The organism is Seonamhaeicola algicola (genome assembly GCF_007997385.1).
Taxonomy (GTDB): Bacteria; Bacteroidota; Bacteroidia; order Flavobacteriales; family Flavobacteriaceae; genus Seonamhaeicola; species Seonamhaeicola algicola.
This window is the reverse complement of record NZ_VOSC01000012.1, coordinates 288356-403698: the sequence shown is the minus strand read 5'-3', so window position 1 is coordinate 403698 and position 115343 is coordinate 288356. Positions and strand designations below refer to the sequence as shown.

The following is a 115343-nucleotide window of genomic DNA, read 5'->3' as shown; positions in this document are numbered from 1 at the left end:
TTTAGTAAGTGTAATTGGATCTCAAATTGGTGTTGATTTTGTTAATGAATGTTTTGATGATAATACACATTTGTGGATTGCCACCGTTGATGATGCTTTAAATGAAAAAGGATACATTATACCAGGTTTAGGTGACGCTGGCGATTTAGCTTTTGGCGAAAAACTGCAACGCTAATAACACCAAAGGCACTACTATTAAAATGCCTAAAAACAACTCTTTAAACCATTTTTCTTTAACGGTTTCTAAATAATTTGTAATAATTATTGTTAGTGGCGCAAACATAAATAAAAACTCACTGCCAGTTTTGTTGGGCGCTAAAAACACAATTAAAAACGCTATAACATACGCAATTATAACTACTTTAAATAACGCTCTATATGCTTTCTTTTTCTTTTTTATATTCTGCAAATAAAAAAATGAAGACCACAAACCAAATGATAATAAAACGGTTATTGCTATAATAAAATGTACAGCGTTATAAGGGTTAAAATTATAACTAACCTGCCAATTAGTGTTTACCACATTAAAAAAACTATTGTACAATACTATTGATACACCAACGGCCACTGCAAAAACTGTAAAAACAGCCACAAAAGGTATTACCCAATGCCTAATATTTTTATTAGAATACAACGCAAGTGTTACTAAAATAAGTGCAAAAAATAATATAGCCCAAAAATAGAATACTGATGCAATGGCTATCCAAACAGCAGCATCAAACAACTTTTGTTTTTCGTTTTTTTGTGAACGTAAACTCATAATACGCCTAAGACCTAAAAGCACAAAAAAGTTAGAAAATAAAATATTTACATTTAAAGTTGAATGAGGAATAAGTAATAAAAATAAACTAAAGAGTAATATATCATAATTACTAAGTTTGGTTAAGCTGTTTTTACCAACTATAAAACTTAGCATAAAAATTGATAAAAACACCACCAATAACAAGCCCAATTGCTTAAAAACATATACCGTTGTAACTGGTGTATTTGCAACACCAAACCTTGCTGAAAAAAAGGCTAATAGTGTTACAAAAAAAACAACAAAGAAATTTATTGATTTAGATTTACTAAAAATACTTGTAATCATTAACTGTTTTTGTATTTTTGCTTTGTAAATATACTAACTATAAAACGGTTAGAAAACTTTAAAACACACTCATGAAAGATTTCTTTTACGCTATTAGAGATTTATTTGTTGACGTTCTTTTTACGCCTTTTGACGCTTTAAAAGAATTAGAACTAGAAAGCTGGTGGGCAGCCAATACCATATCATGGATTTTCATGATTATTTGTATGGTAGCCATTGTTTACTGGATAAAACAACTAAAAATATTTAATGATAATAACGAAGAGGATAAAAGTATTTCTTCGCACTCATTTTTATAAGTCGAAGCCTATATCCTTTCTAAAATACATCTTATCAAAGTTTAGTTTATCTATGCTTTGGTAAGATTTTTTTATGGCCTCTTGGTACGTTTCACCGTATGATGTAATAGAAATTACCCTACCACCTGAGGTTACAACTTTACCATCTTTTAGTTGTGCGCCTGCGTGAAATGGTATAGAGTCTTCAATAGTATCAATACCTGTTATTTCTTTTCCTTTCTCGTAAGCTTCAGGGTAACCACCAGAAACTACCATAATAGTTGTAGCTGCACGCTCATCAATTTCAATATCAATAGCATTTAATGTACCATTGGCCATAGCTTGTAGTACTTCAACCAAATCATTTTTCATTCTAGGAAAAACAACTTCGGTTTCGGGGTCGCCCATGCGTACATTGTATTCAATAACTTTGGGGTCGTTATTTTCAACTTTAATTAAGCCAATAAATACAAAACCTACGTATGGTAGTTTATCTTTTTTAAACCCTTCAATAGTTGGTTTTACAATGCGTTCTTCAATTTTATTTAAAAACTCATTAGTAGCAAATGGCACTGGAGAAACAGCACCCATACCACCTGTATTTAAACCTGTATCGCCTTCGCCAATACGCTTATAATCTTTCGCCGTAGGCAAAATTTTATAATTGTCGCCATCGGTTAAAACAAAGCAACTTAATTCAATACCATCTAAAAACTCTTCAATAACCACTTTGGTACTTGCATTACCAAATTTGGCATCAACTAGCATACTTTTTAATTCGGCTTTAGCTTCTTCTAAATTGTTTAAAATAACTACACCTTTGCCAGCAGCTAAACCATCGGCTTTTAAAACGTATGGTGGTTTTAACGTTTCTAAAAAGGCATACCCTTGTTCAACAGTATCTTTTGTAAAACTTTCATAGGCCGCCGTTGGTATGTTATGGCGCATCATAAACTCTTTGGCAAACTCTTTACTACCTTCAAGTTGTGCCGCTACTTTTTGCGGACCAATAACAGGTATGTGTTTTAAGGCACTATCATTTAAGAAAAAATCATGCACGCCTTGTACCAAAGGGTCTTCTGGCCCAACAACAACCATGTTTATTTGTTTATCTAAGGCTAGGTTTTTAATAGCTTCAAAATCTGTTACACCAATATTTACATTGGTGGCAATTTGCGCTGTACCAGAGTTTCCTGGGGCAACATATAAATTTTTACATAACGGACTTTGGGCAATTTTCCAAGCAAAAGTATGTTCTCTTCCGCCCGAACCTAAAATTAGAATATTCATAGTTAATTGAGTTTGCGCAAAAATAGAATTAATGCCTCTAAAACACGAATATTTTTTACTTACTTTACAAATATTTATAAGCTTGTGAATTTATTTGATGTTTCTTTAAAACTTAAAGGCTTTCCTTTGGAAAAAGCTAAAGAGCACTTAATTGATATTAAAAATATTGATGCATCTGCTTATTCTGAATATATAGAAAACCGTAAAAAAGAGATTGTCTCTTATCATTTAGAAAACAATTCGTTTTACAAAGACTTCGGAAAAAATATAAATATTGCCGATTGGAATTCTGTGCCCATTATTACTAAAAGGGATTTACAACAGCCGTTAACTAGACGTATATCAAACACATATTCTACTAAAAATATATATACTAATAAAACTTCTGGCTCGTCAGGAACACCGCTAATTTTTGCCAAAGATAACTTTTGTCATGCTTTAACATGGGCTAATTTTATTGATAGATATAGCTGGTTTGATATTAATTTAAACACCTCAAAACAAGCTAGATTTTATGGTATTCCACTTAAAAAAACGGGCTATTATAAAGAGCGTTTAAAAGATTTTTTAGGAAACAGGTTCCGGTTTTCGGTATTTGATATGAGTGATGAAGCCTTAGAAACTGTTTTAAAAAAATTCTACAGCACAAAATTCAACTACATAAACGGCTACACCAGTGCTATTGTACAGTTTGCAAAATTTCTTGATAAGAAAAACATTATTCTTAAAAATGTTTGCCACTCTTTAAATGTATGCATTGTTACTGCCGAAATGCTTTTTGAAAACGATAAAAAACTTCTAGAGAAACAACTAGGAGTTCCTATTGTAAACGAATATGGATGCGCTGAACTTGGTCTTATTGCATTCAATAATAAACAAAATGAATGGGTTATAAATACAGAAGACTTGTTTGTTGAAATATTAGACCAAAACAACCAAGTTCTGCCTTTTGGTAAAGAAGGAAAGATTGTTGTAACGGCTCTTTACAATAAAGCACATCCTTTTATAAGATATGAACTTGGTGATTACGGAGTTTTATCAGAAAAAAGCACTTTAAAAAAATCCATTCTTAAAAATGTATTAGGAAGAACTAATGATTTTGCCGTTTTGCCTAGCGGAAAAAAAGCTGCTGGCTTAACCTTTTATTACGTTACCAAAACTGTTATTGAGGATGATAACAACGTGAAAGAGTTTGTAATTGAACAACTAGAAACTGGTACTTTTAAAATTATTTACAATAGTATTAAACCACTCACAGAAATTAATATCAAGCAGATTGAAAAAGCTATTGAAACGTATTTAGAATCTGGTTTAAAAATTATTTTTGAACGAAGAGAAACGCTTAAAAGAACCCCAGCTGGCAAATTAAAGCAGTTTACTTGTTTAATAAAGTAATTTTTTGTTTAGATTTTATAAAGAAATGCTCAAATAAAAAGGCCATTAAATAACATACCGATTTTACTACTGAAAAGCCCAAGCCTTTTTTATACACCCAATAATTATATTTTACCAAGTTTAGTTTATTTGAAGAAATAGAAGTTTCTCTAACCCTGTAAACAGCCAAAGGTTGTTGAATACCTAAAGCTGGTTTGCCACTCTTTTTTATAGCGGACAACCATAATAACCAATCTTGACGTTTACGTAAGTTTTTAGAGGTTATTTTCCCTAAAGTTTTAGCATTATAAATACCTGTTAAATTGCCAATATAGTTACTTTTTAAAAGCTTTTGGTAGCTAACCCTTGGTAGCGCTTTTATTTGTTTATTTAGTGGTTTTCCGGCTTCGTTCATTAAATTGTAACTTGAAAAACAGACATCGCAATTGTTTTTTTGCATAAATTCAACTTGTTTTTCAAGCTTATTAGGTAGCCATACATCATCGGCATCTAAAAAAGCAATAAAATGACCTTTAGCGGCTTCTATACCTTTGTTTCTGGAAACAGCCGCTCCACTATTTTTTAAATTCTGAAGTAAATAAATCTGTGGATTAGATTTAACAAACTGTGTAATAATTTCAACCGTTTTATCTGTTGAAGCATCATCTATTAAAATAAGTTCCCAATTGGTATAGGTTTGATTAAGAATGCTTATTATAGTTTGTTCAATAAACCTCTCAGAATTGTAAGTAGGTGTTATTATTGAAACTTTAAAAGCACTCATATTAGTATGCTTTTTCTTCGCCTTTTACCGCATTTAAAAACGTTTGTATGATTACTTTCAAATCTAATAGAATAGACCAGTTTTCAACGTAAAAAATATCGTATTTAACTCTATTAATAATATCTTTATCTGTTTCAATTTCACCTCTGTAGCCACTAGTTTGTGCCAAACCTGTAATACCAGGTTTTACAAAATGCCTAACCATAAATTTATCTACACTACGTGCATATTTATTTGTGTGGCTTACCATGTGTGGCCTTGGGCCTACAACAGACATATCTCCGAATAGTACATTAAAAAATTGTGGCAACTCATCTATACTGGTTTTTCTAATAAAGGCACCAACTTTTGTTATTCTTAAATCGCCTTTGGTGGCTTGTTGTGAGTTTGCATCTTTATTAGGTGTCATAGACCTAAACTTATAACAATCAAATTCATTATAATTGAATCCGTTTCGGGTTTGCTTAAAGAATATTGGTCCTTTAGATTCAAGCCTTATAATAATGGCCAAAATGGGTGTTAACCATGATAAAATAAATACAATTACAGCAGATGCAAAAACAATATCAAACAATCGTTTTGCAAATTTATTTACTGGTTCTTCTAAAGGAATGCTTCTTAGGGATAAAACGGGAATATAATCGTAATATTCATACTTCAGTTTTTTTGAAAAAATATCTTTATTATCGGGTATAAATTTTAACTCTCTCAGGTTATTATCGGCAAAATCAATGAGTTGATTTATTTGTTTGTTTGATAGTTCTGCAACCGAAAAATAGATTTCATGAATATCGTTTTCAATTACAAAATTAAAACAGTCTTGAAGGGAGAAATTAGTTTCTTTTACATTAAACTGTGCTTTAAATTTATATCCAAAATCTAACCGTTTTTTAAATGTATTTATTAGTTGTCTGGTTTTTTCGTTATCACCTATAACAATAATATTTCTTAGGTTACCTCCAAACGCGCTTCTGTATCTATTTAATAAGTAAAAAACTAAAAACTTAGTAAATGTTAATAAGCCAAAAATTGTTACAACATAGTTGCCAAGATTAAGCCTGCTTAAGTGAGGTTGTTTAAAAAAACCTATGTATCCATAGAGAATAACTGCAAATAAAATTATTTGTCTTAATAAAAGTGTTATTACCTGTATAACTCTGGTATACCTGTGTACTTCATAAAACTTATTATAAAAGGATAGTACAAGCCATAATAATGATATGTATATATGGAAAGGATATGTATTATTTAAGTTTATTTGAAATAGGTATACTGCACCATTTATAATAGATAAGTCTATTATATATGAAAATGGTTTTATTAACCCTGAGAATCTGCTTTTTTTAAATTCACTAATTTTTTTCAATCTAAATAATATATAATTATTCTTAAAATGAAGCTGTTTTTTTATAATATTAAACAAATATAAAAAGTATAAACTTATACCTATATTTATTGAGATAATTTAAATCATAGAATTTAATGCTCATTTAGAATGTTTGAAATAAACTTCCTCTAAACAGGTAATATTGTTTCTCAAATTGAATTTATTATTGAACAAATTGTATGAATTATTAGCAAATTTATTTCTGATTTTATGATCAAAATATAATTTTTCAATTTTTTTAGTGAAACTTTCTAAATCTCCTTGTTTGATAACATATCCATTATAATTATTTTCTACCAAATCTCTGTTACCATCACAATCTGATACAACACATGCTTTAGACAACGCTAAACTTTCTATAACCGAATACGGTAATCCTTCATATCTTGATGTAGATATATACAACATTGATTTATTTACGATTGAAAATATACTCTCTCTGTTAATCCAATTTACTAAAGTTATATTTTTCTTCAATTCTAAATGATCTACTTTTGCCTTTACTGCATTAAGATTAGGACTATATTCTCCAACCCCCATCACAACTAAATGTATATCTGGAATATTCTTTTTCAATTCGAATATAACATCCAACATAAACTCAATGTTTTTTTGATAAGAAGGCCTACCAACAGTCGCTAAGTAATTACATGGGAGATTATGTTCTTTTAAAACATTAGAATGCAAATCTTTAGTTTCTATGGGTAGAATACAATTATTAAAAACTATTACTTTACTTTCACTATAACACACATCGTTAAGCGCTCTATTCTTTTCAGATTGAGAAGTTGCTAAAACATAAGAATTAAAATACTTAAAAAGTTTTTCTATTCTTAAAAATATATTCTTTTTTATTTTTGATGTAGCACTCAAGTAAGAAAAAGCATGTGGCGTGTATAATACATTTAATTTATAAAATAATGATGCTGATCGTGCTATAATCCCACCTTTTGCACTATGCGCATGAATTACGTCAGGCTTCTCTTTTTTAAGATATTTTATAGTTTTGTATATCGCTTTTATATCATTGAATAGGTGTATATTCCGTTTAATCGGAATATAGTATTCTCTGATTGTACTATTTCCGTTCTTATAAGGTTTCTTTTTAAGATCTCTTTGATGAATAATAATATGCTCTATTCTATTTGGGTTTGTGTTTTCTGAAATAAGTCTTAAATAGACATCAACTCCTCCCACAGAATTCAAAACATGAGCAACTTTAATTTTTCTCATTATAACAATCTACTAGTTTTTTTAACAATTCTTATTCACATAATTGTTTACAAATATAGAAAACCAAAAACCGCTAATAGCAATTCCGCTATATTGAATTAAAAAATCATCAGTTATATTTGATATAAAGAAGAGCATACAAAAAGCCACAGATATAATATATTTTGCTTTTAAACCTAAATAACCTATGGAAAATATATATACAAAAACAACTATTATACCCAATACTCCGAATTTTAGGAAAAAATCAATATATTGATTATGGGTATTATATTTAATTATCAATCCTTTTTCAAAACTTTTAATTTTATATTTATCTAGCAATTCACTTTCTACATCACCTACTCCTACAGCTAAAATATGAGCTACTTTAATAATAAATAATCATTTTTATTTTTCTAATTACTGTTAATGATAGCTCTAGAATCTATATTACTATAAATTAATCTGTTATAAAAAATAGTATAAAATTTAGGTAGTTATTTGCTATTGGTATATCGTTAATAGACACCTGCCCACATTTTTAAAAAATAAATAAAAAAGAGGTCACAATAAAACCATAAATTATATAAAAACTTATGTTTTATTTTTTTTAAATACTTGAATAACCCTTTGGGCACTTTTATCCCAAGTAAAATGATTTAACTTTGTATACTCTATTTTCTTTACATTTAATTTAAGTCCCTCTATAATGCCTTGCTTTATGGAATTAACATTTTGAGGGTTAACATAAATAACTGATTTATCTCCTATTTCTTTAAAAACAGGAATATCAGAAAGTACACAAGGGAGGTTTTGACTCATAGCTTCTATAACAGGAATACCAAAACCTTCATAAAGACTAGGAAACACAAAAAGTTCTGCGTTTTGATAATAACCTAATAACTCGTTATCTGTTATATTAGTTAAAAATTTTATGTTCTCATTTGATTGATCATTTGTAGAATCTGAAAAATGACTAACAAAATTCCCTATTATGTATAAATCAATCTTATCATTATCTATTCTTTTAAATGCCTCTATTAGTCTATTAAAATTTTTTCTAGGATGATGAGAGGATACAGTTAAAATATAAGGTTTAGCATGTTTTTTGATTGTTTTTCCCTTATCTATTTTTTTAAAAAATGACGAAATACCATTGTATACTACTGTAATTTTATCTCCCTCTACCCCCAACTCCTTGCAAACCTCATTTTTGGCTGATTCGCTTACACTAAAAATATGAACACATTTCTTTGCCAATCTAGGCACAATAAAGTTGTATACTAGTGAGAATGTCTTAGAAAACGTTTCTTTATAATATTTAAAAGCAACATCATGTATTGAAACAATTTGATTTTTATAATAAAGTGGCCCCGTATAACCAAAAGAAACTAATAATGGTTTTTTATTTTTTAAAAGGTATACATATAAATCTATCTGTTCCCATAAATGGCTTTTGTTAATTCCAATAATTTTTGCATCTAATTCTTTAAAAAGTTCATAGTGTATTACACCAGGGCATGTTACAAAAACAACCTCTCCTTCTAATTGCTTTTTAACGATTTTTGAAATTTCAATAGCGAACCTTTGAACTCCGGTTATTGGTTGTGTTAAAAACCTAGCATTAATTACTATCACTTGATTCTATTTTTTGAATTAAACAAAAATAAGCCACTAAAAAAAGCAAAAAACATGACTCCATCAGACCTTGATAAAATATTCTCTGTTAAAGAAATAAGCGCAACCACGATTATGAAATATAAATACAGTTCATTTTTATATTTCAGAGCTTCTTTGTGCTGCAAATATAACAATATCAAATAGAAGAATAGACCAAATATACCCGTAGCTAGAGCAAAATATAAATACTGATTATGTGTATTATAATCTTGCCAAGTATAAATTTTAGCTCCAATTTTTTCATTATAGCAAGAATTCAAAGCATCTTGAGAATCGCCTACACCAACCCCAAACCAGAAATTATCTTTCACAAGATGTGCAGCACAAACATATATTCCATGCCTCACATTTATTGAATCATAATTATAGGTATCTTTAGTTTCACTTGGTAAGTCAAATTTAATATTAACGATCTCGTCTACACGCGCCTTAAACGTAGTAAAAGTAAAATAACTTGAAATTAAAACCAATATACTTAATCCTAACAACAATATCTTTAGCTTGAACTTAATTTTTTTAAAAACAAAAACTGTACAAAACAAGGCTATAAACATTGTCAATATAGGCATTCTAGACGAAATGAAAAACAACCAAACAACTAATATTATTGAAATTATTATAAGTAAAAATCCTAAATATCTTTTCTTTTTTAGAAACCTTATTCCCTCTTTAAACAGAAAAAAAACACTAAAAATCACCCACATTCCCTGATATGTGAAATGGGTATCTGTTAACTCAATTAAATAATTTCTAAACCGTTTGGTTTTCATGCTACTTATAACATCTTGATTTAACAAATCCTGATTTGAGAGCCTATTTCTTACTATTTCTTCATTTGTTAAATCGGCTAATAAATAATCTAAACGAAATAAAGAACAAACTATTTGATAAAACACCAATAAGATTACAGATATAGAAAAGCACCACAACGTTTTATTTATTTGCTCTTTATTGAACTTATCTTTGTTTAAATAGAACACTAAGGGGAAAATTAAAAACGGCAGCATTTGAATAAGCCTTTTAATACCTGCAGTACTATTCTGAGAATATAATAAAGTAAAGGATAAGTAAATAAAAGGTAAAATAGAAATAATTAAATAACTAACATATTTTTTTTTGCGCTCAAAATTAATACTTAAAACACCAATAACCGCCCAGAGCACTATAACGATACTCCTTAATCCAAAAGTTAAGATTGGGAAAGCAGAAAGCATGAAAGTAAACCACAGAAAACAAGTGTTTATGAAAGCTTTATTAGTTCGTATAGCCATCAAAATCAATTCTTTTTATTTAGGAACAACATAGGAAACAAAACCAAAAACGACATACCCTGAGATAGAGTAATAAATATTCCTGCCAACATAAACCCTATTAACGCATAATTAATATGTCTTTTTTTAAAACTTTTCTCGTATATAAACAATACACCTAATACAATACCAACAAGTCCCACAGATAAAAGCATCAGTAACCAATAATTGTCCAAAGTTGCTACAAAGCCTTCTGATCTAACAGATCCACCCACTTCTCCTATTTTACCTCCAAATAAAATATTAAAATCTCTTGGAATATCATATATCCAATGATCTATTCTCATGTAAAAAGATGTTAAATCAAGTAACCCTTTAGTATATAAAAAGCACCCTATAAGGAAAAAAACTAATAGAACATACGGAAAAGCCGATTGAATTTTTCTTAAGTTCTTTTTTGTTAAAAAGAACTTTAAAAACCAGTAAACAACTAGAACTACATAGACACTTCTAACAAAACCTGCAATAGCTAAAATTACAGCGAAAATAGATTTTTTTTTATGTTTTTTGTCTTGATCAAAAAGTAAGTATGCTATTAGGCCAAAATAGCCCACATTTCCAGGGCTACCAATTAACCCCGGTGACCTCCAAAAATATAAAAAGCTACTTATTTTGAATTTATACTCAGGATCATTTCCCCATACGTACTTCCCTGTTAAAAGTTTCATATATTCTTCTGGTCCAAGAACATGTGTTAAAATGATAAATATGAGATTAGCTATAACAAATAAATGAAGCCACTTTATAATTTTATCCCAATAATACTCACTTATAGTTATTTGCTGGTAAGCAAATATTAAAATGTAAATTAAAAATACTTCTCTAAATGATATGAAAATAGCTTGGAAATTTGCCGCATTAAAAATTAAAACGATAAAACAGATTATAAAATATGAAAACAACAGTAAATCTAACGATGTTATTTTTACAGAGTTTTTTTTTATCCTATAAAGTACTATTACTATAAATAATAAAAAAACACTTAAAGGATGAATAATCGATTTTAGCTCCCATTTACCTAAATAATTAAATATATTAAAAGTGATTATTCCCTGAAGAGAAATAATTTGTGCTACTAGTAATATAAAAAAAATTTTATTGAAACTTAATTTCACAGGAACCGTATTACCTTTTTATGATTAATTTATTATCGCCATGGGTATCTACATTAAAAGCATCAAAAACTGTTTCATCTTTTAAATTAACAATCACAAAGTTATGGCCTCTTTTATTTTTAGAGTACTCTTTACCGTTAATTTTTATACTTGACCTGTTCCCTGCCTTATTACCACCAATGCTAAGCATTGAAATATCAAGCTTACCCATATGAAATGTATGATTAATGGCTACGCTATCAACTATTTCTTTTACATATCCTGTTTTATTATTCTTAATCGCTAAATAACTCCAACGGAATTTTTTATTCAACTCAGAAGTTAACCCTATCTCACTAAAAGTTTTATGATAATTTCGGTACTGGCCACTACCGTCATCCAAAACAGAAATCAAAACAAGCAAATCTAATGATTTTGCATAGTTTAAATACTCTGGGAGTGTTTTGGATTTTTTAATTCTAGCCACAGCCCATTTTGCATTCTCAAGTTTTTTATACTTACTAAAAGTATCATTCCATATCTCAGTTACACCTATTTTTGTTCTTTTATTCTGAAAATAATTCATTTCTAGGCTGTCACCTAAAATCTTAGACACTATTTTAGTGCCCTCGCCATTCAAATGGCCACCTTGATCAGACATGTGTTTTTTAAAATCAAAACCAATATTTCGGTAGAAGCTATTAAAATCTAATACATCCACATCGTTTTCATTTGCAAGTTCTTTAATAGCCATCATGGTATCTGCATGGTCTTGGCTATAAACAAATTGGGACATTGGTGTTTTCAGCAGCACCAATTGAATATTATGCTCCCTACATAATGCTACGATTTTTTTAAAATAATCAACACTTTTAGGGTGTAGCGCCTTTGGTTTATTTTCTATTTTAACACCATATTTTTCAATTCTTGTATCTACAAAGGTTCGATTTACTTTAGAAAACCCTTTGTAAACAGATAACTCATTATTTATTTGAAAATCTTTTTGCAAAAGATTTTTCCAACGATCGTGATATTTGTTAATTGTGAAAAAATAATCCCAAAACTCTTCCGTTGGCACACTTGCTTGAATAGCCTGAATTTTGTTTAATGAAAAATTCAACTGATCTAAACTTCTTCTATTTGTAGCCTCTAAAGCATAATTATCATACTTTTTATAATTTTTCAAATCGTGTAAATAGTAAGCTTCCAAAACCACTACTTTGGGAGTTTGATACTTTAGAGCTTCTTTTAAAAAGAAATAAGAAATCCAGATGGGTTGAGACCCTACTCCTAGATTGTAACTTGTAATTTTATTATGCTCCCAAAGAACATTTGGATTGATACCATTGGCCATATATGAGCTGCCTAACAGAATAACATCTAATGAATTTTTAGGCTCTTCGTAAAACGCAGTTATCCTAGGTCTTTTAGGGTTAAAAACGTTACTCACCAAGACAAACAAACAAGTTACTGCAATCAAAAAAGCTGGTATTTTTAAAAACTTATATTCTTTCATCTATTAAAATTGAAAATAAATAAATTCAGTAGCATCATAACCTGAACCATAATAGCCAAAAATAATCATAAAAAATATAACAAAACCATAGGTACCCCACCTCACAAAGATATGTTGTTCTTTTATCCAATCGGATAATTTGTATTTTCTTTGAACCAAATCAATAAATAAAAGGAATAAAATAGAAATTATAGCCAATTTAAAATCGTATTCATCGAGTCCTATATTGTATAAAGAGCCATCAAAAAATACCCATGGATTAAATTTAAACAGATGCGTTAGAATGTATTTTGTATCAGCAAAATTATTCGCTCTAAAAAATATCCATGCAAAATCTACCAAAACAAAGGTAATCACAACATTATAAAGCTTATAACTAAAGCTATTTTTTCTAATTTTTAAAAACTTAGTAATACCTTTATTAAACGTAGCGAACTCAAAGCTAAGGACTTGAAAAACACCATGAAGCGCTCCCCAGATCACAAAATTCCAACTAGCACCATGCCATAAACCACTTAATAAGAAAACAATCATGATGTTTCTATACCAGATTATTTTTTTTACTCGATTCCCTCCTAAGGGGAAATACAAATAATCACGAAACCATCCTCCTAATGAAATGTGCCAGCGTCGCCAAAATTCTGCTATCGATTTAGAAAAATACGGTCTTTTAAAGTTTTCCATAAGATCAAAGCCCATCACTTTAGCAGATCCTATAGCTATATCACTATACGATGAAAAATCACAATATATTTGAAAGGAAAAAAATACCGTTGCAACGACTAGCGTAAAACCTTCAAATTGATTCGGATTGTTATATACAGTATTTACAAAAGCAGCGAGCCTATCTGCTATGACAATCTTTTTAAACAGTCCCCAACCTATAAGAATCAAACCTTCTTTCATCCTTTCATAATTAAATTTGTAGTGTTTGGATAACTGAGGTAATAGGTGTGTTGATTTTTCTATGGGTCCAGCAACAAGCTGTGGAAAGAAAGAAACAAAGAGCGCATACTTTGCAAAATTATGTTCTGCTTTAATATCTTCTCGATACACATCCATGGTGTAGCTTAAAGCCTGAAAAGTGTAAAAAGAGATACCTACTGGGAGTAAAACATCAAAATTAGGAATCCACCAATTCATCCCAAAATAATTAAAAACACTGGTAAACGATTCATTTATAAAGTTGAAATACTTAAAGAAGAAAAGTATGCCTAGGTTTATTGTAAAACTAAGTGCTACCCACAATTTTTTCTCAAATTCCTTATTCTTGAGGTTTTCCTTTAAATTAGAACGTTGAATTAGAACCCCACTTAAATAAGTAACTAGCGTAGAAAATAGCATTAAAACAGCATATTTCGGACTCCAGCTCATGTAAAAGTAATAACTAGAAATGAGCAACCAAATGTAGCGGTATTTAGCCGGTGTTATAAAATACACGGCTACGACAACAGGAAAATAAATTAAGTAAGCAATGGAATTAAATAACATGTTTTTTAAATTTCGGAAAATAAATTATGGTATTCTAAAGCCGTGTTCTCAATATTAAAGGTCTTCATGAATTCTTTACTATTATTAAATGACAATTCGTGTCTATTTTTAATGATACAATCTATGAGCCTCGTCAATTCGTCATTAGTATTAAAGGTTAGTTCTGGGTTTTGACTCATAATTTCCTTAATACCTCCATTTTTATTAGTAATAACTATTTTGTTACTAATCATTCCTTCTAATACCACCCTTCCAAATGGTTCGTTCCATAAAGAAGGGACTATTAAAACATCTATTTTATTATAAAACTCAGAATTAAGTGTATAACCTAAATATTCTATTTTCGCCGAATTATTAATGGCTTTTAAGGTCTTTAAATATTCAGGGGCAACCTTACCTGCAATTACAAGTCTCCAATTGTCATGTTTTACTTTCGTAAAGCTTTCTAGCATTAACTCAACTCCCTTTTCCTTGTTAATCTGACCAATGTATCCAAAAACAACTTTATTATCATCAATCAACTTAAAATTTTCGGCTTGGTAATTAAAACTAAATCCATTGTAAATAACCTTATGCTTAACCCCTTGAAAATACCCGTTTTCTAAATGATCTTGCAGCACATATTGACTAATACCAACAACATAATCTATTAGTACTGAAGCTTTTTTCTTTTTAGCGGCATACAGTTTACATGAAGTACATAGTTGTAAACAATTATGTTCTCCATTAAATTTAGTGGTTTTTGGACACTGCAAATAATAATCTCTTATGGTATGAACCACTTTAATGTTTCTTGACTTGGCTAAAACCCATAATCTTACAGAAAAACCTCCAAGATTATTGGTAAACATCACTTGAGGTTTAAAACTATTTAGAATAGACGTGACTTTAAAGTCGTATCTTTTATTGTATACATCGTTATAATGCCATTTCACCTTACTCAAGGTGCTCTGCTTAGCACCTGAAAATGGCCAAAAAACATTTTCAATTTTTAGCCTCCAAACTGTTATTCCATTAACATCTTCCTTCTCTTCAGATTCTCCCAAAGTTAAAACTGCAACCGTAGCTCCATGTTTCTTTAGATTTTCAGCTAAGGCTTGAACCGATATTTCAGCCCCTCCTACTTTATAAGGATAATATAATGTGTTTACAATAAGGATTTTCATTTTTTCAATAGTTTTATTACAGTCGTGACTTTATTTTTCATTACTATATAGATTATTAAAACTATTGCTAAATAAAGTAATAATTTAATCCAGAAATTGGCTATTTGATAAAAACTAAACAAAGAGATGATAAAAAACACAAATGGAACTAAAAGTAAAAACAAATCTGGATAATTTATTTTTAAATACCTTGTATAAAAAAACTTTAATGATATAGCAAGTGCTATTTTAGTCATTAATGTAGAAATTGCCGCTCCATTAATACCATACATAGGAATTAAAGTTACGTTTAAAACTATATTTAAAACCGCTGCAGAAATTGTGGCTATTGGTATTATTCTATTACCCCGACCTTGAATATCATAAAACAAAGATCCTGCAAAAAAATAATATACACCATGGTAAACAAAAGCAAAAGAAATAAAAGGGATAACCTGCCATGATATATGATATGGCTTGGGAGTTACAAACATTATAACTTCTTTTCCGAAAAAAGACAACCCTAAAGCTATTAAACAATAAAACAAGATTAATGCTTTTGACACACTTCCTAAATCATCAACATCATTGGCTTTTACCTTTTGATTAAACCATGGTACAAATGCTTGATTTATGCCAGATGCAATTAAAAAAACCACACTTCCAAAATTATTGCCAATACTATATACCCCTGTTAAGGAAGCATTTAATAGTTTATTTATCAATATCCTATCTATAAGCATAGTAGCTACCCCAGATAAAGTATGAGGTATTAAAGGAAATGCATATTTTAAAGATTTTTTTAATAATTTTTTATCTACACCAAAAACAATATTATTTTTAAAGCTAAAAAGGGTGTATATAAAAAATATAATATTAGTAACAGCCAAAGAGCCTAAAACACCTTTAGCTCCTAAATTAAAAACTGTAACACTTAATAACACTAATGAGATATTTACTAAAAAAAAAGCTGCATTATTCTTTCCATATCTAATTCCTTCTTGTCTAGCTTGTAATGAGTTTTGATAAATTGTATAACAAGGGTTAAGCACAACTGATATTAGACCTAAAATCATATATGGAGAGAAGGACACATCTCCTAAAAAAGGGTTTAACAACCATTTTCGCCCTAATAAAAGAATTAGGGTAACAACAACACTATTGAACAAAATAAAAGTAATAATGGTGCCAAAAAGCTTTTTTACCATTAGTTCATTGTCTTTATATTCATAATAAAACCTATTCAAGGTACCATGTAAAGCCAACAGATAAAACACATTTAAAAAAGCATTTATAGCCAATACTACAGCAACAACACCATAATCATAGGTTGATAAATACACCGTCAGGACAGGAATAAGAATGAAATTTATTCCTTTCTGAAGTAGCATTAAAACACTATAAATGCTGGAGTTTTTAATTAACTTACTAATCATAAAATCTTAGATTTTATAATATCACGGATTTTCTCTGAAGATTTTCCATAAAAATCAGAATTTAAAGCTGCATTATAATATTCTGCTTTTTTTTGCACATTTGGTTTATTATTTCCAATACTATTTATTTCCTCTATTATATCATCTAAATTTAAATAATGCTTAACTAAATTATTTTTTACAAAACCATAATAATCTAAAAATTTAGAATTACTAAAACTATAGCTTATTGAATATACATTTAACATTATCGCTTCTAAGTGTATGGAAGATTCTGCCGCTATTAATAAGTCTATCCTACTTAAAAAATCAAAAACTGATTCCTTTTGAGGTATTGATTTTTTCACACTATCTAAATTTAAGCTTCGTTTATCCGAAGGATGTGCACGAACAATGAGTTCTATGTCAGGAAAGTAGTTTTGTAAAACTATAACTGTTCTTTTTATTAATTCAAGATTATCCATAGCGTTATAAGCTATTCCTATGACTTTAACTAAAGTATTTCTATTTACTCGTTCTAAATATTTGTCAAATTTTGGCATCCCTACTAAATAAATACAGGTTGAGGTGTTACCTATATTTAAGTATTTATCTTTAGCATCTTTTCCTTCCAACAAAGCATAATCAAAATCTAAAACAGGAAAATAATTAGACACAGAAGCATGTTGGATATATATAATTGGTACATTTAAGTTTTTAGCAGCTAACAGTAAACCTCTGGGGATTATTTCATGATCATTAGCAAATATGATAGCCTTTGGTTTACTTTTTTTAATTAATCTTAAACTTTCGGAATATATTCCATTAGCTTTAAAAAAAAGATCGTATAACCCATTGCTTCCAGATTTAGATTGGAAATAGAAAATTAAAAAATTAAAAGGAAACCATAAGCTATATAAAAATTTTCTACTAAAATTAATTGGATAACTATTTTGATGCCTATCATTAAAACTAAAAGGGTGTACAAAAATAGAATCATCTAAATTAGCTTTAATTGATTTTAAAGATTCATAATTATTTGAAGATATACTGAAACACCATATTTTATTTTTAGGTATTCTATTTTTTATAAATAATTTTATAAACTCTTTTATAAACTCTTTAAATATAACAATACACTTATCTTTAATTGAAATAGGAGATATTTGTTCTCTTCGTTCTCGAGACACTATTTCTAAGTAACCTGAAAACCATATTTGTAGAATATCTTCCCACACATGAAGAAACCTCTTAGATTTATATTTCATTCAACTTCTCATTTATTACCAAACCAATAAATGATTTTTACTGTGTTATTTTTATACTATTATTTTTTACAAATAACTCTTCAACTATAATATCATTCTCTTCAATGATTTTCTCAACAAATTCTCTAAAAACACCTTCTCCTCCATTTTTTTTCAGCTTCCAATCAACTACCTTACTGATATATTCTGGAGAAGATGCAGGACAGGCACTCAACCCAACCTTTTTTAACAAAAAGTAGTCATTTAAATCATCTCCTATATATGCTACATCTTCCCAATTAAGTCCTATTTCTTCAATAAGCTTTTCAACTATAGACACCTTATCTTTTGCTGCTAGAAAAAGGTAGTCTACTTTAAGTTTTTCGGCTCTTCTTTTTACAGATTTAGTTTTTTCTCCTGTAATAATTCCTATTGGTATATCCAACATCTTACAAAACAAAACACCAGCACTATCATAAGTATTAAATTTTTTAAATTCATTACCTAATTCATCGTAATACATTCCTCCATCTGTCCAAACCCCATCTATATCTGTAAATATCAATTTAGGTAACATAAAGTTTATTTTAAAACATTAGAATAAATTATTTCATCTTTAGGTAAATCTGTTACTAATTCTTTACCTAAAACTAAATCTTTTTGCGCCCATTTGAAGCCATCACCAGGACTTAATAGATGTATATCTTCATCTTTTATTATATGTCCTTTTTTTAGATTTCTGTTTGTAGCTATCGATCGTTCTAATTTTTCTCTAGCTGCTTTTACTGAGTCCTCAATAAAAATTTCTTCTTTTCCAAATGAGAGTTCTAAATTTCTAATATCTCTCATCATTCTGTAAATACCATCAATAGCCAAAGAACCCGCCTGATCGGTTCCTTTCATCTGTCTATCTAAGGTAATGTGTTTTTCTATTATTTTGGCTCCCATTGCAACTGCAGCTAAGGGTGTTGCTATACCAATTGTATGATCAGAATACCCAATAGTATATTCTGCATAATGTTTTTGTAAATAAGAAATAGTATTTAGGTTTACATTCTCATACTTTGTTGGATATTCAGAAACACAATGTAAAATCGATATATTAGAATGGTACTTGCTAATTGTATCTAACGCTAAATCTAATTCTCTCTTTCCAGCCATACCTGTAGAGATAATAATAGGAATCTTAGTTTCTGCTAGGGCAGATAGAAGAGGAAGATTTGTTAAATCTCTTGAAGCTACTTTTAGTTTATCGGGTGTAAAAAGCTTAAGTAATGACATACACCCAACAGCACAAAGCGTTTCTACAAAATCTAATCCTTTAGATTTAGCATATTTATACAACTCAAAATGCTGTTCATCATTTAACTCTAAAAACTCCCTGTGTTCTCCATAAGTTTTCCCAAAAGAATTCGGGGTGTTATAGGGACGATTCATTTGAGATGCTGATAATTCCTGAGATAAATCTCTTTTAGTAAGCTTTACAGCATCCATTGTTTTCAATTCTTGGTTAAATAATTTGTCGTGAATAGGTCTACTAACAACATCTACCAATAGTTTAGCTATATCAACAGAACCATTATGGTTTTGTCCAATTTCTCCAATTATATATGTCATTTTGTATTATTTTTTATTTCTTTTTCCATTTTTTCTAACAAATTTTCAGTATCATCATATTTTAAAAATCTAACTAAGTCATCAAATAAAAAGTTTTTATTTTGTATTCTCTCATACCAATTAAAATAAACACTTTTTAAATTTTCAAAATCTTTTTCTGTATCCAATGTACACCTAATTGACTGAGGAAGATTCTTTTCTATAAACTTAACTTTAAATTGATCTGAGCACATATAAATACAGTTTGTAACATGCTCTAAGCATTTTTCATTTTTAGTTTTCTTTACTTTTTTTAATGCTTCAACAGAGACCATTTCTGAAAAAAAACCGCTATGAGTTAAAATACTCGGTTTTCCATTAACCATGAATGATAAATAATCTTCTCCGTTATAATCTTCAATGAGCTCTAAAATCAAATTGATATCTATAAAAGGATTATCCGAACAAACTCTAATTATTTTGTCAAAACCAAAAGAATCTGCACATTCTATAAAACGGTTTAAAACATTATGTTCAGAACCAAAAAAAATTGGCAAATTATATTTTGAGGCGTATTCTGACAATACTTGATCATTTACATTAGTTGATGTTGCTAAAACTACAGGTATTTCTTTTGGTACCAACAACATTCTTTTTAACAATACATCTAAAAAGGTATTATTACCATCAAACTTCTTGATAATTTTTTTTGGTAATCTTGTTGAAGATGTTCTTGCTTGAATTATTACTCCTATGTTTTTAATTGTCATTTTTAAAACCTGATATTTCAGTTATTATACAAAGCTAACATAATTCCAAAGCTTTACAAGGTTAACAACTTTAATAAATTATTTTCAATCTGAGTTAAATATGCTTTAAAACTTATAAAACATGTTTTATAATTCTACAACTTACTCCTTGTTAAACGGCAAAACTCAGGTTTTAGAGCTGCCTTAGTGATACTATGTTAGCCCTTCCAAAACCTTTTTTAAATGACTTTCCCACCGTGAAGCTTTAATATTAAACTGTTCTAACAATTTTTCGCTTTGTAAAACACTGTAATTAGGGCGTTTAGCTAATGTAGGGTAATGAGCCGAAGCAATAGGATTTACTTTTACATCTTTATTAGCAAACTTAAATATGGTTTTGGCAAAATCATACCAACTGGTTTCGACTGTATTACTGTAATGGTACAATCCATATTGGATAGTTTTGCTATCTATAATCTTTAAAATTGCTGTAGCCAAATCGCCTGCATATGTTGGGCTTCCTACCTGATCATTAACCACACTTATTTCGCTACGGGTTTTAGATAGGCGCAGCATGGTTTTCATAAAATTATGACCATATTCCGAATACAACCAAGAAGTACGAATAATAATATACTGCTCTGTTGTTTGTACTATAGAATTTTCGCCCTGTAACTTAGTTCGTCCATACGCATTAATGGGGTTAGGAGTATCGGTTTCGGTATAAGGACTGGTTTTGCAACCATCAAACACAAAATCAGTTGATATATGAATTAAAACGGCATTACTCGCTTTACAGGCCAAGGCTAAGTATTTTGGCCCCAGTGCATTAATTTTAAACGCTAGCTCTTGATCGGTTTCGGCTTGATCAACAGCTGTATAAGCGGCACAATTAATACAATACTCTATACTATTTTTCTTAAAAAAAGTTTCTACAACATTTTGATTTGTTATATCTAAGGTCTTGGAATCTGTATATATAAATCTAAAATGCGGCCACTGGTTTTCCTGTTTTTTTATAGAGTTTCCCAACTGCCCATTGGCACCAGTTACTAAAATATGCTTTTTCATTTTAACTGCGTATAAGTTTCTAATGTAGGCAGTACTTTATCTTTTTCAGACATAATGATATCTTCTGAAATAAGCCAATTAATATTAAGCTGTTCATCATTATAAATAATGCCAGATTCAGCTTCTTTATTATAAAAGTTATCACATTTATATGAAAACAATGTGTTATCTTCTAAAACATGAAAACCGTGAGCAAATCCTCTTGGAACAAATAATTGCTGATGTTTTTCGGCATCTAAAACAATTGAAAAATGTTTGCCAAATGTTTCAGATTCTGTTCTTAAATCAACACAAACATCTAGTACTTTCCCTTTAACAACTTTTACTAACTTAGCTTGCGCAAAAACTCCTGTTTGAAAGTGTAAGCCTCTTAAAACACCTTTTGATGATTTAGACAAATTATCTTGAACAAAATTTACGCTTAATCCTGTAAGCTCTTCAAACTTTTTTGCATTGAAACTTTCGTAAAAATAACCTCTATCATCACCAAACACTTTGGGTGTTATTACAAAACAGCCTTTTAAATATGTTTCTTCTACCTGCATTACTATTATAATAATTGTTGAAGATATTCGCCATAACCACTTTTTAATAGCGGTTGGGCTAGTTTGTTTAACTGGTTCTTATTTATGAAACCCATTTTATAAGCTTCTTCTTCAATACAACCAATTTTTAATCCTTGTCTTTCTTCTATTACTTGAACAAACTGTGAGGCCTGCATTAAAGATGCAAATGTACCTGTATCTAACCATGCTGTGCCTTTATCTAAAATTTGAACATTAAGTTTTCTTTGCTCTAAATACACTTTATTAACGTCGGTTATTTCTAACTCGCCCCTAGCACTTGGTTTAATGTTTTTTGCTATTTCAATTACTGAATTATCATAAAAATAAATGCCAGGAACGGCATAGTTTGATTTTGGTTTCAGAGGTTTCTCTTCTATAGAAACTGCCTTATTATTTTCATTAAACTCTACAACCCCGTAACGCTGCGGGTCTTGAACGTGATATGCAAAAATAACACCTCCGTTGGGGTTTGAACTTTGTTTTAGAGTTTCACTTAAACCCGAGCCATAAAAAATATTATCGCCTAAAACTAAAGCTACTCCATCATTGCCTATAAACTTCTCTCCAATTAAAAACGCTTCGGCTAATCCTTTTGGAGCCTCTTGTATGGCGTATTCAAATACACAACCATAATTACTACCATCTCCTAAAAGTTCTCTAAAGCGTTCAATATCTTTTGGTGTTGTAATGATTAAAATTTCATTAATTCCGGCAGAAATGAGGGTTGTTAATGGGTAATATATCATTGGCTTATCATAAACAGGCATTAACTGTTTACTAAACACTTTTGTTAATGGATATAAACGTGTACCTGAACCGCCTGCTAATATTATGCCTTTCATACTACCCTTTGTATTTTTTAATGTACCAATGAATTGTTTTTAGAATACCCGACTCAAAATTTTCTTGGGCTTTCCAGTTAAGTTCGTTTTCAATTTTAGTAGCATCAATAGCATATCTAAAATCATGTCCTGGTCTATCTGTTACAAACGTAATTTGATTTTTATATGAAGTGTTTTTAGGCTTAATTTCATCTAAAATACTGCAAATGGTATTAGCTATGTAAAGGTTATTACGCTCGTTTCTTCCACCAATATTATAGGTTTCACCTGAAACACCTTTACTAAATGCCAAATCTATACCTTTACAATGATCTTCTACATACAACCAATCTCTTATATTTTGCCCATCGCCATAAATTGGGATGTTTTCACCACTCAAAGCTTTTCTTATTATGGTTGGTATTAGCTTTTCATCATGCTGTTTTGGGCCGTAATTGTTTGAACAATTTGTTGTAACCACATTTAAACCATAAGTATGATGATAGCTTCTTATTATAAAATCTGATGATGCTTTTGAAGCACTATAGGGACTGTTAGGTGCATATGGTGTTTGTTCTGTAAACAACCCTTCTTTCCCTAATGTTCCGTAAACCTCATCGGTTGAAATGTGTAAAAACCTTGAGTTTTTATGATGTTGCTTTACATTGAAAGGAGATTCCATCCAATGGTTTTTAGCAACATCAACCAAATTAAATGTGCCTACTATGTTAGTATTAATAAATGTATTTGGCGCCGTTATTGAATTATCTACATGCGATTCTGCTGCAAAATGAATAACACCTGTAAAGTCATATTCATTAAACAAACGCTCTATTAATTGCCTGTTGCAAATATCTCCTTCAACAAAGGTATAATTACTGTTAGCTTCAACCTCTTTTAAATTATTTAATGAACCCGCATAAGTTAGCTTATCAAGATTAACAATTTTTATTTGAGGATTTAGTTCTAAAAAATGAGCTATAAAATTAGAGCCTATAAAACCCGCACCACCTGTAATTAATACAGTCATTTTATTGAATTTTGTCTTTAAATTTTTCTATATATTTTACAAACTGTAAAAACGCCAATACTAAAAAAGTTAATGTACTTAATAGCAAGCCATAGTAAAGTTTATATCCTATTTTAAATCCAAATACTTCTTTTTTATCATCAACGGAGCCAGCACTTTCTTGCTTTGTAGATACAATTTCTATTATTTTCTTCTTCTCTTCTATTTCTCTTTCAATACTAACAATTTCTCTTTGTAACTCTAAATCGTTTAAAAACAATTCATATTCTTTAGTTTTGTTAACATCTTCGGCATTTTTTATAGTAACACTTGTTTGAGAACCACTTTGTTCCTTAGTCTGCATTTCTATAACGCGTTTATAAACGTTTTGTAACGAATCAGATTTAGTTAATGTGTTTTGAAGCACTAACTTTCTATTATGAAGCTCTAGAGTATCTCTTTTTTGTGCTTCAACAAAGTAATCATTAGTATTTATGTTCGTAATAATTTTATCGAATAAGGTTTTAAAATTATTTCTTACAGTAGATTTTATGGTTATTTGTTGAAACTGATGATTATGCTCTTTTTCATTTTTAACATAAGTTTCATATTGCACTTTAGAAGCCACTGAAGAATCTAAAGTTTTTATATAGTCATCAAAATTTTTAAGCCTATCATTTTCATCAATTATAGACCCTACTTCTACCTCTTTAATTGATGCCGCGCTTAAAGAATCTATTTCTAATATTTGAGATAAAGCACTAATATCTCTATGAGTTACCAAATCATTATAATAAGCAATTGAATTATATAAACCTTCACCTGTTGGATAGTTTTGCTTCACTAGCATATAAGACTTATAAACTGGGTCTGATGTTTTTTGTAAAGCAAACCCTAAAACAACACCAACAATACCTGCTATTACAATTTTTAAAAAATGTTGTTTCACAAAAAATATACACCAAACAAATGCTAAAAAAATTTTATTGAAAATGCTTCCTATAAAATTAAAAAGCCTTTCAAACATTTTACCAATTAGTTTAAATAATTGGCCTAAATCAACTTCTTCAGAGTTTTGCTGTTGTTGTGGTAACTCTTTACTCATTATTAAATAGTGTTAAAAATTTGTTCTAAAATAGTTCGGGTTATTAAATACGTTGGTTTTACTCCTGTTGTACCTAAACCACCTGAGGCTAATGTTGCCCCCGTTTCTAAAGGATTATCACTGGCATAATAAGCATAACGTACTTTTACGTTAGGGCTTATACTACCTCTTACTTTTGATGCTGCTTGAATGGCTTTTTGGTAGTGTGCTCCTTCCATTTCTAAACCTATTACTTTCCATGTGGAATTGTAAAAGAATTTTAAAATATCTTTATTTTGAAGCGATGTACCTAAAACAGTAATCATAGTACCTTCATAAACATCAACGCCCTGTCCGTCTAAATCTTCTTTATTTAGTTCGTTTTCAAAAGGATAATTATCGGCAGTACCTTCAAAAATATGCGCAGAAGGAATCATAATATCTCCTTTTCCACCTTCTAAAATACCTGCTTTACCCATAATTGAAATAGACTCTACATTTAAATGGGTTTTAGTTTTATGCTTTTTGTATGGTTTTAAAAGCTCATCAATGGTTTCATAAGCTTGTTCGCCAAAAGCATAATCCATTACCAACAACACTGGTTTTTTCTCTTTTAAAATGGTTTCTTTAGCTTTGATATCTATTTTTGACACATCTATTTTACTAGTATCAAAAATTTGAACATCAATATTGGTACCCGATGTATCTTTAATATAAAGCATGCCATTACGTAGTGCATCTGTAGTTACTTTACTTCTTAGGGCTTCGTTTTCTTTGTTACTTAAGGCTTCGTAAACTTCAAAAATATCTTTTTTTGAAGCTAATGATTTTAATGCTGAAGGCGCAAATAACGTATTCATTACACTGTGCATGTTGGCACTTATTATGTGAATTGGACGATTTAACAAACTGTTTTTATAAAGCACCTCCTTTATATTGTCTGCCCAAATTTCACCATGTATATGATGCCCAATACGCTCTCTTAAAACTGGCGTAAATGTTATGGTTCGTTTGTTGTTATTAACTTGTTCTTCAATAGCTAATTTACCTAACCAATAAACAATATGTAGTAATCTTTCTGGTTGTTTTGCGGTTGCAAACTCATCATAAACAACCCTAAGCTCGTTAAATGTTCTGCCTAAAATATTAGCTGTATGTGTAATGGCTATTTCACGTTCTTCATTAGTTAATTCTGCTTTTGACAGCACAACTTTTTCTAATTTTTGCCAATCTCTGGTGGTTAAACCTTCTTCTTCATTAATTAAAACTCTATTACTTATTTTATGAGACTCAACAAACAAAAAAGTTAGATGTGTTAGAATATCATAAATTTCAGAGCGCCCTCTGGTAATCTCAATATTCATTTGCTCCTTATCAATGCGGTAGCAATTTCTTCGTCTTTTTTCTGGGATAATAGGTTTAAAATGTGAGTTTGAATACCCTTCATCACTGGTTAGGTTAATAAACATACATTCTTCAATACCTTCGGGAAGCCTATCAATTACATAAAGTAACCCTTCAAGTTCTGCTTTTTCATCGCCAATAGACCCATAAATTTCGGGTCTTAAAAGCAATAATGAATTGCGAAGCATTTCACCAGATATACCCATAGGCTTATAAAAACCTCTGATAAATAGGTGACGCATAGTAATGTACATTCTTTCTATGGCATTTGAACTCTCTTGAGCTCTCGTTCTTTCATGATACTTTTTATTACTCATTAGCGCATTTTTTGGGTTTCAAAGATACTATTATTTGTTTTAATAATTGTGTGGAAATTCCTCAACTATTTTTCTGTCATTTGATAGTCTGGGTAGTTTGTTTTGTCCGCCTAATTTACCAATAGATTTCATGTAATTTTTAAAACCATCTTTTTTTACCTTAGTTATTTTTAGGGTTTGAAGCACCTTTCCTTCAATTAAATCAAAATAATATACATTTTGTTTTTGTAGTGCTTTGTCTATTTTTTTGGCAAACTCTAAAAGGTTTTCAGGTTCATTTTCAAACTCTATAAACCACTCGTGGTATGGTAAACCTTCGGTTGGGTTTATTTGTGGTGCCACAGTAAACTCTGTTACACTAACATTGGTATTTGCAATGGCTTCTTGTAAAGCTTGCTCAACTTCTTTACCAATAACGTGCTCACCAAAAGCCGAAATAAAATGTTTTATTCTTCCAGATACAATTACTCTATATGGTTTTGTAGATGTAAACTGAACCGTATCACCTATATTATAAGCCCATAAACCGGCATTTGTTGATATAATTATTACATAATTTACACCAACTTCAACATTATTAATAGTGTATCTTTTAGGGTTTTCAGTATAAAACTCATCTACTTTTACAAACTCATAAAAAATGCCTGAGTTTAGCTGCAAAAGCATGCCTTTTTCGTTTTGTTTATCTTGGAATGCAAAAAAGCCTTCGCTAGCAGGATATAATTCAATACTATCTACTTTACGGCCAATTAAATTTTCAAACTTTGTTTTATAGGGTTGGTAATTTACACCGCCAAAGATGAATAAATTGAAGTTTTTAAAAATATCTCCAACTGGTTTTCCTGTTTTTTGAACTAGTTTTTCAAAATACATTTGCACCCATGACGGAATACCAGAAATTATAGTCATGTTCTGGGGCAATGTTTCTTCAACAATAGCCTCTACTTTTGTTTCCCAGTCTTCAATACAGTTAGTTTCCCATGATGGTAACCTGTTTTTTTGAAGATACTTTGGCACATAGTGCGCTACAATACCTGAAAGACGCCCTAATTTAACCCCATTTTGTTCTTTTAGAATGGGGCTTCCTTGTAAAAAAATCATTTTACCGTTAACAAATTTTGTATTACCAGTTTCATGTATGTACATTAAAATGGCATTTCTGGCGGCTTCAACATGCGTTGGCATACTTTCTTTGGTAATAGGAATGTATTTTGCACCCGATGTTGTACCCGATGTTTTAGCAAAGTATAAAGGTTTTCCTTTCCAAAGTATATTTTCTTCACCTTTTACAACTTTATCAACGTACGGTTTTAAAGCCTCATAATCTCTTATAGGTACGCGTTTTACAAAATCGGCATGCGATTTTATACCAGCAAAATCATGATCTTTACCAAACTGTGTGTTAGCAGCTTGGGTTATTAAATTTTGAAAAACCGTTTGTTGCGTTTTCTCAGGGTTTTTAGCCCATTTTTGAATGTTTTTATAAACACGTTTTGCAAATGGTTTTGCTAAAGCCGATTTTAGTGATAGCATTATTTAAAATCTATAAAATTTGTTGGATTAATTGGGTAACCATCATTCCAAAGTTCAAAATGTAAATGTGTTCCGGTTGAAAGCTCACCTGTGTTACCTGCAGTGGCAATTACTTCGCCTGCTTTAACCAAATCGCCTTGTGTTTTTGTAAGTTCAGCATTGTGTTTATATACCGAAATTAGCCCATAACTATGCTCTAAAATAATAACATAACCTGTGCTAACCGTCCATTCTGCAAAAATTACAATACCATCGGCAGTAGCTTTTACCGGTGTATCTTTAGGTACAACAACATCAACAGCATAGTGTTTTTCTTTTAAGTTATAGTGTGCTGATATTTCGCCATTAACTGGCGGAAATAACACAAAATTAGTAGCTGTAGTTGCAGATTCAAACAAGTTATACTTATCTTCCTTATCAACTTTTTCTCTTAAAATAGAATCTTCAGCAATAGGTTTAAAATCTACTTCGCTAGCTTCTAACTTTACTGCTTGAATGATAGAATCTTTATTAATATCTGAGGCACTAACATCTCCTGTTAATACTTTTTTAATAGATTTATAATACAGTTCATTCATGGCCATTGCCTGTTGTAATGAATCTGTTTTAAAACTAAGCTCAGTAGCTTTCTTTTTTAATGCTGTTGAAGAATACCCTGGAATATATTCTCTTAAAGGTGTAAATGCAATAATTAAATAGGTTAACAAAATTAAAAATAATGCCGATACACTGGCTAAAACAAAAACGTTTAACCGTGTGAGTTTTAATGATAATTGTTCTTCAAAAGTATGCTCATTAAGTATAACCAACCTATACTTATCTAGTAGCTTTTTTTTAATTTTTTTTTGCGCCTTCTTTTTCTTCATGGAAAACAAAAATAAAGAATTTATTATAACCAATGCTTACTAAAAACTGTGTTTACTTTTGCTTAACAAAACCTGTAGTTTTTTAAAATTTAATACCGAATATATTTTGCAAATGCTAAAGTTATGTTTTAAACGTTTTTATTAAACTTTAATTATTAACTTTGTTTTCTAAATTAAATATTATGAGCTTATATATGTTACCATTAGCTATTGGACCATGGCAAATTGCATTAATTGTAATTGTTGTTTTACTGTTATTTGGCGGAAAGAAAATACCTGAATTAATGCGTGGTTTAGGTAGCGGTATTAAGGAGTTTAAAGATGCTAGTAAAGAAGAAAACCCTGAAGGCGAAAAAAAAGAATAACACCTATTTATAAATATAAAAAAAGACCAACAATGTTGGTCTTTTTTTTGTGTGTTGTTTCACTATATTTTAGTCTATTTTTATAGATTTTATAATAGCTTCTAGCTCTAGCATATAATTTCTTTTTTCAACTGAAGGCGCAAAAATAAAGCCTTCAACCCCAACCCAACGTTTATTTACTTTATCTTCAATGGTATAGTTTACAAATGAGCCCCCCATAAAATCATTGGTTAATTCCCAAAGTCCTTTAGTTTCAAAAGCAGGTTTATTGTCTAGTATAACTTCGGCATGAAAGGGTGCATATGCATCTTCAGTAACCATATAAGAGCTTACTTTATTTCCATCGGCATTTACTGTGCCATCTAATCTTCCTTTAAAATATTGTTTACCAATAGAATCCCTTATTTTAAGTATTTGCATACCCGTACTGTCATTTTTTTTAATGGCAGTGTATGGCAAATCATAAATCATTAAATGTGAATGCCCTGTGGTAATATCTTTTCTAAACCAGAAAAAATTATCGGTTTCTTTAGCTGTTTCATAAATTGATGAAAACTGAATTGTTAAACCTAGTTTTTCTTTTATAGACGTGTAATTATGTGGCGATTTTGCCATTTGACGTTGGCGCTCTCCTATTTCGGCATTTCTAAAAACTTCAATTATTTTTTGCCCATTGTCATTCACCAAATTAATAATATCTTTTTTAGTTTTACCTGTTAATACAATTACTTTTTGTGGTTGTGCATACACATCTTCAACAAAGTTAATACTTGGTTCTTTGTTCATTTCAATTTTTAAAATGGTACGGTTTTTTGTAACAAACCCCGAAAATACTTTTGGTGGTATTTGGCTAAGAGTAAAGGTAGGTTCATCTTGTGGTAAGCCGTAAATGGGCTTTGTTAAAATGCCTCTAATAGCATCACCAACACTACCGCTCCACATATCATTTTCAATAATTACTGAAACGTGGTTTATATTACCGGTTGAATCATATAGAAATTTTTCTGGTTTGCTACTATTGTTTTTGTCTTTACAAGATAACATAACAAATAGCAACAATGCTGATAAAAGAACGTGTTTCATCTTTAATATTTTTTAAGAATAATATGATTATTTAGGAATTAACCTTTTGAAATTTTTAGTTTCATTCCTGGCTTTAAATTATTACCACTAATACCGTTCCATTCTCGAATATTTTGAATAGAAACTCCAGAAAATTTTTGTGAAATGCTCCAAAGTGAATCGCCACTTTTAACAGTGTACAAAATAACATCACCCGGAATTGGTTTTGTAACAACTTTTTTATCGGTTGTTTTTGCTGTTGAAGTTGCTGTTTGTGTGTAAGGTTTACGCGGATAAATGGTTAAACGCTGCCCTATTTTTAAATTGTTTGAGCGCAAACCGTTCCAACTTTTAATTTGGCTAACCCTAACACCATAACGTCTGGCAATTTTACCTAAGTAATCACCCGATTGTACACGATAACGCACCCTATCTGTAGCGTTAAAAAATTGTGGCAGTGGTTTTTCTCTGTTAGCTAACTCTTCTTTTACATGCGCATATATTTGAGTTTCATTGTTAACAAAAGTACCAACCACATCTCTTGGCAACCTTAAATAATAGTTTTCACCTTTAATAACAGGTATGATATCTAATTTATACGAAGGGTTTAAAAACTGTAACTTTTCAACAGGTGTTCCTGTAACCTCAGCAACTTGGTCTAGTGTTATCATGTTTTTTACCAAAACGGTATCGGTTTCAACTAACGGAAATTCAGGTTTTATTTTTTTAAAACCATGTGCTTCAGCATATTCAAAAATATACATGTTTGCTAAAAATGCTGGCACATAACCTGCTGTTTCTCTGGGTAAGTTGTGCCTAATATTCCAGTAGTTTTTATAACCGCCTGAACGCCTAATGGCTTTTGTAACGTTGCCTGGGCCAGAATTGTAAGCAGCTAAGGCCAAATCCCAATCGCCAAAAATTTCATATAATCTTGCTAAATATTTTGCTGCTGCTTCTGTAGATTTTATGGGGTCACTGCGTTCATCTACATAACTACTAACATCTAAACCATACATTTTACCAGTAGCAAACATAAATTGCCATAAACCTGTAGCACCTACTCTAGATTTTGCTCTGGGCTTTAAAGCCGACTCTACAACAGCCAAATATTTTATTTCTAAAGGTAAATTTTGTTTATCTAACTCATGCTCAAACATAGGAAAGTAAAAAGCACTTAGCGTTACTAGCTTTTGTATAAGGTTTCTACGGTTTTTTAAATAGAATTTAATAACACTTTCTAAAGAAGGGTTATAAGCTACATTAAAAGGTGTTTTAGCATTAAGTGCTTCTAATCTGGCTTTTAACGTATCGGTTGGTAGCTCAGGAAAATCTATCTCATTAAACGTTAATTCTGTAACAGATTTGTAAATGGTATCAAACAAATTGTTGTTATACAAATCTTCATACCATTTTTCATCAAAAGAAGCTGCCAATTCATGGTCTTTTAGCGCTTTAATTGAAGTACTATCAAGTTTAACTTCTATGGGTTTAATAGGTTGTTTACCATCTATTAATGAGTCATTTATCTCATTATCTATGGTAATAGAAATGGTATCTTTAACTTGCCCCAAGCAAATTGAAGTACTAAAAAATAATGTAAGTATAAAAAAACGAAAAGCCATATTATCTATTCATTGTTGAACGATAGTATGGCTAAAATCGTATTTTTTATGGTAAATAAAAAATTTCTTAGAAAAAGAGACTTTATTCTTTATGGTTATTTTGAAAAAGTACTAGCTTAAAATAGCGGCAATACCTGGTAATGTTTTACCTTCTAAACTTTCTAACATGGCACCACCACCAGTACTTACATAACTTACTTTATCTTGGAAACCAAATTGCTTAACCGCCGCAACAGAATCTCCACCACCTACTAACGAGAAAGCACCGTTTTTGGTAGCTTCGGCAATAGAATCACCTAGGGCAATAGTACCACCAGCAAAACTTTCCATTTCAAAAACGCCTAATGGTCCATTCCAAAGTATGGTTTTACTTTCCATTACTACTTTATGAAATTGCTCTCTAGATTTTGGTCCGGCATCAACACCTTCCCAACCATCAGGAATTGCTGTTATATCAACTATTTGGGTGTTAGCATCATTACTAAAATCATCGGCAGCAATGGTATCAACTGGTATGTGAACTTGTACATTTTTTTCTTTAGCTTGTTTTAAAATATCTAAAGCAAGTTCCATTTTATCATCTTCACAAATAGAGTTTCCAATACTTCCGCCTTGAGCTTTAACAAATGTAAAAGCCATACCTCCACCAATAATTAAATGGTCTACTTTGTCTAAAATATTTTCAATTATGGTAATTTTTGAAGACACTTTAGCACCACCAAGTATAGCTAAAACAGGTTTTTCACCAGTTTCCATTACTTTTTTAATACTATCAATTTCTTGAGCTAATAAGCTACCAAAACATTTAGTTTCAGGAAAAAACTCAGCTACAATAGTAGTTGATGCATGCGCTCTGTGCGCTGTACCAAAAGCATCATTTACGTATATATCTCCTAATTTTGAAAGTTTTTCAGCAAAATCTTTATCGCCTGCTGTTTCTTCTTTATAAAAACGAAGATTTTCTAACAATAAAATTTCACCTGGTTGTAGGTTAGCTGCAGCTGTTTCAACATCATTTCCAACACAATCTGCAACAAATTTTACTTCAACCCCTAAAACATCTTGTACGTTTTTTACAATATGTTTTAATGAAAACTCATCTTGAAATCCTTTTGGGCGCCCAAGGTGCGACATTAAAATACAGCTTCCACCATCTTCTAAAATCTTTATAATTGTAGGTTTAGCAGATATAATTCTAGTAGCATCTGTTACCTCAAAATTTTCATTTAATGGCACATTAAAGTCTACGCGAATAAGTGCTTTTTTATTTTCAAAATTAAAGTCGTTTAAAGTCTTCATCAATATAAATTTACTAATTAGTGTATTACAAATGTAACCAATTAATTAGCACTAAAAAATGACTTTTTTAACGAAAACGATATAGATTAAAATATTTTTATGAAGCTTTCTTTATCTTAGTTTTTCTAGACTTTATATTTTGTTTTTTTGCCTTTACAACTTTAAGTTTTGTTTGTTTTTTTGTTGGTTTAGCCTGTTTAACTGCCTTAGCTTTTTTTGAAGTGGTAGATTTTGAAACCACCTGTTTTGGTATTTTTGCTTTCTTGTTATTTTTTACTGCTTTAGCTTTAACTATTTTTTTAGTTTTCGCTTTAGCCACTTTAGCTTTCTTTTTTGCCTTGGCTTTTGCTGCCTTTTCTTGTGCTTTTTTCTTTGCTGCTAATTTTGCTGCTTTGGCTTTAGCTACTTTTTTTGCTTTGGCTTTAGCCGCTTTGGCTTTCTTTTTTGCCTTGGCTTTTGCTGCCTTTTCTTGTGCTTTTTTCTTTGCTGCTAATTTTGCTGCTTTGGCTTTAGCTACTTTTTTTGCTTTGGCTTTAGCCGCTTTGGCTTTCTTTTTTGCCTTGGCTTTTGCTGCCTTTTCTTGTGCTTTTTTCTTTTTTGCCTTGGCCTTTGCTGCCTTTTCTTGTGCTTTTTTCTTTGCTGCTTTGGCTTTAGCTACTTTTTTTGCTTTTTTCTCTTCTTTTTTAGTACTTTTTTTCTTTGAAACTTGTTTTTTTGACATAACTCAATGTTGTTTTAATGTTAACAGAATGTAAATTTTACGTGAACAAAAGTAATAAAAATAGTTTTTTTAAGCGTAAGAAATGACTTAAAACAAAAAAATAGCTTGCAATAAAAATCATAAAACAATAACAAACAACAATTTACATAAACAAAAAAATATGCTTACTACTTTAATTAACGTTTACATTAAATTAACATTGAGTGTTAATTTGAAACATTAACTAAAATTCTACACCTTAAAAAATTAAATTACTTTTGTTTTATGTTATTCTCAGAAATTTTAGGTCAAGAACATATAAAAAGTCATTTAACACAAAGTGCCGATAACGGCCGGATACCACACGCACAACTTTTTGTAGGGCCCGAAGGTTCTGGTACTTTACCAATGGCAATTGCCTATGCACAGTATATTTTGTGTAAAAACAATAATGGCGAAAACAACAACGGTATTGAAGCTTGTAACTTAAAATTTAAAAATGTTTCGCACCCAGATTTACATTTTGCATTTCCGGTAACTACCAGTGATAAAGTGAAAAGCAAACCCGTATCAAATTTTTATTTAGAAGAATGGCGCCAATTAATAAAAGAACAGCCTTATGGCAACTTATTTGATTGGTATAAATTATTAGGTGTAGACAATAAACAAGGGCAAATTGGTGTTGAAGAAGCGCATGAAATTGTAAAATCACTAACTTTAAAATCGTTTGAAGGTGGTTACAAAGTTATGCTCATATGGATGGTTGAAAAAATGAATACTGCTTGTGCCAACAAACTTTTAAAACTTATTGAAGAGCCACCAAATAAAACTATTTTTATATTGATTGCGGAGGACGAGGAGCAAATTATAAATACCATTCGTTCACGCTGCCAAACATTACATTTTCCGCCTTTGGCTGAACAAGTTATAAAAGATGCTTTGGTTAAAAATTATGAACTAGACCAAGCCACTGCTACTAAAATTGCACACCAATCTAATGGTAACTATAATAAAGCTTGTGATTTAGTGTACCATGACTCTGAAGATACACAGTTTGAAGAATGGTTTATTTATTGGGTACGTAGCGCCTTTAAGGCCAAAGGCAACAAAAGTGCTATTCACGATTTAATTTCGTGGAGTGAAAACATTGCCAAAACAGGGCGTGAAACCCAAAAACAATTTTTAAATTTTTGTGTTGATTTTTTTAGGCAAGCGCTTTTATTAAACTATAACGCCACTGATTTGGTTTTTTTTGAACCTAAAACCGAAAAATTTAAACTTGAAAATTTTGCGCCTTTTATTCATGGTGGTAATATTTTAGAAATAAGCGATGAACTTCAAAATGCCATTTACCATATTGAACGCAACGGTAATTCAAAAATTATCTTGACTGATTTATCTATTAAATTAACACGGTTGTTGCATAAAAAGGGAGATTAAAAAAGAAAAGAAGTGATACATGTATCGCTTCTTTATTTAAAACTTTTTTCTAAAAATATTTAATTTATAATAACGCCTTTAGTTATAAATTCCCCCTTATTATCAGACGCTTTTACATAATGCACTCCTTTTTTTTATAAAGTATATCAATATAGTTCTTTTATTACTTATGGTTTTTATAGTTTATTGTGTAAACTTCATATCGAATCTTCCTTCACTAATTTGATGTACTATTCCAAGGTGGTCTTTAACATCAAACCAAAACATGTATAATTTATATTTTAGTCTAATCTAACTTCGTTATTAGATGATGTTTTAATAAGTAATTAAGAGATGTTTAAAACCCAGAAATATAATTCTCTAATTTATCAGAGCGCTCTAAACCTATTTTTTTTCTAATTCTAGATCTGGAAATATGAACACTGTGAGGTTCAATATTTAATATTCTGGCCATTTCTTTAGTGCCAAAATTAAGCTTTATTAAGGCACAATGTTTGCGCTCGGTAACACTTAAATCTGGGTGTTTTGCTTTTAGTTTTTCGTAAAACTTTGAGTTAACTTCAGTAAAACGCAAATTAAAAGTATCCCATAAATCTTTTGAGCCTTTTGTGTATTTATAACTCAACGCTTTGTATGATTGCGGAGACTCCTTCTTTAGAACATCCAATAACTCTTCAATATCTTTTTCTTTATCAATTAACTGTAGTGCGTAAGATGTTAACTCTTTACTTTTGCCCTCAATTTTAGCTTTACTTTGCTCTACTTTAAGGGTTGCTTCCATTTCGGTTTGCTTTTTTTCTAATAACGTTTTTTTAAGTTTTAAACGCATTTTATATACTAAAGATAATATGATAATAAGCAAAAAAGTAAGCCCCAAAATTATTTTTAACCTAAATTTTTCTTGCTTATTCTTTGCTATAATTAACTCTTGCTGTGCTAATTGTTCATTTTTTTTGTAGATAGATTGTAAGTAAGTATCTTTAATTTCAAACAATTCTCCATTAGTTTTATTTCTAAGCTGCAGCATACTATCTGCCGCTTTATGCGATTGTTCTAAATAATTATAAGCCTTTAGGTTTTTATGCTTCTTATAATAAACCTTTGAAAGTTTATATAAAATTTCGGGTTTTAAATCTACTCTATAATTTTTTTTGTCAATATAATTTAAACCTCTTTTAAAATAAAACAAAGCACTATCAAGTTGGTTTAAAGATTCTTTTAATTCACCCAAATACATAGATATATTGGTTTTGTAATCAACAGGCTTATCTTCAGTATGTTTGTTAGATGAATGTAAGTACTTGTTAGATGCATCATAATTGGCTAATTTTAATAAAATATAACCACGTTCTGCATCAATAAAGGGCATTTCAACTTGTTTTGTTTCAACAACTTTTTCGTTAACCAAACAAGAATCTAAATACTTTAAAGCTACTTTAAAGTTTCCTGATTTTCGCTCCTTTACAGCTAAATTCATATAACTTGAAATTAAGGGGCCTACGTTTTCATTGTTCTGAAAATATAGCTCTTTTGCAATCTTTAAAGCTTCACGTAAATGAGAGTAAACCTCATCATCCATACTAAACATATCATATAAACGAGCAAGTTGAATATGTGTTCTAGCCTTTTCATCTCCTTTTTGAGATTTATTAGCCAAATACAACCCTTCCCAAGCATGATCAAAAGCCACACTATATTTTCCTCTAATCATTCGCATTTCAGACATGTGCATGAGGCACTTAATTACCATAGTAGTATCATGCTTAGTCTCAAAATATGATCGGCTTTTCTTTAAAACTTGATATGATTTATAAGGAAACGTTTTATGTTGCCAAACAGCTTTGTTAATTTGACCTGTATAATATGTAGTTGAATCTGGTATAACACGTTTATTTTCATTGTTTGCATATACACAAACAATATTAAAAACAGCATATACCAATAATAACCTGCTTTTCAATGAATTATTTAGTTTTTAGTGACGTATTGCTAAAATATTTAAAATGGAAATAATTAAGCAAAAAATATAAATAAAAAATAAATAGTATATAAGTTTTGTATAGTTTTTTCATTTGAAGTCAAAACCTTCTTTAGTTACTTTTGAAAAACTAAACTAAGATATAATGCATAAAAACTTTCTATTATTTTTTTTGGTATCCTATTTTTTTGTGAGTTCAGTAGTAGCTCAAAAACAAGATAAGCCTAATGTGATATTAATTTTAACTGATGACCAAGGTATAGGCGACATTGGGTGCCATGGCAATCCGTGGATTAAAACACCAAATTTAGATAAGTTCTACAAAGGTTCTGTTAGAATGACCGATTTTCATGTAAGCTCTGTTTGCACACCCACGCGTGGAGCAATCATGACCGGTAGATACCCCATAAATAATGGTGCATGGGCTACTTACAAAGGCAGAGATGCTTTATCTGAAAACAACGTAACCATGGCCGATATTTTTAAAGCTAATGGTTATGTAACCGGTTTATTTGGTAAATGGCATTTAGGTGATAACTACCCTGTGAGACCTACAGACTCCGGTTTTGATGTTGCTATTCATCATAAAGCTGGTGGTGTAGGAGAACTTTCAGACCACTGGGGAAACACGTATTTTGATGATGTATATTACGTTAACAATAAACCTGAACAATTTAAAGGCTATTGTACCGACGTTTGGTTTGAAGAAACTATTAAATTCATACAAAACAATAAGGATAAACCATTCTTTGTATACCTACCAACCAATGCGCCACATGGACCACATTACGTGGAAGAGAAATATGCCAACCCATATAAACCTTTAGTAGGTACGGAAATTATGAATGCCGAATTCTACGGTATGATAACCAATATTGATGAAAATTTTGGGAAACTGGAAAAATTCCTTAAAAAATCGAAACTAGCCGACAATACTATATTAATTTTTATGACCGATAATGGTACACACTATGGCTATAGCGCCGATGGAAAACTAGGTTATAACCATGGTTTTAGAGGTAGAAAAGGTGGTAAACAAGAAGGCAGTCACCGAGTACCATTTTTTATTAGGTGGAAAGATGGCAAAATTTCTGGAGGAAAAGATATTGATGCTGAAACGGCGCATGTAGATCTTATTCCAACGCTAGCTTCACTTTGCAAAATAACTATTCCTGAAAAAAAGAAATTAGATGGTATTGACTTTTCTGAATTACTAACAAAAAAGAAGAAAAGACTAGAAGAGCGAACCATTTTTGTTCATAACCGTCAGGATTGGCGACCACCAACAGATGTAGATAAAACCTGTATCATTAAAGATGACTGGCGTTTAATTGATGGTAAAGAACTTTACAATATTGAAAAAGACCGTATGCAACAAAATGATTTGTCTGCAAAGTATCCGGAGGTTGTAAAAGAACTGCTAGAGCATAATTCTCAATTCTTAAAAGTATCCAAAACTAACCCAGAATATTCTGAGTTTCCAGTGAGCATTGTTGGTAACAAAAATCAAAAAGAAATTACACTAACCATACAACATGCCATTGGAGAAAGCGCCGGTATTTGGAAAGCAGAACATGTAGCCGCAGGTAAAAAAAGCTTAAACAACACGCATTCCATTGAAATTGATAAAGAAGGCATGTATAAAATTGAATGCAGAAGATGGCCTAAAGAGTGCCCAGGAACCATTTGGGGCGTACCTGAGAACAATCCTAAAAACTTCTACACCTACGAGACTATAAAGCCGCAAAAAGTACGCATTAGTATTGCAAATCAAATTCACGAAAAAGCAGTTACAAACCAAGATGAAGCTGTTGTTTTTACAGTGAATCTTCCGAAAGGGAAAACCTTATTAGTGAATGATTTTATAGAAGGTAAAAAGAAGTATGGTGTTTATTACACGTACATAACTCCTATTTCAAAAAACTAAAGCAGATGAAACGATTAGCAGTATTTATTTTCATCTTCAGTATAACACTTGCTTTTTCACAAAAACCAAAAGTATGGCTCATAAGTGATGGAGGTGATAACATAAACGATCCAGATGATTTTTTGTGATTTTATTGCCTGTGATTACATAAATAAAATGGCTTAATGCGAATTTCATGAAAGGAATTTCAGAAAGAAAAAATCAACAAAAACCACGTTGACGATTCTGATAGTGCAATCTATTGGGTTTTATCAGGAAATAGACGAAATAATCATTGAATAACTAAACAATAAAATATGAAACTAAAACTTTTAGCTATTGTTGGAGCATTAATGCTAGTTACTTGTAAACAAAGCGCAAAAGAAACAAAAACAACTGAGCAACCAGAAAACCAAGGAGGCTTTCCTTTTGTACTTCCAGATGAAAAACCAAACCGACAAATGAGTGCCGCCATGGAGCGCATATACACCGATTACGCAGCACCACAACCACAAAACAACGAGCTTTTTAGTCAGTTCAAATACACTGAAATGAAAGGCTTTGACTATAATAATTATGATGGTACAATATCTCGAAGAGATCCTTCAAAAGTGTTGCTTCACAACGGAAAATACTATATCTGGTATACCTACAGAAATACGCCTACACCACCGCAAGGTGCTAAAAAATGTAATGATACCATTCCTTCATCAGATTGGGATTTAGCTGATATTTGGTACGCTACCTCAACAGATGGTTTTAATTGGGAAGAACAAGGTGTAGCCATTAAACGCCCTGAAAAACCAGCAGTAGGTTGGCGTTCGGTTACTACAACCGATATTTTAGAATGGAAAGGTAAATTCTATTTATACTATCAAGGCTTTATGGAAGCTAGTGGAAAACGTGGTGACGATTGTCCTGTTGCTGTCTCTTACGCAGATTCTCCTGAAGGCCCTTGGACACCATATAACAAAATAGTTATACCAAATGGTGCTGAAGGCGAATGGGATCAATATTCTATTCATGACCCCTACCCTCTTGTTCATGATGGCAAAGTATATATTTATTACAAATCAGATTTTGGTGAAAGACCAGATTTAGTTAGAATGCAAGGTTTAGCCATTGCAGATAACCCTCTAGGACCGTTTAAAAAGCATCCATTGAACCCATTGATTACCTCTGGCCATGAAACCTCTTTATTTCCCTTTAAAGAAGGTGTAGCGGCTTTAGTTTACAAAGACGGACCAGAGCATAATACCATTCAATATGCTAAAGATTGGGTAAACTTTGAGATAGCCTCTATTACAGAGTTAATGCCTTACGCTGCTGCACCATATGTTCCAGATGCATTTACCAATACAACTGACGGACGAGGCATTACTTGGGGAACAGCGCACTTTATAAATGCCACTGGAAACTGGAGTAAATTCTGCTCTAAATTGGTTCGTTTTGATTGTGACTTGAGTAGAGATGTACATGACCCTGAAATGAAAGAACACCGTGTTAAGCACAAACCAGATGTGTATTACCGCCAAGGTTTAAGTAAAGCACAAAAGGAACGCATAGCAAAACAGAATAATGAGGTGTTAAAATAAATTGTAAAAAATCAACGATATAAGGATAATTTCTAGTTAGAAATTATCCTTTATTTTTTTCTTTCTTCCCATATTGAAAATACCAACTTTTAAACCTACTCCTACAGAAAACCCGTTAATATTTCCTTTTTTGTAAAGTGGTTGCTCATAATCACTAGTAAAACGGTACCTAAAACCTGTTTCTAACTGTGTGTATCTTGAAAAATTGTATAGAATATTTATGCCTGGTTCTACAATAAAAAAGGCATCAAAATCTTCATCTTTTATATTTTCATCAACACCCTCATAATCATCAGAAAAATTATTTCCAAAATAACCTACAGCACCACCACCAACTAACACAGGAAAAGACACGCTAATAAACTTACGGCCAAATAAAATAGGCTCTAAATGTAAACCACCATAGGCGCCAACCATAGCAATTTTATCACCGTTAAATAAGTCTGGCCTGTCATTATTTTGTTCGTTAAAAAAAATGGTACCACCTAAACCAACTTCTATTTTTCGGTTAGCAACATAGGCTAATTTTACATTTCCAAAGGCGGTATCTCTGTTGTCTATTTGGCCGTAATGTAGGTTGAAACCAAGATACACACCATGAACCACATTTTTTCGGTCATCAAACTCTACATAATCTTTTTGCGTGTTTTTTTGAGCAAAAGTTGGCGAAATGGTTGTAAATAAAACTAAAAACGTAATTATTCTGTTCATTTTTTTGATTGAATTTTTGATTGATTTTTTATAGTTCTTTTAAAATAACAATGCCCTTATAGCCTGCTATATCAATAGTGCCTTGTTGCGCATTTTTATAGTTTGCTTTTACATGCCTTATTTTATTTTTTTCATCTAAAACTTTGCTTGTTATGTTGGTCATTGTTTTAGGAATTCTTAATACACCTTGTTCTAATTTAGCATTAAAATGAAAATTAGTTTGAGCTATGTTTATGTAAACTTCGGAAGTGTTTTGGTTTAGAACAATTACAGGATTATCAGCACATTTAAGTACTCTTAATTCTGCTAAATGAAGTTCTAGATTAGCTTTACTTTTTAACTTATTGAACGATGCTGTGGTGTATTTTACAGTGCCAAAAATGGTGTTTAATTCTTGTATTTCAATAGTATCTTTGTCAGAATACAACTCTAAAGTGTTAACACTATTTATATATATTTCTGATCCGTTAGAATTTAGTTTTAACTTATTTACATTTGAAATTGTTACGGTTGCTTGTTTTGAGTTTACTAGTGCAGTATTTAAATTATTGGTTTTTAATTGGCCATATTTTAAGGTAATGTTTGCATTATCAATAGCATCTGTAATTCTTAAATCGCCATGTTCAATATCAGCCTTTAATGTTCCGTTCCAATTTGTAATTACAACATCGCCGTATTTATTAAAAACTTCAATTTCAGCCTGTTTTGGCATATTAATTTTATAATTAATATTGGTGTTTGTTTTTTCAGCATTAAAAGCATCTACTTTTTTAATGTATTTATTAAAAAAGCCTAATTCACGTTCAGAAATATGTGATTTTACCATTACTACATTACCAGAGGTTTCAATTTCTGGATTAATACGTTTTAATAGCTCTTTGGCTTTATCTAAATTTCGGCCTTTGGCTTCAATTTCAACAGTAATTTCAATGGTTTGTTTATTCCAACCATCAATAAAAACATCGCCATATTTGTTCTCAATGTAAAGTTGCCCGTTGTTAGGTAGTGTGGCTGTTTTTTTAATTTCTTTACTCACTTTATTTTGCCCAAAAACCACGCATGTTGTTAATACCAAAAGGGCATTAATTATATTTTTATAACGTAATTGCTTCATCATCAATAGTATCATTTATTGGGTAAGATCTGTTTAACAAGTCTTCCATGAGTTTAATTTTTTTGCGGTAATTGCTAATTATGGCTTCAATAATTTTTTGATTATTTATACCTAATGTGAGTTCTTTTTTAAGTTTATTGTATTCTTGGTCTAAATCATCAATAAGCGTTAAAAACTCAGTTCTATCTTCTTCAGTTAAATGTGTGTTATGTTTTATAAGTGTTATTTGGTTATTTACCAATACTTTGTAATGGTTATCAATATCATACAATTCATTATTTACAATTGTATTTTGGTTTATATTACTTGTATATAATGTAAAAAATAATGTGCAACCCATTAATAATACAATAGTTGCTGCAACTTTAAATACTGGTTTTTGCCAAAGTGGTATAACTTTAGGTGTGGGCTTTGTTAATTGTGGTGCTATTTGCCCCCAAAGCCTTAATTTTGAAGCCTCATCAATGGTGTGAACATCAAATTCTAATTTGTGTTTTTCAACGTATTTTTCAAATTTATTGCTCATAGTTGGTGCATTATTTCAATTAATTTCTTTTTTGCTCTGTGATATTGCGATTTTGATGTTGATGTGTTTATGCCCAACACTTCGCTTATTTCAACATGGTCATAGCCTTCAATTAAATACAAGTTAATAATGGTTTGGTAGCCTTGAGGCAATAGTGTTATACCTTTTTTTATACGGTTAACATCAAAATTTAAATGGTTGTCTTGGTGTTCTTCAGTGTTATTTTGTATGCTGTAGTTATCATTTTCAATAGTTATTAATGGTAACTTTTTTAGTTTTAAATGGTTAATACTTTTATTTATTACAATACGTTTTAACCAAGCACCAAATGTACTTTCATACCTAAAATTGTTTAGGTTTTTAAAGGCTTCAATAAAGCTTTCTTGTAAAATATCTTCAGCATCTTCTTTAATTTTTACCATACGCATACACACATTAAACATAGCCTCAACATACAAAGCGTATAATTTGTATTGTGTTTTGGTATCACCCTGCTTACTGCGCTCAATAAGGTCTTTATGTGTAAATACTATGGCGTTACTCACGTAAAGTTGTTATAGCTTGTATTTTTAGTTAGGTTTATTGTTATAGACAACTAAATTTTACAAGGGTTGCATGATTACAAAATTAATTTTAATTGCTGTGCAATAATGTTTCTATTTGAATAAATTAAACACACTGGTTTTTAAAAAACTAATCTATTAAAAAACTTAAAATCAACCTCATACCAGTGTGCTTAATACTATTAATTAACCACCAAAATTTATTGAAATGTGTAAACTACTTTATCAAATTCTGATAGCCTGAAGTAACCAAAGGGTACATTATCTGGGTTGGTTATGTTTACACAATTACCTTTTAATTTACCGGGTATTGTACTAAACGGATCGCCGGCACTATCATACTGTTCAATTAACAAACTTGCGTAATAATCAAATTGTTTTGAAACGCCATACAAGCTAATTTCAACCACATCGCCGGGGTTAAATTCTTCAAACTCATCATCATCATCACGTTCTTTTTCAAAAAATTCATCTAATTCATTTCCATTAACAAATTCATCAGGAAAGTCTTCAAAAGTTGCCACAATATCACCTTGTTCATAAAACACTAAAAGATAGTAGTTTTCTTCATCTACAGGATCATCCCAAAAAATAGAAACATCTAAAACATCATCATCAAAACCACCCTCAAGAGATTGTTCTACTCTTTTAATGGGTGAAACAGATATCATTTTTTCGGTAGCCGTATAAATTTCATTATTATAAATAATCTCTAAACTATAGGTGTTGCCAATTATTGGTTGAAAATTATTAATGGTATAATTACCGTTGTTTTCATTTACAAAATTGTAAACATTGCCAGTATTTTCATTGGTTACAGTAACTGTTGCGTTAGTTACAGCACTATTTGTAGTGTTTTCAAAATATGGGGTTGATGTGCTTAACTTAACGGTTTGGTTATTACCTGTAGTGCCCTTTTGCCAATCTAAAGACGCCTCAATTACTAGCCTTGGGGCTGATGTTGGTACGGTTACATCAATAACATCTTCACAAGAAGTTAATATAATGCATACTAGAATTATTGCTGATTTTATGTATTGTTGCATGATTTTAAAATTTGAAGTTATAAGTAATTGAAGGAATGATGCCAAAAATTGATAATCTATTAGCTTCATTTACACCAGTATCTTGGTTTTGAAGGAATGAAATTGATGCGGCATTTCTACGATTATAAGCATTGTAAACGCCAAAAACCCACTCACCTTGAAGCTTTCTATTTAAATTTTTCTTAGGCTTGTATGTTGCCGAAACATCTAATCTGTGGTATGCTGGCAATCTGCTTTCATTTCTATTACCAAAACTAGCAATAGATAAGCCTTCATACTGGTATTGTGCGTTTGGGTATGTTACGGGCCTACCAGTTTGAAAAACAGCATTGGCGCTAAAACTCCAACTATCATTAAGCTTATAAATACCTGTAACAGAAACATCATGTGTTCTATCATAAGGTGTGTTGTACCAGTTACCGTTGTTAATTCCGGGGCCGCCAGCATTTCCGCCCAATGTGCGTTGTTCAGATTTTGATAATGTATAGGCCAACCAACCTGTTAATTTGCCTGTGTTTTTTCTTAGTAAAAACTCTAATCCGTAAGCTCTTGCTTCACCGTTTAAAATTTCGGTTTCAATGTTATTATTTCCTATTAAATCTGAACCATCAATGTAATCTATTCTGTTGCTGGTAGTTTTATAATAAGTTTCAAGCTCTAAAGTATATTTTTGATTATTAAAATTTTTATAATACCCCAAAGCATATTGATTTGATAGTTGTGGTTTTATAAATTTTCCGCTAGGTGTCCAAACATCAACCGGTGTAACTGATGTGGTATTTGATAACAAATGCAAATATTGCGCAGACCTTGTATAGCTTGCTTTAATAGATGATGCCTGATTTAATTGATACGAAAGCCCTAACCTTGGCTCAAGGTTATTAAAGGTTTTAATACTTTTGTTGGTACTAAAATTAGTTTCGCTGGTTGCTTCGCCTGCTTCATAAATATCAAACTGGTTGTTGTAAACTACGGGCAAATTGTTTAAATAATTTGTAATAGGTTGGCCTCCTAAACGATTAAAACGGCTTAATCTAAGCCCGTATTGTGCTGTTAATTTATTTGATATTTTATGTTCTGCACTTATGTATAAACCGCTTTCTAAAGCACGTTTTTCATCAAGTTTTAAAGGGTTTACTGGTGATGATGCCGATGTTGGTTTAACCTCTCCTGGGTTTAAGTTGTAAAAAATACTACTTAGTCCAAAATCTAGTTTTAAATTATTGTTTAAGTAATATTTAAAATCGTATTTAAGGTTATAGTTTACAATATCTGCAACCCAATCTAACTCCACAAAATCGAGCACAATTTGGTAATCATATTTACTGTAAATAAGTGATAAATTGGAGAATAGTTTATCATTAAAAATATGATTCCATCGCAGGTTTCCCGAAGCGTTTCCGTAATTATTTTTAATAATGTTATTAATATCAAAAACATCGCGCCCAAAATAACCAGATAGGTAAATTTTGTTGTTTTTATTAATGCTATAATTCGTTTTTAGGTTTAAATCGTAAAACGAAATTTTATCGTCTTTAAACTCATCCATACCCTTCATAAATAAGTGTGCGTATGAACTTCTACCCGCTATTAAAAAAGAACCTTTATTTGAAAATAGCGGAGCCTCTGCAGTTAGTCTACTTGAAATTAAGCCAATACCGCCTGTTAAAGCAAATTGCTTGCTATTACCATCTTTTTGATGCACATCAAGTACAGATGATACCCTACCGCCAAAATTGGCTGGTATATCGCCTTTATAAAGCTTAATATCTTTAATGGCATCATTATTAAACACTGAAAAGAATCCAAAAAAGTGTGAAGTGTTGTAAATAATAGCTTCATCTAACAACACTAAATTTTGATCTACCGCACCACCACGTACGTTAAAACCGGGGCTACCTTCGCCATTATTAGTAACACCTGGTAGCATTTGAATAGATTTTATAACATCAACTTCGCCTAAAACTGCTGGCATTTGCTTAATGGTAGACGCTTTGAGTTTTGATACACTCATTTGCGGTTTTTTAATACTAATGCGTTCAGGCTCATCGGCAGTTATTACAACTTCATCAAGTGATTCTGAAAGTTCGTTTAATTCAAAATTAAATTCTAGATTCTCATTTAAAATAATGCTTTTAGTAATTTCTTGATACCCCATATAAGAAACAACCAAGGTGTAATTTCCTTTTACGGCAGTAAGCGAATAAAAGCCATAATTATTGGTAATTGCACCGTTGGTTGTGCCTTTTAAAAATACGGTGGCTCCCATAAGGGTTTCTCCATTTTTAGCATCTTTTACCTTGCCCCTAACCGTAAAATTTTGGGCGGTTACTACCCATGAAAATAATAGGCATAGGCCTAAAAGTGATTGTTTCATTCTGTTCGTTTTTTGATTTGTGATTGATTGACGCTTTTAATAGACAAACTAAAATTTTAAAGGTTGCATTTTCTTCTATATTTTTTTGTAAAATCTTTACATATTAAGCACAAAAAAACCCTGAAAAGTAATTTTTCAGGGTTAAATAATTGATTATTAGTGTTTTATCTATTTTTTATACTCAGCATTTAAGGCTTCTAAAATAGTTTTTGTTAAATCGGTTTCATCTTTACCATAAAGCACTGACGATGCACCATCACTAGTTCCTAAAATAAAATTGTAACCATTTTTCTTTCCGTAGTCTTTTACAAAATCTTTTACTTCAATAATTAACGTGTCTATTTCATTTTGAAATGCTTGCGTTAACTGTTGTGCTTCGGCTTGCCTTTGCTGGTCGTTAATTTGTTTTTGTTGCCCTAATTCTTGGTAACGTTCTTGTGCTTTAGATTGCGACATTTTATTTGCTGCCAATTGAAACTTTTGAACCTCTAACTGAAACGCTTTGTCAATGCTATCATACTTTTGAGCAAATGCTTTTTCTTTAGTTTGAAATTTAGCTTCAATATCTTTTTTTGCTTGATAGTCATTAATAACAGTTCCGTTATCAATGTATCCAATTTTTTGTTGCTGGCATGATGTTAAAACAAAAGCCGCTAATAAAACGTAAAATATATGCTTCATTTTAATTTTTAATTATTTTGAAGCAAATGTAAAAAAGAAAAGGATATAGAAATGAAAATTAAGCTCAATTTGATTGTATAAATAAAATTTATATTGTTTTGCAGAACACATTACAATTAACTATCAAAACCAACTTCAAATAAAGCGTTTTAAGACACTTTTCAAAAAAAGACACCCAATTACATTACAGTTGTTAAAAAAAGCTAATAAAACTTATTTAAATAAAAATTAGTTGTTTTTTATAACATAAATTAATGAAGAAGCTTCTTTTGAGCCCAAGGCTTTGGTATTTGATACCAAACCATTAAAAAAAGCCTTAATAAAATTCATTTTACCGGTTTTATACTTCTCAGATAAAAGACACACATAAAAAGCATCAAACCACATAGGTTTAATTTTTTTAATTGTCATTGAAACATCAAAAAACAATTTAGCTATTGATGTTTTATTAAAATGCCATAAATGTCTTGGCACATCATAAGCCGCCCAAAATTCTTTATAAACTTGTGCATCATAACTTTTATAGTTTGGTACAGCAATTATTAATGTTCCGTTTGGTTTTAATAATTTTTTTAAAATTTTTATGTGTTCATCTAAATTTGGTAAATGCTCTAAAACATGCCAAAGTGTAATAACATCAAAACTATGCGCTTTAAATTCTAATAGTTTATTAGTATTAAAAACTGCGTTGTTTGTTTTTTTATTTGCAATACCTCTAGCCTCATTGTTTGGTTCAATTCCAGAAACTAGCCAATTATTGTTTTTTGCTGTTTGAATAAAATCGCCTGTACCGCAACCAATATCTAAAAGTGATTTTTCATTAGTTTTTTTTGAAACAAACGAATTAATAAAGTTTACTTTTTTTTGAAGTGTGAAACTTCTAACTAAATGATATAGTTTTTCAAAAAGATTACGCTTTGTATCTGTATGCGAAATATAATCTTCACTTTTATAATAAGCGGGTAAATTTTCTTTTGCAGGTTGCGGATGTGTTTCTAAAAAACCATATTTGGTGTTTTCTATTAATTGAAATATTTCTTTAGAAACGGAATGATCTTTAACTTTTAAATATGCGTTTTTAATTGACACCTCTTTAGTTTTTTTAAACCTTTTAAGTTATTTGAAAAACAATTAGTAAAAAGCCTTACTTAATATTGTTTTAATCTTTGTAAATATTTAATATTTTTTAAAATAATTTTGTTCCACGTGGAACAAAATTATTTTAAAGCGTTATATAATTCAACGTTTAATACTTCAGAAAGCTTTTTACCAAGTAATAACACCTCTACTTTTCTTGAAGTTATGTAAACAATTTTGTGTTTATTTTCACTAAATAATTTAATAGTATAATCTTTATACCTGGCCTTACCAAACTCTAAAAAACCAAAACCCAATGTTTGCTTAAAAGATTGCTGGAATAAAGAAACATAATCTGGTTTCAAAAAAGCTTTATCACGTGTAAACAACAAAATATTTAAAGTTTTATATTGAATTTTGTGATTGCCATTTTCATTAAACACATAATTATAACTACCAAACAACCACAACAAACTAATTATAAAAAACGGAAAAAACAGGAAACTAAAAAAGAAAGTTAAAACACATAACCCTACAGAAATAGGAAACACAAATTGCACTAACACAGTAAAAGATAATTTCTGTTTTAAAACAACACTTTTCATTATCTACCCATATAAACCAATAAAACCGAAATATCATTTGGAGATACTCCGCTAATTCTTGATGCTTGAGAAACGGTTGTTGGCTGTATTTTTTTTAATTTTTCGCGTGCTTCAAAACTCATAGATTTAATTTGTGAATAATCAAAATTAGCAGGAATTTTTACATATTCTAATCTATTAAGTTTATCTGCATTGTTTTTTTCTTTTTCTATATAACCAGCATATTTTACTTGAATTTCAGCCTGCTCAATTACCTCTCTATCTAGATTATTTTGTTGAATATAATCTTCAACACTTTTTACATTTCTAATATCATCCATTTCAATATTTGGTCTAGCAAATATTTTAAAAAGTTTACCAGATTGTTTAACAACAGATGAATTTTTAGATTCTAAAATTGGATTTATTTCACTTGGTTGAACACTTGTTGTTTCAAAAAACGATACAAATTGTTTAGCAGATTCATGCTTTTCTTCCATACGCTTTAAACGTTTTTCAGAGGCTATACCTAATTTAAAACCTTTAGGTGTTAATCGTAAATCTGCATTATCTTGTCTTAACAAGGTTCTATACTCTGCACGTGAGGTAAACATTCTATACGGCTCTTCAGTTCCTTTTGTTATTAAATCATCTATTAATACACCTATATAAGCTTCATCGCGTTTCAACGTAAACGCATCACGCTCTTGTACTTTTAAACTTGCATTTATACCTGCCATTAAACCTTGAGAAGCAGCCTCTTCATAACCCGTTGTTCCATTAATTTGACCAGCAAAATACAAGCCATTTACCAGCTTAGTCTCTAAGGTATGTTTTAACTGTGTTGGCGGAAAATAATCATATTCTATAGCATAACCTGGCCTGAAGAATTTCACATTTTCAAATCCAGCAACAGAACGTAATGCTTTAAATTGAACATCCTCAGGTAATGAAGTTGAGAAACCGTTTATATAATATTCAACTGTATTCCAACCTTCGGGTTCAACAAATAATTGATGACGGTCTTTATCTGCGAATCGATTTATTTTATCTTCAATTGATGGACAATAACGTGGTCCTAAACTTTTAATTCTACCGTTAAACATTGGAGATCTATCAAACCCTTCACGAAGCAAATCATGCACCAACGGACTTGTATAAGACATATGGCAAGAACGTTGATTGGTTAATGGTTTTGTAATATCTAAATACGAAAACTTCTCCGGATTATCATCACCAGGTTGTTCTATCATTTTAGAAAAATCTAAACTTCTACCATCAACTCTCGGTGGTGTTCCTGTTTTCATTCTACCAGAATCAAAACCTATATCCACTAACTGTTCTGTTATGCCGGTGGCAGCTTTTTCTCCTGCTCTACCACCACCAAAACTTTTATCGCCAATATGAATTAAACCGTTTAAAAAAGTACCATTGGTAAGCACCACAGATTTAGCTTTAATTTCAACACCTAAAGATGTTTTAACGCCAACAACTTTATCGCCTTTAATTAATAAACCAGAAACCATTTCTTGATAAAAATCTAAGTTCTGGGTTTGCTCTAAAAGCATCCTCCAATCTTCAGCAAAACGCATTCTGTCACTCTGCACTCTTGGACTCCACATTGCAGGTCCTTTTGATTTATTAAGCATTTTAAACTGGATGGCAGAGGTGTCAGAAACTATACCGCTATAACCACCAAGCGCATCAATTTCTCTAACTATTTGCCCTTTAGCTATACCGCCCATGGCAGGGTTGCATGACATTTGAGCAATGTTTTGTAAATTCATTGTAACTAACAATGTTTTACTTCCCATATTAGCTGCTGCTGCCGCTGCTTCACTTCCTGCATGCCCGCCTCCAACAACAATAACATCATAAATTTCATTAAACATAGTGTGTATAATTAAACATGTTCCACGTGGAACAATTGATTAATAATAAATATTTGGAGATGATATTATATTGATTTAATTAGTGCTATATACTGGTTTTCTTTGCTTCGCATTACATGTACATCTTCATCTGTTTTGTCTTTATACCCACAGTAATGAAGTATGCCGTGAACTATAACTCTGTGTAGTTCTTCTTGAAAAGAAACATTAAAATCTTTAGCATTATCACGTACTCTTTCAACAGAAATAAATATATCACCTTGGATAATTTTTCCTACAGTATAATCGAAACTAATAATATCAGTTAATGTATCGTGATTTAAGAATTCTACATTTAGTTTATGTAAATATTCATCATCACAAAACACATAATTAACTTCTTCAAGTTTATATCCTTCTTCAAAAATGACATCTTCTATCCATTTTGAAACAACAGTTTCATTAGCTAATTCAAAATCTATTTCGTAATTGAAATTAATCATTCCCTTTATTAAAATACTGTTGCACTTTCTTTTTATAAATATTTTGCAAAGGTACTGCTTGTTTGTCTAAAATTTCAATAGTATTAAAATATTCTTTTGCCTTGTTTAATTGGTTATTAGATGGATTACTGAAATTGTTATTGTTGGTTTTAGATTCACGCTTGTTTTCTTCACCTTGCTCATGTGCTGCTTTATCAAGTTTTAAAAGTTGATGTTTTAGGTTAAGCATTTTGTTTAGTGTGTTGTTTGTAAAACCTTTGTTTAATAATTCTAGCTCAATATCTTCCATTTGTTTTAATAGATGATTTGAGTTTCCTTTTAACCCTTGTTTATTAATTTGCTCTTCTAAATCTTGACGAAGTTGTTGTTGTTTTTGATAGATTTCAAATAATTTACCGTTTAAATCTTCATTAGGTTTAGAGCCATTAGAAGCATTTTGAGAGCCTTGATTACCATCGTTTTTTTCACCAGATTTATCTCCAGGTTTATTACCTTCTTGATTCCCTTTTTTTTGCTCACCTTTCTTTTGAGAATCATTCATAGCATCCTTCATCATTTGGTTAAGTTGTTCTTGGCTCATAATTATGTCGGGTAATTGTTGATCACCTGATCCTTGACCCGCAGACATATTCATGTTTTCTTGCATATTGTCTAAAACATTACTTAAAAAATCTGCTAAATTATTAGCGGCTGTTATAGCAAATTGTTGGTTTGAAACACCCTGATATAAATTGTTATCTGCAAATAAACTAATGGCTTTGTCAATGTTAAAATACACTTCAGTAATTTCTTTATTGACATCTTCAGACAGTTTAGGTTGACGTGTAGATAGGGCAAATAAACTATCATCAATATGTTGAAAATGTTCTTTTAAATTATATTGATTTTTTAAATGCGATGCGTATTTATTATGGTCTTCATTTATGTTTTTAAACTTATTCATTAGGGCTTCTTGATCAAAAGAGAACAATACTAAATTATCTAAAATTTGCCTAAGCATTTCCATATCTTCTTGCATTTGTTCGCCGGCATTCATTTGAATGCTACTTTGCATTTTAGATAGCATTTGTTTCATTTTTTTTGCAGCATTTTTTTGCTTTTGCTGCGCCTTTTGTTTTTGGTTATTTTGTTGTTCTTCTTGATTGTTTAAAGCATTAGTGGCTTCCTTCTGTTCCTTTTTAATTTCGTTTTCTTCTAACTTATCTTGAGGAATATCAAAAGGCTTTTTTAAATTTTTATTTTCCTTTTTTAGGTCATCTAAAGCTTTAGTAAAATCTTCAAAAGCTTTATTAAGTTGTTCTTGTTTTTCTTTTGAATTGGTATTAGATTCATCCCTTGATAACTTTTCTTGTTCTTCAGAAATTTTAGATAAATTATCTTTTAAAGTTTCTAATTTCTTTTCAACATAAAACCGTTTAGTAAGTTCTAATAGTTGTTGTAAGCTACGCTTTTTGTTTTTGTTTTGCTTAGCTAAATCGTCAAGTTTTTTTACTAAATCTTCTTTACTAATTTTATCTTGTAGCTTTTCAAGTTCTTCTAAAAGCTTTTCATCTTTTTTAAGTTGTTCTTCGTTATCGTTTAATCGTTTTTTTAAATCTTCTTTAAAAGCATCAGTAGGTTTGTCTTGTTGAAAATCTTCAAAATTATCTTTTAGTTTTTTACTGAAGTTTTTCATCATTTCGTCCTGTTGCTTTTGTCGTTTTAAAAATGATTCTAACGTTTTTTTATCGTTGAAGCTTAAGTTTTGTTTTTCTTTTTGAGTTTTGGTTATTGCCTCTAAAGCTTTTTCTTGTGTATTAAATTTGTCTAAAGATTTATTAAGCTGATTGATTGTTTTACTCTGATCTTGAAGTTGTTTTTCAGTATCTTCATCTTTAGTTCGTTTTCTATAATTAAAAACATGACTTTTTGCAGATTTGTATTTATTAACATAATCATTGTCAGTTATTTGAAAATACAAACTATACGAAACACCATCTTTAACTGGAATAGTATTAGGAAATACGCTTATAAATGAAATGGCATTACTCGTGCTAAACGGAATATTAATACTTTTTTTATCTGTTTCATCATCTGTTGGGTAATAAACTAACTGTAGTTTAGTGAATCCATAATCATCGGTAGCTTTTCCGTGGAAATATAATGTTTGTGCATCAGTAGTATCTGTTTTTACATCAACTTTTAATTCAGGAAATTGATCTTTTATTACATCAATATTGAAATTTAAATTCTCATAATTTTTTAAATCTTCATTATTAGTACTAATGCTATAATTTAGGTTATTGAGAACTGTTTTTGAAGCTTCAAAATTGTTATTACTTTTTTTAAATTTAACAGTATCATTACTAATAAAGTTTACAAAATCGGTTGATTTGGTATTAAGTTTCCAGGTAATTTTTGTGCCTTCAGGAACAAGTGCATTACCTGTTCCTTTTAAAATTTCGGGTTTCTTTTTAATATAATTTGGGTAATTTAAATGCATATTAAAATTTAAAAGTAATGGTGCATTTATTATATTTAAAGTATAAGATTTTGATGTTACTTTATTAGCAGATAAACTAAAATTAACAGCTTGCTTTGGTTGTGTAAAAGTATACTCAAAAGTGTTTAAATTGGTTTGTTTTAAAAAATAAGATTCGTTGTTATAAGTTATTTTTACATTTTTTGGCACAAAATCTCCAACAGTTTTAACAACCAATTTGTAATCTGTATTTTCTATGGTTTGTAAATTAGCATTATCAACTATAAACTGAAAGGGTGCTGGTGGTTCAAAAGCTGTTTTGTAATGCACTACCCTATCATAACTTTTACTAAACCAATTTAAATTGTCAGTTAAAAAAGTAACTAATAAAATTAAAACGGGTATGGCTGCATATTTTAAATATTTTATGTTGTCTTTAAAATTAACAGCCAATTTAAACGGAATTGGTTTTAATTCAGTTGCTTTTTGCTCAATACTGGCAAGTAATAATTCGGTTTGGTTTTTGTTGTTTTCTAACTGTAGTATGTTTAATAATTTATCATTAACTTCAGGAAAATGATTTCCAATTATTTTTGAAGCTTCAACATAATTAATACCTTTTTTTAGTTTAAATAATTTAGCTAACGGTATTACAATAAACTTTATTAAAAGTGCTATTTCAACAATAATAAAAAACCAAAATAAAATGGTTCTGGCAGTGGTATTAAGCCATAAAATATATTCTATAAAAAGTGTGAATAGAAAATACAATAAGCCAATGGCAAAAAACAAAATGATACCTTTTAATAACTCGTTTGTATAAAAACGTTTTGTAAAGGCTTCTAACTTAGCTTTAATGGTGTTAAAATTATGCATAATACTAAACTACAATTTTATTTACTACACTGTTTATAATTATGTGTTAATTGTATCTTTGTGGCAAATTTAAACTATTAAAATGACCAAAAACGTAAGAGTGCGTTTTGCACCAAGCCCAACCGGACCATTGCATATTGGTGGCGTAAGAACCGCCCTTTTTAACTACTTATTTGCTAAAAAACATGGCGGCCAATTTATTTTACGTATTGAAGATACAGACCAAAACCGTTATGTTGAAGGTGCTGAAAATTATATTATTAACGCATTAAATTGGTGTGGTATTCCGCTTGATGAAGGACCAAATAAAAATGAAAAATTTGGACCATACAGACAAAGTGAACGCAAGAATTTATACAAGCAATATGCTGAAAAACTTATTGCTAACGGCAATGCATATTACGCTTTTGATACTGCCGAAGCATTAGATTTTCATAGAAAAGACCACGAGGCTAAAGGCAAAACATTTATCTATAATTGGCATAATCGTTTAAAATTAAGTAATTCATTAGCGCTTTCTGCTGAAGAAGTAAAAGCTAAAATTGAAGCTGGCCATGATTATGTAATTCGTTTTAAATCGCCTCAAGATGAAACTCTTCATCTGAAAGATATTATTAGAGGTGATATTAAAATTGATACAAATATACTAGATGATAAAGTACTTTTTAAAAGTGATGGCATGCCAACCTATCATTTAGCAAATATTGTTGATGACCACTTAATGGAAATATCACATGTAATTCGTGGTGAAGAATGGTTACCAAGTTTGGCACTACACTACCAATTGTACCAAGCCTTAGGTTGGGAAGCACCACAGTTTGCACATTTACCATTAATTTTGAAACCTACCGGAAAAGGTAAACTAAGTAAACGTGATGGCGATAAATTAGGCTTTCCGGTATTTCCTTTAGAATGGACAGACCCTAAAACAAATGATGTTTCAAGAGGTTATAAAGAAGATGGTTACTTTGCCGATGCCGTTGTAAACTTTTTAGCTTTTTTAGGTTGGAACCCTGGTACAGAACAAGAAATTTTTAATCTAGAACAACTTATTGAAGCTTTTGATTTAAAACGCGTAAATAAAGCTGGTGCTAGATTTGATCCTGATAAGATAAAGTGGTTTAACCACCATTATATGCAGCAACAAAACAATGCCATTATTGCTGAACAATATAAACCCATTGTTGATAATGCTATTAACAGTAATATTGATGTTAACTACATTGAAATGGTTGTAGGCCTAGTTAAAGAACGTGCAACATTTGTAAGTGACCTTTGGGATTTAAGTCATTTCTTCTTTAAAGCACCTGAAAATTATGATGAAAAAGCATCAAAAAAAGCATTTAAAGAAGATACTAAAACTATTTTAACTACAGTTGCTGAAATTATTAATAATACCAATGATTTTACTGTTGAAAATCTTCAAAAAACAGTAAAAGGTTGGATTACTAGTAACGAAATAGGTTTTGGTAAAGTAATGATGCCATTGCGCTTAGCCTTAGTTGGCGCTTTACAAGGACCCGATGTGTTTGATATTATTTACTTAATTGGTAAAAATGAAACCATTTCTCGTATAAATACTGCTATAAAATCAATTTAAAACCATAACATTATTATGAAGCGTTTATTATTTTTAACAACATTATTAGTAATTATTTCATGTAGTAAAAACACAAAACAAACTAATTTACCGCTTCACAATAAAAAAATTTTAATACTTGGAAATAGTATTACACAACATGGTGGTTATGTTGATTTTTTAGAATATTACTTAAGAAAAAATTACCCAACAGATACTTTAAATATTATAAGCATAGGCTTATCAAGTGAAACAGCCTCGGGAGATTCTGAGGCTGCTCATGCGTTTCCTAGACCATGCATTCATAACAGATTAAATAACGCCCTACAAAAAACCAAACCAGATGTAGTTTTAGCGTGCTATGGTATGAATGATGGTATTTATTCAGAATTAGATAGTACACGTTTTAATAATTATAAAAACGGTATTTTAAAACTAAAAAACGATGTTGAAGCAACTGATGCTAAACTAATTTTAATTACACCAACACCTTTTGATGCAAGTAGAAAAAATGTTGTTGAAAACCGTGATAGCTACTCATATATTCAGCCTTATGCAAAATATAATAATGTACTTGATACCTATGCAAATTGGTTAACACACATTGAAAATGTACAAGTAATAAACTTGCATACTTACATGAATACCAAACTAAAATTATTGAAAGAAACCTACCCAGATTCTACATTTATTCCAGATGGTATTCACCCAAATAAGGTTGGTCATTTCTATATGGCTAAAAAAATTCTAAATGATTTGTATCCTGAAATTTCCATTGATAATGCTACAAACGAACTTAATGATTTACAAAACAACACGCTTTTTAAACTGGTAAAATTAAGAAGAGCTATTCGTTCAAATGGATGGTTAAAATATGTGGGCTATATTAAAAAAGATACTGTAAAACTTAAAAATATTATTCCTACTGAAAAACACGTAAACGATTTAAACTTGAAAATTTCAGAAATTTTAAAAACAAATAATTAGTTTAAAACGAAATTGTAGCACCAAAAACCATCATACTTTGGTTACCTTTAAAACGGGCATTACCACCCGAAGTATCTAAATTTTTATTTTCTAAGTTTTTCAAAATATTGGTAAAACCGTATATATATTGTCCACGCAGTTTAATATTTTTTATACCAACCGAAGCACCAACTACACCATTAAAATTAAATTTAGATATATCTGTAATATCATCTGCCATTAAGGTATTGTAGTTAGTTATGTAGTAATTTTTTTCAGTATCATCTTTAAGCTCTAAACTACTGTTGTATTGTATCATTGGGCCAACATCAATAGTAAAAATATTTTCAACAACTTTAATATTAGCTAATAAAACAGCCTGTACTTTCATAAGCTTGTAATCAATAAACGTATGGTTTGCAGAGATTAAATCTTGTCTTCCTGAAATTCCTAAGGTATTTTCAGCAAATTGCAAACCAAAACCAATATTATACCATTGGTTAGGTATATCTACAGTGGCTAAAAAACCAGCTGCAAAACCATTACCAGCTTTGGTTTCAAAATTATTAGTAACAATATCAAATTGACTATAACCACCAGAAATTGAAAAACCGTTGGTTATTCTATAATTTCCACGTTGTGCAAAAGTTTTTGTAACAAAAGTTAGTAAAATTACTACTAATAAGAAACGTTGTATTTTTTTCATTCTCTTTTGGGTTAAAGCGTAAATATAACTTAAATTAGTAACACATTATAAATCAATTAAATTTCTACCATGGGCTATCTTATTTATCCAATTATTTTTTTCGGATTAATTATTTTAATCTCTTCATTTTTTATTGTGAAACAACAAACAGCTGCTATAATTGAGCGTTTTGGAAAGTTTCAAAGTATTCGTCATTCTGGTTTACAACTAAAAATTCCAATTGTAGATAGAATTGCAGGTAAACTAAGTTTAAAAATTCAGCAACTAGATGTTATTGTTGAAACCAAAACTTTAGATGATGTTTTTGTACGCTTAAAAGTATCTGTTCAATATAAAGTAATTAGAGAAAAAGTGTATGATGCGTTTTATAAGTTAGATTATCCGCATGATCAAATTACAAGTTACGTATTTGATGTTGTGCGTGCCGAGGTGCCAAAAATGAAGTTAGATGACGTATTTGTTAAAAAAGATGATATTGCTATTGCTGTAAAATCTGAATTAAATGATGCCATGATGGAGTATGGTTATGATATTATTAAAACCCTAGTAACAGATATTGATCCTGATGCACAGGTAAAAGCAGCCATGAATAGAATTAATGCCTCTGAGCGTGAAAAAATTGCAGCTCAGTACGAAGGTGATGCTCAACGTATTTTAATTGTTGAAAAAGCAAAAGCCGAAGCTGAAAGCAAACGTTTACAAGGACAAGGTATTGCAGACCAACGTAGAGAAATTGCTCGTGGTTTAGAAGAATCGGTTGAAGTTTTAAATCGTGTTGGTATTAATAGCCAAGAAGCATCAGCATTAATAGTTGTAACCCAACATTATGATACACTTCAATCTATTGGTGAAGAAACTAACAGTAATTTAATTTTATTACCAAACTCTCCACAAGCCGGTAGCGATATGCTAAATAACATGGTTGCTAGTTTTACAGCAAGTAACCAAATTGGTGAAGCTATGAAAAAACAAAAAAAGAAAAATGACGACGCATAAATAATAAAAAGAAACCACAAAAAAAACGTCATTATGAGCTTAAAACTACTTACTCATAATGACGTTTTTTTATAAAATATTTAAAACTCAATTTTAGTTTTTATATTTATCAATAAGCGTTTTTAAAGTATTTTTATAATTTAATAATTCATCAGTATTAATACGTGATGTGTTTAAATTTTGTGATGATATTGTTATCCTATTTTCATCTAAATACTTTTGTAACTCCGGATAATTATCTTCAATTTTTCTTGTTAAACTAGTAATTTCACTAAGTAATTTATTGTCTGTAGAATTCATATAGCATTATTTTTTGTTTGAAATAATATAATGAATTTACAAACCAACTTATCTTAAAAAGTTATTAAAATTACTTAAACGGATGCCTTTCTTCCCAAGTTCTAATTGGGTTCATATATTTAACTACACATTTTAAAACCGTATTAGCAATTAAGTGGTTAGTGTGTTTTAAATATACATGCATTGTATGAGGTTTAGCACCAATAGAACTTTTAATTTCCATAGCGGTTCTGGCATATACAATGGTTTTAAAACTATTATCAATACCATAACAAGCCATATTAAACAGCATATTTAAATACAATTGATGCTTTTGTTGTAAGTGTTTATTATACCCTAAAAAGTATGTTTCTAAAATGGTATTATTTAAAATTAAAGAATAAAAACCAATAAGCTCATTATTTAAAAAATACCCAAACATTTTAAAGTCTTGTTTTAAATGTGTTTTAAGACTCAAAAAATGATTTTTAGGAAGTTTAAAGGAATTTACCCTGGCGTTATCTGAAACTTGCTTATATAGCTTGTAAATAGTTTCAGTGTTTGCTTTAATAAAGTCTAAACTTAATTCTTTGCAAACTAATTGAGCACTTTTTTTTCGGGCGGTGGTGTAGCGTCTTTTATATTTTTTATTAAATGCCGCAACATAATCATTAGTGTTAGTCCAAGTAGTGTTAACATGAAATAACATGTTTGGTTGCACTTGTACTTTATATAAATTTTGACTTTTGAAGAATGTTGTATTATTATGAATTTTATCGTCTTCAAAATAATCTTTAAAAACAATAATTCTAACTTTTTTATTAAAGGTTTTTTTAATGTAAACTGAAAGTTGGCTTATAGCATTTTTAATGGTATTTAAAAATGCTTTTAGAGAAATTACTTCATAATTATACCAAATTCCATGTTGGCCTGTATGCATTAAATTGCCAACTACCAAACCGTTACCACGAACAAATTTTGATACTAAACCTTTACCAACTTGTTTTATAAATGTGTTTGATGTATCTCTAAAAACATCATCTAAATACATTTGTACACGTTGTATTATAGCAATACCAACTAGGGTATTATTTTTATAAACTGCTACAAAATATGATGAAATATTACTTGGTAAAGCCTGCTCTAATGCTTTTAAAAAAGGTGTTTTTAAAAAAACATCATTAACAGGTAATGCATCCCATTCATTAGGAATTTCATTAACGGTATTGTAAATTTTAAAATGTATCAACTAAAAATAAAAAGACCGAAGTTAAACACTTCAGTCTTAATTTATATTTAAAAATTACATAAAATTATTAATTATAACAATTGGGCTTCAGCCACTAATAATTCATTTTTATCTTCTAAAGCTTTAGCAATAAAAGCATCAATAGCTTCATTTTTAGCTAAACCATTTTTTAATAGAACACTTAAAGCTAATGCTGTAGCAATACGTGTACCTACTTTTTTTGCTGCAGTATTAAATAATGGCTCTAAATCTTCGTAAGAAACATTTTCGGCTAATTTTAAAATTTCAGCTTTTGTTTTTTCTTGTTTAGCTTCGGGTAAATTAGTGTATTTTTTTCCTAATTGTTTAATAACATCAATAGCTTTTCTATCAATTTTAGTTTGGTTTACTACTGGTTTTTGTGTGTTATTTTGTGCAGGTTTTTTCTTTGCCCAAGTATCTCTTAACCCAACTGTTTTGTTAAATACAAGATTATTGGGTGTTGAAACATCATCAACATTAAAATAACCTAAGCGTTGAAATTGAAACCTATCTCCTACTTTAGCTTCTGTTAAACTTGGCTCAACAAAAGCTTCAATAAGTTTTAAAGAATTAGGGTTTATAAACTCCATAAAATCTTTGTCTTGGTGGCCATCTGGGGCTTCATCCATAAACAATCTATCGTATTCTCTAACCTCAGCTTTTATAGCATGTTTTATTGATACCCAATGCAAAGTACCTTTTACTTTTTTTGATGTATCTTCAGAGTAAGTACAATGTATTTCGGTAATGTTTCCGTTGCTATCTTTAATTACACTTTCAGCTTTAATAATGTAGGCATTTTTTAATCTAACCTCACCACCTAATTTTAATCTGAAAAACTTACTACTAGCTTCTTCTTTAAAATCTTCTTTTTCAATGTATAATTCTCTAGAAAATGGTACTTTTCTATAACCAGCAGTTTCATCTTCCTGATTATTTTCGGCTTCTAACCACTCTACTTTATCTTCAGGATAGTTAGTAATTACCAATTTAACAGGGTTTAAAACAGCCATAACTCTTGGTGCTGTTTTGTTTAAATCTTCACGTATACAAAATTCTAAAAGCGAAACATCAATAACATTATCACGTTTTGCAACACCTGCGGTTTCAACAAATTTTCTTAATGCATTTGGTGTATAACCTCTGCGCCTTAAACCAGATATGGTTGGCATACGTGGGTCATCCCAACCATTTACAACACCATCATTAACTAATTGGAGTAGTTTACGTTTACTCATTATAGTGTAGCTAAGGTTTAAACGTGCAAATTCGCGTTGTTTTGGGCGTAATTTATCTTCATCAACAACTTGATCTAAGAACCAATCATAAAGTTCTCTGTGAGGCTTAAATTCTAGTGAGCATAAGGAGTGTGAAATTTGTTCAATGTAATCACTTTCTCCATGTGTCCAATCATACATTGGGTAAATACACCAATTATTACCCGTTCTATGATGATGCTTTTTTAAAATTCTGTACATGATTGGGTCTCGCATTAACATATTAGGGTGTTGCATATCTATTTTTGCTCTTAAAATATGTGCGCCTTCATCAAACTCACCAAGTTTCATTCGGTTAAATAAATCTAAATTTTCTTCAACCGATCTATTTCTAAAAGGACCATCAACACCAGGTTGTGTTGGTGAACCTTTTTGTTGTGCCATAGCCTCACTACTTTGCGAATCTACATACGCTTTGCCTTCTTTTATAAGTTTAATGGCCCAATTGTATAATTGCTGAAAATAATCTGAAGAATATAATTCTTTATCCCATTTATAGCCTAACCAAGCAACATCACGTTTAATAGCATCAACGTATTCCTGCTCTTCTTTTGCAGGGTTTGTATCATCAAATCTTAAATTTACGGGAGCGTTATATTTTTCGCCTAAACCAAAACTTATGCCAATTGCTTTAGTGTGCCCAATGTGCAAATAGCCATTTGGTTCTGGTGGAAACCTAAAACGTAATGTGTTTTTAGACATTCCGTTAGCTAAATCTTCTTCTATAATTTGCTCAATAAAATTGAGTGGTTTTCTTTCCTCAGACATTGTAAAATGTTTTTCTATCAAATAAGAGCCAAAAATACGTGAATTTTTTCATTTAAAAACTTTAAAAAAACAAATGAAAACAAGCTTGTTTTTATATTGTTATTACATAAGTAAAGCTATATTTTTTAAAATTTTATTAAAAAATAGTTTTACAAAAGAAAATTACACAAAATCAACCTATTTTAGCCCTTATAAGTATGTATTTTTTATAAAATAATGGGCGTAATTAAAGTTGAAAATATAAAAGTTAATGCTTACCACGGATGTTTAAAAGAAGAAACTCAAATTGGTAGCGAATATAGAGTTGATTTAGAAATAAAAGCTAATTTACAAACCTCAGCAAAAACTGATGCTTTAAGTGATACTGTAGATTATGTTTTTTTAAACCGTATTATAAAAGAAGAAATGGCCATACCATCAAAACTACTAGAAACCGTTGCCAGACGCATTTTAGATAGAATTTTTAATGAAGATGCTATGGTAAAAAAAGCAACGGTTTGGGTAAGTAAAATTAATCCGCCAATAGGTGGCGATGTGGCTTGTGTAACGATAAAAATGACTGATAGGCGAAAAAATAAATTTAAGTAAGAAAAAGCAATATTTTTTTTTACATTTGCAGCGTTGTTCTTGACTCCCTCAACAAGAAAACTATATCAAAAAATTTAGATAAAATAAAAAGGCGTCATGGCCGAGTGGCTTAGGCACAGGTCTGCAAAACCTGGTACAGCGGTTCGAATCCGCTTGACGCCTCTAGATTTTTTTAAATTTATATTCTTGATTCTACCCTCACAAGAATACTAATAGCACGAAATAAAATACTAAAATGGCGTTGTGGCCGAGTGGTAGGCACAGGTTCGCAAAACCTGGTACAGTGGTTCGAATCCATTCGACGCCTCAATTAAACTTTCAGTTTTAAACTGGAAGTTTTTTTTATAATAAACATAAACCCTAACAATTAATAACACATGAAAAAACTTTACACTTTATCTCTATTTCTTCTTATGTCTTTTAACCTGTTTTCTATGCAAATTTTTGTGAAGCTAGAGTCTGGTGAAACTATTACTTTAGATGTTGAAGCTAATGATAGTGTTGAAAATATTAAAGCTAAAATACAGGATAAAGAAGGTATTCATCCAAACAATCAAACACTTATTTTTGCTGGTAGACAACTTGAAGACGGGAGAACGCTTGCCGATTATAATATTCAAAAAGAAAGTACACTTAATTTAATTGTTTCTTCTTTAAATACATTAACAATTAAAAAAAATAATACAATTGTATATCCAAATCCTTGTATTGATCGTTTGTACATTTCTGACACATCAGCAAACAAAACCTATACTATTTATAACGTTTTAGGAACAAAAATAACTAGTAGCAATGTAACAAATAACTACATAAATATAGCACATTTAAAAAGTGGTATGTACTTATTAAAACTAAATAACTATGTAACACAATTTGTAAAGAAGTAGTATTTTTAATTTTATAAATAAATAAATAAAGCTTTCAGTTTACCCTGGAAGCTTTTCTTTTAATGGTTCAATACGTTCTTCAAGCTTTTCTTTGTTTTTATTATAAGCTTCAGGGAATAAACCTTGTGCTAATAGTAAAATACCAAAGCCTAAAATAACTAAGGCCACAATTTTTTTTGTTTTAAAAATTAAACGTGGTGTGAGTTTATTTTTAAGGCGTTTTGCTACTATAATTTTTAAAATATCAACAAATAAATATACTACTAAAATAGTACTTAAAAAAACTACTACACCTTGTTTAGATTCGGTTAACGTATTTGCTAAAACAATAAAAGCTACCCAACCTAAAAGCACACCAATATTTATAAAATTTAAAAGAAATCCTTTTAAAAAAAGTTTTCCGTAGCCTTTTTTTATTTCAACTTTATGATATTCTCTAACAATTTCTCTGAACGATTTTGAAGTTTTTATAAATGATATTAACCCATAAACTATTAAAAGTACGCCACCAAAAATTAAAAAATTAGGATCATCTTTTACCTTTTCCAACAATTTATTGGTACTAAAAAAAGCTATTATTATAAAAATAACATCGGCTAAAATAACGCCTAAATCAAATATTAAGGCACTTCTAAAGCCTTTTGTGGCACTGGTTTCTAAAAGTACAAAAAACACAGGGCCAATTGTAAAAGCAAGTACAATACCAAAAGGGATAGCAGCTAAAATATCATCAAACATAGAATTTAAAAGCTTTACGCAAAGTAAATAAATATTTTATGATTTTTTTTACAGATACTAACTTGTTATTAAAAATAAAACCATGCAATGCATGGTTTTTAGTTATTTTATATTTTTTTTTGAAATTTATTGCATGCGTTTAACTCTGCCACCAAGTGCTTTATTTTCATTTACAGTTTTTGGATTACCGTAAATAAACACATCACCACCTGCTCTAATTTTTACATCTACTACATCTTTAGCGTTTACATAAGCTTCGCCAGCGGCTCTAACGGCTACTTCGGTTGTATTGGTGTTTAAAGTTTCACCTTTATAAATTCCGCCAGAAAATATAGATATATTTTGACTTTTAGCATTACCTGAAACTGTAATACTACCACCTGTAACCGATTTTATATTAGCATAAGTAACATTTACTGGAATTTTAATTTTAGCGCCTTCTTGGGCTTTTAAATCTATTTCAAACTGTTTTATAGTATCATCAGAGAAAACATTGGCGCCTTCATTTACATCAATAATATCAACTTTTGAGTAGTAAAGCTTAATATTAGTTTCATTACCATCAAAAATTTCTTTTAAACTCATTTTTATTTTAAGCGTACCATTTTTATTGTTTATTAATACGTTATCTTTATTTTTTCCGGTAATAACTACTTTATTTTTGTTTGAACTTATAAGCTCTACATTTATTAAATCGTACACTTTTAATTCACTAAACTCCCCTATTTCTTTTTCTATTGATTTTTGTGAAAAAGTTAATGAAGTTGTTAGTATTAGTACTAATGATAATATGCGTTTCATATGAAGTGTTTTTAATTTAAACGTAAAATTATCAAGAATTATTCCGTTGTAAATTAACTTTAAGAAAACTTTTGGATTAAACAGCAATTTTTACTGCAGTACCTGTTACAGATACTAAAATAACACCTGTAGAATCTGATGTTTCAATATCTAAATTAATTCCAACTACGGCATTTGCTTGTAATTTTTGAGCATTTTCTTTTAAATTTTGAAAGGCTTCTTCTTTAATATCATTCAATCTAGTTTCAAAAGATTGGTAGTACTTTTTCATATTAAAACTTAATGATACTTTAGGCATTTTTACACTTACACCTGTTACAATACCTAAATAATTTTCAATTTTATAACCCTCAATAGTTTGTGTTGTAGTTAAAATCATTTTTTTTGAATATGTTTTTTGGTTTAATCTTCAGGTTTACCAACTAATAAAAAATCTAAATGTTTTTTAACAAGGTCTGTGTTTTTAACTTTAACAATAACCTCATCACCTAATTGGTACATGTTTTTAGTGTTTCTGCCAACTAATGCAAATTGACTTTCATCAAAGGCGTAATGATCATCAGTAATATCTCTAACACTTACCATGCCTTCGCATTTATTTGAAATTATTTCAACATAAATTCCCCAATCTGTAACACCTGAAATTACACCTAAAAAGTCTTCATTTTTATGATCTTCCATAAAACGAATTTGCATGTATTTTATAGAATCTCTTTCAGCTTTGATTGCTAAATTTTCCATGTTGCTAGAATGTTGGCATTTTTCTTCAAAAGCTTCTTCATTAGCTGTTTTTCCGCCATCTAAATAGTGTTGTAATAGCCTGTGTGCCATAACATCAGGATAACGCCTTATGGGCGATGTAAAATGCGAATAATAATCAAAAGCCAAACCGTAATGCCCTATATTATGAGTAGTATATTCGGCTTTACTCATGCTTCTAATTGTTAAAGTATCAACTAAATTTTGTTCTTTTTTACCAACTACTTCTTTTAATAAATTATTTAAAGAAGCGGTAACACTTTTGCGGTCTTGAAAATTTAATTTATAACCAAACCTGCTAACAATATTTTGTAATGCTGCTAATTTGCTATCATCGGGTTCATCATGAACCCTGTATATAAATGTTTTTTTAGGGTTTTGTTTTCCAATAAATTCGGCTACTTTTTTATTTGCTAGTAGCATAAACTCTTCAATAAGTTTATTGGCATCTTTACTGGTTTTAAAGAAAACCCCAACAGGATTTTTTTCTTCATCTAAATTAAATTTAACTTCAACTTTATCAAAAGAAATAGCACCATTACGCATACGTTTACTGCGCATTTTTTTAGCTAGTTTATCTAAAATTAAAACAGCTTGCGCAATATTAGGTGTGGTATTATAAGTTTTACCTGTTAATGAAACTTCTTGAGGTATAGTAGTTTGAATACTTTCTAATTGTAAAGCATCATTAAAATTTAAGTTATGGTTTTGCTCTATAATTGCTTGTGCTTCTTCATAAGCAAAACGTGCATCACTGTAGGTTACAGTTCTACCAAACCATTGGTCTTTTACTTCTGCTTTATCATTTATTTTAAAAACAGCTGAAAAGGTATATTTTTCTTCGTGCGGACGTAATGAACAAGCATTGTTTGATAAAATTTCGGGTAACATTGGCACTACTCTATCTACTAAATATACTGATGTGGCTCTGTTGTAAGCTTCATCATCTAGAACCGTACCTTCTTTTACGTAGTGTGATACATCGGCAATATGAATACCAATTTCAAATAACCCATTTTCAAGTATTTTAAATGACAGTGCATCATCAAAATCTTTAGCATCTTTAGGGTCTATGGTAAAGGTTAAATCTTTACGCATATCGCGCCTGTTTGCTATTTCTTGGTTGGTTATTGATGTATCAATTTTATTGGCATAATCTTCAACTTCGTATGGAAATTCATAAGGCAATCCGTAATCTGATAGAATAGCGTGAATTTCAGTGTTATGCTCACCTGGTTTTCCTAAAACTTTAACTATGCTACCAAAAGGAGAATCGGCATTTTCAGGCCAATCTTCAACTTTAACCAACACTTTATCGCCTTCTTCAGCATTAAACGTTTTATTAATTGGAACAAAAATATCTTTGTACATTTTTGGATTATCGGGCACTACAAACGCATAGTTTTTATGTATTTGAATAACACCAACATACTCACTTTTTTCGCGTTTAATAACGTTGGTAATTTCGCCTTCTAATTTTCCTCTTTTACGTCTTTTGTATAAATAAAATTCAACTTCATCGCCATGCAATGCTCTATTAACATTATTTGAGGCTATAAACACATCTTCTTCAAAAGCATCACAAATAATGTAACCAGAGCCTTTTGGAGTCATATCTAATTTACCGGTATGATACTCTGTATTAACAATGGCTTTGTATTTACCTCTATCTACCTCCTGAATTTCTTTTTTAGCAGTAAGTTTAACAAGTGTTTTTATTATTTGGTTACGGCTACTAGCATCATTTACTTGTAATTTAGCAGCTATTTGTTTGTAGTTAAAAGCTTGGTTACGTTCTTTTTTTAAAATACTTAAAATAGTATTTGTTAGATTAGGAATACCCTTTTTTGCTCTCCTTCTATTATTTCTTGCCATCCTAATGGATATTTTTTAAATCAATATAATACGCTAAAGATATTAAGTTTTAACTAAAGACCATGTTAAATTCTTTATAAGCTACTTTTAATTAAAAAAACAGTTATCCACATTATATATTATAATATCTTTTTCTTTTAAAAATTTAAAAAAAATAATGATGGTTATTATAGTGTGTTAATAACTGGTATAACTTTTTTAAAGTTTACTTTGAAAAGTATCTTATTTAATTTTATTGATAGGAAATTAACACATTATTTTTAGGTTAACTTATTTATTTTTAAGTAATTTAGTATTGCTATTAACAGTTGTTAACAACATTATTAAACACCTTTTTTTTAATAATTATATTACTTAACATTGGTTAGTAATGTACATTTTAGTGCTAATAACTTAACAGAAAATTTACATTAACTAATTTGGCTGTTAACTAAATGTTATGGATTGTAATTTTTATGCAATTTTCCAACTTTATTTTTTAGAAATTAATGAATAGATATTAACAACTAATTAAAAGTACAGTTAACAGCTTTTGATTTATTAACTTTACCAAAAATTATAAACACAAATTAAGTTATGACTATTTCTATAGGAAACGACCACGCTGGTACCGATTATAAATTTGCAATTATTGAACTTTTAGAATCTAAAGGTATTACTGTTATTAACCACGGAACTGATAGTAATGATAGTGTTGATTATGCAGATTTTGTGCATCCGGTAGCTGAAGATGTTGTAAATGAGAAATCTACATACGGAATTTTAATTTGTGGAAGTGCCAATGGCGTAGCTATGACAGCTAACAAGCACCAAAAAATACGTGCTGGATTAGCTTGGAATAATGAAATTGTACAACTTATTAGAGGCCATAATAATGCTAACATAATTTGTATTCCTGCAAGATTTACTGCTATACCTCAAGCCATTGCTATGGTTGAAACGTTTTTAAATACACCTTTTGAAGGCGGACGCCACCAAAATAGAATAGATAAAATTCCGGTTTCATGTTAAATGGCTAATAACCAAAACCATAACCACACACATGCTAATTTAAAAGGTAGAAATCTTATTATTTCTATTTTTTTAAATGTGGTAATAACTATTGCGCAGGTTATTGGTGGTTTGGTATCTGGTAGTTTATCATTACTAAGTGATGCTTTACATAATTTTAGTGATGTTATATCATTAATTGTTAGTTATGTAGCAACAAGATTAGCACAAAAAAAGGCCTCTGAAGATAAAACTTTTGGTTACAAACGTGCCGAAATTTTAGCAGCTTTTATTAATGCAGCTACCTTAATTATTGTAGCTATTATTTTAATAAAAGAAGCTATTTTACGCTTTAAAAACCCAGAAACCATACAATCTAACCTAGTTATTATTTTAGCATTGTTAGCTATTATTGGTAATGGGTTTAGTGTACTGTTGTTAAAAAAAGATTCTGATAATAACCTTAATATAAAATCGGCTTACATACACTTATTAACAGATATGTTAGCAAGTATAGCAGTGTTAATAGGTGGTTTATTAATGAAGTATTACGGGCTTTTTTGGGTAGATAGTTTATTAACATTTTTATTAGCGCTTTACTTAATTTGGGTAGGTTATTTTTTATTAAAATCATCTACAAAAATGCTTATGCTTTTTACACCTGAACATATTGATATTAAAGATGTTGTAATTAGTGTTAACAAGCTACCAAAAGTAAAAAAATTACATCATGTTCATATTTGGAATTTAAGTGATAATGAGCTGCATTTAGAGGCGCACTTAGACTTAAATGAAAATGTAAGCATTACTGAGTTTGATAATATCTTATTAACAATTGAAACACTATTGCAAGATAAATATCATATAAACCACGTAACTATTCAGCCAGAGTTTAATAAAGACGATATTAAAGATATTATTGTACAAGATTAATACGTGTTTTTATTTTTTTCACAATGTAAATTAATATGTTAACAATACAAACCAAAACCTTTAACCAATTAACAATTACAGAACTTTATAATATGTTACAATTACGAAGCGAAGTTTTTGTTGTTGAACAAGATTGTGTATACCAAGATATTGATTATAAAGACCAAAAAGCTTTACATATTTTAGGCTTTAAAAACAACAAAATAGTGGCTTATACACGTATTTTTAAACCAGGTGATTACTTTGAAAACGCTAGCATTGGCAGAGTTGTTGTTGCTAAAAATGAAAGAAAACACAATTATGGCTATGACATTATGAATGCATCAATAACTGCTGTTAATAACTATTTTAATGAAACTATTATTAAAATTTCAGCACAATGCTATCTAGTAAAATTTTATAATAATTTAGGCTTTAAACAAATAGGTGAACAGTACCTTGAAGATAATATACCACATATAAGTATGATAAAAAGTTAATAACTAAACTAACAATTTATTTCTTTAGTGTAAAATGTCCTTTAATAGGTTTATTATTTAATCTGTTAATAACGTACCAATAATCATCAGAAATTAAAACATTACCGTTATACGTGCCATCCCACTCTAAATTATTAGGTTGTAATGTTTTTAACAACTTACCATATCTGTTATAAATATTTATTGATAAAAACGTACCTGAATTATCAATTACCTTCCAAGTATCATGGGTATTATCATTATTAGGTGTAAAATATTTGGGTATATAAAAACTAGCGTTAGTTATTAACACATAAAAACTAGACTGGTTGCTATAACATGCTGTGTTATTATAAATAAAAATAGTTTGCGAATTGTTAATAACTTGGCCAGCAAAAAGTGCATTACCATTACCGTTTGCTTCGGTAAAATAATTACCATTAGTTAATATTGGTAAGGTATATGAAGGCCCAACAACATCAGGAAGTTTATCTACCAGAATTAAATCTTCGCAAGCATTTTCAGAATTTACATAGTTTGAAAAATCAACCGGATTCCAAGTAGAATGATTTCCGTTGGGGTTATCAACAACTACACAATTTAAATTATTGTTTTCTGAAAAATCAACCAGCGTAAAATTATTATTATTTCCGTTATTAACATTTAAACTACAAAGGTTATTATAACTTGCATTAAGTTGGGTAAGCCTGTTGTTTTCAGATACATTTAAAACAGTTAAATTATTAAAACTACAGTTAATTTCAATTAAACGTGAATTTAAACTTAAGCTATCTATTTGGTTATTATTACAGTATAAAAAAGCCAAATCTGTATTTAATGATACATTTAAACTGGTTAATAAATTACCTGCACATTGCAGCCTATTTAAGGTAGTATTATTAGTAATATTTAAGGTATTTAATTGGTTATTATCGCAAACCAAAACATTAAGTTTAATATTGTTTGAAACATTAAGTGTAGTAATGTTATTATTACTACAAGCTATTGAAATTAAATTTGGATTTTGAGAAACATTTAAGCTACTTAATTGGTTATTATCGCACCATAAAATTTGAAGTAAACTGTTGTTACTAATATCAATGTTAGTAAGTGCATTATTATTAACAAATAACTGTGTTAAGTTTAAATTAGCTGAAGTATTAATGCTTGAAATGTTATTATTAGCACATTCTAGCACCATTAAACTAGAAAAATCTTCAATACCTGTTAGGTTGTTTATATTTTTAGATTCTATATTTAAATTTGTTACAGAAGCTATATTTGCAGTAGGCACAACGCCATTAATTGGTGCAGTATCTAAACCTAAATCAATTAAAGCTTGTTCAAAATTAGCATCGGGTATTACTGTGTTTTGCGAAAAAACATACATGTTTAAAACAAGTATTAAATATGTAGTTTTTTGCAGCATTTTTAAGGGTTTTCTTTACCAACGTATGTTATGAGAATTTCTACTCTTCTATCAAATTTTGGGTCGCCACCCAAAGGAAATTTTCGGCGCATACCCATGTAACGCATGCGTCTTTTATCAACACCTTTTTTTATAAAATAATCATGTACATATTTTGCTCTGGCTTCAGATAGGTTGCGCTTTTTAGTTTTTCTATCAATAGCATCTCTAGAAAATTTTGTGCAGCAAACATGCCCTTGTATTGTAAAATATATGTTTTTACGCTCAGCTAATGCTTTAGCTATAGACTCTAATGTTTTTTTTGAGTTTGGAGTAACGGTAGCATAGCCTGTTTTAAATAATATGTTTTCAAAAACAATTTTATCGCCCGCTTTAATTTCACCTTTAATTTGTTCTTGTACAGTTTTCTTTTTTTCAACTTTGGTAACTGTAGCGGTTTCTTCTTCTACTTTTTTGGGTTCAATTTTAGGTTTTGGTGTTACAATAATTTCAACTTTACGGTTTAAACCGCGTATTTTTATAGCATTTTTTTCATCAACAATTTTAAGTAAAACTTCACCTTTTCCATCAACATTTGTAATGAGGCTTTCGCTTATTTCATTTTCTGAAAATAGGTTTTTTATAGCATCGGCTCTTTGTTGAGAGAGTCTTAAATTATAAGTATCTGCCCCAACATCATCACAAAAACCATAAATAGAAATGGTTTGAATATCAATATCAGTTAATGTTGAAATAAATAAGAGTAACCGGCTTTCTTCAGTTGGTGGTACAGTAAATTTATCAGTATCAAAATATACCTCGTGGGTTAATTTTTGGGCATAAGTAAACTTACAGGTAAGTATTAAGCATAGTATAAATACATGTAGTTTATTCATTGTAGGTTGCTATTAATTAGGGATATAAATATAATATTTTTAAGCAATTAGCGCTTAATTTAAGGTTTTTTTGGGTTTAATTGCCTTTAGTTAAGGATGAAAAACAAGGTTGTTTACTTTAAATAACTAGAATATGTTGTTGGGTTTGCAAGTATACTAGTAGCTTTTTTTATTTTTTCGTCGTGTATTTTGTAATATTCATATAAACCTTCGCGGTATACGTAACGTTTTACAATTTCTTCGGTAAGCAATTCTAATAAAAAGTTTTTATTTTCATTAAGTACCGTTTCTTTTGAGTTATTTAAACTTGAAATTAAGGCGTTAAATTCTTTTTCAATATTATCATTCAATTCTTCTTTAGTTGCAGTTTCAAAAGCCTTAAAAAGCGCTTTTTCAGTATCTGTTTTAAATGAGAATTTGTTGGCGTTTAAATAATTTTTAAATTCTGAAAAGTGCTTATCATTTAAAGTAAAATTATTAATGTTTTCAATGTTGTTATTGTAGTAAAAATTAGTGGCAAAATTGAAAACCAAATCGTCATTTAAAATAGCATTTGTAATAGTTGAGTTTTTTGAAGCTGGAAAAATAACATCGGGTAAAACGCCACCGCCATCAAAAACTTTACGTCCGTTTTTAGTTTTAAATTCATTATAATTTTCTTGTTTAACACGTACAGCTTCGCCTTTATCGTTTCTATTCCAATAATCTAAAGACTGAATACATCTGCCTGAAGGTGTATAATATCTAGAAATTGTAATTTTAACTTGTGTACCGTAAGTAAGTGCTTTTGGGCGCTGTACTAATCCTTTACCAAAACTTCTAGAGCCCACAACCACTGCCCTATCTAAATCTTGTAATGCGCCGGAAACAATTTCACTTGCTGATGCGCTACCACCATCTATTAAAACTACTAATGGAATTTCAGTATCAATAGGTTCAGCTTGCGTATAGTATGTTTTATTGTATTTTTTTACTTTAGATTTTGTGGTAACCACCAGTTGCCCTTTAGGCACAAATAAGTTTACAATTTTTATAGCTTCGTTTAGCAAACCTCCAGGATTTCCTCTTAAATCTAAAATGATACGTTTTGCGCCTTGAGCTTTTAAATCACGCAGTGCATAATTGGTTTCGGCATGAGCTTTTCTATTAAATTTACTTAAAACAATATAGCCTGTTTTATCATTTACCATTGAAAAATGGGGTACTGCTTTTATTTCAACTTCAGCTCTTTTTATAGTAGCGGTGGCTAGTTTATTTTGGCGTTTGTAGGTTACATTTATGGTAGATCCTGCAGTGCCTTTTAGTAAATTACCACTGTTTTCTTTGTAATCTTCAATACGTGTATCATTAACTTTTATTATTTCATCGCCTGCTTTTAAGCCTGCATTATCGGCAGGATAATTTTTATAAGGCTCAACAATTACAAGTTTGTCTTTTAGGGTTTTAACTTTTGCGCCAATACCGGTATAATCGCCTGTGTTATTAATTCTGGCAGATTCTACATCTTGTTCATTCATAAAATTTGTATACGGATCAAGATCTGCCAACATGCTTTTTATGGCTGTATCCATTAAATTGGCAGGATTGGTTTCATCAACATAATTCATGTTGAGTTCTTTAAAAACTGTAGTAAAAATTTCTATTTGTTTAGCAATTTCAAAAAAATCGTTTTTAAAAGCTGTAGTGCTTAAAAAAACAGTAAAAGCTAAGCTTAAAAGCACAAGTTTATTTTTTATAATTTTTTTCATGTTTTATGTTTTTTGAAACAAATACTATTGGCAAATAGTTTAGTTGTTAACTTTTTCTGAAAATTTATTGAATAGTGTATTCATTTTGCTTTGAATTTTTGCAAATGATGATTTTTCTTTTCCAATGTACAAAATCATGAACGCATATTGAGCAGTTATGTTGTTAAAATATGATGGTTTATTTAAGCGATAAGATTCTCTTAACAAGCGTTTTATTAAGTTTCTATCAACGGCTTTTTTAAAGTAGCGTTTACCAACCGATACACCCGTTTTTGCTACAATATTTTCAGGAAATGTTGTTTTTAAATATACCAAACGCAAAGGGTATACTGAAACTGATTGTCCTTCAGAAAACAACTGGTTAATAAGTGTTTTACTTTTAAGTTTTTCTTTTTTTGGGTAGGTAAATTTCAATGGTTTTGTTTTAACAAAAATCAAAGGTAGCAAATTATAAAATGACATACTTTTAAAAAAACAAAAGCGATTCATATTAAGAATCGCTTTCAAAATTTAAAATATTTTAAAGTACAAACTACTTAGTATTATTTTTTCTATTAACATCGGCCATCATTTCTTCAGGATCAATAGTAACGCTTTTAATAGATTTTGATGTGTTAAAAGTATATGTTGGATACGCCCAAGCCCAATCTGCAATTATAGTTGCTGTTGTTGGTTTTTCACCACGCATCATTTGTAATGGTATATAAAAGTTTTCGGTAGTATCATCAGTATATGTTACGGTTACATCTATAGGCATTGGCATTACACCAAAACGTTGTAATGTAACTGTTTTATCTTCAATAGTGGTTACACCGTAATCAATGGTATTGGTAGTTTGTGTAAAATCTGTTAAATACCAATCTAATTCTAAACCAGAAACTTTTGAAGCAACTCTAATAAAATCATTAGGTGTTGGGTGTTTAAAGGCCCAAGTATTGAAATATTCTTTTATAGTTTTTTTCAAATTTTCTTCACCTATTATATAGCCTAATTGTGCTAAAAACACTTCACCTTTATTATATGCAGCAATACCGTAAGCTTGATTAAAAGTATACCTATCTGCATGTGTAGAAAGCGGTTGTTCTTTACCAGAGTTTGCTAAATAAATATAGCCTTTGTAAGCATTAGCAAATGGGTTTTCTTTACCTTCTTTCATTACGTAATTCATTGCAGCATCACTTATATAGCTTGTAAAACCTTCATCCATCCATTCGTGTTTAGCCTCGTTAGTGGCTAATAAAAATTGAAACCAAGTGTGTGCTAACTCATGTGCTGTTACGCCAACTAAACTACCAAAACTACGTTTACCTGTAATTAGAGTACACATGGCATATTCCATACCGCCATCGCCGCCTTGAATAACGGAGTATTGTTTGTATGGATATTTACCAATATGCTCACTGAAATATTGCATAAGTTCAACTGTTTTTTGTTGAAATTTTTTCCAATATGATTTAGTTTGAGCATCTAAAGAGTTTTTGTAATAAAAGTTTAACAATGGGCCATTAGGTACTTGTTTAGTATCGTGAATATAATCAGGGTCTGCAGCCCAAGTAAAATCATGTACGTTTGGTGCTTTAAAGTGTAGTGTTTTTTTATTACCATTTATTTTAGGATTTCCTTGTAAATAACCTGTACCACCAACTACGTAGTTTTTATCAATAGTTAATTTTACATCAAAATTACCCCAAACACCATGAAATTCTCTGCCAATATATGGGTCTGCATGCCAACCTTCAAAGTCATATTCGGCTAATTTAGGGTACCATTGTGCCATTGATAAAGCTACACCTTCTTTATTATTTCTACCAGATCTTCGTATTTGTACTGGTACTTGTGCGTTAAAATCCATATTAAAAGTAGCTTTTTCACCTGGTAATATTGGTTTGTTTAAAGTTACTTCTAATATGGTTCCAACGGCTTCATATTGTATAGTTTCACCGTTTTGTTTTAAGCTGTTTACTTTTATGTAACCAATTTCATTTGGTTTTAACTTGCTAATACGATCTCCAACTCTGGGGTCAGGGTCTGCAATGGTGCGCGATCTTACATCCATTTCACTACCAGGTTGAAAGGCATTAAAATATAAATGGTAAAAAACTTTGTTTAAAACATCGGGTGAATTATTTGTGTAAACCAATGTTTGCTTTCCGTTGTACTGATATTTATTAACATCCATATCAATTTCCATGGTATAATCTGCATGTTGTTGCCAATAAGCAGTATTTAGGGTTGATGTATTGGGTGTTAGTGGCGTGTTTGGTACTGCGGCTGTAGTAGCACTTTTAGGTGTATTACAACCCAATAATACCATTACAAATAGAAAAGCTGAATAATAACGAATCATTAATTTACGTATTTATTTTAAAATTGTTTTTGGTTTCTTTTTTACATTTTTGAAGCCATAATTAATGCATTGTATGCATTGGCTATTTTTCCAGATTTTACAACATCGGCATATGATCTTACATCATCGCTATTACCACCAACAACAACTTTGCTTTTAATAGGTAAGCCAGAGTCCATAATTATTTGTTTAACCTGAGCAGCGCTTAATTTTGGGTAGTATGAACGAATTAAAGCAGCAACACCAGCTACAGCAGGCGCTGCCATTGATGTACCACCTTTTGTATCATACTCATTTTCTGGTGTAGTAGAATACACTTGTGCTCCTGGAGCAAACACATCAACATTTTTTTTACCGTAGTTAGAAAAACTAGCAAGTAAGTTTGAACCATATTTTGGTGCTAATGCACCTACTCTAATGTATGAGTTTGATATTTCAACGTAATTTACATTATCATCAGGAAAATTAGGTTCAGTATCAACATCTTTACTATCATTACCAGCTGCGTGTACAAAAACAACATCTTTTTTACTAGCGTAAGCTATGGCTTCACGTACTTTATCACTGTGCGGAGAAAAGCTTTTACCAAAACTACCATTAATTACCTTTGCACCGTTATCAACAGCATATCTTATAGCTAAAGCTACATCTTTATCATATTCATCACCGTTTGGTACAGCTCTAATACTCATAATTTCAACATTATTTGCAACACCGTTTGCACCTTTACCATTGTTACGTTCGGCAGCAATAATACCAGCTACGTGTGTACCGTGGCTTTCACTTTTTTTAACTGGTTTTACGTTTCCGTTGCCATACCCTTTTGTTGAAAAGTCATTAGGATCATCGCCAGTTAAACGACCTTTAAATTCTTTGTTTAAATTGTAGTTTAAACGTTCGTTAATACTTTCTAAACCGTTTGATAGTTCATCAATAGCATCAGGTAAAGACTCTAAACCGTTACTATACATAAATTTTGCTAATTGCACAGCCTGATTTAGTTTTTCATCTTCAGTTTTAATTGCATTAACGTCTTTTTTGGTGTAATCTTCTTTACCAAAATGAGCTTTAAAAACATCATGAGCACCTTTTACTTATGTTAATATTTGCTCATAGCGTGTTTTGCGCTCCATCCATTTAGGGTATTCAGCATCATATTCTGCTTGTGCCCTAGCATAATCTGGGTTTGATGTATCTCCACTGGCTAAAATTCTAACAAACTCTAACTGTTCATTGTAACCATCGCCTAAAAAGTTCCAGCCATGTACGTCATCAATATACCCATTTTTATCATCGTCAATACCGTTGTTTGGTATTTCATCTGTGTTAGTCCAAATAACGTCATCTAAATCTTCGTGGTCAATATCAATACCAGAATCTATAACAGCAACAATTACTTTTTGGCCTTTTTTGTTTTTAATTATTTCGGCATAGGCTTTATCAACACTCATACCAGGTATGGTATCTTTTACCAAATCTAAATGTCCCCAATTTTCTTTTTCAGCTTTTGTTAATTCAGAAACTTTTAAAGGGGTTGCATCAATATTTTCTATAGGAGTAGAAAGAATGTCTGCAGAGCCACAGCTAGATATAAGGAATGCAGAAAATGCCGAAGCAGTTAAAACTTTTAATGTTTTCATGTTTTAATTTTATTAATTGAATATTTCTTGTGTTGTGTAAATATTTTTGAGTCTTACACCTTTTTCGGTGTTTTTTACTGTAATAATTTGGTTGTGAGCATCATGTTCTAAAAACAAATAGTAGTTGTTTTTTGCTGCTATATTTAGGAATTTTTCTTTTTCGGTTAGTGTTAAAAGCGGCCTAGTATCATAGCCCATAACGTAGGGTAATGGTAAATGCCCAACGGTTGGTAGTAAATCGGCCATGAAACAAATGGTTTTTCCTTTGTAATTAATCATAGGAATCATTTGCTTATCAGTATGTCCGTTTGCAAAAAAAATATCAAAACCTAATGCTGAATTTTTTAATATGTCAGTTTCAGGAATATCAGTAAACTTTAAATGCCCACTTTCTTCAATAGGTATTATGTTTTCTTTTAAAAATGATGCTTTTTCGCGTGCATTGGGTTGTGTGGCCCATTGCCAATGGTCTTTATTACTCCAAAAATGTGCGTTTTTAAAGGCGGGTTTGTAACCGGTTTTATTATTATTCCATTCAATACATCCGCCAGAGTGATCAAAATGTAAGTGTGTTAAAAACACATCAGTTATATCATTTTTAGTAAAGCCGAGTTTATTTAATGACCCCTCTAGTGTGTGGTTGCCCCAAAGGTGGTAGTAGCCAAAAAATTTATCAGATTGCTTATTACCCATGCCTGTGTCAATTAAAATAAGCCTATTGCCATTTTCAATTAACAGGCAACGGGCAGTTAAGTCTATCATATTGTTAGCATCGGCAGGGTTTGTTTTTTGCCATAAAGATTTTGGTACCACGCCAAACATAGCACCACCATCTAGCTTAAAATTACCGGCATTTACTGGAAATAAGTTCATAGGTGGTAAAATTAAAAAAATCGCAACAAAAATTAAGTTTTGTTAAGAATATATTAAGAGAGTATTTTATAACTAATTGCTATAAAATGTATTTAAAAAGTTATTCTTTTTATAAAAAATACACTTAAAAACTCAAAACCAAAGGATTTATTTATATTAGTGAACTTAAAAGCGTTTTTATGTTAGAACTATCCGGAATTATAATTCTAGGAATTTTAGCCCAATGGTTTGCTTGGAAGCTTAAAATTCCTGCAATTTTACCATTAATATTAATTGGTTTATTTGTTGGGCCTATTGCTGCAGAGTTTATAAGTGATGATGGGTATAAATGGATTGAACCTATTTGGAATGGTAAAAAAGGTTTGTTCCCAGGCGAAGGGTTATATTATTTTGTATCATTAGCCATTAGTATTATTCTATTTGAAGGCGGCTTAACTTTAAAATTACGTGAAATTAAAAACACCACAGGTGTTATAACAAAGCTAATATCAATAGGCTCTTTAGTTACTTTTTTTGTAGGTGCAATTGCAGTACACTATCTTTTTAATTTAGATTATGAATTGTCGTTTCTCTTTTCAGCATTAATAATAGTTACCGGCCCTACAGTAATTACCCCTATTTTAAGAAACATTCCGTTAAAAAAAGATGTATCTACCGTTTTAAAATGGGAAGGTATTTTAATAGACCCTATAGGCGCTTTAGTAGCCGTAATTGTTTTTGAATTTATTTTTGTTGGTGGTGGCGGTGGTTTTACCAAAACAGCCTTAATTGAGTTTGGTAAAATTATACTTTTTGGTTGCACTTTTGGTTTTACATTTGCCCATGGTTTTCATTTTTTAGTAAAGAAAAAACTCATACCACATTATTTAATGAATGTATTTTCATTAGCAGCTGTATTAGGGTTATTTGTACTATCTGATACATTTGCGCATGAATCTGGTTTATTATCAGTAGTGGTAATGGGTATGGTTTTAGGTAATAAAAACGATTCTTATTTAAAAGAAATACTATACTTCAAAGAGTCATTAAGTGTGTTATTAATATCTGTACTTTTTATACTATTAGCCGCTAATATAGATTTTGAAAACTTAATGTTATTAGCCACTTGGAAAACCGCTGCACTATTTGCAGTAGTAGTGTTTATAATTAGGCCATTAGGCGTGTTTTTAAGCGCATACGGATCAAAATTAACTTTTAATGAAAAAATATTTATAAGTTGGGTTGGTCCGCGTGGTATTGTGGCAGCTGGTATTGCATCTCTTTTTGGCAGTAAATTAATGGCCGAAGATGTTGTTAATGCAAACTACCTTACTCCTTTAGTGTTTATGGTAGTACTTGGTACCGTACTTTTAAACGCAACTACAGCACGCTTTTTTGCAAAGTTAATAGGGGTGTTTTTAAAGAATTCTGATGGTATTTTAATTGTAGGTGCATCACCAGTAGCGCGTTTAATAGGTAAGTATTTAGTAGATAATAACAGGCATGTTGTATTAATAGATAGTAACCATAATAACGTTAGACAAGCTAAAGAAATGGGTTTAGAGGCTATTAATACAGATATTTATTCGGTGTCTCTTGAAGATAATATTGAGTTAAATGACGTTGGTTTTTTAATGGCTTTAACCGGAAGTGCCGATATTAACCATTATGCTATTAGCCGCTTTAGCGAACAATTTGGTGAAAACGGATCATTTAGGTTAATTACTGCTGAAGAAATGAATAACCCTGAAAACATGCCAAAAGAAGGCTTATTTTCTCAAACCGATGATTTTAATTCTTTAACAAACATAGCATTGCAATATCCGTTTATACATGAAATTGAAATAAAAGACAAAAATCACTATGAAGAACTTATTGAAATAACCAGTTCAAATGATGTTATGGTACCTTTATTAGTTAAAGATAATAAAGGCGTTTTAGAAATTATTTCGGCCATTAATAAATCTATGAAAATAGAAAAAGGCTTTCAACTAGTATATCTAGGAAAGCCTTTTTAAGTGTTTTTGTGGTGTAAAAAATTTACTAATCTGCTTTAAGCTGAAGGTTTGTAAATTCCTTACTAACAACTAGTGTGTTGTTTTCAAATTGTACATCATTAAAATCTACATATTCATTATCAACTTTAATTGATTTTACTTCAAAAGGAAGACCAATAAAGTTAATTTTATACGTATCATATGATGTATAGAATTGGCCTGTTTTATGAATTCTAATAATAAGTTTATCACTATTTCCTGCTAAGTTAAATTTCTTTAGGCTGTAGCGTCCTTTGGTATAATCATAACCATCATTTGCATCTTCAAAAATTTGAGAGTCTTCTTTACCATCTTTAAAATACACATCTAATGTTAATTGGTCAATATCTTTCTCACCAACATATTGTTGTACAGGGTATTTAGGTATTACGGCACCAGCTTTAACAAATAGTGGCATTTCATCTAAATCTGCATCAACCCACATTTCTTTTCCTCCAGAAACAATATCATTTGTCCAGTAGTTATACCATTCACCACGCGGAATATACATGCGCCTTCCTTTTGAGTTTGGCTCATTTATTGGGCATGCCAACATTTGATTTCCAAAAATAAACTCATCGGTTCTGTAATGTGTTTGAATATCTTCTTGGTCAAACAGCACCAATGATTTTAACATAGGCACGTTATTTTGATGGTACTGATAAAAGGTTGTGTATAAATAAGGAAGTAATTGATACCTAAGTTCTATAAATTTTCTAACCACATTGGTTATTTCAGTGCCAAATGTCCAAGGTTCTTGCTCGCCATGATCACCAGAAGAGTGTGTTCTACAAAACGGATGGAAAACGCCTAATTGAATCCAACGTGCATACAATTCGCCGTTTGGTTGTTCAGCAAAACCACCAATATCAGAACCAGCAAAAGAGAAACCAGAAAGGGCTAAACGTTGTGCTTGTATGTTTGCAATTTGTAGGTGTTCCCATGTGGCTACGTTATCACCCATCCAAGTTGAGGTATAACGTTGTGTACCAGAATAAGCTGAGCGTGTAATTACAAATGGGCGTTTTGGGTAATTAAAGCGCTTTAAACCATGGTATGTGGCTCTTGCCATTTGCATACCGTAAATATTATGTGCTTTTTGGTGTGAGCATGGGTTGCCATCATAATCGTGTCTTACATCAGGCGGAAATGATTTTCCAGGAACATCCATTACTGCGGGTTCGTTCATATCATTCCAAACACCTTTTACACCAATTTCAGAAACGAGTTCTTTAAATAAGCCTGCCCACCACTCGCGTACTTCGGGTCTTGTGTAGTCTGGGAAATAACATTCACCAGGCCAAACTTTACCTTTCATGTAAGGGCCATCTGCACGTTTACAGAAATAGTCTTTTTCTAAACCTTCACGAAATACATCGTATTCCATGTCTATTTTAATACCCGGATCTATTATTACAACCGTTTTAAAACCATCATCAGCTAATTCTTTAACCATACGTTTTGGCTCTGGAAAATACTCTTTACTCCAAGTAAAACAACGGAAACCTTCCATGTAATCTATATCTAAATATATGGCGTCACAAGGTATTTTTAGGTCTCTAAATTTTTGTGTTATTTCTTTAACTTGAGATTCTGGGTAGTAACTCCATTTACACTGGTGGTAACCTAATGCCCATAATGGTGGTAACTCTGGTGTACCGGTTAAATCTGTGTAGCTTACAACTACATCTTGCATATTAGGGCCGTAAAAGAAATAGTAATTCATTTCGCCACCAGAAGCCCAAAAGCTTGTTACGTTGCGTCTTTCTTGGCAAAAATCAAAATATGTTCTAAAAGTATTGTCAAAAAATATACCGTAAGATTTGTTGTTATGTAAACCGGTGTAAAACGGAATGGCTTTGTAAATAGGGTCTGTATTTTTACCAAATGCGTAAGAATCTGTTGCCCAATTTTCAAACCTTTTACCTTTAAGGTTTACGTGTTCTGGTTTATCACCTAAACCATAGTAACTTTCGCCTGTTTGGGATACCTTGCTCATTTTTACAATATCGCCACCTAATTCATAGCTTTCCTCCCAATGGAAACCTAATTCATCTTGACATATTATAGTGCCATCTTTAGCATCTAGTATTGATGTTCTTAAATCTACTTTATAAACATGGCAAATAAGTTTTGCGGTAGTTACAATGTATTTTTCATCATCTTCAGTAATTTCAAGATGGTTAAAACCACGGCTTGCATCTTCATCAATGGCATATGAGAAGTCTTTATTAAACTTTCCTACGGTAGAATATCTAAACCTTAAAACACTGTCTCTTAAAACGGTTAGTTGTAAAATAACATTGTTTGCGGTTTTAAAATGTAGTACGTCTACATCTTTTTTATAGTCTATAATATTTGAAGGGAATAAATCGCCTTTGTATTCTAATTCGGTATTAAGTATCATAAATAAAATCAGTTAGTTATGAGTAAACGAAATTACTAAAAGAATATAATTTAAAGCGTAGTTTTTTTTTAAAAAAACCACGCTTTTATTAAGTAAATATTAAATTATTGAAACTTAAATTAAGGATAATTAAAGTATCTATTAGTTTTTAATGCTAAATACAACCAGTCCTAATGGCGGAATGGTTATTTCTGCTGAAAAATCTTTACCATTCCAAGGGTTTTCTTTTATTGAAATGGCTCTTTTATTACTAACGCCACTACCACCAAAATTTGTGGCATCGGAGTTAAAAATTTCAACTAATTTACCTTTATTTGGTACCCCTATTTTATATTTTTTTCTAACGGAAGGTGTTAGGTTACATACTACAATAACATTGTTTTCTTGGTTATATCCTTTTCTTATGTATGATATTACTGAGTTTTCATAATCATCATAACTAATCCACTCAAAACCTTCGCCAGTAAACGGTTTTTCATATAGGGCTGGCGTTGTTTTGTAAAGTGTGTTTAGTGCTTTGAAATAGTTTTGTGTATTTTTATGAGGTTCAAATTCTAGTAAATTCCAGTCTAAACTTTCTTGAAAATTCCACTCATTATATTGCCCAAACTCGCCACCCATAAAGAGCAGTTTAGTTCCAGGGTGTGTAAACATGTAGCCGTAAAGTAGGCGTAAATTAGCAAAACGTTGCCACTCATCACCAGGCATTCTGCCTAAAATAGAGTTTTTACCATAAACAACTTCATCATGCGATAAAGGCAGCATAAAATTTTCAGTAAAGGCGTAAGCTAAGCTAAAAGTAATTTCGTTGTGGTGATATTTTCTGTAAACAGGATCTTTAGCAAAATATTCTAAAGTATCATGCATCCAACCCATCATCCATTTCATACCAAAGCCTAATCCGCCAAGGTTTGTTGGTTTTGAAACCATGGGAAATGCTGTAGATTCTTCGGCAATGGTTTGTACATCAGGAAACGTTTTGTAAACTTCTTTATTTAGTTCTTTTAAAAAGTCTATAACTGCTAAATTTTCTCTGCCACCGTATATGTTTGGTTCCCACTCGCCATCTTCTCTAGAATAATCTAAAAATAGCATAGATGCAACGGCATCTACACGTAAACCGTCGGCGTGGTATTGGTCTAACCAAAAAATGGCATTACTAATTAAGAACGATTTTACTTCGTTTCTTTCATAATTAAAAATTAAGCTTTTCCAGTCTGGGTGATAGCCTTTGCGCTTATCGGGGTGTTCGTATAGGTGTGATCCGTCAAAAAAGCCTAAACCGTGGGCATCTTCAGGGAAATGTGATGGCACCCAATCTAGAATAATACCAATATCATTTTGGTGAAGTTTATCAACTAAATATTTAAATTCTTCGGGGTAACCGTAACGAGATGTTGGTGCAAAATAGCCAGTTAATTGATAACCCCATGAAGGATCAAAAGGGTATTCCATTATTGGCATAAGTTCAACGTGTGTAAACCCCATATCTTTTACGTAATTAACCAATTCATCGGCTAATTCAAAATATGACAAGGAACGGTTTTCTTCGGTTTTTTTTCGCCATGAACCTAAGTGAACTTCATAAACTGAATATGGCGCATCTAAAGCATTGTGTTTTTTACGTTTTTTTAACCAATCTTGGTCTTTCCATTTGTAATTATCTTCCCAAATTACAGAGGCTGTTCTTGGTGGGTGTTCGCAACGTTTTGCGTACGGATCTGCTTTTTCAGTAATTACGCCATTATGGTGGCTATGAATTTTGTATTTGTATAAATTACCTTTACCAACAAAGGGTATAAAGCCTTCCCAAATACCGCTAGAATCCCATCTTACGTTAAGTTGATGTTCTTCATCTGTCCAGAAATTGAAATCGCCAATTACAGAAACCTGTTTAGCACTTGGTGCCCAAACAGCAAAATAAGTACCTTGTATACCATCAACGGTTACAGTGTGTGCGCCAAACTTTTCATAAAGGCGGTAGTGTTTACCGGCTTTAAATAGGTTGATATCAAAATCTGTAAATAAACTGTACGCTTTTACATGTGCCATAAATTATAATGTGAACCCTCTAGGAATGGTTACGCCTTTTTTAATTACTACTATACCGTCTTTAATAAAGTAGGTATCTGTTTCTGTGTCTTCTAGATGGTTACCACCGTTAATTCTAACATCATCACCAATTCTACAATTTTTATCTACAATGGCATTTTTAATAAAACAACGTTCGCCAATACCTAAAAGAATATCAATTTTATCTTCTTCAATTTTTTCTAGCGTTTCGTATCTATCAGACCCCATCATGTAGGTGTTAATAATGGTTGAATCTTTACCAATTCTTGAACGAATACCTATAACTGATTTTTCAATTTTTGCGGCGTTTATAATGCATCCTTCAGCAATTACAGCTTTTTCTAAAGTTGTGCCTGCTATTTTTGTTGTTGGTAGCATGCGTGCTCTTGTGTAAATGCGTCGACTTTTATCATATAAATCAAAGGCAGGAATATCTTCAGTTAAACCAATATTTGCTTCAAAGAATGATTCAATAGTTCCAATATCTGTCCAGTAACCTTCATATTGGTAGCTAACAGTTTTATGATTTTCTATACTTTGAGGTATAATTTCTTTCCCAAAATCAATAGTATCAGGGTTTTCCATTAATTTAACAAGAAGTTCTCTGTTAAAAATATAAATACCCATTGATGCTAAATAATTACGGCCTTGGTTTTTCATGTCGTCACTTACTTCTGATACCCAATCAGGAAGTAAACTAGCATCTGGTTTTTCAATAAACGAGGTTACAACGTTTTCTTCGTTAGCTTTCATAATACCAAAACCAGGCGCATCTTTTGCACTAACAGGAATGGTTGCAATAGATATTTCGGCTTTACTTTTTTTATGAGCTTTTACCATTTCATCATAATCCATTTGGTAAAGCTGATCTCCAGAAAGTATTAAAAAATAATCAAAATCATGTCTAACAAAGTGATGCATGCTTTGGCGAACAGCATCGGCGGTACCCTGAAACCAAGTTTTATTTTGTGGTGTTTGTTCTGCTGCTAAAACATCAACAAAAGCACTACTAAAAAAACTAAAATGGTAGGTGTTTTTTATGTGCCTGTTTAACGAGGCCGAATTAAATTGTGTTAAAACAAACATGCGTTTTATGTCTGAATTAATACAGTTTGAAATAGGAATATCTACCAATCTATATTTACCTGCAATTGGCACTGCGGGTTTTGATCTGTCTTTAGTTAGTGGATATAGTCTAGAGCCTTGGCCGCCACCTAAAATTATGGCTAAAACTTTGTCGTTAATCATTTACTGGTTGTTTAATTGATTTATAAAGGGTTATATATGTAATAGCAGATTTATTCCAAGAATGATCAATAGTCATTATTTGTTTTTGAAGTGCGCTAAAGGTTTTAGTGTCTTTGTATAACTCTATAGCTCTATTAACAGCGTGCACTACACTTGCAGCGGTTATTTCTCTGTGGCAAATACCAAAACCATTAGGTTCATCAATATCTGTAACGGTATCTTTGAGCCCGCCAACGCTTCTAACAATTGGTATGGTACCGTATCTTAATGCGTACATTTGATTTAAACCACAAGGCTCAACGCGTGATGGCATTAGTAAAAAATCAGCACCAGCATAAATGTTATGCGATAAGGCTTCGTCATACCCAATAAAGGCGTTGTATAAACCTTTAAAGTTTAATAAATCTTTTAAAGGTTCTTCAATATCACTATTGCCTGATCCTAAAAGTAAAATAGAGGCATTTTTTGTATTGAGAATTGTTTTAAAAGCTTCTGGAAATAAATCGGCTCCTTTTTCTAAAACAAGTCTTCCTATGAAGGCAAAAAGTGGTTTTTTAGCATCTAAGTTAAATTTTTTACATAAGTATGCTTTATTGGCAACTTTACCCGTATTTATAGTTTTTGTGTTATAATTTTCTTGTATGAATGGGTCTGTCTCCGGATTCCAAACATTTACATCAATACCATTTAAAACACCCACACATTTTGGGGCTTCACTACTTAATAAATTTTCTAAACCATTAGCAGATTTTTTAAGCTCTTCCATGTAACTTGGTGATACCGTTGTAACTCTCCAAGCACATTTAATGGCTGCGGCTAAGGGGTTTATAGAGCCACCCCAATCTAACAATCCAACATTATCAAAATTAAATTCTGGAATTAGGTTTACCTTATCATGCGAAAACCAACCTTGGTATTGTGCATTGTGTATAGTAAATATACTGGGCGTATTTTTAAAAGCAGCATATTGTTTGCATTGCTGCATCATAAAGGGTGTTAACCCTGTGTGATGATCATGACAATGTATAATATCTGGCAAATCATTCCATGTTGTTAACCAGTTTAGTGCTGCAATTTGAAAGGCTAAAAACCGTTCTGTATCTTCATTTGAGTACACATAATCTTTAAAAATTAATTCTGGCACATCAATAAAATAAACATTAAAGTCCAGCACGTCCTTATTAAGCATTAAAACGTTAAACTCTAGTGTTTCATTGGCAAGTGTGAGTGTATCACTGTAAATTTTATTAAAATTATGGGCTTTGGTAAATTTATTGTCATAATAAGGCATTATAACATGCGAAGAAATACCAGCGTTATTTTGATATTTTGGTAAGGCACCAACAACATCGGCCAAACCACCAACTTTGGCTACCGGATAGCATTCTGCACTAATATGTATTACTGTCATATTAAACTTTCATATGTTATAAACATACAAAAATATTGTTAATAACTTTGTTGAAATCTCATTTTTGAGAAAAAAAAAGCATTATTGAGGATATTTGATTTTTTCGTTAAAGAAATTTAACAAATACCTTTATTTTTCTTTAATATTCTATAAAATTCAACAAAGTCTTCCGGTAGGTACTATTATGTTTTTAGTGCTTAAAAAACTTATTTGTTGGCTAGTATTTTATTAATCGTTAAGTTTTAAAACGGCCATAAAAGCTTGTTGTGGAATTTCAACGTTACCAACTTGCCTCATACGTTTTTTACCTTTTTTCTGTTTTTCTAAAAGTTTACGCTTACGCGAAATATCACCACCGTAACATTTAGCTGTTACATCTTTACGAAGTGCTTTAATAGTTTCTCTTGAAATAATTTTAGCGCCAATGGCCGCTTGAATTGGAATATCAAATTGCTGACGCGGAATTAATTCTTTAAGTTTTTCGCACATTTTTTTACCAATAGTTTGTGCATTATCTGCGTGAATTAATGCCGAAAGCGCATCAACCGTTTGTGCGTTTAATAAAATATCAACACGTACAAGTTTTGATGGTTTCATGCCAATTGGATGATAATCAAAAGAAGCATATCCTTTTGAAACGGTTTTTAATCTATCGTAAAAATCAAAAACTATTTCGGCTAGAGGCATATCAAAATTAAGTTCTACACGTTCGGTAGTTAAATAGGTTTGGTTAGTAATTTGCCCACGTTTTTCTATACAAAGGCTCATTACATTACCAACAAAATCGGCTTTAGTTATTATGGTTGCTTTAATATAAGGTTCTTCAACACGGTCTAGGGTTGAAGGATCGGGTAAATCACTTGGGTTGTTTACAATAATAATATCGTCTGGTTGTTTTTTGGTGTAAGCGTGGTATGATACGTTGGGAACGGTTGTAATTACCGTCATGTCAAACTCACGTTCAAGGCGTTCTTGAATAATTTCCATATGAAGCATGCCTAAAAAACCACAACGGAAACCAAAGCCTAAAGCGGCTGAACTTTCAGGAGCAAAAATTAATGAGGCATCATTTAACTGAAGTTTTTCCATTGAAGCTCTTAGCTCTTCATAATCTTCAGTATCAACGGGGTAAATACCAGCAAAAACCATTGGTTTTACATCTTCAAAACCAGAAATGGCATTTTTTGTTGGTTCTTTAGAATCGGTAATAGTATCACCAACTTTAACTTCGCGTGCATCTTTTATGCCGGTAATAAGGTAACCAACATCGCCTGCTTTAATTTCTTTTTTTGGTAATTGTTTAAGTTTTAGGGTACCAACTTCATCAGCAAAATACTTTTTATTGGTAGCAATAAATTTTATTTCTTGCCCTTTTTTTATAGAGCCATTAATAACCCTAAAGTAGGTTTCTACGCCTCTAAAGGGGTTGTAAACAGAATCAAAAATTAAAGCCTGTAAAGGCTCATCTGGGTTTCCTTTTGGTGCAGGAATACGATTAATAACCGCAGCTAAAACGTTTTCAATACCAAAACCAGTTTTACCACTGGCGTGTATAACATCTTCGGGGTCGCAGCCCAATAAATCTACAATATCATCGGTAACTTCTTCTGGGTTAGCACTTGGTAAATCTACTTTGTTAAGTACAGGAATAATTTCTAAATCATTTTCAAGCGCTAAATACAAGTTAGAAATTGTTTGAGCTTGTATGCTTTGTGCAGCGTCTACAATAAGTAAAGCGCCTTCGCAGGCAGCAATTGAGCGCGATACTTCGTAACTAAAATCTACGTGACCAGGTGTGTCAATTAAGTTAAGCACGTATTTTTCGCCATTAAATTCATAATCCATTTGAATAGCATGACTTTTAATGGTAATACCACGCTCGCGCTCTAAATCCATACTATCTAGTAACTGATCTTGTTTTTCTCTATCAGTTACAGAGCCTGTAAAATCTAATAAGCGGTCTGCTAGTGTGCTTTTACCGTGATCTATATGTGCTATAATGCAAAAGTTTCTAATGTTTTTCATGCTTGTTACTCGGTTATCGAGATTTAAGTGAATTGAGGTTTACCTCAAAATTAAAATTTGTTTTCTAGTAAACTATCTGTGGTGCAATACCTAGCTGATTATTTCAAATTACTAGAGGCGCAAAGATACTCTATTTAATCAAAGATAAAACTATTATTTTGTAGCAACAATTTACGGCTAGTTTACCCGTTTGTTTTTGTGAAATTTCAATATTATTTACTTTAAAATTAACCTGTTACTCATTTTTTTATTCTGCCATTAAAGTACCGCAAATGCCAAGGCTAACAATTACATAAACAGCAGCAATTATAAATAGTACTGTGGCTGCTTTTTTGCTTTTTCGCCTTACTAAAAAGCCTATAAGTGTTAAAAAAACGGCTGGCCCAAACATAATGGCGAGTATTAAATAAATAATACCATCAAAATTAGCTTCAAGAAAAAATGTAGTCATTCAAAAAAAAAATTAAAGCTAAAAAGTTAGCTGGTTTCTAAGTGTTTGTAAACGTTGTTTTTTATCATCTCTATAAAACAAATTCATGGTTTCAAAAGGAATAATTTTATTGTCTTTATTAACAATATGCACGCATGATTTTTTTATGGCGCGTACATCAAAGTTATAAGCATCAATAAATTGCATTATAATGATACGAAATAAATTATCATATCCTAAATTAGGCGCATCAATATTTGGTAAGCAGCACATTATGCTTTTTAAATTTTCTTCGGCCACTTCAACCGAATTTCCTGTGCTAAAAAGCTCAATCATTTTACCATGTAACTGTTCATCTTGCTCATAAATAATGGTGTTTTTGCTATTGTCTAACAAATCGTTTGGGTTAATATAGCGTGTTAACGGAAACACCTGGCCATTAAGCTTTAAGGCATAACCCATAACCAATGCATCTGGGTTACAGGGTACCGGCAATAAATCATCAGATGTAAAAATATTGGTTTGCTCCATGATGTTTCTGCGTACTTCGGTAAGTGTCATTCTATCAGTTTCGGGGTTAAAATTATCTAATCTGCCGGCAATTTGTGTGGGCTGAAATGTAACACCTCGTACACATTTTTGTTTTAGGGCATAATCTATAATTTTACCAATTTCGTGGTCGTTTAAGCCTTTTTGAAGCGTAACTACTAAGGTTGTAGATAGGTTTAATTTATTTAAATTATGTAAAGCCTGTTTCCGTACTTCATTCAAATTAGCACCTCGTAATTCTTGCAATACGCTATTCTCAAACGAATCAAACTGTAAATAAATTTCAAAATCTGGCGCATAGGTTTTAAGTTTTTCAGCAAAAGCAACATCTTTAGCTATTTTTATACCGTTGGTATTAAGCATTAAATGCCTAATGGGTAGAGATTTGGCATAATCTAGAATTTCCCAAAATTGTGGATGAATAGTAGGTTCGCCACCCGAAATTTGTACCACATCAGGCTCTTTTTCATTTTTAACAATAGTATCAAGCATTTGTTTTACCTCATCTAAAGTACGATGTCTTCCGTAAGTAGGCGAGGAGCCCGCATAACACGTAGGGCAGGTTAAATTACACCTATCAGTAACCTCAATAACCGTTAAACACGAGTGTTGTTCATGGTCTGGGCACAAGCCGCAATCATAAGGGCAACCATAATGCGTTTTGGTATTAAAGGTGTATGGTGTTTCGCTAGGTTTATTGTAGTTTCTTATGTTTTTATAATAATCAATATCATCAGCAATTAGTACTTTAGAGTTTCCGTGTTCTTTGCAATATTTTAGCATATACACTTTGTTGTTTTCAAAAACAATTTTGGCATCAACACGCTTTAAACATTCAGGGCAAAGGCTTAAAGTATAGTCGTAATAGGTATATTTTCTAACAGGCATATTTAATGTTTTAATTTGGGCGTTACCACAAGGGTCAGGCTTTCGGCAGTCGCTCTCTCCTTCGTCGAGGAGCTTCAACAAATGCCTCAATCCTTAACGCAGAGGTATTTACTAATTAAGTAGGAGGTTTCAGCTTTTCGTTATTTAAAGAGCATTAATATAGATACCGTGAGAAGCCCACAAATCATTACTGTGCTAGTCCAATAAAACATTCTAGTGCCCCATTGATTAAACATTTTTTTACCATATAACTTTTTCACATAACCATTAGTAAACTTCCAATAAAGAAGTGTAATAAATAAAAAGAGTACAAGAGCAATAATAATCATTAATATATTCTTCATTAGTTTATGGTGTTTGTTTTGTAAAAGATACTAAAGTTTTTCTGTAATAAAGCATACAAATTATGCATAATATTTGAATGCTGCTTAAACCAAAAATGTAAAAAACGTTGGGTTTTAAAAATTCAATAAAAAATCTAAAGGCAAAATACAGTATCATAAACCATTTAAAAACAGCACCATTTTTAAGTAAGCTTCGTTTTTTACCATATTTTAAAAAGAAAAACAGTAGTGCCAAAAACACAAGTTCATATAATGCTGTTGGGTGGCGTAAAACACCATCGCCTAAATCCATACCCATAAAAAAGGCTGTTTTTTTACCATAGGTAAACTCATTAATACCCGATAAAAAACAGCCAATACGCCCAATAAAAATACCTAAAATTATGGGCAGCGTAAACAAATCGCCAGAAGATTGTGTTTCGCCAATACACTTTTTAGCAAGCTCAACACCCAATAAACCACCAAACAAACCGCCCATAATGGTTTTTGCATTTAAAAGCTGAATGCTATTTTCTTTAGTGAATTCAACTAACGGATTTTCTAAAACACCCATTAACCTAGAGCCAATTAAAGCACCTAAAGCAGCACCTAAAATAATTGTTAGCCTGTTGTTTGATGAAATAGCATCAGTACTTTTCCGTCTTAAATACACATAATACCTAAATCCAATAAAGAATGCTAAATATTCTAAAACCAAATGAATATTAATATTATAACCAAATAATTGAGGCTCAAAAGGTATTTGCAAGGTGTCTATTTTTTATAAATATAAAGCTTTCAACAAAAAACAGTAATTTTGCAACTTCAAATAATTGTATGGTAAAAATAGATAACATAGAACTGCCAGATTTTCCGTTGCTTTTAGCACCCATGGAAGATGTTAGTGATCCGCCTTTTCGTGCATTGTGTAAAGAGCAAGGAGCCGATGTTGTTTACACCGAGTTTGTATCTAGCGAAGGTTTAATACGTAATGCTGCTAAAAGTGTTATGAAACTAGATATTTATGAAAAAGAAAGGCCCGTAGGTATTCAAATCTTTGGAGCTAATCTAGATAGCATGCTTCAAACCATTGATATTGTAGAAAAATCTAAACCAGATATTATTGATATTAATTTTGGGTGCCCAGTAAAAAAAGTAGTTAGTAAAGGTGCAGGTGCAGGTATTTTAAAAGATATCTGCCTTATGGAAAAGCTTACTGCCGAAATGGTAAAACGCACCAATTTACCTATTACAGTAAAAACCCGTTTAGGTTGGGACCACGATTCTATACGAATTGTTGAGGTGGCCGAAAGGTTGCAAGATGTGGGTTGTAAAGCCATTTCTATTCATGGGCGCACTAGGGCTCAAATGTACAAAGGGAATGCCGATTGGAAACCTATTGCAGCCGTAAAAAATAACCCAAGAATGCATATTCCGGTGTTTGGAAATGGCGATGTAGATTCGCCTGAAAAAGCTGCCGAAATGCGTGATAGTTACGGTTTAGATGGCGCCATGATTGGGCGTGCAAGCATTGGAAACCCGTGGTTTTTTAAACAAGTAAAGCACTATTTTAAAACAGGCACATATTTACCGCCTATTTCTTTAGAAGAACGTGTTGAAGCAGCGCGCCGCCACTTACAAATGTCTATTGATTGGAAAGGTGAAACTTTAGGAGTTTTTGAAACCAGACGCCATTATACCAACTATTTTAAAGGTATTCCGCATTTTAAGGAATACCGCACAAAAATGGTTACAAGTGATAAACCTGAAGATGTTTTTGCAACCTTTGATGAAGTTTTAGATAAGTTTTCAGGATATGAATTTACCGTTTAACTGCTTGTTAATTTCAATATGAAATCACATATAAAAATAACATATTGTACACAGTGCCAATGGTTGTTACGTGCCACTTGGATGTCTCAAGAATTACTTACCACTTTTAAAGATGATATTGATGCATTAACATTAATACCCGGCACAGGTGGTATTTTTGAAGTATATGCCAATGATGAAAAAATTTGGTCTCGTAAAGAAATGAATGGGTTTCCAGAAATTACTAAACTAAAACAATTGGTTAGAGATGTTATTGCACCCAATAAAAGTTTAGGGCATATTGATAGGAAGCATTCTTAAAACAATGATATTACACAATAACAAAATTTTAAACTAAATAGTTTTAATTAAGCTTTTTGTAATTCTTGCTGAAGCTATTTTTGATGCCACAATACCTAAAACAGATATAGTTACAAATACTAAAATTAAGTTTGTAAATTTAATTTTTGTAGGATACACTAATGTTGGTGTAATGTAAACCTTTAAAAAATCAGGTCCGTATGTTTGGTTTACAATTAAAATTAAGCCTAAAATTACACCTACAAATCCGCCAACTATACTCATTAGGCTACCTTGATAGAAAAATATTTTTTTAATATCTTTTAAACTTACACCCATATTAAATAAAGTACTTAAACTTTGTTTTTTGTCTAACATCATCATTATTAATGAGCCAATTACGTTAAAAAAGGCTATTATTAAAACAAGTGTAAAAATAAGGTAAACTGCTAAATATTCTGTGTTTAACATTTTATACAGCGCGTCATTTAATTGTGCCCTGTTTTTAAGTATTACTTTATTACCTAAAATGTTTTGTATTTTTTGTGCAGTATTTTCAACGTTGGCATTTGTTATTAATTTAAATTCTAATGCTGTAATTTGGTTAGCCTTGTAGCTTAAAAGTTTGGTAACCAGGTTTGTAGGAGCAAAAATGTAATTATCGTTTAGTTTTTCATTTATATAAAAAACACCCACGTTTGTAGCTTTTACAGTATTAAAAGCATTGGTTGTTGAGGTAATTTGTTTTTTGCCTGGTTTTGGTACGTAAATATTTATAGGTTTGGTATAATCTAAAACACCAATTGATAGGGTGTTGGCAATACCCCAACCACAAACTATTTGGTTGCTATTTTGTTCTAGCCAGTTACCATAATCTATTTGAGATTCTATATCAACAACTTGGTTATAAAAAGCATCAACACCTTTAACTGTTGCTAAAGTTTTTTTTGCTTCAGAAGTAATTAAAACACGTTCTTCAACAATTTTTGAAAATTGCGCAATTTCATCTAAAGCATTAAGCTGTTCAATATCATTATCTGTTAAAAAAAATGTTTTGCCTTTGGTGGCTTGGGCTTTTAGGTCAGGGTCAACAATATTAGTGAAATCTAAAGTAAAATCTTTTAAACCAGCAAAACCTGATAATACTATAAATAATGATGCCGAACCTAAAATAACACCAAAAAGTGCAAAATAAGTAATAAAATTTATAGCATTGTTTGTGCTTTTAGAGCGCAGGTAACGTTTGGCAATGTATAAGGATATATTCAATTAAGATTTTTTTCTTTTATCCAGTAAATCAGGGTTATTAATTGGGTTTTCTAAGCCTTTTAATGAGCGTTCAATACCGTCAATATATTCCAAAGAATCATCTAAATAAAAATTAAGTTCAGGCATTCTGCGTAATTGGTTTTTTGTACGTTGTGCCAATTCGTGCTTTATAAAAGCAGTATTGGTTTTTATGCCTTGCACAAGTTCTTTGGCTTTGTTGTTAGGAAAAATACTTAAATACACCTTAGCTATTGATAAATCTACCGTTACAGATACTTTTGTAACTGAAATTAACACCCCTTGTAAACCACCTTGTGTTGCGGCTCTTTGTAACACATCAACTAAATCTTTTTGAAGTACTGATGCTATTTTTTTCTGTCTTTGACTCTCTTCCACGTGTTATCTTTTTTAAACCAAAAACTGGTTATATTCTGCAAAAATAAAGGTTATTTAAACATAATAATGCTTTTTAATTTACAATTTTTGTACCTTTCTTTAAAAGTAATATATGAATAAAATAGAACATATTGGTATAGCTGTTAAAAATTTAGATGATGCTAACACATTGTTTTCAAAATTATTTGCAAAACCGCACTATAAAATTGAAACTGTTGAAACTGAAGGTGTAAAAACCTCGTTTTTTAAAGTAGGCAAAAACAAGATAGAATTACTTGAAGCTACCAAACCCAATAGCCCAATAGCAAAGTTTATTGAAAAAAAGGGAGAAGGCATTCACCACATAGCCTTTGATGTTGATAATATTGAAGCTGAAATAAAACGTTTAAAAAAAGAAGGGTTTACAGTTTTAAACGATGTGCCAAAATTAGGAGCCGATAATAAAAAAGTAGCTTTTTTACACCCAAAAAGTACTAGCGGTGTTTTAATTGAGCTTTGCGAAACAATAAAGGATTAATTTTTCTTGTAGAGTTTTAAAATAAGTAGTAATATTGCACTCTCTTTTTAAAAAGAGTATAATTAGCGTAAAGCTAATGGGTCCTATAACTCAGTTGGTTAGAGTATCTGACTCATAATCAGAAAGTCCCTGGTTCGAGCCCAGGTGGGACCACTTTCATAGATTGTAAAGCCTTGTAAACATTGAGTTTATGAGGCTTTTTTGTTTCTAGGGGACGAATGAGGGGACGATTATTTTAATAGAAAAAGAAAATGTATTTTTACGTTAAATAAATATTTTAATGAAAAAAGTAATTGCAAAACCATTCTTGAAATGGGCTGGAGGAAAAACTCAATTAATTGAACAGATTGAAAATCAATTACCTAAAAATATATTTGAAAGCAGTTTTACATATATAGAACCATTTGTTGGAAGTGGAGCAGTTTTATTTTGGATGCTAGAACAATTTCCTAATATGGAAAATGCAGTTATAAACGACATAAACACAGACTTAACAAATTGTTATATTTCTATAAAAGAAGATGTTGAAAAATTAATAAATACCCTTTCAAATTGGCAAACGGAATTTTATCTTTTATCTCATAATGATACAGAGAAAAAAGAATATTATTATGAAAAAAGAACACTTTTCAATTCGAGAACTTCAAATCAAATAACACAAAGTGCTTTGTTTATTTTCTTAAACAGAACCTGTTTTAATGGACTTTTTCGGGTAAACCGTAAAAACGAATTTAACGTTCCAATCGGTAGCTATAAAAAACCTTTAATTTGTAATAAAGAAAATTTAAGAGCGGTCTCTAAAGTACTTCAAAGAGTAGTAATTTTAAATGGAGATTATTCAGAAACATTAAATTTAGCAACAGATAACACCTTTTTCTATTTTGATCCACCATACAAACCATTAAGCGAAACTTCAAGTTTTAATTCTTATGCAAAAGACGAGTTTAATGATTCAGAACAAGTGCGTTTAAGAGATTTTTGCACACAATTAGACGACTTGAATCATAAATGGATTTTAAGTAATTCAGATGTTAAAGGGAAAAATCCTAACGACAATTTTTTTGATGATTTATATTCAGACTTTAATATTCACAGAGTAAATGCACGCAGAAGTATTAACGCAAATCCAAGCAAAAGAGGAAAATTAACAGAACTACTAATCACTAACAACAATAGAGAGTATGCCCAAATCGTTTGATGAATTTTTATCACAATTAAGTACAACAAATTCAACACTTGATTTTTTTGTTGATTTTGAAAAAATCACAAAAAATGTTGATTCAATATCAATAAAGTTAAATCAATTAAACTATCTAATTGGTAAAGAAAATTTGAAAGAAGCGGTTAAAAAACTCTTTCAAGAGAACAATAGTTGTTTTTCAGTTCTAAACATCATTATTGCAGTAAGAGACAATAGATCAGTTTTAGATGATGACGGAAACTTAAAAGAACTAAACAGTTATTTTGAAACTTCGGAATCAGTTTATGAATTTATAATGAAAACAGGTCTTGCAGACGTCCTAAAAAATAAGCAGATAAAAAACTTAGTAGATTACGTTTTTGGAATTGAGGTTGGACTTGATACTAATGCTCGTAAAAACAGAGGTGGTAAAAATATGGAAAAGGCTATCTCAAAAAAATTCAATAAAAATGGGGTTCCATTTGAAACAGAAGTAAAGCATACTACATTTCCAGAACTTATACATTTTGGTAAAGATGTAAAAAGATTTGATTTTGTCATTAAAACTAGAAAAAACACCTATTTGATAGAAACAAACTTTTATAATGGAGGTGGTTCAAAACTTAACGAAGTGGCAAGGTCATACACAGATTTAGCACCCAAAATTAATCAATATGACAAATTTGAGTTTGTTTGGATAACTGACGGTCAAGGATGGTTTTCTGCAAAAAACAAATTACAAGAAGCATTTACGCATATTCCACACGTTTATAATTTAAAAACATTATCTGATTTTATAGAGAAAATCAAAAAAGAATTATAAACATTGTTAAAACCATACTACAAATCAACTGATAAAAAATTCTGTCTATTAAAAGGAGATTCTATGGAATTACTGCCAAAAATCAATCATAAGTTTGATATGGTTTTTGCTGATCCACCATATTTTTTATCAAATAATGGTTTGTCAATACAAAGCGGTAAAATCGTTTCAGTAAACAAGGGTAAATGGGATAAATCACTTGGGACAGAGCATATAAACAAATTCAATAGACAATGGCTTTCATTAGTAAGAGAAAAAATGAAAGAAGATGCTACAATTTGGATTAGTGGTACAATGCATAACATTTTTAGTGTAGGACAGCTTTTAACAGAATTAGATTTTAAAATATTAAATATAGTTACTTGGCAAAAGTCAAATCCACCACCAAACTTTTCTTGTAGATATTTCACCCATTCGACTGAACAAATAATTTGGGCAAGAAAAAACGAGAAAACACCTCATTATTTCAACTATGAATTAATGAAACAACTTAACGGGGATAAACAGATGAAAGATGTTTGGAAACTTCCTGCAATAGCTCCTTGGGAAAAAAGTTGTACAAAACATCCAACGCAAAAACCTTTATCAGTTTTAACACGTTTAATTTTAGCATCTACAAAACCAAATGCTTGGATTTTAGATCCATTTGCTGGAAGTAGCACAACAGGTATTGCGGCAAATTTATCAAATAGACGTTTTTTAGGAATAGACCAAGAACAAGAGTATTTGGAAATTAGTAAAAATCGAAAACTTGAAATTGAAAACCCGAAAATAGCCTCTAAATACAGACAAAAGTTACAAGGTTTCAATAATCAAAAAGAATTAGATTTATTTTTAGCCAAAGAACCGGAAGCTGAATATGTATCAGAATTAACACTTAACTAATTTTTTAAAACAGCATTGTTTTTATCATCTAATCTTTTGTAAAGAGGTAAAGTCTGTCTATTCAAATCAATCATTTTTACATTGATAACAGGGTTTTTTCTGTCTGTGTTTTTTAACTCCTTAAGAATAGCTCCCATGCGTTTAAATTGGTCTGTAAATTCAACTGTACTGTAAAAATCGGTGTAAAGCTCAGAAACACGTTTTGAGCAGTTCCAAACTTGACATTTAAAGCCGTCATCGTTTTTTGTTACGTACTTAGTAACATAAGAAGCTATTGACCTAATATTGTTTGAGTTTAATTGTTTGACATCAAAAGCGGAAGAGGGTCTATAGTCTTTTTTCCTTGGTTCTATGCCGTTTTTTAATTGTAAATCAATCCAATAATTCCACCATTTTTCAATTTTCCAATATTTATTGGTTATCATGTGGAAGTGAACATTGCCCTTAAAGATATCATTCTTAGTTTGGCGTTCTGCAACCCAAACATATTGAAAATCGTCGCTACGCTTTTTGGCATTATCGATAAACTTTCTAAGCAGATTAATGGCTTCATCATCACTTACCTTGTTTAAAAAGGTAAGTGTGACAAAACTCAATCGTTTATAACATCTAGCAAAACAGGTAATCTTTTTTCGAATTTTTCTTTTCGAACGCACAGACAAGAAGCGTTCTTTTCGCTCCTTGTCTTTACTTTCCTTTTTTTTTGCCTTAGTACTTTTTTTAGGCTTTTGCTTTTTTCGCTGTAAAGCCGAGCCTGTAAATTCATTTTCGGGAATTTTGCCGAATGGCTTAACCGTAAATGCTACGCTTGAACCATATGTATTTTTAACTATCATAATCTGAATCGTTGCACATTAATTAAAACCATTAAAAGGTTATTTATTAAAGGTTTTTTTTAAAGGTTCTAACAAGGTGTGCTATTGAAGGTTTTTAGTTTTAAAGGTTAAAAAAAAGAAAGACTATTAAGTTAGGTACGGCGGTACGAAATCGCCCTTTTTAATTTGTTTCATAAAGTTCCCCTCTCTTCGGTTGTAAACGTTCATATATTTCCAAGTAGGATGCTTTTTATCCAAGAACATTGAAAAACCGTTTAACTTATGAACGTAAGTCCATTTTTTAGGCTTTGTTTGATTTTCGAAGAATACTATAACGGAGTAATCATTTTTCTTTTTTAACATGATTGACCCCCTCTCTTTAAAGTGGTTTTAACCTCAGTTAACGCCTCGTTAATATCTTCCAATCGGTATAGCACACGATTACCAATACGCAAGGCTCGAATAATCCCTGTTTTAGTCCACTCGTTAAGAGTTGGTAAGGAGATACAAAGTGTTTTAGCAGTTTCTTCTCTAGAGAATAGAGATATAATTTTTTTGTTTGGAGAGATTTGCTCCTTGACAGCATTAACTACTGTTTCATGTAATACATTTTTAATCGCTTGTTCTAAATCTGCGATTTTGAAATTGTTGATTTGGATGTTTTCCATATTTAATTTTATTTAATTATTAATATGGTGCAAACATCCTATTTTAAGGAGCTGTGGTATTATTTCTGTGGTACCACAATTTTTACGTGAGGTTTTTAATTTCCTTGTTTATTTTGTTTTGAATTGATTCAAATGTTTTGTTTTCAAATAGTTCTAAAAGTTTTTCTAAATTTTCGGTACTTCTCAGGTTATTTTTGCCACCTTGTAAAATAGACAGATTCCTTCTGATATTTTCTGAGCCAATATTTAAAATTTGACCAAGGACTTTTGCTGTATGCTCTTTAGTAAAATCTCTTAAATCTAAACCTAAAAAATGAAGTGCTAATAGCTTTTGGTCATTGTTCAAGTTTGAAAAATTAGATTTCTTGGTGGGTTTGACTTCTAATTCTTGGAGCCATTTATAGTACTCGGCAAATAAAACAGCTTCTTCGATTTCATTTGCAAACGCAGGGTCATTTTTCATTTCAGGGTCATATTTAAACATTCCCTCATATTCATCATCTAATAAATAACGATTGAAGACTGAATTGAAAAATACTGGATTTCCCATTTCCATTAAATCAAACACACTATTAGTTTCATTAGCAAAATTTAATTCTCCCATAAAATTCGGGTCTTTATCAATTTGACTTGTAAACGCTTGTATTTGATTGATTTCATTCTCGATTAAGTACTTCTTGTTTTTTACAGTTTCTAATCTTTTTTTAAATTTTTCAATAAAATGGTTTTCAGAATGTGTGTTCATTAGTTAAAAAATGGGTGCGTTAATAATTTGTCTGCGTTTTCTTTTTGAGTAACTCTAATGTATTGCAAAAATGAACGCTCTGTTTTATGACCTGTTATTTTCATAATAGAAATTGTAGGCACTTCGGCAAGATATAAATTTGTAGCAAAACTACGTCGAGCAGTATGAGTAGAAACCAACTTATATTTTGATACAGGTTTCTTTTCAACTTTCCCTCCTTTAGTTATTGAGGTTTCAACTTTTTCCTTAATCCCTGCTAAACTAACTATTTCTTTTAAGTAAGAATTCATTGTTTGGTTAGTGTAGGCTTTTGGTAATTGATTATTGTACTTTTTTAAAATAGACCTAACAGTTTTGTGAAGTGGTATTGAAACTCTTTGTCCTGTTTTTTGTGTTCGTATTTCAATGACAGTATTATTAGAAACTATATTCTCGGGTCTAATTTGAATGAAGTCAGAAAATCGCAACCCTGTATAACAGCCTATTAAAAACAAATCTCTAACCTTATCTAATCTAGGACTGGAAGATAAATCTATCTTTTCAATTTTCGCAAGTTCATCAACACTTAAATAAACCGTATCTGCTTCTTCACGTATTGTTTTAAAACGCTTATTCCTAAATTCCATATTCGTGTTAATTCCACGCTCTGTGGCTTCATTCATAAAAGACTTAATTGTTTTTATGTGTTTACCGATAGTATTTGAAGATAAATTATGTTCAGTTTTCAAAAAGCCTAAGTACTGATTATAAAACTCCAAAGTAATTGTACTAAAATCTACAGGGCGCTTTTTTTTACTGTACTCTTTTAAGTATTTATAAGCTGTATTATAAACTTTAATAGTACCTATTGACTTATTAAGTTTACTTTCCTCAATATAACTATCAATAAATTCAAACAAGGAAACCTGTCTCGGTTTTAATATATTATCATCAAGCTCACTTTCTAAAGCTTTTTTTAGAATTGTATTATTTGGCTGAATGCCATCATTAAGCAATTTCCTAAAAGCATTATTAATTCCATTTTCTAATTTATCTAACCGCGCATTAAATTCAGGATATTCAGGAAATTGTTTTGTTGATTTTACTCTTTGTGAAGTCGCATTCCAGAACTTAGGATTTATTATTTCACCTGTTGAGTATTTGAACCTTTTATATTGATAACGATACAACAAATAGATTAAAGTATCTTCTTTTGAGTTCGGTTCTTTAAGTATGAATTTTGCTTTTGCCATAAAACAAATATATATGAAAAAAGCATCTCAGGGGACGAATGAGGGGACGAATAATTTTATTTTCGTTTAATTTCACCTTATTTCCGTTAATCTGAAAACCCCCTATTTTAAAGGGTTAACAAACTAAAATACAATAAAATAGAGTAAAATAAAATCAAAATTCATGGGGTGCAGGTGGGACCACCAGTAAAATCAAGCCTTGTAAATTTCATATTTATGAGGCTTTTTTTATTTAAAAAAGTATCTTCGCTTAAAATACACATATGCTGCAAAAAAACTTAAAAAACAACCTCTTAGCGCTTTCTAAAGCCTTACAAGGCAGTTTATTTTTTGATGATTTGCATAAAAGTATTTATGCTACAGATGCCTCGGTATACAGAAAAATCCCTTTAGCAGTTGCATACCCTAAAAGTGAGGCTGATATTATTTTATTAATAGCATTTGCTAAACAACACAAAACAACTTTAATACCTCGTACAGCAGGCACATCATTAGCAGGCCAATGTGTTGGAGAGGGTATTGTGGTTGATGTTTCTAAACATTTTACAGAAATTTTAAATTTTAACAAAAAAGAACAAACCGTTACCGTACAGCCTGGTGTAATTAGAGATGAGCTTAATAGGTTTTTAAAACCATATGGTTTGTTTTTTTCGCCTAATACATCAACCAGTAATCGTTGTATGATTGGTGGAATGGTTGGTAACAACTCATCAGGTTCAACATCTATAAAATATGGGGTTACCAGAGATAAAGTTTTACAATTAAACACTATTTTGTCTGATGGTTCAAAGGCTATTTTCAACACTATTAATACTTCAGAAATTGAAACTAAAAGCAAAGGTCATAGCTTAGAAAATTATATTTATAAGTCGGTTTTCAATACACTTTCAAATAAAAACATTCAGCAACAAATTCATGATGCGTTTCCTCATAAAAATATCCATCGTAGAAATACTGGCTATGCAGTTGATGTTTTTTTAGATGAAAACACACAAACCGGACTTACTGAAACTATAAACATAGCGCAATTACTTTGCGGAAGCGAAGGCACATTAGCATTTACCACCGCTATTACTTTAAAACTAGACCGTTTACCGCCACCAAAAGAAGTGTTAGTAGCTGCTCATTTTAATAGTGTACAAGAGAGTTTAGAAGCTACTGTTGTTGCCATGAAACACAATTTGTATGCATGCGAATTGTTAGATAAAACTATTTTAGACTGCACCAAAAACAACCGCGAGCAACTTAAAAACCGTTTCTTTATTGAAGCAGACCCCAAAGCCATTTTACTGTTAGAAGTTAGAGCCACCACACAAACAGATTTAGAAATCCAAGTTAATGCGCTTATTAACAGTTTAAAAGCTGGTGGTTTCGGGTATGCTTATCCTAAATTATATAACCAAGACATAAATAAAGCCTTTGAGCTACGTAAAGCAGGTTTGGGCTTGTTGGGTAATATTGTAGGCGATAAAAAAGCGGTAGCATGTATTGAAGATACAGCTGTTAGGCTACAAGATTTGCCAAATTATATTGCTGAATTCACACAAATGATGGATAGCTACAACCAAAACGCTGTGTATTACGCGCATGCTGGTGCTGGCGAAATTCATTTAAGACCTATTTTGAATTTAAAAAAAGCCGAAGACGTTGTGCTTTTTAGAGAAATAACCACAAAAACAGCTCAATTGGTAAAAAAATATAAAGGGTCTTTTAGTGGTGAACATGGCGATGGTATTGTGCGTGCAGAATTTTTGCCTTTAATGGTTGGCAATAAAAATTATGAATTACTGAAACAAATAAAACATATTTTTGATCCGGAAAATGTATTTAACAAAGGAAAAATTGTTGATGCATTTCCTATGGATGAAGCGTTGCGCTATGAAGTTGACAGAGAAGAGCCAAATATTGAAACCACACTCGATTTTTCCGATTCTAAAGGCATTTTAAGAGCTGCCGAAAAGTGTAATGGTTCAGGTGATTGCCGTAAACCTGTATCTGCTGGCGGTACTATGTGCCCAAGTTATAGGGCAACCAAAAATGAAAAAGATACCACACGGGCAAGAGCTAATGCATTACGTGAGTTTTTAACTAATTCAGATAAAACAAATAAGTTTAATTCTGAAGCATTAAAACAGGTTTTCAGTTTGTGTTTAAGTTGTAAAGCCTGTGCAAGTGAATGCCCAAGTAATGTTGATGTTGCTAGTTTTAAAGCTGAATTTTTACATCAATATTACAAGAGTAATCCGCCTTCTTTCAGAACTAAAGTAATGGCCAATAACGTAAAATATAATAAGCTTGGTAGTAAACTTCCAAACGTTACCAATGCAGTTTTAAATACATCAGTTTCAAAAAAAATTCTAGGTATAGCACCGCAGCGTAGCATACCTAAATTAGCAAAAACTACATTTAGAAACTGGTTTAAAAGTTACCAATCGTCAATTTTAAATATTGAAAATGTAAAGGGAAATTTGTATTTTTTTGTTGATGAGTTTACTAATTATTATGATGTTGAAACAGGAAAAGATGCCGTACAGCTTTTAGTAAAGTTAGGTTACAAAGTACATGTAACTATTCATGAAGAAAGCGGACGTAGTTTTATTTCTAAAGGATTTTTAGACGAAGCAAAACAGGTTGCAAATAAAAACATTGAGGTATTTAAAAACCTAATTTCAAATAAAACACCTTTGGTTGGTATAGAGCCATCGGCTATTTTATCGTTTAGAGATGAGTATTTGCGATTAGCCGATGATAAAAAAGCAGCAGTAGAAATTTCAAAAAACACCTTTACTATTGAAGAGTTTTTAAAAAATGAAATAACAAAAGGGCATATAGTTGAAACGCAGTTTACACAAGCACAAAAAAACATAAAAATTCATGGGCATTGTCACCAAAAGGCATTAAGTAGTACCGCATCTATTTTTACTATGCTTAATTTACCAAAAAACTATAAGGTTACAATTATAAACGCGGGTTGTTGCGGTATGGCAGGATCTTTTGGTTATGAAAAAGCGCATTATGCTATTAGTATGCAGGTTGGTGAAGACACACTGTTTCCAAAGCTTAGAAACTTACAAACCGATGTTGTTATTGCTGCGTCAGGCACCAGCTGCCGACATCAAATTTTTGATGGTGTAAAAAAAACGGCGCTACACCCAGTTAGCATATTAAAAAACGCACTATTATAACAGTGTCATTTTTTTAATAATCTGATAATCAAATTAAAATAGTATAGCTGTAATATATATTATATATTTGTAATTAAAGCAATGTGAGTAAGTAGCTTTAAAAAAGCATGTTTTTTATATAAAAAACGTTAATTTATATAGTTTTTAAGTTAGCAAAAACAAACACTTAATCGGGTTTTTTTACCTTTAATAGATGTTTTTTCATTGAAAAATGCTTTAAATTGTTTTATCAGCTCACTTTTTTTTTTACATTTGTGAACAAATGACAATACAAAATAAAAGAATATTTGCCTCAATCTTATTTGTATTAATAAGTTTTGTATGCCTATCGCAAACGGCACCGCCGCCGCCAGCACCACCCTCGCCACCGCCAGGGTTTCCTATTGATGGTGGTGTAATACTAGGTGCTATTTTTGCTTTGTGTTACGGTGCTAAAAAGTTAATAGCCCCTAATTTAAAAAAATAGTTATTTAAGCTGGTTTATATTAACCAATTTTGTAACATACTTTCCTAAAACATCAAATTCTAAATTAATAACAGTACCAACTTTAAATGTGTTAAAGTTTGTGTGGTTGTATGTGTAAGGTATTATTGCTACACTAAAACTGTTGTTTGCAGAGTTTACAACCGTTAAACTTGTACCATTTACAGTAATTGAGCCTTTTTCAATGGTAATGTTGTTTAATGAACTATCATATTCAAAAGTAAATACCCAACTACCATTTTCTTCAGTTATAGCTTTGCAAACACCAGTTTGGTCAACATGTCCTTGTACAATATGGCCATCAAGTCTGTCACCTAACTTCATGGCGCGTTCTAAATTTACTTTATCGCCCGTTTTTAAGTATGAAAGGTTTGTTTTATCTAAAGTTTCCTTTATGGCAGTTACAGTATACTCATTGTTATTTAGGCTAACAACAGTTAAACAAACTCCGTTATGTGCTACACTTTGGTCTATTTTAAGTTCAGGAGTTATGTTACTCTTTACGGTAATATGCAGGTTTGTATTTTCGTTTTGTAGTTTGGTTATGGTGCCAATATCTTCAATAATTCCGGTAAACATATTTTAATCTGTTTATTTGGTTAAATTTGCAACATCAAAAATACATGAATTTTTTCATTTAAAACGTTATAGTAGTTAAATGAAAACATAAATAAAAGTTGTTATTTTAATGAAGAAAGACGCACAAATAGTAGTTGGTATATCGGTGGGCGATTTAAATGGTATTGGTAGTGAAATAATATTAAAAACCTTTGAAGATAATCGTATTTTAGATTTTTGTACGCCAGTAATTTTTGCATCGGCTAAAACCATGAATTTTTTTAAATCGCATTTCAAATCTGGTATAAATTTTCACAATATAAATAACATTAATCAGTTAGCACACGGTAAAGTTAATGTGTTTAACTGTTGGAACGAACCCGTTAAAATTGAGTTTGGTAAAGAAGATGTTAAAATTGGCACTTATGCTATAAAATCACTAAAAGCAGCTACAAATGCTTTAAAAAATGGTGAAGTAGATGTTTTGCTAACAGCACCAATAAATAAATTCAACATACAATCAAAAGAATTTAAATTTCCAGGACATACAGATTTTTTAGCACAAGAATTAAAGGGCGAAAGCCTCATGTTTATGATAACCGATGATTTAAGAGTAGGTTTATTAACAGATCATGTACCGGTTAAAGACGTTGTAAATCATATAACTGAAGCGCTTATCACAAAAAAAATTAATACTATACACGATTCGTTGGTAAAAGATTTTAAAATATCGAAACCAAAAATTGCTGTATTAGGCATAAATCCGCACACAGGTGATAATGGTGTTATAGGAAAAGAAGATGACGAAGTGTTAAGGCCAACAATTAAAAAAATAAAAGAAAAAGGAAAATTAGTTTTTGGCCCTTATGCTGCCGATAGCTTTTTCGGATCAAATAATTTTAAAAACTTTGATGCAATTATTGCTACATACCATGATCAAGGTTTAATACCATTTAAAACACTATCATTTGGGCAAGGTGTAAATTATACAGCAGGATTAACTAAGGTTAGAACCTCTCCAGACCACGGAACAGCTTATGAAATAGCAGGAAAAGGACAAGCCGATGAAAGTTCGTTTAAAGAAGCTTTGTTTGCTGCAATTCAAATTCATAAAAACAGAATTGAATATGAGCAACTTACACAAAACGCCTTAAAAAAACAGCAAAAATAGATATAAACAAAAAAATGTTTATAAGTAATGTTGCATAATATAAAATTTCATATATTTGCAGGCTCAAAATAGATGTGATAATGAAGCCATTGAAAGAATTTGTAATCCAATTTGTAGGATTAAAAGTAGGAAAGCATCATTTTGAGTATGAAATAGCTCAAGCGTTCTTTGATTATTTTGAGTATCAGGAGTTTAATGATGTTAATGTAAAAGTAAATGTTACTTTAGAAAAAAAGTCAACACTACTTGAATTACATTTTAAAGCTGAAGGATTTGTTAACGTAAATTGCGATTTAACAAATGAACCATACAACCAAACCATTGAAAGTGAGTTTGATTTAGTGGTTAAATTTGGTGATGAATATAATGATGAATATGAAGACATTTTAATAGTACCACACGGCACTTATGAAATAAGTATTCAACAATACATTTATGAGCTAATAATATTAGCGGTACCAATTAAAAGAGTACATCCAGGTGTTAAAGACGGCACATTAGGGTCTGATATACTTAAAAAGTTAGAAGAATTAAGCCCAAAGCTTAACGAAAATAAAGAAAAAGAAGAAGAGGAAATTGACCCTCGATGGAATACATTAAAAAAACTATTAACGGATAAATAACAATAGAAAATGGCACATCCTAAGAGAAAAATCTCTAAAACAAGAAGAGATAAGAGAAGAACACATTATAAAGCATCTGTGCCACAGATTGCTACTTGCCCAACAACAGGAGAAGCTCATTTATACCATAGAGCTCACTGGCATGAAGGAAAATTATACTACAGAGGTCAGGTATTAATTGACAACTCTGCAGAAGAAAACGCGGCATAAGTTTTATGCGCGCATAATATAAAACGCTCACTAGTGAGCGTTTTTTTTTATGACTTGCTTTTTCTAATTACAAAAACAGCATATTTATGTGTTTTTAGCTTAAAATTTAGTAGTTTTCACCAAATTTTGAGTGTTTTTGTTAAAATTTAATGATTTTTTAGTCAATTCAACTATAAAATTATGAGTAAAATTTCAGCGGCAATAACAGCTGTGGGTGCATATGTACCAGACTATGTATTAACCAATCAAATTCTTGAAACAATGGTTGATACCAATGATGAGTGGATTACCACCCGAACAGGCATAAAAGAGCGTAGAATTCTAAAAGATGAAGGTAAAGGCACGTCGTTTCTAGCTATTAAGGCTGCTCAAGATTTAATTGATAAAAAAGGATTAAATCCGCAAGAAATAGACTTGGTTATTGTTGCAACAGCAACTCCAGATATGAAAGCTGCTTCAACAGCCTCATACACTGCACACAAAATTGGAGCAACAAATGCTTTTACTTTTGATATGGATGCAGCATGCTCTAGTTTTTTATACGGCATGTCAACTGCTACAAGCTACATTGAATCCGGAAGATATAAAAAAGTATTGTTAATTGGTGCTGATAAAATGTCTTCAATAATAAACTACAAAGACAGAGCAACCTGTATTATTTTTGGTGATGGCGCGGGCGCAGTATTATTTGAACCTAATAACGAAGGCCTAGGTTTACAAGACGAATACTTAAGAAGTGACGGAAGCGGTAGAGCGTTTTTACAAGCCCCAGCAGGTGGTTCAGTTAAACCACTTACGCATGAGGCCATAGACAATGGTGAGCAATACGCATTTCAGGAAGGAAGAACCGTATTTAAAAATGCCGTATTCAATATGGCAGATGCTACCATGAAAATTTTAGAGCGTAATAGCCTTACAAAAAATGATGTAGCGTGGTTAGCAGCACACCAAGCCAATAAGCGTATTATTGATGCTACAGCCGAAAGAATGAATTTAGAGCCAGAAAAGGTTATGATGAACATTCAAAAATATGGTAACACAACATCTGCAACCTTACCATTGTTATTAAACGACTACGAAAAACAACTTAAAAAAGGAGATAACATAATATTCGCTGCTTTTGGTGGCGGATTTAATTGGGGAGCCATTTATTTAAAATGGGCATATAATTAATTAAACTAACCAATAACTAATTAGTAAAATTATGGATATTAAAGAGATTCAAAACTTAATCAAATTTGTAGCTAAATCTGGTGCAAGTGAGGTTAAATTAGAAATGGATGACATAAAAATCACCATTAAAACAGGATCAGATTCAGAAGCAACAATAGTACACCAAGTACCAGCCGCTGCTCCTGTTCCACAAATTGCACACGTTGCAGCACCTCCTGTGGCGGCAGAACCAGCTGCTCCTGCAGCACCTGCAGCACCAACTAATGAAGAATCTAAATACATTACAATAAAATCGCCAATTATTGGTACTTTTTATAGAAAACCATCGCCAGATAAACCATTATTTGTTGAGGTAGGCCAAACAATTGCTGAGGGTGATGTACTTTGTATTATTGAGGCTATGAAACTTTTCAATGAAATAGAATCTGAAGTTTCAGGTAAAATAGTTAAAATTTTAGTGGATGATTCATCACCAGTGGAGTTTGATCAGCCATTATTTTTAGTTGATCCATCATAACCAATTTTAAAATTCCAAAAAGCAAATCCCATTTGTTGGAATTTGGAATTTGAGATTTTAAAAATTATTACGTTATGTTTAAAAAAATATTAGTAGCCAATAGAGGGGAAATAGCATTACGTGTTATTAGAACCTGTAAAGAAATGGGCATTAAAACTGTAGCGGTTTATTCAAAAGCCGATGAAGAAAGCTTACACGTTAAGTTTGCTGATGAAGCAGTTTGTATAGGGCCTGCTCCAAGTAGCGAGTCTTATTTAAAAATGTCTAATATTATAGCTGCTGCCGAAATTACAAATGCAGATGCTATTCACCCAGGATATGGGTTTCTTTCTGAAAACGCAAAGTTTTCAAAAATATGTGCCGAACACGGCATAAAATTCATTGGAGCTTCACCTGAAATGATTGATAAAATGGGAGACAAGGCAAATGCCAAAGCTACCATGAAAGCTGCTGGTGTGCCTTGTGTACCAGGTAGTGAAGGTGTAATAGCAACCTATGAAGAGTGTGAAAAATTAGCCGAAGAAGTAGGTTATCCAGTAATGCTTAAAGCCTCTGCCGGAGGTGGTGGTAAAGGTATGCGCGGTGTTTTCAAAAAAGAAAACTTAAAAGCCGCATGGGATTCTGCAAGACAAGAAAGTAAAGCTGCCTTTGGTAATGATGATATGTACATGGAGAAGCTTATTGAAGAACCAAGACATATTGAAATTCAAATTGTTGGAGATTCTACAGGTAAAGCGTGTCACTTGTCTGAAAGAGATTGCTCAGTACAACGTCGTCATCAAAAATTAACAGAAGAAGTTCCTTCACCATTTATGACAGATGAATTACGTCAAAAAATGGGTGAAGCCGCTGTACGTGCCGCAGAATATATTAAATATGAAGGCGCAGGAACTGTAGAGTTTTTAGTTGATAAACACAGAAACTTCTACTTCATGGAAATGAATACACGTATTCAAGTAGAGCACCCAATTACAGAACAAGTAATTGATTTTGATTTAATACGTGAGCAAATATTAGTGGCTGCAGGTGTGCCAATTTCAGGTAAACATTATGAGCCAAAACTACACTCAATTGAATGTAGAATTAATGCTGAAGATCCGTTTAATGATTTTAGGCCATCACCTGGAAAAATCACGGTATTACATGCACCTGGTGGACATGGTGTAAGGTTAGATACGCATGTGTACGCAGGTTACTCTATACCACCAAATTATGACTCTATGATTGCTAAGTTAATTACAACAGCGCAAACTAGAGAAGAAGCAATAAGCAAAATGAAACGTGCTTTAGATGAGTTTGTTATTGAAGGTATAAAAACAACCATACCTTTTCATAGACAACTTATGGAACATCCAGATTATTTAGCAGGTAATTACACCACTAAATTTATGGAAGACTTCAAAATGAAAAACGTTTCAGAAGATTAATAAAGTAAAACTCCGGAAAATTATAGTTTCGGAGTTTTTTATTTCTAACTATTTAGAAGTCGTAAAGCAATTAAAGAAAACCTCGCTTTATTTACGGCTAATTTTTATCCTGAATTTATTTAAGGTTAAAATATAATTTGCTAATAAAAATATAGCACCCAACTTCTTATGAAAAGCAGTAATTTAGCGGTATGAATATTAAAGAAGCGCTGTATAAACAATGCGAAAGTTTTATTGATAACCGACTTAAAACGGTTGAAGCTACCATAAAAGACATTCAAACATCACTTACAACAGAAACAAAAAGTACTGCAGGCGATAAGCATGAAACAGGCAGAGCCATGTTGCAATTAGAACGTGAAAAGGCGGGAAATCAATTGTCCGAAATTCAAAAAACAAAAGAAATTTTATCTAAAATTGATGTAAAAAAAACTGCAACAATAGTAAGTTTAGGTAGCGTTATTTATACTTCTGGCATTCATTATTTTATTGCTATTAGCGCTGGCGAAATTACGATTGATAGTATTACATTTTACGCTATTTCGGCTAACACACCTATTGCAAAATTATTATTAGGAAAAACGGTAGGTGATACACTTAATTTTAGAAATGTAGAGTTTACTATTGAAAAATTAGTTTAGTTTAACAACTTTTAAATACACAGTTGTATCATTTTCAATACTATTTTCATGTTTAAATAGTACTAATTTATCATTTAAAATAGCTTCAATTAAATAATGGTTTCCGTTGTAATAAGAATGTTTTACGGTAGCTTTTAAGTTTGAATGTTCAACAATTTTAATTTGATGTGCATATACCAAACCAAAAGGTTCAATATGGTTAAACTCATCAAAAAAAGAAGCAATTAAAGGCGTTTTAGGGTTGTTGTATAAATTTTGGGGTGTGTTATTAGCCACTACTTCATTGTTGCTTAAAACAATCATATTATCAGCAAATGGTAACACATCATTTTTATCATGAGTAGCCACAATACAGGCAATATTTTGTTCTTTTAAATATTTAAAAAAACTGCGTCTTAGGGTTTGCTTTTTAAAGTTATCAATATGGCTAAAAGGCTCATCTAATAATATAATTTCAGGTTGTTTTGCAATAGCTCTAGCCAATGCAACACGTTGTTTTTGGCCACCACTTAGTAACTTTACTTTGGTGTTTGCTAAATGCGTTAATTCTACAACTTTTAGCAACTCATTAACACGTTTTTGTTTTTCTTCAGGATAAAAGTTTGAAAGGAAATCGCCAATATTTTCGGCTACCGTTGTAAAGGGCATTAAATCAAACTCTTGGGCTACATATTTTATAAAATCGTACCCAATTACTAAGTTATAAGCAGGTCCTAAAATTTGTGTGTTTTTCCAAAAAATACTGCCTTGGTTTAAATCGTATTCACCATAAAGCAGTTTAATAAGAGTACTTTTTCCTGAGCCACTTTCGCCAATAATAGAAAGGTGTTCACCTGCAGCTACGTTAAAACTGATGTTTTTTAACGTTGGTT

103 protein-coding genes, 3 tRNA genes and 1 pseudogene (2 of these 107 running past the window's edge) are annotated in these 115343 nt (G+C 30.9%); 35 read left to right on the top strand and 72 right to left on the bottom strand.

All coding sequences use genetic code 11. The features are described from left to right. A protein-coding gene (upp, locus tag FUA26_RS04235) for a uracil phosphoribosyltransferase (RefSeq protein ID WP_147131997.1) crosses the window boundary here: on the top strand, positions 1-175 show its end. 485 nt of this gene lie to the left of the window's left edge; 175 of the gene's 660 nt are visible here — the last part of the coding sequence; its start codon lies beyond the left edge, outside the window; the stop codon is at positions 173-175. On the opposite strand, the gene FUA26_RS04230 is transcribed toward upp, so the two are convergent. Further along, positions 146-1087 (bottom strand): DUF6427 family protein, encoded by a 942-nt coding sequence (locus tag FUA26_RS04230; RefSeq protein ID WP_147131995.1) that lies wholly within the window; start codon positions 1085-1087, stop codon positions 146-148. The genes upp and FUA26_RS04230 overlap by 30 nt on opposite strands. Before the next feature lie 71 nt (positions 1088-1158). On the opposite strand from FUA26_RS04230, the gene FUA26_RS04225 reads away from it, so the two are divergent. Beyond that, the gene (locus FUA26_RS04225; protein ID WP_147131992.1) at positions 1159-1386 is read left to right on the top strand and encodes a DUF6341 family protein; all 228 of its coding nucleotides are present in this window, start codon (positions 1159-1161) and stop codon (positions 1384-1386) included. Here the strand turns inward: FUA26_RS04225 and purD are convergent. Next, a complete protein-coding gene (gene purD, locus FUA26_RS04220) occupies positions 1381-2655 on the bottom strand; it encodes a phosphoribosylamine--glycine ligase (RefSeq protein ID WP_147131990.1) in 1275 nt (424 codons plus the stop codon). The two genes, FUA26_RS04225 and purD, sit on opposite strands and share 6 nt — an antisense overlap. 84 nt (positions 2656-2739) lie before the next feature. Between purD and FUA26_RS04215 the strand changes: the two genes are divergently transcribed. Next, positions 2740-4050, top strand: coding sequence for a phenylacetate--CoA ligase family protein (locus FUA26_RS04215; RefSeq protein ID WP_147131987.1), 1311 nt, complete (start codon positions 2740-2742; stop codon positions 4048-4050). Here FUA26_RS04215 and FUA26_RS04210 read toward each other — a convergent pair. The 22 genes from FUA26_RS04210 to FUA26_RS04105 form a co-directional block, all read right to left on the bottom strand. Further along, positions 4031-4813, bottom strand: coding sequence for a glycosyltransferase family 2 protein (locus FUA26_RS04210; RefSeq protein WP_147131985.1), 783 nt, complete (start codon positions 4811-4813; stop codon positions 4031-4033). The two genes, FUA26_RS04215 and FUA26_RS04210, sit on opposite strands and share 20 nt — an antisense overlap. 1 nt (position 4814) lies before the next feature. Next, the gene (locus FUA26_RS04205) at positions 4815-6170 is read right to left on the bottom strand and encodes an undecaprenyl-phosphate glucose phosphotransferase (RefSeq protein WP_147132639.1); all 1356 of its coding nucleotides are present in this window, start codon (positions 6168-6170) and stop codon (positions 4815-4817) included. A 129-nt stretch (positions 6171-6299) separates the two neighbouring features. Continuing rightward, positions 6300-7433, bottom strand: coding sequence for a glycosyltransferase (locus tag FUA26_RS04200; protein ID WP_147131982.1), 1134 nt, complete (start codon positions 7431-7433; stop codon positions 6300-6302). A 576-nt stretch (positions 7434-8009) separates the two neighbouring features. Then, positions 8010-9053 carry a glycosyltransferase family 4 protein gene (locus FUA26_RS04195; protein WP_147131979.1) on the bottom strand — a complete coding sequence of 348 codons (1044 nt, stop codon included), beginning with the start codon at positions 9051-9053 and terminating at the stop codon, positions 8010-8012. Next, positions 9050-10366, bottom strand: a complete 1317-nt coding sequence (locus FUA26_RS04190; RefSeq protein WP_147131976.1) for an O-antigen ligase family protein — start codon at positions 10364-10366, stop codon at positions 9050-9052. The genes FUA26_RS04195 and FUA26_RS04190 overlap by 4 nt, the downstream gene beginning before the upstream one ends. 5 nt (positions 10367-10371) lie before the next feature. Further along, the gene (locus FUA26_RS04185; protein ID WP_147131974.1) at positions 10372-11520 is read right to left on the bottom strand and encodes a hypothetical protein; all 1149 of its coding nucleotides are present in this window, start codon (positions 11518-11520) and stop codon (positions 10372-10374) included. Positions 11521-11530: 10 nt separating this feature from the next. Continuing rightward, positions 11531-13015 (bottom strand): SGNH/GDSL hydrolase family protein, encoded by a 1485-nt coding sequence (locus FUA26_RS04180; protein WP_147131972.1) that lies wholly within the window; start codon positions 13013-13015, stop codon positions 11531-11533. 3 nt (positions 13016-13018) lie between these two features. Further along, positions 13019-14506, bottom strand: a complete 1488-nt coding sequence (locus FUA26_RS04175; protein ID WP_147131969.1) for an MBOAT family O-acyltransferase — start codon at positions 14504-14506, stop codon at positions 13019-13021. A gap of 5 nt (positions 14507-14511) precedes the next feature. Continuing rightward, positions 14512-15672 (bottom strand): glycosyltransferase family 4 protein, encoded by a 1161-nt coding sequence (locus FUA26_RS04170; protein WP_147131967.1) that lies wholly within the window; start codon positions 15670-15672, stop codon positions 14512-14514. After that, a complete protein-coding gene (locus FUA26_RS04165; protein ID WP_147131964.1) occupies positions 15669-17087 on the bottom strand; it encodes an oligosaccharide flippase family protein in 1419 nt (472 codons plus the stop codon). The genes FUA26_RS04170 and FUA26_RS04165 overlap by 4 nt, the downstream gene beginning before the upstream one ends. Continuing rightward, positions 17084-18334 (bottom strand): glycosyltransferase family protein, encoded by a 1251-nt coding sequence (locus FUA26_RS04160; protein ID WP_147131961.1) that lies wholly within the window; start codon positions 18332-18334, stop codon positions 17084-17086. Before FUA26_RS04160 ends, FUA26_RS04165 begins: the two co-directional genes overlap by 4 nt. Before the next feature lie 37 nt (positions 18335-18371). Further along, positions 18372-18890 carry a KdsC family phosphatase gene (locus FUA26_RS04155; protein WP_147131958.1) on the bottom strand — a complete coding sequence of 173 codons (519 nt, stop codon included), beginning with the start codon at positions 18888-18890 and terminating at the stop codon, positions 18372-18374. A gap of 5 nt (positions 18891-18895) precedes the next feature. Continuing rightward, positions 18896-19930 (bottom strand): N-acetylneuraminate synthase family protein, encoded by a 1035-nt coding sequence (locus FUA26_RS04150; RefSeq protein ID WP_147131955.1) that lies wholly within the window; start codon positions 19928-19930, stop codon positions 18896-18898. Then, a complete protein-coding gene (locus FUA26_RS04145) occupies positions 19927-20679 on the bottom strand; it encodes a cytidylyltransferase domain-containing protein (protein WP_147131953.1) in 753 nt (250 codons plus the stop codon). Before FUA26_RS04145 ends, FUA26_RS04150 begins: the two co-directional genes overlap by 4 nt. Before the next feature lie 192 nt (positions 20680-20871). Further along, the gene (rfbD, locus tag FUA26_RS04140) at positions 20872-21729 is read right to left on the bottom strand and encodes a dTDP-4-dehydrorhamnose reductase (protein WP_147131950.1); all 858 of its coding nucleotides are present in this window, start codon (positions 21727-21729) and stop codon (positions 20872-20874) included. Next, on the bottom strand, positions 21726-22274 hold the full coding sequence (gene rfbC, locus FUA26_RS04135; RefSeq protein WP_147131947.1) for a dTDP-4-dehydrorhamnose 3,5-epimerase: 549 nt from the start codon (positions 22272-22274) through the stop codon (positions 21726-21728). Before rfbC ends, rfbD begins: the two co-directional genes overlap by 4 nt. Before the next feature lie 5 nt (positions 22275-22279). Next, on the bottom strand, positions 22280-23137 hold the full coding sequence (gene rfbA, locus FUA26_RS04130) for a glucose-1-phosphate thymidylyltransferase RfbA (protein ID WP_147131944.1): 858 nt from the start codon (positions 23135-23137) through the stop codon (positions 22280-22282). A gap of 1 nt (position 23138) precedes the next feature. Further along, positions 23139-24146 carry a dTDP-glucose 4,6-dehydratase gene (gene rfbB / locus FUA26_RS04125; protein ID WP_147131941.1) on the bottom strand — a complete coding sequence of 336 codons (1008 nt, stop codon included), beginning with the start codon at positions 24144-24146 and terminating at the stop codon, positions 23139-23141. A gap of 1 nt (position 24147) precedes the next feature. Then, the gene (locus FUA26_RS04120) at positions 24148-25230 is read right to left on the bottom strand and encodes a hypothetical protein (protein ID WP_147131939.1); all 1083 of its coding nucleotides are present in this window, start codon (positions 25228-25230) and stop codon (positions 24148-24150) included. Positions 25231-25232: 2 nt separating this feature from the next. After that, the gene (locus FUA26_RS04115; RefSeq protein WP_147131937.1) at positions 25233-26930 is read right to left on the bottom strand and encodes a DUF6909 family protein; all 1698 of its coding nucleotides are present in this window, start codon (positions 26928-26930) and stop codon (positions 25233-25235) included. Positions 26931-26969: 39 nt separating this feature from the next. Continuing rightward, positions 26970-28463: a GH3 auxin-responsive promoter family protein gene (locus tag FUA26_RS04110; RefSeq protein WP_147131934.1), complete on the bottom strand. Its 1494-nt coding sequence runs from the start codon at positions 28461-28463 to the stop codon at positions 26970-26972. Continuing rightward, positions 28463-29329 (bottom strand): M23 family metallopeptidase, encoded by an 867-nt coding sequence (locus FUA26_RS04105; protein WP_147131932.1) that lies wholly within the window; start codon positions 29327-29329, stop codon positions 28463-28465. The genes FUA26_RS04110 and FUA26_RS04105 overlap by 1 nt, the downstream gene beginning before the upstream one ends. A 182-nt stretch (positions 29330-29511) precedes the next feature. Here FUA26_RS04105 and FUA26_RS04100 point away from each other — a divergent pair, with 182 nt between their 5' ends. Further along, positions 29512-29694, top strand: a complete 183-nt coding sequence (locus FUA26_RS04100; protein ID WP_147131929.1) for a Sec-independent protein translocase subunit TatA/TatB — start codon at positions 29512-29514, stop codon at positions 29692-29694. A gap of 69 nt (positions 29695-29763) precedes the next feature. Here FUA26_RS04100 and FUA26_RS04095 read toward each other — a convergent pair whose 3' ends face one another. From FUA26_RS04095 to FUA26_RS04080, 4 genes are all read right to left on the bottom strand, one after another. Then, on the bottom strand, positions 29764-30777 hold the full coding sequence (locus tag FUA26_RS04095) for a DUF4837 family protein (protein WP_147131926.1): 1014 nt from the start codon (positions 30775-30777) through the stop codon (positions 29764-29766). A gap of 38 nt (positions 30778-30815) precedes the next feature. Beyond that, entirely contained in the window at positions 30816-32381 is a 1566-nt protein-coding gene (locus FUA26_RS04090; protein WP_147131923.1) for a LysM peptidoglycan-binding domain-containing protein, read from the bottom strand. Between the two features lie 111 nt (positions 32382-32492). Continuing rightward, on the bottom strand, positions 32493-33680 hold the full coding sequence (locus FUA26_RS04085; RefSeq protein ID WP_147131921.1) for a phosphoglycerate kinase: 1188 nt from the start codon (positions 33678-33680) through the stop codon (positions 32493-32495). Positions 33681-33777: 97 nt separating this feature from the next. Next, positions 33778-34401 (bottom strand): hypothetical protein, encoded by a 624-nt coding sequence (locus FUA26_RS04080; RefSeq protein ID WP_147131918.1) that lies wholly within the window; start codon positions 34399-34401, stop codon positions 33778-33780. A 264-nt stretch (positions 34402-34665) separates the two neighbouring features. On the opposite strand from FUA26_RS04080, the gene FUA26_RS04075 reads away from it, so the two are divergent. Beyond that, positions 34666-35820 (top strand): DNA polymerase III subunit, encoded by a 1155-nt coding sequence (locus FUA26_RS04075; protein ID WP_147131915.1) that lies wholly within the window; start codon positions 34666-34668, stop codon positions 35818-35820. Between the two features lie 337 nt (positions 35821-36157). Here FUA26_RS04075 and FUA26_RS04070 read toward each other — a convergent pair whose 3' ends face one another. Next, positions 36158-37780 carry a hypothetical protein gene (locus FUA26_RS04070; protein ID WP_147131912.1) on the bottom strand — a complete coding sequence of 541 codons (1623 nt, stop codon included), beginning with the start codon at positions 37778-37780 and terminating at the stop codon, positions 36158-36160. A gap of 208 nt (positions 37781-37988) precedes the next feature. On the opposite strand from FUA26_RS04070, the gene FUA26_RS04065 reads away from it, so the two are divergent. From FUA26_RS04065 to FUA26_RS04060, 3 genes are all read left to right on the top strand, one after another. After that, the gene (locus tag FUA26_RS04065) at positions 37989-39725 is read left to right on the top strand and encodes an arylsulfatase (RefSeq protein ID WP_246109065.1); all 1737 of its coding nucleotides are present in this window, start codon (positions 37989-37991) and stop codon (positions 39723-39725) included. Between the two features lie 5 nt (positions 39726-39730). Then, positions 39731-39853 carry a hypothetical protein gene (locus tag FUA26_RS15845; protein WP_262712116.1) on the top strand — a complete coding sequence of 41 codons (123 nt, stop codon included), beginning with the start codon at positions 39731-39733 and terminating at the stop codon, positions 39851-39853. 168 nt (positions 39854-40021) lie between these two features. Further along, positions 40022-41299 carry a glycoside hydrolase family 117 protein gene (locus FUA26_RS04060; protein ID WP_147131906.1) on the top strand — a complete coding sequence of 426 codons (1278 nt, stop codon included), beginning with the start codon at positions 40022-40024 and terminating at the stop codon, positions 41297-41299. A gap of 36 nt (positions 41300-41335) precedes the next feature. On the opposite strand, the gene FUA26_RS04055 is transcribed toward FUA26_RS04060, so the two are convergent. The 12 genes from FUA26_RS04055 to FUA26_RS04000 all read right to left on the bottom strand — a co-directional run bounded on the left by FUA26_RS04055 (position 41336) and on the right by FUA26_RS04000 (position 55689). Further along, on the bottom strand, positions 41336-42010 hold the full coding sequence (locus FUA26_RS04055) for a hypothetical protein (protein WP_147131903.1): 675 nt from the start codon (positions 42008-42010) through the stop codon (positions 41336-41338). 28 nt (positions 42011-42038) lie between these two features. Continuing rightward, positions 42039-43127, bottom strand: a complete 1089-nt coding sequence (locus FUA26_RS04050) for a hypothetical protein (RefSeq protein WP_147131900.1) — start codon at positions 43125-43127, stop codon at positions 42039-42041. Then, positions 43105-43650 (bottom strand): hypothetical protein, encoded by a 546-nt coding sequence (locus FUA26_RS04045; RefSeq protein WP_147131899.1) that lies wholly within the window; start codon positions 43648-43650, stop codon positions 43105-43107. The genes FUA26_RS04050 and FUA26_RS04045 overlap by 23 nt, the downstream gene beginning before the upstream one ends. Then, positions 43647-44195 (bottom strand): RNA polymerase sigma factor, encoded by a 549-nt coding sequence (locus tag FUA26_RS04040; RefSeq protein ID WP_147131896.1) that lies wholly within the window; start codon positions 44193-44195, stop codon positions 43647-43649. Before FUA26_RS04040 ends, FUA26_RS04045 begins: the two co-directional genes overlap by 4 nt. Positions 44196-44413: 218 nt before the next feature. Next, entirely contained in the window at positions 44414-45259 is an 846-nt protein-coding gene (locus FUA26_RS04035) for a DUF4249 domain-containing protein (protein ID WP_147131894.1), read from the bottom strand. Positions 45260-45263: 4 nt separating this feature from the next. Then, on the bottom strand, positions 45264-47636 hold the full coding sequence (locus tag FUA26_RS04030; RefSeq protein WP_147131891.1) for a TonB-dependent receptor: 2373 nt from the start codon (positions 47634-47636) through the stop codon (positions 45264-45266). 168 nt (positions 47637-47804) lie between these two features. Continuing rightward, positions 47805-48317: an OmpH family outer membrane protein gene (locus FUA26_RS04025; protein ID WP_147131888.1), complete on the bottom strand. Its 513-nt coding sequence runs from the start codon at positions 48315-48317 to the stop codon at positions 47805-47807. Between the two features lie 228 nt (positions 48318-48545). After that, a complete protein-coding gene (locus FUA26_RS04020) occupies positions 48546-49406 on the bottom strand; it encodes a class I SAM-dependent methyltransferase (RefSeq protein ID WP_246109064.1) in 861 nt (286 codons plus the stop codon). A 128-nt stretch (positions 49407-49534) separates the two neighbouring features. After that, positions 49535-49999, bottom strand: coding sequence for a hypothetical protein (locus tag FUA26_RS04015; protein WP_147131885.1), 465 nt, complete (start codon positions 49997-49999; stop codon positions 49535-49537). Next, complete coding sequence (gene mnmG, locus FUA26_RS04010; RefSeq protein WP_147131883.1) at positions 49999-51870, bottom strand: tRNA uridine-5-carboxymethylaminomethyl(34) synthesis enzyme MnmG; 1872 nt, start codon at positions 51868-51870, stop codon at positions 49999-50001. The genes FUA26_RS04015 and mnmG overlap by 1 nt, the downstream gene beginning before the upstream one ends. 65 nt (positions 51871-51935) lie before the next feature. Then, positions 51936-52352 (bottom strand): rRNA maturation RNase YbeY, encoded by a 417-nt coding sequence (gene ybeY / locus FUA26_RS04005; protein WP_147131880.1) that lies wholly within the window; start codon positions 52350-52352, stop codon positions 51936-51938. Then, a complete protein-coding gene (locus tag FUA26_RS04000) occupies positions 52345-55689 on the bottom strand; it encodes a DUF4175 family protein (protein ID WP_147131877.1) in 3345 nt (1114 codons plus the stop codon). Before FUA26_RS04000 ends, ybeY begins: the two co-directional genes overlap by 8 nt. Before the next feature lie 82 nt (positions 55690-55771). On the opposite strand from FUA26_RS04000, the gene gltX reads away from it, so the two are divergent. Then, a complete protein-coding gene (gene gltX / locus FUA26_RS03995; protein WP_147131874.1) occupies positions 55772-57289 on the top strand; it encodes a glutamate--tRNA ligase in 1518 nt (505 codons plus the stop codon). A gap of 15 nt (positions 57290-57304) precedes the next feature. Further along, complete coding sequence (locus tag FUA26_RS03990) at positions 57305-58255, top strand: SGNH/GDSL hydrolase family protein (protein WP_147131871.1); 951 nt, start codon at positions 57305-57307, stop codon at positions 58253-58255. 1 nt (position 58256) lies between these two features. Here FUA26_RS03990 and FUA26_RS03985 read toward each other — a convergent pair whose 3' ends face one another. After that, positions 58257-58940: a hypothetical protein gene (locus FUA26_RS03985; protein ID WP_147131869.1), complete on the bottom strand. Its 684-nt coding sequence runs from the start codon at positions 58938-58940 to the stop codon at positions 58257-58259. A 69-nt stretch (positions 58941-59009) separates the two neighbouring features. Here FUA26_RS03985 and FUA26_RS03980 point away from each other — a divergent pair, with 69 nt between their 5' ends. Next, positions 59010-59936 carry an SPFH domain-containing protein gene (locus FUA26_RS03980; RefSeq protein ID WP_147131866.1) on the top strand — a complete coding sequence of 309 codons (927 nt, stop codon included), beginning with the start codon at positions 59010-59012 and terminating at the stop codon, positions 59934-59936. A 93-nt stretch (positions 59937-60029) separates the two neighbouring features. Here the strand turns inward: FUA26_RS03980 and FUA26_RS03975 are convergent, their stop codons facing one another. From FUA26_RS03975 to FUA26_RS03965, 3 genes are all read right to left on the bottom strand, one after another. After that, positions 60030-60236, bottom strand: coding sequence for a hypothetical protein (locus FUA26_RS03975; protein WP_147131863.1), 207 nt, complete (start codon positions 60234-60236; stop codon positions 60030-60032). 70 nt (positions 60237-60306) lie between these two features. Next, positions 60307-61464, bottom strand: a complete 1158-nt coding sequence (locus FUA26_RS03970; RefSeq protein ID WP_147131859.1) for a GNAT family N-acetyltransferase — start codon at positions 61462-61464, stop codon at positions 60307-60309. A 71-nt stretch (positions 61465-61535) separates the two neighbouring features. Further along, positions 61536-63530, bottom strand: a complete 1995-nt coding sequence (locus FUA26_RS03965; RefSeq protein ID WP_147131856.1) for a glutamine--tRNA ligase/YqeY domain fusion protein — start codon at positions 63528-63530, stop codon at positions 61536-61538. A gap of 216 nt (positions 63531-63746) precedes the next feature. Between FUA26_RS03965 and folB the strand changes: the two genes are divergently transcribed. From folB to FUA26_RS03945, 4 genes are all read left to right on the top strand, one after another. Further along, positions 63747-64118 carry a dihydroneopterin aldolase gene (folB, locus tag FUA26_RS03960; protein ID WP_147131853.1) on the top strand — a complete coding sequence of 124 codons (372 nt, stop codon included), beginning with the start codon at positions 63747-63749 and terminating at the stop codon, positions 64116-64118. 90 nt (positions 64119-64208) lie between these two features. After that, positions 64209-64280 (top strand) — tRNA-Cys (locus FUA26_RS03955). A gap of 75 nt (positions 64281-64355) precedes the next feature. Beyond that, a tRNA-Cys gene (locus tag FUA26_RS03950) sits at positions 64356-64425 on the top strand. A gap of 127 nt (positions 64426-64552) precedes the next feature. Continuing rightward, positions 64553-65005 carry a ubiquitin-like protein gene (locus tag FUA26_RS03945; RefSeq protein ID WP_147132633.1) on the top strand — a complete coding sequence of 151 codons (453 nt, stop codon included), beginning with the start codon at positions 64553-64555 and terminating at the stop codon, positions 65003-65005. A gap of 39 nt (positions 65006-65044) precedes the next feature. On the opposite strand, the gene FUA26_RS03940 is transcribed toward FUA26_RS03945, so the two are convergent. The 4 genes from FUA26_RS03940 to FUA26_RS03925 form a co-directional block, all read right to left on the bottom strand. Next, the gene (locus FUA26_RS03940; protein WP_147131850.1) at positions 65045-65743 is read right to left on the bottom strand and encodes a LysE family translocator; all 699 of its coding nucleotides are present in this window, start codon (positions 65741-65743) and stop codon (positions 65045-65047) included. A 126-nt stretch (positions 65744-65869) separates the two neighbouring features. After that, positions 65870-66544, bottom strand: a complete 675-nt coding sequence (locus FUA26_RS03935; RefSeq protein WP_147131847.1) for a head GIN domain-containing protein — start codon at positions 66542-66544, stop codon at positions 65870-65872. A 76-nt stretch (positions 66545-66620) separates the two neighbouring features. Further along, positions 66621-66923, bottom strand: a complete 303-nt coding sequence (locus tag FUA26_RS03930; RefSeq protein ID WP_147131844.1) for a heavy metal-binding domain-containing protein — start codon at positions 66921-66923, stop codon at positions 66621-66623. Positions 66924-66946: 23 nt separating this feature from the next. After that, positions 66947-69178, bottom strand: a complete 2232-nt coding sequence (locus tag FUA26_RS03925; protein ID WP_147131841.1) for a ribonuclease R family protein — start codon at positions 69176-69178, stop codon at positions 66947-66949. Between the two features lie 576 nt (positions 69179-69754). Between FUA26_RS03925 and FUA26_RS03920 the strand changes: the two genes are divergently transcribed. The 3 genes from FUA26_RS03920 to FUA26_RS03910 are packed head-to-tail and all read left to right on the top strand — an operon-like array spanning position 69755 to position 71580. After that, positions 69755-70189: an RpiB/LacA/LacB family sugar-phosphate isomerase gene (locus FUA26_RS03920; RefSeq protein WP_147131839.1), complete on the top strand. Its 435-nt coding sequence runs from the start codon at positions 69755-69757 to the stop codon at positions 70187-70189. Then, positions 70190-71101, top strand: coding sequence for a cation diffusion facilitator family transporter (locus FUA26_RS03915; RefSeq protein WP_147131836.1), 912 nt, complete (start codon positions 70190-70192; stop codon positions 71099-71101). Positions 71102-71136: 35 nt separating this feature from the next. Continuing rightward, a complete protein-coding gene (locus FUA26_RS03910) occupies positions 71137-71580 on the top strand; it encodes a GNAT family N-acetyltransferase (protein WP_147131833.1) in 444 nt (147 codons plus the stop codon). 16 nt (positions 71581-71596) lie between these two features. Here FUA26_RS03910 and FUA26_RS03905 read toward each other — a convergent pair whose 3' ends face one another. The 7 genes and pseudogenes from FUA26_RS03905 to FUA26_RS03875 form a co-directional block, all read right to left on the bottom strand. Continuing rightward, the gene (locus FUA26_RS03905; protein ID WP_147131830.1) at positions 71597-72988 is read right to left on the bottom strand and encodes a T9SS type B sorting domain-containing protein; all 1392 of its coding nucleotides are present in this window, start codon (positions 72986-72988) and stop codon (positions 71597-71599) included. A 2-nt stretch (positions 72989-72990) separates the two neighbouring features. Next, on the bottom strand, positions 72991-73863 hold the full coding sequence (locus FUA26_RS03900; protein ID WP_147131827.1) for an OmpA family protein: 873 nt from the start codon (positions 73861-73863) through the stop codon (positions 72991-72993). Positions 73864-73976: 113 nt separating this feature from the next. Next, the gene (locus FUA26_RS03895; RefSeq protein WP_147131824.1) at positions 73977-75611 is read right to left on the bottom strand and encodes a S41 family peptidase; all 1635 of its coding nucleotides are present in this window, start codon (positions 75609-75611) and stop codon (positions 73977-73979) included. A gap of 39 nt (positions 75612-75650) precedes the next feature. Further along, entirely contained in the window at positions 75651-76025 is a 375-nt protein-coding gene (gene rnpA / locus FUA26_RS03890) for a ribonuclease P protein component (RefSeq protein ID WP_147131821.1), read from the bottom strand. 118 nt (positions 76026-76143) lie between these two features. Beyond that, complete coding sequence (locus FUA26_RS03885; protein ID WP_147131818.1) at positions 76144-77958, bottom strand: M1 family metallopeptidase; 1815 nt, start codon at positions 77956-77958, stop codon at positions 76144-76146. 41 nt (positions 77959-77999) lie between these two features. Continuing rightward, positions 78000-79598 (bottom strand): annotated as a pseudogene (locus FUA26_RS03880) (S8 family peptidase). A 12-nt stretch (positions 79599-79610) separates the two neighbouring features. Then, positions 79611-80471, bottom strand: coding sequence for an MBL fold metallo-hydrolase (locus FUA26_RS03875; protein ID WP_147131815.1), 861 nt, complete (start codon positions 80469-80471; stop codon positions 79611-79613). A gap of 179 nt (positions 80472-80650) precedes the next feature. Here FUA26_RS03875 and FUA26_RS03870 point away from each other — a divergent pair, with 179 nt between their 5' ends. Beyond that, positions 80651-82468: a cation:proton antiporter gene (locus FUA26_RS03870; protein ID WP_147131813.1), complete on the top strand. Its 1818-nt coding sequence runs from the start codon at positions 80651-80653 to the stop codon at positions 82466-82468. 25 nt (positions 82469-82493) lie between these two features. Here the strand turns inward: FUA26_RS03870 and FUA26_RS03865 are convergent, their stop codons facing one another. The 8 genes from FUA26_RS03865 to FUA26_RS03830 all read right to left on the bottom strand — a co-directional run bounded on the left by FUA26_RS03865 (position 82494) and on the right by FUA26_RS03830 (position 94609). Further along, a complete protein-coding gene (locus FUA26_RS03865) occupies positions 82494-84893 on the bottom strand; it encodes a glycoside hydrolase family 31 protein (RefSeq protein ID WP_147131810.1) in 2400 nt (799 codons plus the stop codon). Between the two features lie 141 nt (positions 84894-85034). Then, the gene (glgB, locus tag FUA26_RS03860; protein ID WP_147131807.1) at positions 85035-86945 is read right to left on the bottom strand and encodes a 1,4-alpha-glucan branching protein GlgB; all 1911 of its coding nucleotides are present in this window, start codon (positions 86943-86945) and stop codon (positions 85035-85037) included. A gap of 3 nt (positions 86946-86948) precedes the next feature. Continuing rightward, positions 86949-88214: a glucose-1-phosphate adenylyltransferase gene (locus tag FUA26_RS03855; protein ID WP_147131804.1), complete on the bottom strand. Its 1266-nt coding sequence runs from the start codon at positions 88212-88214 to the stop codon at positions 86949-86951. Next, positions 88207-89625 (bottom strand): glycogen synthase, encoded by a 1419-nt coding sequence (locus FUA26_RS03850; protein ID WP_147131801.1) that lies wholly within the window; start codon positions 89623-89625, stop codon positions 88207-88209. Before FUA26_RS03850 ends, FUA26_RS03855 begins: the two co-directional genes overlap by 8 nt. 228 nt (positions 89626-89853) lie before the next feature. Beyond that, on the bottom strand, positions 89854-91650 hold the full coding sequence (gene lepA / locus FUA26_RS03845; protein WP_147131798.1) for a translation elongation factor 4: 1797 nt from the start codon (positions 91648-91650) through the stop codon (positions 89854-89856). Between the two features lie 247 nt (positions 91651-91897). After that, positions 91898-92101 (bottom strand): hypothetical protein, encoded by a 204-nt coding sequence (locus tag FUA26_RS03840; RefSeq protein WP_147131795.1) that lies wholly within the window; start codon positions 92099-92101, stop codon positions 91898-91900. A gap of 18 nt (positions 92102-92119) precedes the next feature. Then, positions 92120-93517: a radical SAM protein gene (locus FUA26_RS03835; protein ID WP_147131792.1), complete on the bottom strand. Its 1398-nt coding sequence runs from the start codon at positions 93515-93517 to the stop codon at positions 92120-92122. Between the two features lie 348 nt (positions 93518-93865). Continuing rightward, on the bottom strand, positions 93866-94609 hold the full coding sequence (locus tag FUA26_RS03830) for a prolipoprotein diacylglyceryl transferase (protein WP_147131789.1): 744 nt from the start codon (positions 94607-94609) through the stop codon (positions 93866-93868). 68 nt (positions 94610-94677) lie between these two features. Between FUA26_RS03830 and dusB the strand changes: the two genes are divergently transcribed. Together dusB and FUA26_RS03820 are read left to right on the top strand one after the other, a co-directional pair. Continuing rightward, positions 94678-95673 carry a tRNA dihydrouridine synthase DusB gene (gene dusB, locus FUA26_RS03825; protein ID WP_147131786.1) on the top strand — a complete coding sequence of 332 codons (996 nt, stop codon included), beginning with the start codon at positions 94678-94680 and terminating at the stop codon, positions 95671-95673. 18 nt (positions 95674-95691) lie between these two features. Beyond that, complete coding sequence (locus FUA26_RS03820; RefSeq protein WP_147131783.1) at positions 95692-95973, top strand: SelT/SelW/SelH family protein; 282 nt, start codon at positions 95692-95694, stop codon at positions 95971-95973. 33 nt (positions 95974-96006) lie between these two features. Here the strand turns inward: FUA26_RS03820 and FUA26_RS03815 are convergent, their stop codons facing one another. Both FUA26_RS03815 and rbfA read right to left on the bottom strand, forming a co-directional pair. Further along, complete coding sequence (locus FUA26_RS03815) at positions 96007-97221, bottom strand: ABC transporter permease (RefSeq protein ID WP_147131780.1); 1215 nt, start codon at positions 97219-97221, stop codon at positions 96007-96009. After that, on the bottom strand, positions 97222-97617 hold the full coding sequence (gene rbfA, locus FUA26_RS03810; RefSeq protein WP_147131777.1) for a 30S ribosome-binding factor RbfA: 396 nt from the start codon (positions 97615-97617) through the stop codon (positions 97222-97224). It lies immediately after the preceding gene. Between the two features lie 112 nt (positions 97618-97729). Here rbfA and mce point away from each other — a divergent pair, with 112 nt between their 5' ends. The 5 genes from mce to FUA26_RS03785 all read left to right on the top strand — a co-directional run bounded on the left by mce (position 97730) and on the right by FUA26_RS03785 (position 101022). Further along, positions 97730-98134 (top strand): methylmalonyl-CoA epimerase, encoded by a 405-nt coding sequence (gene mce, locus FUA26_RS03805; protein WP_147131774.1) that lies wholly within the window; start codon positions 97730-97732, stop codon positions 98132-98134. 79 nt (positions 98135-98213) lie between these two features. Next, positions 98214-98287 (top strand) — tRNA-Ile (locus FUA26_RS03800). Between the two features lie 127 nt (positions 98288-98414). Then, positions 98415-99332: a DNA adenine methylase gene (locus tag FUA26_RS03795; RefSeq protein WP_147131771.1), complete on the top strand. Its 918-nt coding sequence runs from the start codon at positions 98415-98417 to the stop codon at positions 99330-99332. After that, complete coding sequence (locus tag FUA26_RS03790) at positions 99316-100137, top strand: type II restriction endonuclease (protein WP_147131768.1); 822 nt, start codon at positions 99316-99318, stop codon at positions 100135-100137. The genes FUA26_RS03795 and FUA26_RS03790 overlap by 17 nt, the downstream gene beginning before the upstream one ends. Positions 100138-100140: 3 nt before the next feature. Beyond that, positions 100141-101022: a DNA-methyltransferase gene (locus FUA26_RS03785; RefSeq protein WP_147131765.1), complete on the top strand. Its 882-nt coding sequence runs from the start codon at positions 100141-100143 to the stop codon at positions 101020-101022. Here FUA26_RS03785 and FUA26_RS03780 read toward each other — a convergent pair. From FUA26_RS03780 to FUA26_RS03765, 4 genes are all read right to left on the bottom strand, one after another. Then, the gene (locus tag FUA26_RS03780) at positions 101019-101858 is read right to left on the bottom strand and encodes a rolling circle replication-associated protein (RefSeq protein WP_147131762.1); all 840 of its coding nucleotides are present in this window, start codon (positions 101856-101858) and stop codon (positions 101019-101021) included. The two genes, FUA26_RS03785 and FUA26_RS03780, sit on opposite strands and share 4 nt — an antisense overlap. 335 nt (positions 101859-102193) lie before the next feature. Beyond that, positions 102194-102505 carry a helix-turn-helix domain-containing protein gene (locus FUA26_RS03775; protein WP_147131760.1) on the bottom strand — a complete coding sequence of 104 codons (312 nt, stop codon included), beginning with the start codon at positions 102503-102505 and terminating at the stop codon, positions 102194-102196. An 82-nt stretch (positions 102506-102587) separates the two neighbouring features. Next, positions 102588-103250 carry a hypothetical protein gene (locus FUA26_RS03770; RefSeq protein WP_147131758.1) on the bottom strand — a complete coding sequence of 221 codons (663 nt, stop codon included), beginning with the start codon at positions 103248-103250 and terminating at the stop codon, positions 102588-102590. Continuing rightward, positions 103250-104482 carry a site-specific integrase gene (locus tag FUA26_RS03765; RefSeq protein WP_147131755.1) on the bottom strand — a complete coding sequence of 411 codons (1233 nt, stop codon included), beginning with the start codon at positions 104480-104482 and terminating at the stop codon, positions 103250-103252. The genes FUA26_RS03770 and FUA26_RS03765 overlap by 1 nt, the downstream gene beginning before the upstream one ends. A 263-nt stretch (positions 104483-104745) precedes the next feature. Between FUA26_RS03765 and FUA26_RS03760 the strand changes: the two genes are divergently transcribed. Both FUA26_RS03760 and FUA26_RS03755 read left to right on the top strand, forming a co-directional pair. Then, the gene (locus tag FUA26_RS03760) at positions 104746-107667 is read left to right on the top strand and encodes an FAD-binding and (Fe-S)-binding domain-containing protein (RefSeq protein WP_147131752.1); all 2922 of its coding nucleotides are present in this window, start codon (positions 104746-104748) and stop codon (positions 107665-107667) included. 262 nt (positions 107668-107929) lie between these two features. Beyond that, positions 107930-108133, top strand: a complete 204-nt coding sequence (locus tag FUA26_RS03755) for a hypothetical protein (protein ID WP_147131751.1) — start codon at positions 107930-107932, stop codon at positions 108131-108133. Here the strand turns inward: FUA26_RS03755 and FUA26_RS03750 are convergent, their stop codons facing one another. Beyond that, positions 108134-108730 (bottom strand): riboflavin synthase, encoded by a 597-nt coding sequence (locus FUA26_RS03750; RefSeq protein ID WP_147131748.1) that lies wholly within the window; start codon positions 108728-108730, stop codon positions 108134-108136. A 109-nt stretch (positions 108731-108839) separates the two neighbouring features. Here FUA26_RS03750 and pdxA point away from each other — a divergent pair, with 109 nt between their 5' ends. The 7 genes from pdxA to FUA26_RS03715 all read left to right on the top strand — a co-directional run bounded on the left by pdxA (position 108840) and on the right by FUA26_RS03715 (position 114471). Then, complete coding sequence (pdxA, locus tag FUA26_RS03745) at positions 108840-109880, top strand: 4-hydroxythreonine-4-phosphate dehydrogenase PdxA (RefSeq protein ID WP_147131746.1); 1041 nt, start codon at positions 108840-108842, stop codon at positions 109878-109880. An 80-nt stretch (positions 109881-109960) separates the two neighbouring features. After that, on the top strand, positions 109961-110503 hold the full coding sequence (locus FUA26_RS03740) for a YceD family protein (RefSeq protein ID WP_147131743.1): 543 nt from the start codon (positions 109961-109963) through the stop codon (positions 110501-110503). A gap of 9 nt (positions 110504-110512) precedes the next feature. Continuing rightward, on the top strand, positions 110513-110713 hold the full coding sequence (gene rpmF, locus FUA26_RS03735) for a 50S ribosomal protein L32 (protein WP_147131740.1): 201 nt from the start codon (positions 110513-110515) through the stop codon (positions 110711-110713). A 180-nt stretch (positions 110714-110893) separates the two neighbouring features. Then, complete coding sequence (locus FUA26_RS03730; protein WP_147131738.1) at positions 110894-111886, top strand: beta-ketoacyl-ACP synthase III; 993 nt, start codon at positions 110894-110896, stop codon at positions 111884-111886. A gap of 31 nt (positions 111887-111917) precedes the next feature. Continuing rightward, the gene (accB, locus tag FUA26_RS03725; protein ID WP_147131735.1) at positions 111918-112403 is read left to right on the top strand and encodes an acetyl-CoA carboxylase biotin carboxyl carrier protein; all 486 of its coding nucleotides are present in this window, start codon (positions 111918-111920) and stop codon (positions 112401-112403) included. Between the two features lie 74 nt (positions 112404-112477). After that, the gene (gene accC, locus FUA26_RS03720; RefSeq protein WP_147131732.1) at positions 112478-113830 is read left to right on the top strand and encodes an acetyl-CoA carboxylase biotin carboxylase subunit; all 1353 of its coding nucleotides are present in this window, start codon (positions 112478-112480) and stop codon (positions 113828-113830) included. 191 nt (positions 113831-114021) lie between these two features. Beyond that, positions 114022-114471 (top strand): 3-oxoacyl-ACP synthase, encoded by a 450-nt coding sequence (locus FUA26_RS03715; RefSeq protein ID WP_147131730.1) that lies wholly within the window; start codon positions 114022-114024, stop codon positions 114469-114471. On the opposite strand, the gene FUA26_RS03710 is transcribed toward FUA26_RS03715, so the two are convergent. Beyond that, on the bottom strand, positions 114463-115343 hold the 3' portion of the coding sequence (locus FUA26_RS03710) for an ABC transporter ATP-binding protein (RefSeq protein WP_147131728.1). Its footprint extends 40 nt past the window's final position; only the last 881 of its 921 coding nucleotides appear in the window; its start codon lies off the right edge, out of view; the stop codon is at positions 114463-114465. The two genes, FUA26_RS03715 and FUA26_RS03710, sit on opposite strands and share 9 nt — an antisense overlap.

Excerpts from the sequence above, each read along its gene's own strand:
- FUA26_RS04230 (WP_147131995.1), bottom strand. The coding sequence starts at position 1,087 with ATGATTACAAGTATTTTTAGTAAATCTAAATCAATAAATTTCTTTGTT.
- FUA26_RS04225 (WP_147131992.1), top strand. The coding sequence starts at position 1,159 with ATGAAAGATTTCTTTTACGCTATTAGAGATTTATTTGTTGACGTTCTT.
- purD (WP_147131990.1), bottom strand. The coding sequence starts at position 2,655 with ATGAATATTCTAATTTTAGGTTCGGGCGGAAGAGAACATACTTTTGCT.
- FUA26_RS04210 (WP_147131985.1), bottom strand. The coding sequence starts at position 4,813 with ATGAGTGCTTTTAAAGTTTCAATAATAACACCTACTTACAATTCTGAG.
- FUA26_RS04200 (WP_147131982.1), bottom strand. The coding sequence starts at position 7,433 with ATGAGAAAAATTAAAGTTGCTCATGTTTTGAATTCTGTGGGAGGAGTT.
- FUA26_RS04190 (WP_147131976.1), bottom strand. The coding sequence starts at position 10,366 with ATGGCTATACGAACTAATAAAGCTTTCATAAACACTTGTTTTCTGTGG.
- FUA26_RS04180 (WP_147131972.1), bottom strand. The coding sequence starts at position 13,015 with ATGAAAGAATATAAGTTTTTAAAAATACCAGCTTTTTTGATTGCAGTA.
- FUA26_RS04175 (WP_147131969.1), bottom strand. The coding sequence starts at position 14,506 with ATGTTATTTAATTCCATTGCTTACTTAATTTATTTTCCTGTTGTCGTA.
- FUA26_RS04170 (WP_147131967.1), bottom strand. The coding sequence starts at position 15,672 with ATGAAAATCCTTATTGTAAACACATTATATTATCCTTATAAAGTAGGA.
- FUA26_RS04165 (WP_147131964.1), bottom strand. The coding sequence starts at position 17,087 with ATGATTAGTAAGTTAATTAAAAACTCCAGCATTTATAGTGTTTTAATG.
- FUA26_RS04160 (WP_147131961.1), bottom strand. The coding sequence starts at position 18,334 with ATGAAATATAAATCTAAGAGGTTTCTTCATGTGTGGGAAGATATTCTA.
- FUA26_RS04155 (WP_147131958.1), bottom strand. The coding sequence starts at position 18,890 with ATGTTACCTAAATTGATATTTACAGATATAGATGGGGTTTGGACAGAT.
- FUA26_RS04150 (WP_147131955.1), bottom strand. The coding sequence starts at position 19,930 with ATGACATATATAATTGGAGAAATTGGACAAAACCATAATGGTTCTGTT.
- FUA26_RS04145 (WP_147131953.1), bottom strand. The coding sequence starts at position 20,679 with ATGACAATTAAAAACATAGGAGTAATAATTCAAGCAAGAACATCTTCA.
- rfbD (WP_147131950.1), bottom strand. The coding sequence starts at position 21,729 with ATGAAAAAGCATATTTTAGTAACTGGTGCCAATGGGCAGTTGGGAAAC.
- rfbC (WP_147131947.1), bottom strand. The coding sequence starts at position 22,274 with ATGCAGGTAGAAGAAACATATTTAAAAGGCTGTTTTGTAATAACACCC.
- rfbA (WP_147131944.1), bottom strand. The coding sequence starts at position 23,137 with ATGAAAGGCATAATATTAGCAGGCGGTTCAGGTACACGTTTATATCCA.
- rfbB (WP_147131941.1), bottom strand. The coding sequence starts at position 24,146 with ATGACTGTATTAATTACAGGTGGTGCGGGTTTTATAGGCTCTAATTTT.
- FUA26_RS04120 (WP_147131939.1), bottom strand. The coding sequence starts at position 25,230 with ATGAGTAAAGAGTTACCACAACAACAGCAAAACTCTGAAGAAGTTGAT.
- FUA26_RS04115 (WP_147131937.1), bottom strand. The coding sequence starts at position 26,930 with ATGAGTAATAAAAAGTATCATGAAAGAACGAGAGCTCAAGAGAGTTCA.
- FUA26_RS04110 (WP_147131934.1), bottom strand. The coding sequence starts at position 28,463 with ATGCTATCACTAAAATCGGCTTTAGCAAAACCATTTGCAAAACGTGTT.
- FUA26_RS04105 (WP_147131932.1), bottom strand. The coding sequence starts at position 29,329 with ATGAAGAAAAAGAAGGCGCAAAAAAAAATTAAAAAAAAGCTACTAGAT.
- FUA26_RS04100 (WP_147131929.1), top strand. The coding sequence starts at position 29,512 with ATGAGCTTATATATGTTACCATTAGCTATTGGACCATGGCAAATTGCA.
- FUA26_RS04095 (WP_147131926.1), bottom strand. The coding sequence starts at position 30,777 with ATGAAACACGTTCTTTTATCAGCATTGTTGCTATTTGTTATGTTATCT.
- FUA26_RS04090 (WP_147131923.1), bottom strand. The coding sequence starts at position 32,381 with ATGGCTTTTCGTTTTTTTATACTTACATTATTTTTTAGTACTTCAATT.
- FUA26_RS04085 (WP_147131921.1), bottom strand. The coding sequence starts at position 33,680 with ATGAAGACTTTAAACGACTTTAATTTTGAAAATAAAAAAGCACTTATT.
- FUA26_RS04080 (WP_147131918.1), bottom strand. The coding sequence starts at position 34,401 with ATGTCAAAAAAACAAGTTTCAAAGAAAAAAAGTACTAAAAAAGAAGAG.
- FUA26_RS04075 (WP_147131915.1), top strand. The coding sequence starts at position 34,666 with ATGTTATTCTCAGAAATTTTAGGTCAAGAACATATAAAAAGTCATTTA.
- FUA26_RS15845 (WP_262712116.1), top strand. The coding sequence starts at position 39,731 with ATGAAACGATTAGCAGTATTTATTTTCATCTTCAGTATAACACTTGCT.
- FUA26_RS04060 (WP_147131906.1), top strand. The coding sequence starts at position 40,022 with ATGAAACTAAAACTTTTAGCTATTGTTGGAGCATTAATGCTAGTTACT.
- FUA26_RS04055 (WP_147131903.1), bottom strand. The coding sequence starts at position 42,010 with ATGAACAGAATAATTACGTTTTTAGTTTTATTTACAACCATTTCGCCA.
- FUA26_RS04050 (WP_147131900.1), bottom strand. The coding sequence starts at position 43,127 with ATGATGAAGCAATTACGTTATAAAAATATAATTAATGCCCTTTTGGTA.
- FUA26_RS04045 (WP_147131899.1), bottom strand. The coding sequence starts at position 43,650 with ATGAGCAATAAATTTGAAAAATACGTTGAAAAACACAAATTAGAATTT.
- FUA26_RS04035 (WP_147131894.1), bottom strand. The coding sequence starts at position 45,259 with ATGCAACAATACATAAAATCAGCAATAATTCTAGTATGCATTATATTA.
- FUA26_RS04030 (WP_147131891.1), bottom strand. The coding sequence starts at position 47,636 with ATGAAACAATCACTTTTAGGCCTATGCCTATTATTTTCATGGGTAGTA.
- FUA26_RS04025 (WP_147131888.1), bottom strand. The coding sequence starts at position 48,317 with ATGAAGCATATATTTTACGTTTTATTAGCGGCTTTTGTTTTAACATCA.
- FUA26_RS04015 (WP_147131885.1), bottom strand. The coding sequence starts at position 49,999 with ATGAAAAGTGTTGTTTTAAAACAGAAATTATCTTTTACTGTGTTAGTG.
- mnmG (WP_147131883.1), bottom strand. The coding sequence starts at position 51,870 with ATGTTTAATGAAATTTATGATGTTATTGTTGTTGGAGGCGGGCATGCA.
- ybeY (WP_147131880.1), bottom strand. The coding sequence starts at position 52,352 with ATGATTAATTTCAATTACGAAATAGATTTTGAATTAGCTAATGAAACT.
- FUA26_RS04000 (WP_147131877.1), bottom strand. The coding sequence starts at position 55,689 with ATGCATAATTTTAACACCATTAAAGCTAAGTTAGAAGCCTTTACAAAA.
- gltX (WP_147131874.1), top strand. The coding sequence starts at position 55,772 with ATGACCAAAAACGTAAGAGTGCGTTTTGCACCAAGCCCAACCGGACCA.
- FUA26_RS03990 (WP_147131871.1), top strand. The coding sequence starts at position 57,305 with ATGAAGCGTTTATTATTTTTAACAACATTATTAGTAATTATTTCATGT.
- FUA26_RS03985 (WP_147131869.1), bottom strand. The coding sequence starts at position 58,940 with ATGAAAAAAATACAACGTTTCTTATTAGTAGTAATTTTACTAACTTTT.
- FUA26_RS03980 (WP_147131866.1), top strand. The coding sequence starts at position 59,010 with ATGGGCTATCTTATTTATCCAATTATTTTTTTCGGATTAATTATTTTA.
- FUA26_RS03975 (WP_147131863.1), bottom strand. The coding sequence starts at position 60,236 with ATGAATTCTACAGACAATAAATTACTTAGTGAAATTACTAGTTTAACA.
- FUA26_RS03965 (WP_147131856.1), bottom strand. The coding sequence starts at position 63,530 with ATGTCTGAGGAAAGAAAACCACTCAATTTTATTGAGCAAATTATAGAA.
- folB (WP_147131853.1), top strand. The coding sequence starts at position 63,747 with ATGGGCGTAATTAAAGTTGAAAATATAAAAGTTAATGCTTACCACGGA.
- FUA26_RS03945 (WP_147132633.1), top strand. The coding sequence starts at position 64,553 with ATGCAAATTTTTGTGAAGCTAGAGTCTGGTGAAACTATTACTTTAGAT.
- FUA26_RS03940 (WP_147131850.1), bottom strand. The coding sequence starts at position 65,743 with ATGTTTGATGATATTTTAGCTGCTATCCCTTTTGGTATTGTACTTGCT.
- FUA26_RS03935 (WP_147131847.1), bottom strand. The coding sequence starts at position 66,544 with ATGAAACGCATATTATCATTAGTACTAATACTAACAACTTCATTAACT.
- FUA26_RS03930 (WP_147131844.1), bottom strand. The coding sequence starts at position 66,923 with ATGATTTTAACTACAACACAAACTATTGAGGGTTATAAAATTGAAAAT.
- FUA26_RS03925 (WP_147131841.1), bottom strand. The coding sequence starts at position 69,178 with ATGGCAAGAAATAATAGAAGGAGAGCAAAAAAGGGTATTCCTAATCTA.
- FUA26_RS03920 (WP_147131839.1), top strand. The coding sequence starts at position 69,755 with ATGACTATTTCTATAGGAAACGACCACGCTGGTACCGATTATAAATTT.
- FUA26_RS03915 (WP_147131836.1), top strand. The coding sequence starts at position 70,190 with ATGGCTAATAACCAAAACCATAACCACACACATGCTAATTTAAAAGGT.
- FUA26_RS03910 (WP_147131833.1), top strand. The coding sequence starts at position 71,137 with ATGTTAACAATACAAACCAAAACCTTTAACCAATTAACAATTACAGAA.
- FUA26_RS03905 (WP_147131830.1), bottom strand. The coding sequence starts at position 72,988 with ATGCTGCAAAAAACTACATATTTAATACTTGTTTTAAACATGTATGTT.
- FUA26_RS03900 (WP_147131827.1), bottom strand. The coding sequence starts at position 73,863 with ATGAATAAACTACATGTATTTATACTATGCTTAATACTTACCTGTAAG.
- FUA26_RS03895 (WP_147131824.1), bottom strand. The coding sequence starts at position 75,611 with ATGAAAAAAATTATAAAAAATAAACTTGTGCTTTTAAGCTTAGCTTTT.
- FUA26_RS03885 (WP_147131818.1), bottom strand. The coding sequence starts at position 77,958 with ATGATTCGTTATTATTCAGCTTTTCTATTTGTAATGGTATTATTGGGT.
- FUA26_RS03875 (WP_147131815.1), bottom strand. The coding sequence starts at position 80,471 with ATGAACTTATTTCCAGTAAATGCCGGTAATTTTAAGCTAGATGGTGGT.
- FUA26_RS03870 (WP_147131813.1), top strand. The coding sequence starts at position 80,651 with ATGTTAGAACTATCCGGAATTATAATTCTAGGAATTTTAGCCCAATGG.
- FUA26_RS03865 (WP_147131810.1), bottom strand. The coding sequence starts at position 84,893 with ATGATACTTAATACCGAATTAGAATACAAAGGCGATTTATTCCCTTCA.
- glgB (WP_147131807.1), bottom strand. The coding sequence starts at position 86,945 with ATGGCACATGTAAAAGCGTACAGTTTATTTACAGATTTTGATATCAAC.
- FUA26_RS03855 (WP_147131804.1), bottom strand. The coding sequence starts at position 88,214 with ATGATTAACGACAAAGTTTTAGCCATAATTTTAGGTGGCGGCCAAGGC.
- FUA26_RS03850 (WP_147131801.1), bottom strand. The coding sequence starts at position 89,625 with ATGACAGTAATACATATTAGTGCAGAATGCTATCCGGTAGCCAAAGTT.
- lepA (WP_147131798.1), bottom strand. The coding sequence starts at position 91,650 with ATGAAAAACATTAGAAACTTTTGCATTATAGCACATATAGATCACGGT.
- FUA26_RS03840 (WP_147131795.1), bottom strand. The coding sequence starts at position 92,101 with ATGACTACATTTTTTCTTGAAGCTAATTTTGATGGTATTATTTATTTA.
- FUA26_RS03835 (WP_147131792.1), bottom strand. The coding sequence starts at position 93,517 with ATGCCTGTTAGAAAATATACCTATTACGACTATACTTTAAGCCTTTGC.
- dusB (WP_147131786.1), top strand. The coding sequence starts at position 94,678 with ATGGTAAAAATAGATAACATAGAACTGCCAGATTTTCCGTTGCTTTTA.
- FUA26_RS03820 (WP_147131783.1), top strand. The coding sequence starts at position 95,692 with ATGAAATCACATATAAAAATAACATATTGTACACAGTGCCAATGGTTG.
- mce (WP_147131774.1), top strand. The coding sequence starts at position 97,730 with ATGAATAAAATAGAACATATTGGTATAGCTGTTAAAAATTTAGATGAT.
- FUA26_RS03795 (WP_147131771.1), top strand. The coding sequence starts at position 98,415 with ATGAAAAAAGTAATTGCAAAACCATTCTTGAAATGGGCTGGAGGAAAA.
- FUA26_RS03790 (WP_147131768.1), top strand. The coding sequence starts at position 99,316 with ATGCCCAAATCGTTTGATGAATTTTTATCACAATTAAGTACAACAAAT.
- FUA26_RS03780 (WP_147131762.1), bottom strand. The coding sequence starts at position 101,858 with ATGATAGTTAAAAATACATATGGTTCAAGCGTAGCATTTACGGTTAAG.
- FUA26_RS03775 (WP_147131760.1), bottom strand. The coding sequence starts at position 102,505 with ATGGAAAACATCCAAATCAACAATTTCAAAATCGCAGATTTAGAACAA.
- FUA26_RS03770 (WP_147131758.1), bottom strand. The coding sequence starts at position 103,250 with ATGAACACACATTCTGAAAACCATTTTATTGAAAAATTTAAAAAAAGA.
- FUA26_RS03765 (WP_147131755.1), bottom strand. The coding sequence starts at position 104,482 with ATGGCAAAAGCAAAATTCATACTTAAAGAACCGAACTCAAAAGAAGAT.
- FUA26_RS03760 (WP_147131752.1), top strand. The coding sequence starts at position 104,746 with ATGCTGCAAAAAAACTTAAAAAACAACCTCTTAGCGCTTTCTAAAGCC.
- FUA26_RS03755 (WP_147131751.1), top strand. The coding sequence starts at position 107,930 with ATGACAATACAAAATAAAAGAATATTTGCCTCAATCTTATTTGTATTA.
- FUA26_RS03750 (WP_147131748.1), bottom strand. The coding sequence starts at position 108,730 with ATGTTTACCGGAATTATTGAAGATATTGGCACCATAACCAAACTACAA.
- pdxA (WP_147131746.1), top strand. The coding sequence starts at position 108,840 with ATGAAGAAAGACGCACAAATAGTAGTTGGTATATCGGTGGGCGATTTA.
- FUA26_RS03740 (WP_147131743.1), top strand. The coding sequence starts at position 109,961 with ATGAAGCCATTGAAAGAATTTGTAATCCAATTTGTAGGATTAAAAGTA.
- rpmF (WP_147131740.1), top strand. The coding sequence starts at position 110,513 with ATGGCACATCCTAAGAGAAAAATCTCTAAAACAAGAAGAGATAAGAGA.
- FUA26_RS03730 (WP_147131738.1), top strand. The coding sequence starts at position 110,894 with ATGAGTAAAATTTCAGCGGCAATAACAGCTGTGGGTGCATATGTACCA.
- accB (WP_147131735.1), top strand. The coding sequence starts at position 111,918 with ATGGATATTAAAGAGATTCAAAACTTAATCAAATTTGTAGCTAAATCT.
- accC (WP_147131732.1), top strand. The coding sequence starts at position 112,478 with ATGTTTAAAAAAATATTAGTAGCCAATAGAGGGGAAATAGCATTACGT.
- FUA26_RS03715 (WP_147131730.1), top strand. The coding sequence starts at position 114,022 with ATGAATATTAAAGAAGCGCTGTATAAACAATGCGAAAGTTTTATTGAT.